Raw genomic sequence first — 114,441 nt, forward strand, 5'->3', positions numbered from 1 at the left:
CTGCGCAATGACACCGGTTAACCAGAGTCGGTAGAATGGCCTGGTGCAAGCCAATCCCCCCGCGCTTGGCACCGGAGATCGCGCATGTCCCTGTACTGCAAGACCCACTACGCCACCCATCCCGACGCCATCAAGGGCGCCAGCAACGACGACCTGCGCGAGCTCTATCTGCTCGATGGCCTGTTCGTCGACGATGCGGTCACGCTCAAATACACCCACTACGAGCGCTTCGTGCTCGGTGGCGCAGCACCGCTCGGCACCACGCTGGAACTGCCCAGGCAGACCGAACCGGCGTCTGCCGCCGGCCATCCGTTCCTGGAGCGCCGCGAGCTGGGCATCCTCAATGTCGGCGCCGGCACCGGCAGCGTGACCGTGGACGGCACCGTCTACACGCTCGGGCCGAAGGACGGCCTGTACGTGGCGATGGGCAGCACCGATGTCAGCTTCGCCTCGGACGATGCCGCCAACCCGGCCAGGTTCTATCTGGCCTCGACACCGGCGCATGCGCGTTTCGAGACCAAGCAACTGTCGATCAAGGATGCCGTGGCGCTGGAGCGCGGCGCGCTGGAAACCAGCAACGAGCGCACCATTTACCAGTACATCGTGCCGACCACCTGCCAGTCCTCGCAGCTGTTGCTGGGCCTGACCGTGCTCAAGCCGGGCAGCGTCTGGAACACCATGCCGCCGCATCTGCACGACCGCCGCAGCGAGGTGTATTTCTACTTCGATCTCGGCGCCAACGACCGCGTCTATCACTTCATGGGCGAGCCGGACGCGCAGCGCCATATCGTGATCCAGAACAACGAAGCGGTGGTGTCGCCGCCGTGGTCCATCCACATGGGCGCTGGTACCAGCAATTACGCCTTCATCTGGGCGATGGGCGGCGAAAACCTGGATTACACCGACATGCACGTGCTGGACATCTGCCAGCTCAAGTAAGGCCATGCGTGCCGGGCAGCACCGCACTCACCGCGTCGATGCGCTAGCGCCATCAACGCGCCAGTTCCACCCCATGCCAGCGGCCGCGCATCGCGCGGACGCACGCACTCATCCAACGTGGCACACCCAGCAGGAGCGATAAGGTAATGAGCAATCCGTTCAGTCTCGAAGGCAAGGTCGCACTGGTCACCGGTGCCAACACGGGCTTGGGCCAGGGCATCGCGCTGGCACTGGCGCAGGCCGGCGCCGACATCGCCGCCGCCGGCATCCAGGCGCCGACCGAGACCGAGGAACTGGTCAAGGGACTGGGCCGCCGCTTCGTCGCCATCCAGGCCAACCTGATCAGCGTCGAACCGGTCGAGCGCATCCTCAAGGAAACGCTGGACGGCCTGGGTCGCCTGGACATCCTGGTCAACAACGCCGGCCTGATCCGCCGCACCGACGCGGTGGATTTCAGCGAGCAGGATTGGGACGACGTGATGAACGTCAATCTGAAATCGGCCTTCTTCATGGCGCAGGCCGCCGGCCGCCATTTCATCGCCCAGGGCAGCGGCAAGATCATCAACATCGCCTCGATGCTGTCGTTCCAGGGTGGCATCCGCGTGCCGTCCTACACCGCCAGCAAGTCCGGCATCGCCGGCATCACCCGCCTGCTGGCCAACGAATGGGCGAGCAAGGGCGTGACGACCAATGCCATCGCGCCCGGCTACATGGCCACCGACAACACCGCCCAGCTGCGTGCCGACCAGGACCGCAACAAGGCCATCCTGGACCGCATCCCGGCCGCGCGCTGGGGCGTGCCGGCCGACCTCGGCGGCACTGCGGTGTTCCTGGCCAGCAGCGCCTCGGACTACGTCAACGGCGCCATCATCCCGGTGGACGGCGGCTGGCTGGCACGCTGAGTCAAACCCACCCGGTCCCTTCTCCCTCCGGGAGAAGGTGCCCGAAGGGCGGATGAGGGCCGGCAGGCACGTACATGACCAGACGCGTGCCGCAGCTCCGACAAGACCTTCAGCACCTGATCGCTCACCGACAAGGCACCTGAAAAGCGAAGCAAGACCGCATCCAGGCGCGCACACCAACCAACTCCACAGTCGACACACCTTCCCTAACCAATCGGAGCATCCCCATGAAAATCGCACTCATGAATGAGTTCAGTCAGGCCGGCAAGAACCCGGTGATCCTGCAGCAGCTCAACGACGTGGCCGGCGAGCAGGGCCACAGCGTCTTCAACGTCGGCATGGACGGCGACAACGACCACCGCCTGACCTACATCCACCTGGGCATCGTCGCCAGCCTGCTGCTGAACTCCAAGGCCGTGGACTTCGTCGTCGCCGGCTGCGGCACCGGCCAGGGCGCGATGATGTCGCTCAATGCGCATCCGGGCGTGTTCTGCGGCTATTGCATCGAGCCGACCGACGCCTACCTGTTCGCCCAGGTCAACAACGGCAACGCGCTGTCGCTGGCGTTTGCCAAGGGCTACGGCTGGGGCGCGGAAATCAACGTGCGCTACATCTTCGAAAAGGCCTTCAGCGGCGAGCGCGGCATGGGCTACCCGGCCGAGCGTCGCGAATCGCAGGCCGCCAATGCCGGCATCCTGACCCAGGTCAAGCAGGCCACCGCCAAGTCCTACCTGGAGGGCCTGCGCGCCATCGACCCGGAGCTGATCAAGCAGGCCGTGGGCGGCGAGCGTTTCCAGCAGTGCTTCTTCGACAATGCGCAGGACGCCGAGATCCGCAACTTCGTCGCCGGCGTGCTGGGCAAGACCGAAGCCACTGCAGTAGCTGCGTAACGGCCTAAAGCCCTAAAGCCCTAAAGCCCTCCTCCCGCGGGGTGAGAGGGCACTGTTCGCGCGCCACTGGCGCGCGTGCCTTGGAGCCCGCGCTGCCGGCGCGGGCCGGGGCGTGGAGCGGGGGGAGTGAGGCTGCGGCGGAAGACAGCTGCCCTGAACGGGGAGGCTTGAAAGGCTTGAGACGACAGTACGGCCGTCCAACATTTCCTATGCCGCCGCACCTCATCCGCCCTTCGGGCACCTTCTCCCAATGGGAGAAGGAACAGCGTCGCGTCGTTAGCATTGTTCCTGGAGCCCACCATGCGTCTGCTGCTGTTCGCATTGCTGCTGCTCTGCGCAAATAACGCCCGTGCCGATCCACACCGCATCTTTATCGCCGGCGATTCCACCGCCGCCGAATACGGTGCCGAGCGTGCGCCGCAGGCCGGCTGGGGCCAGATGCTGCAGGAGTGGTTCGACCCGGCGCAATGGCAGGTGCGCAACCACGCCAAGGGCGGCCGCAGCACCCGCAGTTTCATCGCCGAAGGGCGCCTGGACGCCATTGCCAAGGACCTCCGTGCCGGCGACGTGCTGCTGATCCAGTTCGGTCACAACGACGCCAAACACGAAGATCCAACCCGCTACACCGACCCGCAGGGCGACTATCAGCAGTTCCTGCGCCGCTATATCGCCACCGCGCGCGACAAGGGCGCCACGCCGATCCTGATCACGCCTGCTGCCCGTCTGCTCTACGACTTCGGCGCGCTGCTCGACACCCACGGCCGCTACACCCTGGCCATGCAGCAACTCGCTGCGCAGGAACACGTGGGCCTGATCGATCTCAACGCCAGTTCCAGCGACTGGATCCGTGCCCTCGGCGAACAGGCAGCCAGGCCGTACTTCCTGTTCGTTCCCGAACAAGGCAAAGCCGACGGCACCCACTTCAGCCGCGCCGGCGCCACCGCCGTGGCATGCCTGGTCGTGCATGGCTGGGTGCAGCTGCAACCCGCTCTCACGCCACAGTTGCGCCGCGATGCCGATTGCGGCGCCGCTCCCGACACCGCCATCCAACGCGCGGCGCAGGCGCATCCCTCGCTGGTGGTGCACGAACGCGATCTCGCCCGCGCGCAACCCGGCCCGCATGGCGGCGCCGGGCCGACCACGGCGTATCCGTTCTTCGCCGACGCACCGCAGTTGCCGTTCGTGCTGCGCAAGCGCGTGCTGCACAAGGGCGCCGGCATCGGCCTGCATCTGCACGACAAGGACGAGATCTATTACATCGTCAGCGGGCGCGGGCTGTACGCGCTGGATGGCAAGCAGTACCAGGTCACTGCCGGCGATGCGCTGCTGACGCGCCCGGGCAGCACCCATGCCTTGCAGCAGACCGGCGAGGAACCACTGGTGCTGCTATTGGCCTATCTCGCCAAGCCGGCAGGCTGAGCCGTCGCCCCGGAGCATCGCACCTGCCGGCACCGCAACTGCGCCGCCCCACCGCTGTACTACGGTGTCATTCGGTCCAAGCCGGCAGCCATCACTGCATATTGCGCAGCATGACCTTCGGCATGCTGGCAGGCGGCCTCGACCGGCGGCATGATCGGCCATCCCCAACCGCCCGACGCGCATGAAAACTCCCTGGTCGCTGCTGTGTGTACTCCTCACGCTGGCCGCTGGCGCAGTGGCCAGCCCGGCGCCAGCAGAGCCTGCTCCGGTTGCGCTGGACCTGGAGCTGGCACCGCACGCAGTCGAGAGCGAAGTGAGCACGGTGGAGGTGCGTCTGCGCCTGGCGACGCTTCGCGTTGCGCGCGGCGGCATCGTGGCGCAGCTGCCGATGCAGGTGGAAAACGTGGACACCGCTGCCGAGCACATCGCCGCGATCGAAGCCACCGATGCGCAGGGGACGGTGCAGCTAGCCGGGCGCGCGGCCACGGCGCAGGAAAGCGGTGACCAGGGCCCGCTGCGCGTCTGGATCGCGCCACGTGCGCTCAGCGGCCCGCTCAGCCTGCACTACCGTGTCCCGGCCAATGCGACCCGGCCGCCGCGCGGCCCGGCACCGCCAATTTCGTTCCGCAACGATGACCATGCCTTTTCTGCGCTGTCGAGCATGTTTCTGGCGCTGCCGCCGGAAGAACAAAGCTACGCGCTGACCATTCGCTGGGATCTGTCGCAGCTGCCCGACGGCGCCAAGGGAGTGAGCTCGTTCGGCCAGGGCACGGTGCAGGTCGCGCAGATCGACAACAACAGCTTGTCCGGCGTGTTCTTCATGGCCGGGGAGGTTGGGCGCTGGCCGGCGGTGCCGCGTGCGGACGGGTTCTCGGTCGCCTGGCAGGGGCAGCCGCCCTTCGATGCGGCCGCGTTGTCCGCGTGGGTGGGCAAGCTGCACGACCAGTTCGAGCTGCTGTTTCCGCAGCCCGCGCCCGCGCCCTACACGATCTTCCTGCGCTACAACCCGGTCAACGCCGGCGGCGGGACCGCATTGAACCAGTCCTTCGTCACCACCTACGGCGAAGGGGACGGAGCCGATCTGGACCTGATCAAGATCACCTTGTCGCATGAGATGTTCCATACCTACCAGCCGCACCTGTCCCGGCACGGGGCCGAGTCCACGACCTGGTTCAGCGAAGGCTCGGCGGTGTTTTACGAGGCGCTGCTGCCGCTGCGATTCGGCTTGCTCACTCCGCAGCAATTCCTGGATACGCTCAACATGACCGCGGCGCGTTACTACACCAATGCGCTGGGAAATCTGCCGAACGCACGCATCGATGAGGGATTCTGGAAGGACACCCGCATCCGCACGCTCGCCTACGACCGCGGCATGTTGTATCTGGCCACGGTGAACGATGCGCTGCGCAAGCGATCGCAGGGCAGGCGTTCGCTGGATGACCTGTTGCGTGCGCTGCTGGAGATCGGGCAGCAGCGCGAGGCAACCCAGGCCGATTGGGAGGCCTTGTTGAAAGCAGAGCTGGGCGACACGGCGGTGCAGGACTTCCACGCCTTCCTGGCCGGAACTGCGCCGCTGCCGGCATCGGATGCGTTCGGGCCGTGCTTCCGCAGGACCAGCAAGCCATTGCGGCGCTATGTGCTGGGATTCGAGCCGGCGGTGCTGGCCGAACCCAGGCGCATCGTGCGCGGCCTGATGGCGGAGTCTGCGGCTGCGCAGGCAGGAGTACGCAATGGCGACGAGATCGTGCGGCCGGTGCCGCAGGACGGCATCCAGGGTAATCAGGCCCAGCACCTGAAGCTGCGCCTGCGCCGCGACGGCAAGGAATTCGACGTGGACTATCTGCCACGCGGCGAGCAGGTGGACACTTGGCAATGGGAGCGCGTGGCGGGTGTGGACGATGCGCAATGCCGGCTGTGAGTCTGCGCGGCATCGCTTGCCGGCACCTGACCAACGTCGCGCAACGCACACGCACGCGTTGCAGCGTCGGCACCATCGCACTGCGGTGACAGTGCGGCAGAGCTGTCATCAGCGGCTGCAGATTGTCTGGATTGCAGGGCAGGCGGCGAGCCAGTAAGCCTTGCAATTGATCGCGCACGCAGCTGCGTTCCATGGCGCGCTCAGGCCTTGGATACGGCCGGCACCAGCAAACCACTGCACTGCGTAGCAACGTACCAATGCTGCGCATCAGCCTGGCTGATGCGCGTAACCGGGCAGGCGGCATGGGTTCGCTTTCGCGTGCAGCGTGGGTGGCGCGCGAGCGAGCAGCCTCATGCAGGTGCCTGCTCTGCGACCGGTTGCGACTGCGGAAACGGTATACAGTGGACCGACACTCTCGCAGGCCCGCGCATAGGCATGGATCATCCTGCACTAGCCGCAGCCGTAGCAATTCTCGAACGACAGGTCGCTGCGGGTGCTGAAGCATCGACGATCGCGTCCACCGTCGTGGCGATGTTGCAGCAAATCGACAAGGTGCTGACTCCCATCCTTGGACCGCGCGGTGTCGCGGCGCTGTTCAAGCGTGCGCTGTTTCTGACCAAGGACGAGTTTCCGTGGTTGGACGAGGCCTTCGCTGCGGTCGAGGCGTCCGATGACCGCAATGCGGTCGAGACCGTCGGCGTGGTGCTGCGTCAACAGCGTACGGAGACGGCCGCCGCTGGCGGCGCTGCCTTCGTGCACACCTTCCATGCGGTGCTGGTCAGCATGATCGGCCCAACCTTGACCGAGCGCTTGTTGCGTTCGGTCTGGGTCACTTTTTCCAGCGGATTTTCCGCGCAGGACATTCCATGAGCAGCAAAGTCGCCATCCACTGCCTGCAGACCGGCGTACCCGGGCTCGACGAGGTGCTGGGTGGAGGGTTGCCCGAATTTTCGTTCAATCTCATCGCCGGCCCGCCCGGATGTGGCAAGACCACGCTGGCGCATCAGCTGATGTTCGCACTGGCAACGCCGGAGCGTCCTGCACTGTATTTCACCGTGCTGGGTGAGCCGCCGTTGAAGATGCTGCGCTACCAGCAGCAGTTCGACTTCTTCGACGCCGAGGCGATCAACAGCGCGATCCATTTCATCAATCTGTCCGAAGAAACCCTGGCCGGTGATCTGGACCAGGTGCTGCTGCGCATCGTGGCCGAGGTGCAGGCGCATCGGCCGGCGATGGTGTTCGTGGATTCGTTCCGTTCGGTGGTGCTGGCCAGCAATGCCGACGGCAACGTGCACAACAACCTGCAGCGTTTCGTGCAGCAGCTGGGCATGCTGATGACCAGCTGGCAATCCACCACCTTCCTGATCGGCGAGTACTTCGTGGAGACCGATGCCAACCCGGTATTCACGGTCGCCGACGGGCTGATCTGGCTGCGCCAGAGCGTGCAGCGCAATTCGATGGTGCGCAAGCTGGAGGTCATGAAGATGCGCGGCAGGCCGTCCCTGCCGGGCTTGCACAGTTTCCGCATCGACAGCGCAGGCCTGCGCGTGTTCGCACCCATCCCCAGCGTGGGCGGCCGCCAGGACGCGTTGCCGGCGCACGTGGCACCGCGTCTGGGCATGGGAATCGACGGGCTCGATGCCATGCTCGGCGGCGGATTGCCGCAGGGCTATTCGCTGCTGGTGGCCGGGCCGTCCGGGTCGGGCAAGAGCCTGCTGGCAGCGGCCTTCCTGATCGAAGGCGTGCGCAATGGCGAGACCGGGGTGCTGGCGCGCTTTGAACAGCATGGCCCGCGTTCGCGCATCCCGGCGCTGTCGGCGCTGATCGCCGGGGGGCAGGTCGGGGTGGTGGACAGCCGCGCGCCAGACCTGTCGATCGACGAGATCCTGGCGTTGCTGCTGCAGGAAATCGCGCGCCTCGGCGCCTCGCGCGTGGTGATCGACTCGCTGTCCGCATTCGAGCTGGCGCTGGCGCCCACCTTCCGCGAGGACTTCCGCGAATCGCTGTCGCGCCTGGTGGTGGCCCTGGCCGGCACCGGCGTGACCGTGGTGATGACCTCCGAGCTGGAGGACCGTTACACCGATCTGCGCTTCAGCCCCTACGGCACCGCGTTCATGACCGACGCCATCATCGTGCAGCGCTACGTCGAAGTGGACAGCCGGCTGCGGCGCATCCTGGCGGTGGTCAAGGTGCGGGCCAGCGCGCATTCGGACGAGCTGCGCGAGTTCCATATCGACCAGGCCGGTCTGCATCTCGGTGCGCCGTTGCTGCAGCAGGAAGGCCTGCTCAGCGGCAGGTCCACCCGCAAGCCGGCTTCCGCCGACGGCGGATGAGCATGGAGCAGCCGCCCCGCAACGCCGACACGGACCTCGCCAGGCGCGAGCTGTCGGAGCTGCGGCGCCAGACGCGCAGCGTCCGGCGGCAACTGCGGCATCTGCATCAGGACCTGGCGAGTCTGAAGAGCCAGTTGCCGTCTGCGCTGCATACCGACCTGCAGGCCGCCAACGAGCAGCTGGTGCTGTCCTCGTTGCTGGCGCACAGCAAGCTGGACGACCACGCGCACGCATTGCGCGAAGCGGCGCGCAACGCCAACCGCGATCCGTTGACGCAATTGCCGAACCGCGCGCTGCTGTTCGAGCGGCTGGAACAATCCATCGTCGCCGCGCAGCACCAGAGCACGCGGATTGCCTTGCTGTTTGTGGACTTGAACGATTTCAAGCGCATCAACGATCTGTTCGGGCACAGCACCGGCGATGAATTCCTGCGCCTGGCCGCGCAGCGGCTCACCGCGGCGGCGGCGCCCTCGGGCATCGTGGCGCGCTATGGCGGCGACGAATTTGTGGTGTTGCTGGACGGCGTCGACAGCCACGATGCGGCCGCCACCATCACCCGCCAGCTGGTGCAAAGCCTGGACACGCCCTGCCTGGTCGGCAAGCACGAGCTGCACCTGGGTGCGAGTATCGGCATCAGCGTGTACCCGGACGATGGCGAGACCGGGATGACGCTGCTGCAGCATGCCGACGATGCGATGTACTGCGCCAAGCGCAACGTCGCGGCGCGTTTCATGTTCTACCGCGATTGCATCGCCCTGGACCTGGAGCACGCCGCTCCGGCGCCGGCCGCTGCCGATCCGCGACCGTTGCCGGAGGATCCGCACGATGCGCTGCGTCAGGCCAACAGCGCCTTGATCCTGGCTGCGCTGAGCGCCCAGCAGTTGCATGCGGCAGCCGAGCAAGGGGTACAACGACAGAACGAGATGCTGGCCTTCGTCGCGCATGAATTGCGCAATCCGTTGACCCCGATCCTGGTCGCCAGTTCGATGCTCAACAGCCTGCCCGGCGCCGAGTTGCCGCGGATGCGGCACATCATCGAGCACGAGGTGCAGCACATGACGCGCCTGATCGGCGACCTGCTCGATTTGTCGCGCGTGCGCACCGGCAAGCTGCGCATCCTCAAGCAATCCATCGACCTGCATGCGGTTATCGAGGAAGCTGCGGCGGCGTGTCTGCCGCTGATCACCGAACGCCAGCAGTCGTTCGCGCTGCGTTTGCCGCCGCAGCCGACCCTGCTGCGCGGCGACGGTGTGCGCCTGTCGCAAGTGCTGCGCAACCTGCTGGACAACGCCTCCAAATACACTCCCGAAGGCGGCCGCATCGGCCTGCAGCTGAGCCTGCACGGACGCCGCGCCATCATCGTGGTCAGCGACAACGGCATCGGTATTGGCGACGACGCGCTGCAGCGCATCTTCGAGCCGTTCATGCAGGACAACCACGCGATCGGATTCAACGGTGCGGGGCTGGGGATCGGCCTGGCAGTGGTGCGGCAGATCGTCGAGGTGCAAGGCGGCAGCGTCGTCGCCAGCAGTGACGGCATCGGCAAGGGCTGCACCTTCACGCTATCCCTGCCATTGGGCCGGCGTCCGCGTAGCCCACGGGTCCAGCGCAGCCAGTGAGCCTGCCCAGGTGCACGGCGGCGCGCGCAAGCTGACGGCGACCAGAGGCGTGCGCCTGTTAATACCTGCAGCGTCGCTGCGCGGCATCGCTGCACAGCCCGCGCCTGTGCGGCAGCGAGCACACGCGTGCTTACGCCTTGTCGACCCCGTAGTGGGTCAGGCCCAGTCGGGCCAGTTCGCCGGAGCGTCGGTAGTAGACCTCTTCCCAGCCATCCACGCGCTGGCGGTCGGTCTCGCTCATCGCGTCGAGAATGTCTTCGATGCTGAGCAGGTTGGGGTCCTCTTCCAGGCGTTCGAACACCGTGCCCAGGCCTTCGATCGCCTGGCGCGCCTGCACCGAGCCCATCGCGCCCAGCCCCTGCAATGCATCACGCCGGGTGGCGGCGTCCCAGCGGTCGAAGTAGCGTGCATAGCCGCTCTCGCTCATGTCCGCATCCAGCCGCGCCAATGCCACCAGCTCGCGCTCGCCCGGCGACAGGGCATCCATGCGTCCGCGCAGCGCGGTCAGTTTGGTTTGCGCGCGTGCGCTGCGGCGGCGCCACAGCAACTCGGGCATGTTGAGCAGCCCCTCATCTGTGGGCGGCGCCACCGCCGGCCAGTTCACCCCGAAGCCGTCGTCGGTGAGCTGCCATTGCGCGCGCTGCGGCGGCGTTGCCTTCAACAACAGCCGCTGCGCCTTGATCGGCTCGTCGATGCGGATGCCGTTGGCCAGGGTGAACAGCAGGCGGGTGTCGTCCAGCTCCAAGCGCCGGATGCGAAGCTGCGTCAGGTCCATTGAGCGAAGGCGGTATGGGGAGGTTTGACCATAGTCCGGCTCGGCGGTGGTGTCGAGTCGGTGCAGCCTCACACGTCGCCGTCTGTACTCCAGCCTTCGCCGCTGCCGCGCTGGATGACCCGATCCGTGTCCAGCACCTCACCGGCCGGCACCTGCGCCTGCTGCGCAAGATCGGCATAGATCGGGGTGAAATCCGGCGCGGTGGCGCTCATCAACTGCGCAAAGCTGTCGATGACGAAGTAGGTCTTCTGGAAGCTGTCGATGCGGTAGCGCGTGCGCATGATGCGTTGCAGGTCGAAGCCGATCCGGTTGGGCGCCGGCGATTCCAGCGAGTGCAGCGATTCGCCCTTCGACGACACGATGCCGGCACCAAAGATGCGCAGCCCCTGCGGCGTGGCGATCAGGCCGAATTCCACCGTGTACCAGTACAGGCGGGTGAGGTTCTGCAGCGCGTCCGCGCCGATGCCGTGCGCCTTGACCCCGCCACGGCCATAGGCCTGCATGAAGTCGGCAAACAGCGGATTCATCAGCAGCGGCACGTGCCCGAACAGGTCATGGAACAGGTCCGGTTCTGCGATGTAGTCGATCTGATCGGGGCGGCGGATCCACCATGTCACCGGGAAGCGCTGGTTGGCCAGGTGCTCGAAGAAATCCAGCTCCGGCAGCAGGCCCTGCACGCCGACCAGGGTCCAGCCAGTGGCCGCCTGCAGCACCGCATTGAGCGCATCGAAACGCGGAATGTGGGTCTCGCCCATGCCCATCGCATCCTGCGCCTGCAGGAACTCGTCGCAGGCACGGTCGACCAGCAGCGCGCGCTGGCGGCGATACAGGGTGCCCCAGGTGGCGTGGTCGTCGACGCTGTAGCCATCCCACGGCTGCTCGACCACGGCGGTGGTGTAGACCGGCACATAGCCCTTGTCGGTGAGCTGATTCTCGACGCGTTGCGGTGCGATGTTCATGCGGCGGCGGTTCCCGATGATCAGCGCTTACCTTAGCCGGATGGTCGCGCAACGGGATTGCGAATCTTGCGTGTCCAACGCTTCAGGGCGCAAGATTCGTGCGTCATCCTCTGCTGCTGCGCAACATATGGACCAGCCAATCGCCCTGGACCGCACCGATCTGCGCCTGCTCGCCCTGCTGCAGACGCAGGGCCGCAGCAGCAATGCGGAGCTGGCGGTGCAGGTCAATCTGTCGGCCTCGGCCTGCCTGCGCCGCACCCAGCGGCTGGAGGCGGCCGGCATCATCGCCGGCTACGGCGCGCGCCTGGATGCCAAGGCGCTGGGGCTGGGGCTGCAGGCCTTCGTGCGGGTGCAACTGGAGCAGCACGGCCAGGCCGATATCGAACATTTTGCCGACGGCGTGCGCGGCTGGGACGAGGTGGTGGCCTGCTGGGCGCTCACCGGCGACATGGATTACCTGCTGCAGGTGCAGGTGCGCGACCTAGAGCATTTCTCGCGCTTCCTGCTCGACCGCCTGCTCAATGCGACCGGCGTGTCCGACGTCAATTCCAGCTTCGTGCTGCGCACGGTGAAGGTGCCGGAAGGCTTGCCGCTCTCGCATCTGGGCTGATCCGGCGGGCTGTGAGGCAGGCACGCGTGCACTGTGACTTGCCTCTCAAACGATAACGATTTACATTTGCGTAACATCCGGCTGCGCCCGGCATGTCTTCTCGTCGATCCGCCAGCCCGGCAGGGCCAGCCAGCTCGTCGCCCGAGTGGGACGCGCCGCGCATGCCTGCGTTTTTTTGCCCGGTGACGCCGCGCGTCCCGCACCGATCGACGAGAACCCTCCAATGCCCGCGATTTCCGCTCCCCTGGCCACGTTGTCCGCTGCCTTGCTGTGCGCGTTGGCGCTGACGCCCTGCGCTGCCCGTGCTGACGATGCCGCCGCCGATGCAAGCAACGCCAAGACGCTGGACCAGGTCAACGTCAACGGCGCGGTGAGCCGCGCGCAGCCGGCCACCACCACACGCCTGCCGCTGACCCTGCAGGAAACGCCGCAATCGGTGAGCGTGATCGGGCTGCAGCGGCTGGAAGAGCAATCGCTGTTCAGCATCGACGATGTGATGCGCAACGTCACCGGCGTCAACGTGTCGTTCTACGACACCCAGCGCCCGCTGTATTTCGCACGCGGCTTCCAGATCACCGACTTCCAGGTCGATGGCCTGCCCACCTACAGCGGTGCGACCAACCAGGAATACGACACGGTCTTCTACGACCGCATCGAGGTGATCCGCGGCGCCAACGGCCTGCTCACCGGCGCCGGCATTCCCTCGGCCACGGTCAACCTGCTGCGCAAGCGCCCGGGCAAGGACTTCGATGCCTCGTTCGCAGTCAGTGCCGGCACCTGGGATTTCCGCCGCATGCAGGCCGACGTCAATGCGCCGCTGACCGAAGACGGGCGCTGGCGCAGCCGCGTGGTCGCGGCCTGGCAGGACCGCGACTACTACTACGACCGGTACCACGACAACAAGATGTCGGGCATGGCGGTGCTGGAAGGCGACCTGACCGACAGCACCACGCTCACCGTCGGCTATCAGCGCCAGGACAATAGCCCGATCGGCTCGACCTGGGGCACGGTGCCGTTCTTCGCCGCCGATGGCTCGCCGGCCAACCTGCCGCGCTCGACCAACATGGCGCCCAAGTGGAGCCGCTGGCAGCGCGAGACCAGCACCGCCTTCGCCAACCTGGAACAACGCTTCGGCGAGGACTGGTTGCTGCGCGTCAACTACGCGCATACCAAGGGCGATGTGCAGAGCCTGCGCGTGTACGGCACCGGCTATCCGGCCGCCGATGGCAGCGGCATCTTCCTGCGCACCGGAGCCGGCGAAACCAGCGACGCGCGCGATGGCGTGGACGTGTACCTGTCCGGCGGTTTCTCGTTGTTCGGCCGCCAGCACGATGTGGTGGTCGGCGGCAGCTGGCAGGATCTGCAGTCGACCTCCTACGGTGTCGCGCAGACCTATCCCGATGACTGGGCGAGCTGTCCTAACGACTTTGGCCCGCCCGAGCGCTGTTATTTCATCCCCAATATCCGCAACTGGGATGGCGATATCTCCAAAGTGACCTATGCGCGCACCGGCCGCCGCAGCGAAGCGCGCACCACGCAGCGCGGCGTGTATGCCTCGACCCGGTTGCGTCTGGCCGACCCGCTGTCGCTGATCGCCGGTGCACGCCTGAGCTCCTGGGAAACCCGCACCCAGGCCTTCGACGCCAGCGGCGCCTACACCGGCACCAGCGGCCGGTACGAGGTGAGCGACGAAGTCACCCCGTATGTGGGACTGGTCTACGACATCGTGCCGGATGTGTCGCTCTACGCCAGCTATACCGAGATCTTCAACCCGCAGAATTACCGCGACAAGGACAACAACCTGCTCGCCCCGGTTGAAGGCTCCAACCTGGAAGCCGGCATCAAGGCGCAGTTGTTCGACGGCCGTGCGATGGCCACCGCCGCCGTGTTCGAGGCCAAGCAGGACAACTTCGCCGTGCGCGACATGACCCAGCCGGAATCCTCGCTGCCGGACGGCAATTCGGCCTACATCGGCATCAACGGCACCAAGAGCCGTGGCTGGGAAATGGATTTCAACGGCGAACTCCTGCCCGGCTGGACCATCAATGCCGGCTTTACCCACGTCAAGGTGACGCGCCCGCCCACCGATGCGATCTACGCCAACCTGCCCGAGGATTACCTGCAGCTGTCCACGCAGCTGCGCCTGCCCGGCGCCTGGGAGCGCCTGAGCATCGGCGGCGGTGTCAGCTGGCAGAGCGCGGTGCGCGGCTTCAATATCGAGCGCCCCACCGGCGACGGTACCGGCGCCACCACGCCGGTGACCGTGGTGCAGAACCCGTATGCACTGGTGCACTTCAACGCCAACTACCGCATCAGCGAGCAATGGACCGCCACGCTGGCGGTACGCAACGCCTTCGACAAGACCTACTGGGCCAACCTGGATTACCAGAACTACGGCGAGCCGCGGTTTGTCAGCCTGTCGTTGCGTTGGCGCTATTGAGGCGTTGCCGATGAAGTCCGGGCTTGAGGCGTTGCCCGTGAAGTCCAGGCATTGCTACGGGTAAGGCCTCGCGGCCAGGGCCGCTCCTACAGGAGCGGTGCTGGCCGCGCCGACGTTCCCCAATCGACCCAAAGACCACCCCGCCATCGTAGGAGCGGCCCCGGCCGCGACCCGTTCGGTACGCCTCCAGCGCACCTGAAAAAAATGCCACGCCGTCGTAGGAGCGGCCCAGGCCGCGACCTTGTCCGGCACACCCTCGGTGCATCAACACAAGGCATCAACAACGCAGTCGCCTACGCATCGACTTTAAATGCGCGCGTTTCGAAACAGGCGCCTACGCCCGCTCAGCTCCGCATGACCTCGCGTGGCACCCGCATCAGCTGCGTATCACCTCGCACCGCCTCCACTTCACGGCGCCACGCAGGCCTCGTCCTTGCCGCGCAGTTTCTGCCAGCGCGAGCGCTCTTGCAGGCAGCGCCGATACGCCTCTGCCTTGGCGGCGGCAGCCTGCTCGGCGGCGGTGCGGGTGGCACTGCTGCGCTGCGCCTGCAACTGCGCGATCTTGGCGCGGATCTGCGGCATCGCCGCCATCGCGGCACGCTCGCCTTCCAGGATGGCCGCGCCACGCTGGTTGAAATCGGCCGAGCCGATGTCGTTGACCTTGGGGCGGATCACCACATCGGCACGCTTGAGTTCCGCCTCGCCCAGGCGCTGGCCCATGATCGAGATCGACTGGTTGACGGTGCCGAGCAGATCGCCGGGATTCTTGCCGCTGGCCTTGCTGGAGATATCCACCGCCACCACGAATTCCGCACCGAGCTGGCGCGCCGCATCCACCGGCACCGGGCTGACCACGCCGCCGTCCACATAGTGGTATTGGCCGATGGTCACCGGCTCGAACACGCCGGGAATGCTGCTGGATGCGCGCACCGCCTGGCCGGCATTGCCGCGCACGAACACGGTGCGTTCGCCGTCTTCCAGCCGCGTGGCGACCGCCGCGAACGGCTTGCGCAATTTGTCGATCGGCTTGCCGCCGAGCTGTTCGTTGACGTAGTCCTGCAGCTTCTGGCCCTGCACCAGGCCGCCGGAGAAGATCCGCACATCGCGGATGCTGGTCTGGTCGAGCGCGACGGCCTTTTCCTGCATCTGGAACGCATCCATGCCGCTGGCATACAGCGCCCCGACCACGCTGCCGGCGCTGGTGCCCGACACCACCACCGGGGCAAAGCCGTTGGCCTCGAGCATCTTGATCACGCCGATATGCGCAAAGCCCTTGGCCGCGCCGCCACCGAGCGCCACGCCGATCTTCACCGGTTTGACCGCGCCGGCAGACGGTGCCTGCACCACCGGCGCCGGTGCTGCCGGGCGCGGCTCGCCACCGCAGGCCGAGAGCAGACCGAGCATGGACAACAGGGCAAGCGAGCGTGGGCGGCGGAGCGCAGTCATGGCGAAAACGTCGATGGGAAAGGCGAGGGAGAATACACGCGTGCCGTCACGGTGGCGCTGATGGTTGGCGTGCGTGGAGATTGTTCAGAACGGCATCGTTTGCAGGCGTTGCACTGCCTTGTCCCGGCAAGAAGGGCGAGCCGGTTCATTCGGGCGATGACCGCAGCCACCTGCACAGGCCGGGGGCGCGGAGCGGGGGGGGAGGGTAAGGAGCGAGGCCACATGGGATCGCAGCAGGCTTCGCCGATCCCCTCATCCGGCGAAACGCGCCACCTTCTCCCGGCAGGAGAAGAGGGCCCGCACACCCGCCTGCCGCGTCACCCCATCAAAACCGGTTGTCGCCATCCAGCAACCTTCCCAGGCCGCCCAGCACCGAGCCTTCGCCGCGTTGCTGTCCACCGGCCTGCGGGGCGGCCTGCAGCATGCGGCCGGCCATGCGCGAGAACGGCAGCGATTGCAGCCACACCTTGCCGGGGCCGGTGAGGGTGGCCAGGAAGACGCCTTCGCCGCCGAAGAACATGCTCTTCAGCCCGGCGACGCGGCGCACGTCCATGTCCACGCCGGCGTGGTAGGCGACCACGCAGCCGGTGTCCACATCGATGCGTTCGCCGGGGCCGAGTTCGCGTTCCACCACGGTGCCGCCGGCATGCACGAAGACCCAGCCGTCGCCTTCGAGCTTCTGCATGATGAAGCCCTCGCCGCCGAACAGGCCGGTGAGGATCTTGCGTTGAAACGCGATCCCCAGCGACACGCCGCGCGCGCCGGCCAGGAAGCTGTCTTTCTGGCAGATCAGTTGCCCGCCATGCTCGGACAGGCGCAGCGCCAGCACCGTGCCCGGATAGGGCGCGGCGAATGCGACCCTGGCCTTGCCGCTGCCGGCATGGGTGAACACGGTGGTGAACATGCTCTCGCCGGTGACCACGCGTTTGCCGGCCGACAGCAGCTTGCCCATCAACCCGCCGCCGCCGCTCTGGCCGGCATGCGAGCCGTCGCCGAACACGGTGTCCATCTGCACCGCGGCGTCCTTGTACATCAGCGCGCCGGCCTCGGCGATGGCGCTTTCGCCCGGGTCCAGCTCGACCTCGACGAACTGCATGTCGTTGCCGACGATGCGGTAGTCGATCTCGTCGGCGCGCCCGGCCGCGCCGGTCAGCGGCGGCGGCAGGCCGCTGCCGCCCTGCAGCTCGGCTAGCTGGCGGGCCGGCGTCCAGCCATCGAGTCCGTCGCGCCAGGCCAGCGCGTCGGGCTGGCGCTGGGCATGCGCGCAGGCGCTGGCATCGTCGAGCGGGCCGATGCGATCGGCCTGTCCGGGAACATGGAAATACCACTGGGCCATCGGGACGACTCCTGTCTGTGCGTGCGCCGAGTCTAAGCGCAGCCGCGGTGACGGCGTCCCGTGTCCAAGGTCATGCCCGGAAGGTCCGGTTGGCCGCGGTTGTGGCCTGTCCGGAACGCGTGGCTGCCGGCTGTCGTCGCGCAGCTTGCGCAAGCCCCTCGGCCTGCGCGCACGGCGGGGCGGGGGGCGCTTACTCGCCCACCGTCGCCCAATAGCGCTCGCCGTCGCGCTGCACCCGCACTGGGCCACCGAACACGTCCGAGAGGCTGGCGTCGGTGAGCAGCGCATCGCGCGGACCATCGGCCACGACAGTGCCGGCACGCAGCAGGATCACCCGCGCGATCTCCGGCACGATTTCCTCGATGTGATGGGTCACCAGGATCAGGGTGATGCCTTGCCGGGCCAGGTGACGCATGGTGTCGAGCAGGTGCTGTCGCGCCACCAGGTCCAGGCCGGTGGACGGCTCGTCCAGCAGCAGCGCCTGCGGGCGGTTGACCAGTGCGCGCGCGATCAGCACGCGGCGGGTCTCGCCGGCCGACAGTTCGGCAAATTGCCGGTCCAGCAACGGCAGCGCGCGCGCCAGGGCCAAGGCCTCCCGTGCCCGCGCGCGCATGTCGTCGCTGATCTCGCGATGCGGTGGCACCACATAGCTGGCGAAGAAACCGGACAGCACCGCGCTTTCCACATCCAGCCCCGGCATGTCGGCCAGGTTGACGCTGAGGTCGCCGGTGACGATGCCCAGCTGCGAGCGCAGGCGGTCCACCTGCCAACGCACCTGCCCGAGCACTTTCACCGCCGCCTGGCCGTCGGCGCGCACCAGCGGATACAGCTCGCGGGTGATCAGTTTGATGAAGGAGGATTTGCCGCAGCCATTGGGGCCGAGGATGGCGGTGTGCTGCCCCAGCGCGATGCGCAGGCTGAGCGCATGCAGCACGCGCACCTGGCCGCGCATCACGCTGGCCTGGTCGAGCTCGATCAACGGGATGGCGTTCGCAACAGCAGCAGGATCGGTGGACATTTCGGCAGTAACCGTCATACGGGTGACATCAGGCGCAGTGGGGAAGGGGAGCGTGTGAACCGCTTTAGAAATGTAGGGCGCACCCTACGCATCCGAAGGGTGAAGTTTGCCGCCATCGCCCCCATCATGTCTCCATCGACCTAACCCGATGGCGCCGCTGTGGAGATGCCGATGTTGTCCGACCCGATCATCGACCTTCTGACTTCCGGCGTGGCCGGGCTGGGCGTGTGGGGCATGCTGGCGGTGCTGCTGGTGTTCACCCAGCTCACCATCTTCGCGGTGACCTTGTACCTGCATCGCAGCCAGGCCCATCGTGGTGTGGACTTCCATCCGGTGGTGGCGCACTTCTTCCGCTTCTGGACCTGGCTGACCACCTCGATGATTACGCGCGAATGGGTGGCGATCCATCGCAAGCATCACGCCAAGGTCGAGACCGAGGAAGACCCGCACAGCCCGCAGACCAAGGGCATCAGCCAGGTGTTCTGGCGTGGCGTGGAGCTGTACCGCGAAGCACGCGCGCAGCGTGCCGACATCGAGCAGTACGGCAAGGGCGCGCCCACCGACTGGATCGAGCGGCATCTGTACACCCCGCATGCCAATGCCGGCCCGATCGCGTTGCTGGTGATCAACGCGGTGCTGTTCGGTTTGCCCGGCATCGCGCTGTGGGCGATCCAGATGGCGTGGATTCCGTTCTGGGCCGCCGGCGTGGTCAACGGCCTGGGCCACTGGTGGGGCTATCGCAATTTCGAGTCGGCCGACACCTCCACCAACCTGACGCCGTGGGCGCTGTGGATCGGTGGCGAAGAACTGCACAACAACCACCATGCGTTCCCGAGCTCGGCGCGGTTTTCGATGCGGCGCTGGGAGCTGGATATCGGCTGGGTCGCCATCCGCGGGCTGCAGGCGATCGGCCTGGCCAAGGTGCTGCGGGTGGCGCCGTCGCTGGACATCCGCCCCAACATCGCCGTGCCCGATGCCGACACGCTCAAGGCCCTGCTCTCGCATCGCTTCCAGGCGATGACCGATTACCAGCGCAATGTGTTCACCCCGGCGCTACGCGAAGAGGCCGCGGCCACCGGCGCCAAGTTGCGGCAGCTGTTGCCGCGGCGGCTGCGCAAGGGCCTGGTCGATGACGGGCGGTGGCTCAAGCCCGATGCGCGCGCGCAACTGCAGCACTGGGTGGCCGAGCGCCCGCGCATGCGCACGCTGGTCGAGTACCGCGCACGCCTGACTGCGGTGCTGGAGGCGCGCAGCCACGATGCGTCCGAACGGCTCAAGCACCTGCAGCAGTGGTGTCACGAAGCCGAAGCCAGCGGCAATGCCGCCTTGCAGGCCTATGCGGCGCGGCTCAAGGGTTATGCGCTGAGTGGGTCGTAATCGTCGGGGCACGCGTGCTGCTGTGCGTGTGCGTGGATCGTATGGCTTGATCGCGCGCGGCCTGCTGTTGGCAGGTGCCGTGTGCGCCCCGGCTTTTTTTGCGCAGGCCCAGGCCCAGGTGCAGGACAGCCAGCAGTATCTGCAACGCATGGATACCGATGGCGATGGCCGGGTCAGCCGCGACGAATATCTGGCCTGGATGAGCTATGCCTTCGAGCAGCGCGACCTGGACCATGACGGCGTGCTGCAGGGCGACGAGCTGCCTGGCCGGCGCGGCAAGCCGATCACCCGTGCTGCGCATCGTGCCACGCTGATCGAGCGCTTCGCGCGGCAGGATGCCAACGGCGACGGCTACCTGAGCGCGCGCGAGTTGCTGGCGCCGCCGCGCTGATGCGTACCTTCGCGCGCGTCTGACGCTGCGTTCGGCAAGCTCGAGCGCATGTTCACTCTCGACCAGGTCAGCCGGCGCTACGGCCAGGCCATTGCCCTCGACTCCGTCTCCCTGCAGTTCGCCAGCGGCATCACTACCGCCTTGATCGGCCCCAGCGGCGCAGGCAAGTCGACCGTGTTGCGGATGCTGGTGGGGCTGGAGTGGCCGGACAGCGGCACGGTCGCCTTCGATGGTGCGCCGCTGCAACGCGCCGGCCTGCAGGCGCAGCGCCAGCGCATCGGCTATGTGATTCAAGAGGGCGGGCTGTTCCCGCATCTGGATGCACGCAGCAATGTGGTGTTGCTGGCGCAGACGCTGGGCTGGACGCGGCAGCGTATCGACCAACGCCTGCAGACCCTATGCGCGCTCTGCCAGTTGCCGCCGGAGTTGCTGACGCGATATCCGGCCGAACTGTCTGGCGGTCAACGCCAGCGCGTGGGCTTGATCCGTGCGCTGATGCTGGATCCACCGGCCCTGCTGCTGGACGAGCCACTGGGCGCGCTCGACCCGATCGTGCGTTACGACCTGCAGGCGCAGATGCGTGGACTGTTCGCCCAGCTCGGCAAGACCGTGGTGCTGGTGACGCACGACGTAGCCGAAGCCGCCTACCTGGCTGATAACCTGGTGCTGATGCGGGCCGGCCAGGTGGTGCAGCAGGGCAGTGCGCGCAGCCTGCTGGAACAGCCGGCCGATCCGTTCGTGCAGCGCTTTCTCACTGCGCAGCGCAGCATCGGCGACGCCGCATGATCGCGCGCGTGCTGCTCGCCGTGGCACTGCTGATGGCAAGCGTCGGTGCGCAGGCCGCGCAGGTGACGATCGGCTCGAAGAACTTCACCGAGGCCGTGCTGCTGGGCGAGATCGCCACCGCCGCCGGGCAGCGCGACGGCGTGGACGTGCAACACCGCGCGCAGCTCGGTGGCACGCGTATCCTGTGGCGCGCGCTGGAGACCGGGCAGATCGATGCGTACGCCGAATACACCGGCACGTTGGCGCAGGAACTGCTGCAGCTGCCCAAGGCCAGCCAGGCCGAACTGCGCGCCGCACTGGATGCACGCGGGTTGGCGATGACCGAATCGCTCGGCTTCCAGAACACCTATGCCTTCGGCATGCGCGTCGAGCACGCGCAGGCGCTTGGCATCGCATCGATGTCGGATCTGGCACGGCATCCATCGCTCAAGATCGGGCTGAGCAACGAATTCATGCAGCGCGCCGATGGCTGGCCCGGCGTGCGCGCCGCCTATGCACTGCCGCAGACCGCGACCGGGCTGGATCACGATCTGGCCTATCGCGCGCTGCAGAGCGGGGCGATCGAGGTCACCGATCTGTACAGCACCGATGCGGAAATTCCGTATTACCGGCTGCAGGTGTTGCGCGACGACCGCCATTACTTTCCCGATTACCAGGCAGTGTTCCTGTATCGCAAGGACCTGGCGCAGCGCTCACCGGCGATGCTCAAGGCATTGCAGGGGCTGCAGGGGCGCATCGACGAGGCGACCATGCAGCGGCTCAACGCACAGGTGAAGCTGGAGCGTCAGTCCGAGGCGGCGGTGGCTGCGCAGTGGCTGGGCGTTGCGCCGGCATCGGCAGCCGATTCGCGTGTGGCGCGTCTGCTGCGGCATACGCGCGAGCATCTGGCCCTGGTCGGCATCTCGTTGGGCTTTGCCTTGCTGATCGCGTTGCCGCTGGGCGTGCTGGCGGCCCGGCGGCCGCGGCTCGGGCAGGTAGTGCTGTCGTTGACCGGCGTGCTGCAGACCTTGCCGTCGCTGGCGGTGTTCGTCTTCATGATTCCGTTGTTCGGCATCGGCGCCAAACCGGCGATCGCCGCGTTGTTTCTCTACAGCCTGCTGCCGATCGTGCGCAACGCGCATGCCGGGCTGACCTCGATCCCGCGCGAGTTGCGCCAGACCGCCGAGGCGATCGGGCTGCCGGCATGGACGCGCCTGTGGCGGGTGGAACTGCCGCTGGCGCGTCGTACCATCGTGGCCGGCATCCAGACCGCGGCGGTGATCAACGTGGGCACCGCCACGCTGGGCGCGTTGATCGGCGCAGGCGGCTACGGCCAACCGATCCTCACCGGCATCCGCCTGGACGACATCGGCCTGATCCTGGAAGGCGCGATTCCTGCGGCGGTGCTCGCACTGATCGTGCAGGCATTGTTCGAAGGCCTGGAGCGCTGGGTCACGCCGCGTGGGCTGCGCATCCGCCAGCGCGGCTGAGCCCGTAGGAGCGGACCCGGCCGCGACCGGGCTTAGCCGGTAACGCCCTGTCGCGGCCTGGTCCGCTCCTACGGTTACGCGGTTGGCAGCGCTGCGATCAGGGCTGAGAGTGCATCCTCGGTGACATTGAGGTGCGGTGCGATACGTAGACGTCCGTGTCGGCGTGTGCAGATCGCTCCGCGTGCGCCGAACGCCGTCGCCACCGCATCCAGCCGATTGGCTGGCGGCTGCAACGCGGTCAGATGCGCCGCGTGGGCGGGCGTGCACCAACTGCCCAGACCGCGTGCCTGCAGCGCCGCATCCCAGCGCGCGGTGAGCGCGCCCAGCGCCTGCGCGATGCGCGCCGGTTGCCAGGCAGCGACCTGCTGCAAGGCCACCGTCGCCATCGCGATCCGCAATGGATCGGCAACGCCGCCGGCATCGAACCGGCGCGCACCGCTGCGATAGGACGGTGCCTGGGCGACCGGAAATTCCCAGCTGCTGCCGGCATCGCGGCCGATCCAGTGTTCTTCGATCGGCACGCCGTGCGCCCGCCATTGCGGGGCCACCCACAGCCAGGCCAGCCCCATCGGCCCCAGCAGCCATTTGTGGCCGACGCTGACCACAAAGTCCGGCCGCCAGCGCGGCAGGTCGGTCGGTAGCACGCCCAGGCTCTGGCTCAGATCCAGCACCAGCGCCGCACCGCGTGCGTGCACCGCGGCGCTGATGCGGTCCAGATCGAGCTGTCGTCCATCCAGCCAATACGCATGCGGCAAGGTGACGATGCGCAATGCAGGTGTCTGGGCGATGGCCTGCAGCACCGCCGCGGTCAAGGCATCGCCACCGGCAGTGGACACCGCCACGATGTGCGCACCCACCTCGGCACAGCGGCGTTGCCAGATCAGCAGGTTCGAGGGGAACTGGCCTTCCAATAGCAGCACCGCCTCGCCGCGTTGCAGCGGCAGGTTGCGTGCGGCGGTCGCCAGGCCGTGCGCAGCCGAGGGCAGCATCGCCACGCCGTCGGCATCGTCGTCGAACAGGCCTGCAGCGAGCGTGCGCAAACGCTGGATGTCCTGCAGCCAGGCATCGAACGGCAGCTGCCACGGGGTGGCCAGCGCATCCACTGCCTGATGCGCGACCGCTTGCACCGCGCGCAGCAGCGGGCCGCGCGAGGCGGCATCCAGATAGGTGATGTCGGCAGGTAACGCAAATGCCTGCTGGCGGTGTTCCCATTCGACGGGCGCGGGGAGCAGGCTGGACAGAGAAAAAGAAGACATGGCGACAGCTTACCGCTGGCTGCCACGCTGCCGACACGGCGCGTTCACAGGCGCTCCTCAAGCATATGGCGATGTCTGCACTCTCATCTCTGCTGGGCCACCACCAGCAACAGCAGCTGACGCTGCTGGAACGCTACGCGCAGACCCGCGCGCTGAGCGATCGCCTCGCCGCACCCCTGAGCGCTGAAGACGCAATGGTGCAGAGCATGCCCGACGCCAGCCCCAGCAAATGGCATCTGGCGCACACCACCTGGTTTTTCGAACGCTTCGTGCTGCAGGCCGATCCGGCCTACCGCGTGTTCGACCCGGCCTGGGATTTCCTGTTCAACAGCTACTACCAGAGCGTGGGCCCGATCCACGCGCGCGCGCGTCGCGGAGTGTTGTCGCGGCCGTCGCTGCAGCAGGTGCGCGACTACCGGGCCGCAGTCGATGCGCAGATGCAGCAGCGCCTGCGTGATGGGGTGTTGGACGCGCAGGCTTGCACCATCGTGCAGCTCGGCATCCAGCACGAGCAGCAGCACCAGGAATTGCTGTTGACCGACATCAAGCACGCGCTGTGGAGCAATCCGCTGCAGCCGGCGTATCGCGATGCGCCGGCACCGCCTGCGGCCGTCGCCAGCACGCTGCGCTGGCAGGCACGCGACGAACAGATCGTGGAGATCGGCGCGGCGGCATGGCCGCAGGCCGATGCCTTCGCCTACGACAACGAGTCGCCGCGTCATCGCGTGCTGGTCGGCGCGCATGCGTTGGCGCATCGGGTGGTCAGCAACGCCGAGTTTCAGGAGTTCATCGACGCCGGTGGCTACCGCAGCGCCGGTGCCTGGCTCAGCGATGGCTGGGCGATGGTGCAGGCGCAAGGCTGGCAGCACCCGCTGTATTGGGACGCGGACGGACGCGAGTTCACCCTGGATGGTTGGCGCCCGCGTGATGCGCATGCGCCGGTATGCCACCTGAGCCTGTTCGAAGCCGATGCGTTCGCGCGCTGGGCCGGCGCACGCCTGCCCACCGAAGCCGAGTGGGAACAGGCTGCTACCGGTGTGCCGGTGCAGGGCAATTTCGTCGATAGCGACACCTTGCATCCGCGCGGCGCCGACGCGGTGGATACCGGCCTGCAGCAGTTGTTCGGCGATGTCTGGGAATGGACCGGCAGCGCCTACCTGCCGTATCCCGGCTTTGCGCCGTGGCCCGGGTCGCTGGGCGAATACAACGGCAAATTCATGAATGCGCAATGGGTGCTGCGCGGTGGCAGCTGTGCCACACCGGCCAGCCACGTCCGCGCCAGCTACCGCAACTTTTTTCCCTCCGATGCGCGTTGGCAGTTTGCCGGCGTGCGCCTTGCCAAGGATCTGCCTTGAACGCTGCCGCCCATGCCATGCAACGCGCGCACGCCGCGCTGACCGACCTGCGCCCGCAACCGGACGACATCACCGCCGACGCGCTGGCCGGGCTGTCGCAAACGCCCAAGACGCTGCCGTCGAAGTATTTCTACGATGCGCACGGCTCGCAGTTGTTCGAGGCGATCACCCGGCAGCCGGAGTACTACCTCACCGGCACCGAACTGGCCTTGCTGGAGGCCAGCATGGCCTCGATCGCGCAGGCGATCGGCGCTGGCGTGCACGTGGTCGAATACGGCAGCGGCAGCGGGCGCAAGACCGAATTGCTGCTGCAGGGCCTGCGCGATGTGGTGGCCTACACGCCGCTGGAAATCTCGCGCACTGCCTTGCTTGAGAGCACCGCGCGGCTGGCGCAGCAGTTCCCGCAGATCCAGATGCTGCCGGTATGCACCGACTTCACCAAGCCGCTGCAGCTGCCGCACGCGCAGCGCCCGGCGCGTCGGCATCTGGTGTTCTTCCCCGGCTCGACGCTGGGCAATTTCACCGATGATGCCGCCGTCGAGTTGCTCGATGCGATGCGCCAGACCATGGGTAGCGACGGGTGCGCGCTGATCGGTATCGATCTGGACAAGGATGCCGCGCTGATCGAGGCCGCCTACAACGATGCGGCCGGCGTCACGGCCGAGTTCACCTTGAACCTGCTGGCGCGGCTCAACCGCGAGATCGGCAGCGACTTCGATCTGGACGGCTTCCGCCACCACGCGGTGTATGCGCGCGAACGCGGCCGCATCGAGACCTTCCTGATCAGCCAGCGCGCCCAGCGCGTGCAGGTGGGCGGCAAGGCATTCGAATTTGCCGAAGGCGAGGCGATGCAGGTCGAATACAGCTACAAGTACACCGACGCGCGCTTTGCCGAACTTGCCGCCGCTGCGGGGCTGAAAGTCACTCACGGCTGGAACGATGCCAAGGACTGGTTCGGCCTGCGCGTGTTGCGCCCGCTCTGAGTTCTGGCGTCTGGCGTGCAACGGATCGACGATGCGCAGATCGTCGCGACCATCCGCGCGCTGCTGGCGCACCGGCTGCCTGAGCAATCGATCTGCCCGTCCGAGGTCGCCCGCGCGCTCAGCGGGGACGAAGCGCGCTGGCGCGCGCTGATGCCGCAGATCCGCAGCGTTGCCGCCGATCTGGTCAGCAGCGATGTGGTGCAGATTACCCAACGGGGCGAAGTGATCGATGTGCGAACTGTGCGTGGGCCGGTCCGCCTGAGACGCGGCCGGCATTTCGAATGAAGGGTGGGGCGCTGCATGCGCACCACCGCTCGCGTGTGCTGCAGGGGCACCTTGGCTAGCCGATCGTGACGCCGGTAGCCCATCGCCCCAGCCGGCACTGACCGCCGTCATGCGGCAACGCGGTCAGTCGCCGTAGCAGCGGCCGTTGCGTGGCATCTGTGCCACGACACATCAGCCCGTCACTGCCGCACTACCGGCAACGCCCCATCATCGGCGCGCAACGCTTTAACGCTGCAACGTCGATCCGCCAGACCTACGCCGCCTGCACCACATGCAAGGCTTTGGGATTGCGCCACTGCACCAGCAGCGCCGCTTCGCGTGCCTTGGCTTCTTCCAGATGCGCGTGCTTGATATGCCCGTAGCCGCGGATATGTTCGGGAATGCTGGCGATCTGCGCGGCCAGGCCGACGTTGTCGGCATCCAGCCGTTGCAGCAGCGTGTCCACTGTCGCTACGTAGTCGGCAATCAGCTGACGCTCGCCGCGCCGTTCGGCGCTGTAGCCGAACACATCCAGCTTGCCGCCGCGCAGGAACTTCAGCCGCGCCAGCAGCTTGAACGCAGTGAACATCCACGGCCCGTATTCGCGCTTGATCGCGTGGCCGTGCGCATCCTTCTTGGCCAACAGCGGCGGTGCCAGGTGGAAGCGCAGCGTGTAGTCGCCTTCGAACTGCTGCTGCAGCCGGCGCTGGAAGTCGCCACGCGTATACAGCCGCGCCACCTCGTATTCGTCCTTGTAGGCCATCAGCTTGAAGAAGTAACGCGCCACCGCCTCGCGCAATGCGCTGCTGCCGGGTGCCTGTTGTGCTTCGCGCGTGCGTACGCGCTCGACCAGGCTGCGATAGCGCTGTGCGTAGGCGGCATCCTGGTAGTCGGTCAGAAACGCCGCGCGCCGCGCGATGGCTTCGTCCAGCGACTGCGCCAGCTGCTCGTCGTCGAGCGGATGCGTGGGCGCATCGACATCGCCATGCAGCGTGTTGCCGTCGCTTTGTGCCAGCGCGTGCGGTGCGGTCTGCCCGCCAAGATCGTGCTCTTCCCAGCTGCCGGGTGCGCGCGCTGGCGGCGTATTGCCCTGTGCATGCGCACGCTCGCCACCCTTGCGCAGTCCTGCGGCCTGCTGCACCGCCGGCAGGTCGATCGCGGCCAGGCGCCCCCACGCAAACGCCTGCTGGTTCATCGCCACCGCCGCGCCATTGAGTTCGATCGCGCGCATCAGCGCGGCGTGCGACAACGGCACCAGCCCGTGTTGCCAGGCATAGCCGAGCACGAACAGGTTGCTGGCGATCGCATCGCCCAGCAGCGCGGTCGCCAGTTGCGTGGCATCCAGCAACAGCGGCTCCTGGCCGCCCAATGCGGTGCGCACGCCGGCAATGATCTCGGCGGCGGGGAACTGCAGATCCGGCTGGGTGGTGAAGTTGCCCGGCATCGCTTCGTAGGTGTTGAGCACCACCTGGGTGCGGCCGTCGCGCACCTTGGACAAGGCCCAGTAATCGTTGACCACCACCATGTCGCAGCCCAGCACCAGATCCGCTTCGCCGGCCGCGATGCGCACTGCGTGGATATCGGCCGGTCGGCGTGCGATGCGGATATGCGTGGTCACCGCGCCACCCTTCTGCGCCAGGCCGGTCTGGTCCAGCACCGTGGCGCCCTTGCCTTCCAGGTGCCCGGCCATGCCGAGCAATGCGCCGATGGTCACCACGCCGGTACCGCCGACGCCGGTGATGAGGATGTTCCAGGGCTGTTGCAGCGTGGTGCGTTGCGGCGGCGCGGGCAGGTTGCCCAGCAAGGCGCTGGCATCGCGCTGTTGGCCCTTGCGCGGCGCACCGCCATGCACGGTGACAAAGCTCGGGCAAAAGCCCGACACGCAGGAATAATCCTTGTTGCAATTGGATTGGTCGATCTGTCGCTTGCGGCCGAATTCGGTCTCCTTGGGCAACACCGACACGCAGAAACTCTTTTCGCCGCAATCGCCGCAGCCTTCGCACACCAGCGAATTGATCATGACGCGCTTGGGCGGGTCGACCAGCTTGCCGCGCTTGCGGCGGCGGCGCTTTTCGGTGGCGCAGGTCTGGTCGTAGATCAGGATCGACACGCCCTTGACCGTGCGCAACTGCTGCTGCACCGCATCCAGTTCGCTGCGATCGTGGAACGCCACCTCGCTGGGGAAGCGCTCGCGCCGGCGCGTCCATTTGCCGATGTCGTCGCTGACCACCGCGATGGTGTGGATGCCTTCGGCGCGCAGCTGCTGCGCGATGTCCGGCACGGTGAGCGTGCCGTCCACCGGCTGGCCGCCGGTCATCGCCACCGCATCGTTGTAGAGGATCTTGTAGGTGATGTTGACGCCGCTGGCGACCGACTGCCGGATCGCCAGCGAGCCGCTGTGGAAATAGGTGCCGTCGCCCAGGTTCTGGAACACGTGCGGCGTTTCGGTGAACGGCGCCTGCCCCGACCAGGTCACGCCTTCGCCGCCCATATGGGTGAAGGTGTCGGTGGAGCGGTTCATCCAGGTCACCATGTAATGGCAACCGATGCCGCCCAGCGCACGCGAGCCTTCCGGCACCGCAGTGGAGGTGTTGTGCGGGCAGCCGGAGCAGTAATGCGGCACGCGCGGGAACAGCGCGCGCGGCAAGGCCATTTCGGCCTCCTTGCTGTCCATCCAGCGTAGCCGCTGTTCGATCGACTCGGTCATCGCGCTGGACGGCAGTGCAAAGCGCTGGATGCGCTTGCCGATCACCGCGGCGATCGTGGCCGGAGTCAACTCGCCGGTGGACGGCAGGATCCATTCGCCCTGCTCGTCGTACTTGCCGACGATGCTCGGCCGCGCACCGGCGCTGGCCGGCCAGTTGTAGAACAGCTCCTTCATCTGGCGCTCGATGAAGGCCTTTTTCTCTTCCACCACCACGATGTCGTCGAGCCCGCGCGCGAACGCGCTGATGCCCACCGGCTCCAGCGGCCAGGTCATGCCGACCTTGTACACGCGGATGCCGATCTGCGCGCAGGCCTGCGCATCCAGGCCCAGGTATTCCAGCGCCTGCAACACGTCCAGATAGCTCTTGCCGGTGGTGACGATGCCCAGCCGCGCATGCGGCGAATCCAGCACCACTTTGTCGATCTGGTTGGCGCGTGCAAAGGCCTGTGCGGCGGCGATCGCATAGCGGTGCAGGCGCATTTCCTGGTCCACCGGCGGGTCCGGCCAGCGGATGCTCAGGCCGCCCGGCGGCAGCGCAAAATCCTCCGGCAGCACGATGCTGCGTGCGAACGGATCCACATCCACCGAGGCCGACGACTCCACCGTCTCGGCAATGGTCTTGAAGCCGACCCAGCGCCCGGTATAGCGGCTCATCGCCCAACCGAGCAGGCCCATGTCCAGGATGTCCTGCACCCCGGCCGGGTTGAGGATCGGCATCATTGCGCTGACGAATTCTTCTTCCGAGCCGTGCGGCAGGGTGGAGCTGCGGCAGGCATGGTCGTCGGCGGCCAGTGCCAGCACGCCGCCATACGGCGAGGTGCCGGCGGCGTTGCCGTGCTTGAACACATCGCCGCTGCGGTCCACGCCCGGGCCCTTGCCGTACCACATGCCGTAGACGCCCTGCACCTTGGCACCGGGGAACAGGTTGGTCTGTTGGGTGCCCCAGACCATGGTGGCGGCCAGGTCTTCGTTGAGGCCGGGGGTGAAGGTCACCCTGGCCGCGTCCAGATGCTTGCGCGCACGCCACAGCTCCAGGTCGAAACCGCCCAGCGGGCTGCCGCGATAGCCGCTGATGAAGCCGGCAGTCGCAAGCCCGGCGGCGTCATCGCGCAGGCGTTGCATCAAAGGCAGCCGCACCAGCGCCTGCACACCGGACAAGTAGATGCGCCCATCGGCACGCGTGTACTTGTGCTCCAGCGTGTAATCCGCATCCACCTGGCCGAGCTCCGGCGTGTTGGCAGAGTCGGGAGAAGAGAGTGCAGCAGTACTGGTCATGGCGTGCCCGGAAAGGGTGGCTGGGACCCGGTGCGTGTCATCTGAAACCAATGACCTGCCCGACGGATTCCAAAACGGCGGTGCAAAGTGTAACAGTCGCTCTTCACGCGCCCGTTGCATGCGGATGCACAGCCGTCGCGCTGCGGTTACGATGGGGACGGGAAGGGTCGTTTGCTGTCAGGGGATAAAGCCAGTGAAAAGGAAATACGCATGGGCCGCGATGTTGGCCCTGCTCGGGGGCGTGTGGTCGATGGCGCAGGCGCAGAACCTGCCCAAGCCCAAGGAGTTCTATTTCGACGAAGATCGCGGCACTACGAAGGCCGTGGTCGCGGTACAGGGGCAGGGCGATGCGGTGGTCGACCGCCTGGCGGCGATGGTGCAGCGTGACGCCCGTGCGGCCGAGCCGCGCGCGCAGCTCGCCTCGCTGGCCTATGCCGGTGGACGCACGCAGTTGGGCGACGAGCTCTACCAGGGTGCCCTGGGGCTGGTCTCCAACGGCAGCCAGCAATACCGCGCCATCACCTGGAACTACGGCTGGGATCTGTTGCGCGCCGACCAGCCCGACAAGGCCTTGCAGCAGTGGGCCAGCCTGGCCAACGGCCGTCCGGCCGCGCCGGCCTGGTTGCCGACCACCGCCGCCCTGGCGCTATGGCGCACCGGGCGTAAGCAGGAAGCGGTTGAGTGGTATGCCGCCGCAGTGCGCACCTGGCCGGATCGCTGGAGCAGCACCGCCAGCTACGCCACCTTGCTGCCGGATTGGCGTGAGGCCGAACGCGCCAGCCTGGCCGAGGTCTTTGCGGCATGGCAGGCCAACCCGCCGGCGTTTCCGTAACTCGGCGGCGGCGCGCTGCAGAAAGCCCCGCAGCGCGCTGCTGTGCATCACGTCGCACGCCGTTTTGCGGCCGGCGCCAGCGGGCAACGCAGCCACCGCTCCAAGTCGATTGCTTCGGGTGTCGTGCTTCGAAGGATTGGTCAGCGCTGATGGATCAGTTGCAGAGCGGATGATCTGCAGCTTGGTTGCAGGGTCCTTGCCCGCCCACCCTCGCGGGACACGCCGCAAGTACGTCCATGTAGGCTCTTACGCGGCATCCATGCCGCGTAAGGTCCCGCGACGGTGAGCGGGCAAGGGCCAGTCGAGATGGTCGGTCTTTTGAGGCAGTCGTCCGTGCGATAGCTCGATCGTAGAGCGGTTGATCTGCGGCTTGGCTGCAGGGCCCTTGCCCGCCCACCATCGCGGGACACGCCGCAAGTACGTCCGTGTAGGCTCTTACGCGGCATCCATGCCGCGTAAGGTCCCGCGACGGTGAGCGGGCAAGGACCAGTTGAGATGGTCGGTCTTTTGAAGCAGCCGCCCGTGCGATAGCTCAATCGTAGAGCGGTTGATCTGCGGCTTTGCTGCAAGGACCAGTCGAGGTGGTCGGTGCGCATGCTCAAGAGCAGTGCGTGATTCGCGTTGTTCGATACTGGTGCGCCAGATCCCGGAAGCGGCAAGCCTCGACATGCCTGTCGCCAGGCGTTGAGCGACCGATCTGCGCCACGCGTAGGCATGCTTGCCGATTTAGCCCGTCGTCGATCCAGCCCGTCACTGATCCAGGCACGACGCTCACTATGCGATGCTGATTGCTGCTTTCCCACGGACCTGACCACGCCATGGCGGTGGATGCATTTGCGTTGATTCTGGCGATGTTGGGGCTTGGCCTGCTGTTCGCGCGCTTGCGGGTGCTGCCGGACAACAGCGCCGATGTACTCAATCGCATCGTGCTGTACATCTGCCTGCCAGCCTCGGTGCTGACCTATGTGCCGCGGTTGCACCTGGATGCCTCGCTGGGTGGGGTGATCGCCACCCCGTGGCTGCTGACCGCAATCATCGTGCCGCTGCTGTGGGGCTGCAGCCGCCTGTTCCGGTTCAAGCGCGAGGAATACGCCGCGCTGCTGATGTGCGTGGTGTTCACCAACTCCAGCTTCATCGGCTTTCCGATGGTGCGCGCGTTGATCGGCGATCACGCCCTGCCGTATGCGGTGGTCTACGACCAGTTCGGCACCTTCGTGCTGTTATCGACGTTCGGGCTGTACGTGCTGGCCCGCTATAGCGGCGACACTCCGCCGACCGCGAAGCTGATCCTGTTGCGCGTGCTGCGCTTCCCGCCGCTGTGGGCATTGCTGTTTGCATTGACCGTGATGCCGGAACAGCCGCCGACCTGGATCGGCGCGGGTTTGAAGAGCCTGTCCGACGCGATGCTGCCGCTGGTGATGCTGGCGGTGGGCTTTTCGCTGCAGTTGCGCCTGCCTGCAGACGAACTTAAACCCTTGGCGGTGGGCCTGGCCTTCAAGTTGGCAGTGATGCCGATCCTGGCGTTGCCGCTGTCGTTGGCGCTCGGCCTGCATGGCGCGATGCTGCAGACCAACTTGCTCGAATCGGCCATGCCCACCATGATCACCGCCGCCGCGCTGGCCATCACGCATCGGCTGGCGCCGCGCCTGGCCGCAGCGATGGTCGGCTACAGCATCCTGCTGTCGCTGCTGACCCTGCCCGCATGGGCCTGGTTGTTGGCGCGCCTGGTGGCTTGATAGGGCCTGGTCCGTATGAAATGCTGGCCCGCAACACTGCGAGCCCATATGGACAGGAGCAATACATGCACGGATATCGCTTGATCACCACGGCGTTGCTATGGCTTGGCAGCATCTGCGTGGCACATTCGGCCATGGCGTCAACGCCTGCGAGCACAGCGGCTGCGGCCAATGATCCGCTGGTGGATCAATGGGCGCGTCAGGTCGGCCAGACCATGCAGGCACGCCTGCGCAGCATGGCGGCCAGCGGCGAGCCCAGGCAGCTGTATTTGGCCGGTTTGTTGTGGGTCGATGCCGAGGACGACGCGGTGTCGGCCGCAGACGGAGGCTACGCCCCGATCCAGCGGGTCTGGCTGCAGCGTGCCCTGGACGCGCGGCCGCGCGACCCGTTGGTAGCGCGCATGGAATCCGCCGGTTGCGCACCTGCGTTGCGCTGTGACCCAGGCGCTGCGCTGGCCTTCCTGGAGCAGGCCGATGCCGGCAACGCCAGTGTGCATCTGCGTGCCTATACGGATGCGCAGCGCCGCGGCGACCAGGCGGCTGCCGAACGCGCCTGGCAGGCGGCCGTGCAGTCCGATCATTTCGACAGCGGTGCGCTGGCACTCGGCAAGGCTCTGCATGCCATCTACGGCGGCGTGCAATGGCCATCGCTGGCCTCGGTCAGCTTGCGCGCGCAACTCGACGCGCAAGGCATGCCCTCCACGGGCGCGGGCATGGCGGCGATGTTCGTGATGGGTGCCTGGTCTGCACATGCACTTCCGGCGCTGGGCGATCTGATGCGGCGCTGCAGCCCCACCGTTGCCACGCCCGCGTTACGCGACGAGTGCATGGCGGTGCTGAACAACGTGGCCAATGACGAGTCCACCTTGGCCACCGCCATGATCGGCAGCAGGGGCATTGCGGCACTGAGCAGCGGCGCCGATGCCACGCGCTGGCAGGCGCGGGTGCGGGAACTGCAGTGGCTACAGCAGCAGGAGCAGCCCCGCGCGTCCACCGTCGATGGCCTGGCCGACAAGCTGGAGGCCGTCCTGACGCAGGGCGAAGTGCCGGCGTTGCGTGCGCGGTTACAGCGTCAAGGCCTTGCAGTGCAGCCGCCAGCGGGTTGGCAGCCGGGCGCACCGGGCCACCAGACCCGCTAATCCGCTTGGCCGGCGCATGTCGCCTCGGCCATCTGCCAGCGGACGATGCTGCAGTGCGAGAGCGATCGCCGGTGCACGTTTAACGCCTTTCGACTACTTCCTCACTTCGTCGCGGTGTACGCTGCCGGCTTGCTCCCGGAAGCGAGGCGTGCATGAAGACAGTCCTGGTGGCCGGCTCCAAAGGCGGCGTCGGCAAGACCACGATCGCCACCAATCTGGCCGCCCATGCGGCCTTGCAGGGCCAGCGCACCGTGCTGGCGGACGCCGATCCGCAAGGCTCGTCCACGCGCTGGGCGCAGCGTCGCGCCAGCCTGGAAAGTGCGGTGTTGCCGATCGACGCCACCCGCCGGCGCAACTGGCAGGCCGCGGTGCCCGATGGTACCGACCAGCTGGTTATCGATGCTCCGGCCGGTGCGATGGCCGACGACCTGAGCGGCTTCCTCGACCACGTCGATGCCATCGTGGTGCCGGTATTGTCCTCGGCGCTGGATATCGAAGCGGTGGTCGGCTTCCTCAACACGCTGGCCAAGGTGCCGCGCGTGCATCAGCGCAAATTGCCGGTGGGCCTGGTGCTCAACCGCGCCCGTCCCTGGACCCAGACCTCGCAGCAAGCTGCCGAGATGATCGGCGCCTGGCCCTATCCCCTGGTAACCCAGCTGCGCGACACCCAGGCCTATGTGGTGATGGCCGGGTTGGGGCGCAGCCTGTTCGATTACCGCTCGGCGCAGGTGCGCGACCATCAACAGGACTGGGAGCCGCTGTTCAAGTGGCTCAAGAAGTCCTAGACCGGAGTGTTTTCATGCGCGAACTGATATTGCTGCGACACGCCCACGCCGAGCCGGCCGATACCGGCCAGGCCGATCTGGATCGCCCGCTGTCTCCGCACGGCATCGCCGAGGCCGAATCTGCCGGCCGCTGGCTGCGCGAGCAGCGCCTGGTGCCCGATCGCGTGCTGTGCTCGCCGGCGCGACGTGCGCGCGAGACGCTGGAAGCGGTGCTGGAACTCACCGGCTACATCGAACAACGCCTGGACGAGCGGATCTACGACGCCACGCCGGGCACCCTGGCCAGCCTGGTGGACGAGCACCGCGATGCCGAGCGCCTGCTGCTGGTCGGCCACAACCCGGGCCTGGAACGGCTGGCCGCCTTGATGCACAGCGGCCAGACCGGCGACTACCGTGGCATGCCGACCGCCGCGATCGCCCTGCTGGCACTGCCGCTGGATGCGGCCATCGAACCGGGCATCGCCCGCCTGACCGCCTTCTGGTGGCCTTGATCCGTGTCATCGTCGCTGCGCTGGTTTGCCTGGCTCGCGCTCTGGGTCGCTCTTCCGTGCATGGCGCAGCAGAAGCTGCATTCCATCGATCCGGTGCAATCGCGCTTCGGGTTCGAGATCAGGACGCGCTTCGGCATGAAGATCGAGGGGTTCTTCCCGCGCTTTCGGGGTGAACTGGCGGAATTGCCTGACGGGCGCCAGCAGGTGCGCTTCCGTTTGGATGCCACGCAGGTGGAAATTCCGGGCAAGGACCGCTACACGGCGTGGATGCGCGGCGAGGATTTTTTCGACGTCGCGCAGTATCCGGTGGTGGAATTTGAGTCGTTTCCCTATACCGCGGAGGTGGTGAAGAAGGGCGGCGACATCACCGGCAACCTGACCATTCGCGGAATCACCCACATCGAGACCCTGCACGTGGTGCCGGCTGAATGCGCGCGGCCGGGCTATGATTGCGATGTAATCAGTCGAGGTACGGTCCTGCGTGGACGTTACGGAATGAATGCGTGGCAGATGGCCCTGGGTGACAGGGTGACGTTCATTCTGCGTGGGCGGTTGCAGGAGGCGCGGCGCCCGTGAGGTTCCTGTTGAGGGTGCTTGTGCTGGCAACGCTGTTGCTCGGCACCGGATGCGCCGGCCTGTCGCAAATCGAACGCAACCGTGCCGCCGGGGTGGCGGCCGCTGCCCGCAGTACCGTGGTCAGTTGCACGCAGGCCAATCGTTGCGCCCAGCTCTCGCCGCTGCGCGCGCTGGGTGGCGAGGCGATCACCGCCTCCACGCCGGCCGCGCCGCGGCATTACGCCACCATCGTCGATCACGGCGAAGAATCGCTGGTGGCGCGGCTCAACCTGATCCGCAGCGCCACCCGCAGCATCGACCTGCAGACCTACATCTTCGACAAGGACGACAGCGCGCGGATGGTGCTGGATGCGCTGACCGATGCGGCGCAGCGCGGGGTCAAGGTGCGCATCCTGATCGATCAGCTCTCGGCGATCGCCGATCTGCAGATTCTCGGTGCGCTGGCCAGCACCCACGAAAACCTGCAGCTGCGCATCTACAACCCGACCTTCGGCAAGGTCAAACTCAATTACTTCGACTATGCCGGCAGCGTGGTGTGCTGTTTCCGCCGCTTCAACCAGCGCATGCACAACAAGCTGCTGGTGGTGGACGACGTGCTCGGCGTGGTCGGCGGGCGCAATTACCAGGACGACTATTACGACTGGGATAGCGAGTATAACTTCCGCGACCGCGACGTGATCCTGGCCGGTCCGGAAGTGCGTGCGATGGCGGCCAATTTCGATGCGTTCTGGCGCGCGCGCCGCAGCGTGCCGGCCGAGCGTCTGAACGATGTCGGGCGCCTGCTGCTGGAGCAGGGCGCGCCCAAGATGCCGCCGGCCACGTTCCGCCGCCCCGATCGGGTGGAGCGGGTCGATCAGGAGGCGCGCGATCCGCAGTTCGTGCGCGATGCGTTCGTGACCCCGGCCATGCCGGTGCAGCGCGTGCTGTATGTGGCCGATCTGCCGCAGAAGCACCGCAAGGAGCACGCCGCCAAGGCGGTGTCCACCGCGCCCGAATTGGACGGCCTGATCGCCGGCGCGCAGCAGGAAGTGCTGCTGCAGACGCCGTATCTGGTGCTTTCCGACGAGGCGCAGTCGATCTTCCGCGCATTGCGCCAGCGCCCGCAACCGCCGCGGATCGTGGTGTCGACCAATAGCCTGGCCGCCACCGACAACCCGATCGTGTATGCGCTGTCGTACAAGTTCAAACGCCGCAACATGCGCGAGCTGGGCTTCAACGTCTACGAGTTCAAGCCGTTCCCGCTGAACGCGCCGGTGGAGTACGCCAACCTGGTGCCCGATCCGCTCAACCCCGCGGCGGCCGAGTCGGCCGAAGACGATGGTCGGGTCAACCGGGTGATCGGCGGCAGTGCGGCCGGCAACGCCATGCGTGGCAGTGGTGGCGGTGGCGGTGGCACGGCCGGCACTGCGATCCGCGGCAGCGGGGGTGGCGCAGGCCGTGCGCCCGGCGGCAGCGAGGTCGATCGGCGCGTGCTGCGCACCGAGACACGGCCTTCGTTCCTGGGCACGCGCGCGGTCAACAAGCCGCTGCCGGTGACCCGTGCCGGTGCGCGCATGGGCCTGCATGCCAAGTCGTTGGTGGTGGACCGCCGCATCGGCGTGATCGGCACGCACAACTTCGATCCGCGCAGCGAGAACTACAACACCGAAGCGGCGGTGGTGATCGACGATGCGCGCTTTGCGCAGGCGCTGGCGGCCAGCATCGAGCGCGACATGGCGCCGGAAAACGCCTGGACCGTGGCTCCGCGCGAAAAGCCGCCGGTGCTGAGCGGATTGAACTACAGCGTGGGCAAGGTGTCCGAAGCCTTGCCGGTGCTGGATTTCTGGCCCTGGCGCTACGCCACCAATTACGAGTTCCAGCCGGGGCCGGGTTGCCCGTTCCCGCTCAAGCGCCAGGACCCGCAGTTCCGGCAGTGCTATGTGGCGGTAGGCGATTTCCCCGAGGTCAACGTCGGCCCGAAATGGCTGCTGGTGCGGATGCTGACCGCCTTCGGTGCAGGATTGGTGCCGATCCTCTGATCGCAGCGGCGTGTCGACCCGGGGCGGCATCGAGACGTCTCGGGGCAGCCGGTGCATCGTGGAGTGCCGCACCGCTGCAATGGCGCGGTGCGCTGCAGTAGATAGGCGGCGCGCCACACACCGCCATCCGCCGAAGTCACCATCGCGGCCTGGCGTGCAGCGCCAGCCAAAGGCAGTTGCATCAGACCCCAGCGCCGCAGATGCTGTCCCGATTCCCGATTCCCGATTCCCGATTCCCCCAATCCCCAATCCCCAATCCCCAATCCCCAGCCTATGACCTTCCGCGAACCCGTCGACCTGGCCGCCCTCAACGCCTCCAGCCGTGACACCCTGATCGAACATCTGGGCATCGTGTTCACCGCCGCCGGCGACGACTGGTTGAGCGCCACCATGCCGGTGGATGCGCGCACCAAGCAGCCGTATGGCCTGCTGCACGGCGGTGCGTCGGTGGTGCTGGCCGAAACTCTGGGCAGCAGCGCCGGCAACCTGTGCGTGGATATGACCGCGCAGATGTGCGTCGGGCTGGAGATCAATGCCAATCACCTGCGCGCCGCCACCGATGGCCTGGTCACCGGCACCGCGCGTGCGGTGCATGTGGGGCGCAGCACCCAGGTCTGGGACATCACCATCGAAAATCCGGCCGGCAAGCGCGTCTGCGTCTCGCGGCTGACCCTGGCCGTGGTCCCGCGCAGCAATGGCTGAGCACGCCGTGCAAGTGCATGGGTGGAACAGCGCCACCCGCTGCGGGCACTGCGCGCAGGCCACGCTGCTGTCACAATAGTTGCGCTTCCTTCCCCTGGTACCGGTCCCGTTCCGTCAATGAGCGAGTCATCCCTGGACGCCACGCGCGACGCTGGCAGCGTGCTGCGTTGGTTCCGGTACCTGTATCGGGTGCCGTTGTTGCTGATGCATCTGAGCATCTGCCTGCCGATCACCATGCTGTGCGTGGTGGCGCCGCCGCTGGCGAGCATCCGTACCGGGCGCGACGACACCCTGGACGAGCTGATGATCCGTTGGTGGCAGGGCAACCTGATGCGCATCTTCGGCTTCCGCCTGCGGCGCTTCGGCACCCCGCTGCCGGGCGCGACCCTGTTCGTGGCCAACCACGTCAGCTGGGTCGACATCTCGATGCTGCACAGCCAGCGCGTGATGGGCTTTGTGGCCAAGCGCGAGATCGCCGGCTGGCCGCTGGTCGGCTGGCTGGCGACCAAGGGCCAGACCATCTTCCATCAGCGCGGCAATACCGAATCGCTGGGCGGGGTGCTGCAGGAAATGCTGCTGCGTCTGCAAAGCGGCAAGCCGGTGGGTGTGTTCCCCGAAGGCCGCACCCGTGGCGGTACCGAAGTCGGCCCGTTCCATGCGCGCATCTTCCAGGCCGCGGTCGAGGCCGGTGTGCCGGTGCAGCCGGTGGCGCTGCGCTACGGCGAGCGCGGCAATGCGCAGGCGGTGGTGGCGTTCGGCGAGCGCGAGAGTTTCTTCGCCAATATCGTGCGTCTGCTCGGCGAGCCGTCGCGGCTGGCCGAGGTGCATTTTCTCGAGCCGATCCGCGCGCTGGATATCGAAGGCCGGCGCCGCCTGGCCGATACCTCGCGGCAACGCATCATTGCGGCAATGGAGTCCTAAGCCGACGATGCAAGCGCTCATCACCCCTGCGGCCAGCACCCCCTTGTCTGGCCCGATGAGCGCATGAACGCCTCCGACTATCTGCCGCCGCGCTGGCTGCGCAATCCGCATGTGCAATCGGTGCTGGGCAGCAGTGCCTTGCGCCGGCTCCGCAGCCGCCAGTTGCTGGCCGCCAGCGGCGCGGTCACCAGCGAACACATTCTCGACGGCGGCGACGGCGTGCGCCTGCAGGGCTGGATGAGCATCCCGCCCGGCGATGCACCGGTACGCGGCACGGTGCTGCTGCTGCACGGCTGGGAAGGCAGCGCCGACTCCAATTACATGCGGCTGACCGCCGCGCGCCTGCTCGGCCTGGGCTATCAGGTGTTCCGGCTGAATTTCCGCGACCACGGCGGCACGCACCACCTCAACGTGGACCTGTTCCACTCCGATCGCATCGAGGAAGTGGTCAATGCGGCGGGCGATCTGTGGCAGCGGTTTCCCGCGCCGCAGCTGCTGGCGGCGGGCTATTCGCTGGGCGGCAATTTCGCATTGCGGCTGGCGCTCCGGGCACCGGCGGCCGGGCTGCCGCTGGCGCGCGTGGCGGCGGTGTGCCCGTTGCTGGATCCGGCGGCGACCATGCTGCAGCTGGAAAAGGGGCCGCAGTTCTACGATTGGTATTTCCGCCGCAAGTGGCGCGAGTCGCTGCTGCGCAAGCGCAAGCTGTTCCCCGATCAGCACGGCTACGACGACGCCACGCTGGCGCTGGACATGCGCGGGCTGATGGCTTGGCTGGCCGAGCAGCACACCGGGCATGGCTCGCTGGAAGCGTATTTCGACAGTTATTCGATCGCCGGCGAGCGCCTGGCCGGCCTGCAGGTGCCGGTGGACATCCTGATGGCCGAGGACGACCCGGTCATTCCGTTCGAGGATTTCGCCGCCTGGCAGCTGCCGGCGCATGCACAGCTGGAAATCGCGCGCTGGGGCGGCCACTGCGGCTTTCTGGAAAACGCCCGCGGCGATGGATTCGCCGAACGCTGGGTGGCCGAGCGGCTGGCGGCGCAGGCGTAGGTCGGCGGCACCCCGCGCATCGTTACAATAGGCGTTTGTCCTGGACACGCCCTCCGCCATGCAAGACGCCATTCTCCAAGCCCTGCGCCGCAACGCGGCCGACGATGCGGTGGCGCTGGCCCGCGAGTGGGTCCTCAGCGCGCCCGAAAACGCCGCCACGCATCGCTGGCTGGGCCTGGCCCTGCAGCAGCAGGGTCAACCGGCGCTGGCGCTGGACAGCATCGAAACCGCGCTGACGCTGACGCCGGAAGATGCCGATCTGCATCTGCTGCGCGCCGGCCTGCTGCTGGCGATGCGCGAGCTGTCGGCAGCGGACGACGCGTTGTCGCGCACCACCGCGCTCGACCCCAACCAGTTCAACGCTTACGTGATGCAGGCGCATCTGGCGGTGGCGCGCGGCGATCTGGATGAGGCGCAGCGGCTGAGCCGCACTGCCGCGCGTCTGGCGCCCGAGCACCCGCAGCTGCTGGCTGTCGATGGCGTGGTGGAACTGCGCCGCGGCCAGGGCGAGCGCGCGCTGTCGCTGCTGACCCGCGCCGCCGAGCAACTGCCCGACGACCCGCGGGTGATGTTCGCGCTGGGCTTTGCGTATCTGCAGAAGGAGCATTTTGCGTTTGCCGAGCGCGCCTTCGAGCGCGTGGTCGAGCTCAATCCGCCCGGCACCGCGCTGCGTGCCTTCATCGCCCAGCTGGCCCAGCGCCAGGGCCGCCTGGACGATGCACTGGCCGCGATGCAGGGCGTGTTCGCCCAGCCCGGCGGCGATCTCCCGGCCATGCGCCGGCTCGCCGGCGAGATGGAATTGCAGGCCGGCCGCCCCGACCAGGCCGCTGCGCACCTGCGCCTGGCGCTGGCGCATTGGCCGGCCGACCGCCGCACCCTGCATGCCTTGCTGACCGCCTGGGAGCGGCTGGGCGCGGTGGACGATGCGCGCGACACCCTGGACGCGGCGCTGGCCACCTCGGCCAATGCGCACGACCTGTGGCTGGCGCGGCTGGCGGTGGAGCCGGTCGGCGGGCCGCAGGCGCAGGCGGTAATCGAGCGCTGGCTGCTGGCCATGCCCGAGCATCTGCCGGCACTGGAAGCGCTGATGCGCGTGCACGACATGCAGGGCCATGCCGAACAGGCGGAGATGGTGGCGCGCCAGATCGTGGCGGTGGAGCCGGGCCGCATCAGCGGCGAGCAGCGCATCGTCGAGGCGCTGCTGGAGCGCGACCCGCCGGCGGCGATCGCCTGCGTGCAATCGCTGATCGACTCGCTGCCCGAGCCCCAGCAGACCGTGCTGCGGCCGTGGCTGGGCAATGTGCAGGACCGCGCCGGCCAGCCCGAGGCGGCCGTGGCGACCTGGATGCAGTTCCAGCGCGAACAGGCCCAGCACCGTCTGCCGTTGCCGCCGCTGGCCGCCAAGCAGCCGATGCAGTGGCCGGAGCTGGGGACCATTCCCGAGAGCGTGACGGCACGGCCGCTGTTCGTATGGGGCACGCCGGGCTCGCATGTCGAACGCCTGGTCGCGGTGATGGGCGCGGCCACCCCGCTGGTGCGCGACGACCGTTATGGCAGCACGCCGCCGTCCGATGCGCTGCAGAGCTACCGCACTGTCGAGCAGCTGGCGTCCGGCGAGCTGGCGCCGATGGCGCTGGTGGAAGGCTGGAAGGCGCAACTGCCGCGGCGCGGTATCGACGACGGCAACGTCATCGACTGGCTGCTGTGGTGGGACAACACCCTGCTGACCGCGCTGCGCCCGCACCTGCCCGAAGGCCGGCTGGCGATCGCGCTGCGCGACCCGCGCGACATGCTGCTGGACTGGCTGTCGGCCGGCGCGCCGGCACCGCTGGCCGTGCAATCGCCGCAGCAGGCCGCCGACTGGCTGCTGACCGCGCTGGAACAGCTCGCCGTGCTGCACGAGCGCGATCTGTATCCGCACCGGATCATCCGCCTGGACGGCATCGAGAGCGACCCGCAAGGCATCTCCACCGCGCTGGAACAGGCGTTCGGCCTGCGCTTTCCGCTGGTCGAACCGCGCGGCCCGGCCCGCCTGGCCACGGGTCGCTGGCGCAACTACCGCAACGTACTGGGCGCGCAATTCGATCTGCTCACGCTGATCGCGATGCGCTTCGGCTACCCGCAGGACTGAGCGCCGCTCAGCACGGCTGCGCTCACTGTCGGTGGGCGCGGCCGACGCCCGGTGCGGCATGCCTTCAGCGGCGCAGCTCGCACCACCCCGTAGGAGCGGCCCCGGCCGCGAAGAGGCGTCACCGATGAACGGCTACCGACGATGCAGCGTTACCGGTATGTCCCGTCGCGGCCAGGTCCGCTCCTACGGTGGGTGCAGATTGGTCAGCAACCGAATGTGGCGCTCACTGCCCGGCAGGCGCGGCCTGTGCCCGGCGCGGCATGCCTTCGGCGGCTGCCCGGTAGGAGCGGCCCCGGCCGCGAAGAGGCGTTACCGATGAACGCGGCCACCGACGATGCAGCGTCACCGGTCGGCACCGTCGTGGCCAGGGCCGCTCCTACGGGTCGATGCAGATTGGTCAGCAACCGAATGTGGCGCTCATTGCCTGGTAGCCCGGCCGGCGCGGCAGCCACCGGCGGCGCAGCTCGTACTGCCCGGTAGGAGCGGACCCGGCCGCGATGAAGCGTTACCGACGATGCGTCGCTACCGATACCGCCCCGTCGCGGCCAGGTCCGCTCCTACGGATCAATGCAGATTGGCCAGCGCCAAGCACTGACTGAATATGGCGCTCCCTACCAAGCGCACGCGGACGGCGCGGGACGTGGCACGCGCACATCGCAGCGTCCACGCTGCAGACGCACGATCACGCGGCCGCGGGCGTTCGCTGGCGTGCTGAACCGGCCGCGATAAACCCGGCCGGGCGCACCAGAGGGTTCCATGGCGATGGCTTCCTCTGCGGCGCGGACCCAGGCACCCTGGTCGGCCTCATTGCCTCGGAGACTCCTGCATGCGCCTGACCAGCAACAGCATCGAAAACGGCAAGCCCATCGCGGTGGAATTTGCCGCCGGAACGCCCGAGGGCTTTGCGCCCAACCGTAACCCGCATCTGGCCTGGAGCGAGGTGCCGGGCGGCACGCGCTCGTTCGCGCTGCTGTGCCTGGACCCGGATGTGCCGACCGTCCCGGAAACCGTGGGCCGCGACGACGTGCAGATTCCGGTCGATCAGCCACGCACCGATTTTGTGCATTGGGCCATGGCCGATATCCGCGCCGACGTGCATGAGATCGCCGCAGGCAGCTGCAGCGACGGTTTCGTGCCCAAGGGCAAGCAGCAGCCGGCCGGCCCGGCCGGTGCGTGCCAGGGCCTGAACTCGTATACCGAATGGTTTGCCGGCAATGCCGACATGGCCGGCAATTATCTGGGCTACGACGGCCCGTACCCGCCGTTCAACGACCTGCGTGTGCACCGCTATTTCTTCCGCGTGTTTGCGCTGGACGTGGCGCAGCTCAGCCTGCCCGAGACCTTCACTGCGGCCGATGTGCTGTCGGCGATGCAGGGCCACGTGCTGGCCGAGGCGGCGTTGCACGGCACCTACACGTTGAATCCGGCGCTGCGCTGACGGTAACGAACGGTCCTGCGCCACCGGTCAGGTCGGCGCGGGGCCGGTTGCGGCCCATGGTGACCTGGTGCGTGCGGCGTCAATCGCACGATCGCCGCCACACTGGTCAACCGTTGGCTTCGATCATCTGCTCAAGCACGTACACCGGCGCGCCGTCCGTGCCTGCGGCGGCCGGGTAGCGGGTGACGCGCAGCAGGGTGCGGATGCCGGCTTCGTGCTCGAAGCCTTCGATCTTGCCCTCGAAGACTTGCCAGGTCTGGGTGACAGGCTGCCCTGCCGCATCCTGTTCGCGCAGTTGCAGGCATTGGCGCGCCGGGTCGGACCCGCATGCCACGGTGTCGGCCGCCACTTCGATCAGCAGCGTCTGGCCGGGTCCACCGTAGCGGGTGTCGGCCGTGGCGACACCGCCGAACACCAGCCGGGTGCCGTCGCTGCGGGTCAGGGTCAGCTGTGGCGAGGTCTGCGCGGTGTTCAGCGCCACCGCGAAGCGGCCGGACAGCAACTCGCTGGCAGCGCGCTCCTGGGCCATCCGCCGCGGTTGCGCGCACAGGCGTTTGCTCGACACCACCCGGCCGATCTGCAAATGCGCCTGCGCCACGCTGTAATCGGCGCCCAATGCGTTGCAGGTCTGGCTGACCTGGATGCGGTGATCGCTGAAATCCAGCTGCAAGGGCGGTGTGCCAGCGACGAACAGGCTACCCAAGGCGGTGCCGTGCGCATCGCTGGCCTGCTGCAGCTGCCAGTGTTGCGCCCGCAACGCGGCCTGCAGTGGCGCGTTGTCGGCTGCGATCGAGCTGGTCGCGGCCGGCTCGGCGGCAGCAGCGTCGGCGCTGGATCCGGGTGCCTGCGGCGGCGTGCTCGACCCGCAGGCCGTCACGCCCGCTGCCAGCAGTGCAGGGGCAAACAACACGGCACGCATGCGGCGGCTCCCGGTGATCGATATGTCAGTGATACCGCCACCGCGCGGCCGGGGCAATGACGCAAGTCACTGCCCGGCCATGTGCCTCGCATGCCGCGCCGGCTCAGCCGGCACGACACGCGACGGCGTGGCCGTCTCAGGCCAGCGCCGGCAGCCACAGCAGCAGGGCCGCGCCCAGCACGATGCGGTAGACCGCAAATACGGTGAAGCGGTGCTTCTTGATGTAGCCCAGCAGCCACTTCACCACCACAAAGCCGGTGATGGTCGCCGCCACGAAGGCGACCGCCACATCGGCCCAGTTCTCGCTGCCGAAGCCACCTTCCTTGTACATCTCCAGCAGGGCATACCCGCTGGCCGCGAACATGGTCGGGATGCCCACCATGAACACGAAATCGGCCGCCGCCGAGCGCTTGCTCAGGCCCAGCAGCATGGCCAGGAAGATCGCCGAGGCCGAGCGCGAGGTGCCGGGGAACACGCCGGCGACGACCTGCGCCAGACCGACCGCGATGGCCACCTTCCAGGTCACCACATCGCGCTCGGGCAGTTTGCCGGCAAAGTGCTCGGCCACCAGCATCCACAGCCCGCCGATCAGCAACGCCCAGGCCACCGGCTGCACGGTTTCCGGCAGCTGCCAGCCGGCCTTGCGCACGATCAGCCCGACCACTGCGGTAACCAGGAAGGCCACGCCGATCTTGAGCACGTAGTCGCGGTTGTCGCGCTGGCCCAGGCCGGTGGCCAGGGTCCACAGCTTCTGCCGCAACGCCAGGCAGATCGCCAGGATCGCGCCGGCCTGGATGACGATGTTGAAGAAGTCAGAACGGCGTCCGAGCCATTGTTCGGCGATCAGCAGGTGGCCGGTGCTGGAGATCGGCAGGAATTCGGTGAGGCCTTCGAGAATGCCCAACAGCAGGGCGGAAATCAGATCGGACATCGGACTGGAGAGGGGATGGGGGAAGCGTCAGGATAGTGCATTGCGGCATGCACCATATCGGTGCAACATGCGATTGATTAGCACCTAAAAGGTGCTAGCTAGACGTGAGCGGCCTCAAGCGATGCAAGCAAAATCAACGACTTGTGAAGATCCGGCGCTTGGCATGGTCCCTGCTGTAGTTCCGCTCACGAGCCACTTAACTCCTGTAGAGGTTTCTTCCGATGTCCGTGGAAAATGTTGAAAAGCTGATCAAGGACAACAAGGTCGAGTTTGTCGACCTGCGCTTCGTCGATATGCGTGGTGTACAGCAGCACATCACCTTCCCGGCCAACATCATCGAGCCGGCGCTGTTCGAAGAAGGCAAGATGTTCGACGGCAGCTCGATCGCGGGTTGGAAGGGCATCAACGAGTCGGACATGGTTCTGCTCCCGGACGCCGGCACTGCGTATCTGGATCCGTTCTTCGCCGATCCGACGATCGTGCTGACCTGCGACATCCTCGATCCGGCCACCATGCAGAGCTATGAGCGCGACCCGCGCGGCATCGCCAAGCGTGCCGAGGCCTACCTGAAGTCCTCCGGCACCGCCGACCAGGCGTTCTTCGGCCCGGAGCCGGAATTCTTCATCTTCGATTCGGTGCGCTTTGCCAACGACATGGGCCACACCTTCTTCCAGGTCGGCTCGGAAGAGGCTGCCTGGAACACCGGCGCCAAGTACGACGGCGGCAACAGCGGCTACCGTCCGGGCGTGAAGGGCGGCTACTTCCCGGTCCCGCCGACCGACACGCTGCACGACCTGCGCGCGGAAATGATCAAGACGCTGGAACAGGTCGGCATCGAGACCGAGGTGCACCACCACGAAGTGGCCACCGCCGGCCAGTGCGAGATCGGCACCAAGTTCAGCTCGCTGGTGCAGAAGGCCGACGAACTGCTGACGATGAAGTACATCATCAAGAACGTCGCCTACCGCAACGGCAAGACCGCGACCTTCATGCCCAAGCCCATCGTGGGCGACAACGGCTCGGGCATGCACGTGCACCAGTCGCTGACCAAGGGCGGCGTCAACCTGTTCTCCGGCGACGGCTACGGCGGCCTGTCGCAGATGGCGCTGTGGTACATCGGCGGCATCTTCAAGCACGCACGTGCGATCAACGCCTTCTCCAACTCCGGCACCAACAGCTACAAGCGCCTGGTCCCGGGCTTCGAGGCGCCGGTGATGCTGGCTTATTCGGCCCGCAACCGCTCGGCCTCGTGCCGCATTCCGTGGGTCACCAACCCGAAGGCGCGCCGTATCGAAATGCGCTTCCCCGATCCGTTGCAGTCCGGCTACCTGACCTTCACCGCGCTGATGATGGCCGGCCTGGACGGCATCAAGAACCAGATCGACCCGGGCGCGCCGAGCGACAAGGACCTGTACGACCTGCCGCCGGAAGAAGAGAAGCTGATCCCGCAGGTCTGCTCCAGCCTGGATCAGGCGCTGGAAGCGCTGGACAAGGACCGCGAGTTCCTCAAGGCCGGCGGCGTAATGAGCGACGACTTCATCGACGGTTACATCGCGCTGAAGATGCAGGAAGTCACCAAGTTCCGTGCTGCGACCCACCCGTTGGAGTACCAGCTGTACTACGGCAACTGAGTTCCACCGCGGTGATGGCGGAGGCCCCCCCTCCCACCTCCGCCATCGCCGCACATGTTTGATCGCTCCACGGCACCGGCCGGGGAGTGAAGGGGTATTGAGAGAGCACACAGTTCGCGACGCGCGGGCCTGACCTCTCCCACGGGGCGGATGCATCTGCATCGGCCGAGGTCTGCGTAATCGCGAACGCGCGGATGCCGGGGTTGGCATCCAGGTGAATGACACCGCCGGGCGGCGCAATGCCGGCCGGTCTTTTCCACCATTCGGGGTATGCGCATGAAATTGATCACCGCCATCATCCGGCCGTTCAAGCTCGACGAGGTCCGCGAGGCCCTGTCCGCAGCAGGCGTGTCGGGCATCACCGTGACCGAGGTCAAGGGTTTCGGACGCCAGAAAGGCCACACCGAGCTGTACCGCGGCGCCGAGTACGTCGTTGATTTCCTGCCCAAGATCAAGATCGAGACGGTGGTGACCGACGACCGGCTGGACGCAGTGGTCGAGGCCATCCAGAACGCCGCCGGCACCGGCAAGATCGGCGACGGCAAGATCTTCGTGACCGCGATCGAGCAAGTCGTGCGCATCCGCACCGGCGAGATCGGCGCCGATGCGCTCTGAGTCCCCCACCCCCGGAGTTCTTATGAAGACAGTCCTTTTTGCCGGGTGGAAAGCCCGGTTCTACAGTGTCTGCATGCTGATGCTGTTCAGCGCGCTGGTGGTGGGCGGCATGGGCAGCGCGCACGCGCAGTCCACTCCGCAGGTCACCCCGCTGCCGACCGAACCGGTCACCACCGAACCGCTGCCGTCGGCGCAGCCGCCCGCCGCACCGGTGGCCGCCGCCGAGGCCGCGCCGGTGGTGGAGAAGGGCGATGTCGCCTGGATGCTGACCTCCACGCTGCTGGTGCTGCTGATGGTGGTGCCGGGCCTGGCGTTGTTCTACGGCGGCATGGTGCGTGCCAAGAACGTGTTGTCGGTGCTGATCCAGGTCGCGGTGGTGTTCTCGCTGCTGACCATCCTGTGGGTGGTGTACGGCTACAGCCTGGCGTTTTCCGGCGAAGGCCCGTGGATCGGCAATCTGGACAAGGCGCTGCTCAAGGGCGTGACCATCGAGACGCTGGCGGCCACCTTCACCAAGGGCGTGAGCCTGCCGGAATACGTGTTCGTGGCGTTCCAGGCGACCTTTGCCGGCATCACCGGTGCGCTGATCGTCGGCGCCTTTGCCGAACGCGCCAAGTTCGCCGCGGTGCTGCTGTTCTCGGTGATCTGGTTCACCTTCGGCTACCTGCCGCTGGCGCACATGGTCTGGGCCACCGGCGGATACCTGTTCGGCCTGGGTGCGCTGGATTTTGCCGGCGGCACCGTGGTGCACATCAACGCCGGTATCGCCGGCCTGGTCGGCGCCTACTTTGTCGGCAAGCGCGCCGGCCTGGGCCGCGAGGCGATCAAGCCGCACAACGTGACCCTGACCTTCGTCGGTGCCTCGCTGCTGTGGGTGGGCTGGTTCGGCTTCAACGCCGGCTCCAACCTGGAAGCCAATGCCGGTGCGGCGCTGGCCTTCCTCAACACCTTGCTGGCCACTGCCGCTGCCATCCTGGGCTGGTCGCTGACCGAGAAGATCATCAAGGGCAAGTCGTCTGCGCTGGGCGTGGCTTCGGGCATGGTCGCCGGCCTGGTCGGCATCACCCCGGCCTGCGGCACGGTGGGTCCGTTCGGTGCGATCGTCATCGGCCTGGCCGCCGGCGTGCTGTGCGTGTGGGGCGTCACCGGCCTGAAGCGCCTGCTGGGCGCCGACGACAGCCTGGACGTGTTCGGCGTGCATGGCCTGGGCGGCATCATCGGCGCCATCCTGACCGGCGTGTTCTCGGCGGCCTCGCTGGGCGGCCAGAAGGGCGGCGATTACGACATCGTGCATCAGGTCGGCATCCAGGCACTGGGCGTGGGCATCACCCTGGTGTGGATCGGCGTGGTGTCGGTGGTGGGCTTCCTGGTCGCCAAGCTGGTGTTCGGCCTGCGCGTCACCGAAGAAGCCGAACGCGAGGGCCTGGATATCACCTCGCACGGCGAAGCGGCATACGAGTCCTGAGCATGCACACCCGCGGCCACGCTGCCGCGGGTGGCGCAACGACCCGGCCGGGACAGCCGTGCCGGGTCCGTTTTCCCCGTTGCCCCATCGGGCGCGGACCAACTGCCGAGGTGCCTGCATGACCAGCCCCACGCCTGTGACTGTCGGCGCGGATGTCCGCTGGATCGGTGCGACCTGCTGCCATCCGGCCCCGATTCCTTGCTTGCACGCTTCGTTCTGCGCGCTATATGCGCAGGCCGATCGTGCTTGCACTAAATTGGTGCAATGCTGATGTCGTCCATCCTCCCGTCGCTGGACAGCCTGGGCACACCGGTGGCCTGGGCCGACCGCGAGGGTCGCGTGCTGGGCGTCAATCCGGCCTTCGCGCGCTGGCTCGGGGTCAGTGCGCGGCGTCTGGTCGATCAACCGCTGGCGGCGCTGGAAGTGCAGGGCGATGCGCTGGCCCGCTTCCTGCTCAACGACGAGCGCGACGTGCTGCGCCTGCATCGGCTGGCATTGGGCCTGCCCAATGACGCGCCGCGCTTTGCCGAAGGCTGGCTGTCGCGGCTGGACGACGGCGGCTGGCTGCTGGAAACCCATCCGGTCGACGAATTCCCCGCACTGGACCCCACCCATGCGCTGCCCAACGCCTTGAGCGCCGCGCTCAAGGGGCTGGCGCACGAGCTGCGCAATCCGCTGGCCGGGCTCAAGGGCGCGGCGCAGTTGCTGGCGCGGCGCTCGGCCGGGCGCGACGAGGACGAGCGCGAGCTGATCGAGCTGATCGGCACCGAGATCGAACGCCTCAATACCTTGCTCGAACGCCTGCTCTCGCCCACGCCGGCGCGCCCGCACGACCGCCTCAACATCCACGTCGTGCTCGAGCGCGTGCTGCGCCTGGCCGAGGCCGAGGGCGGCTGGTCGGTGCAGGTGCAGCGCGATTACGACCCCAGCATTCCCGACATCCTCGGCGATGGCGACCGCCTGACCCAGGCGGTGTGGAATCTGGTGCGCAATGCGTTCCAGGCCGGCGCCACACGGGTGACCCTGCGCACCCGCGTCGAGCACGGCCAGCGCATCCGCGACCGCGTGCATGCGATGTCGCTGCGGCTGGAGATCATCGACGACGGCGGCGGCGTGCCGGAGGAACTGGCCGAGCACCTGTTCCTGCCGCTGGTCAGCGGCCGCGCCGAGGGCAGCGGCCTGGGTCTGGCGCTGGCCCAGCAGGTCTCGCGCGAGCACCACGGCACGCTGACCTACCGCTCGCGGCCGGGACATACCGTTTTCACCCTGCTGTTGCCCGAGCTGGCCGGCGATCACGACAAGGAGCATCTGCATGGCTGAGGCCGCCGCCGCATCCCACCACATCTGGGTGGTCGACGACGACCGTTCGGTCCGCTTCGTGCTGTCCACCGCCTTGCGCGATGCCGGCTACGCCGTGGATGGCTTCGAGAGTGCCGCCGCCGCACTGCAGGCACTGGCCATGCGGCCCACCCCGGATCTGCTGTTCACCGACGTGCGCATGCCCGGCGAAGACGGCCTGAGCCTGCTCGACAAGCTCAAGTCCAGGCACCCGCAACTGCCGGTGATCGTGATGTCGGCCTACACCGATGTGGCCAGTACCGCCGGCGCCTTCCGCGGCGGCGCGCACGAGTTCCTGTCCAAGCCCTTCGATCTGGACGATGCGGTGGCCTTGGCCGCACGCGCGCTGCCCGATGCCGATGCCGGTGTCGAGGAGATCATCGGAACACCGTTGGCAGAAGGCTCGGCCTCGCTGATCGGCGACACCCCGGCGATGCAGGCGCTGTTCCGCGCGATCGGCCGGCTGGCGCAGGCACCGCTGTCGGTGCTGATCAATGGCGAGACCGGTACCGGCAAGGAACTGGTGGCGCGCGCGCTGCATAACGAATCGCCGCGCGCGCGCAAACCCTTCGTCGCGCTCAACACCGCCGCCATCCCCGCGGAACTGCTGGAAAGCGAGTTGTTCGGCCACGAAACCGGTGCCTTCACCGGCGCCACCAAACGCCATATCGGCCGCTTCGAACAGGCCGACGGCGGCACGCTGTTCCTGGACGAAATCGGCGACATGCCGCTGCCGCTGCAGACCCGCCTGCTGCGTGTGCTGGCCGAGAACGAATTCTTCCGTGTCGGTGGGCGCGAGTTGATCCGCGTCGATGTGCGCGTGATCGCCGCCACCCACCAGGACCTGGAGGCGCTGGTCGAACAGGGCCGCTTCCGTGCCGACCTGTTGCATCGCCTGGACGTGGTGCGCCTGCAATTGCCGCCGCTGCGCGAGCGCCGCGGCGATATCGCGCAGCTGGCCGAGAATTTCCTGGCCATGGCCGGGCGCAAGCTCGACATGCTGCCCAAGCGGCTGTCCTCGGCCGCGCTGGAACAACTCCGCCAATACGATTGGCCCGGCAACGTGCGCGAGCTGGAAAACGTCTGCTGGCGCCTGGCGGCCCTGGCCACTGCCGACATCATCGACGTGGTCGACGTGGAATCGGCACTGGCGCGCGGCGGCCGCCGCCAGCGTGCCGGCCGTGGCGATGGGCAATGGGACGAGATGCTCTCCAGCTGGGCCGCGCAACGCCTGAGCGAAGGCGCCCAGGGTCTGCACGCCGAAGCCCGCGAACGCCTGGACAAGACCCTGCTCGAAGCCGCCCTGCAACTCACCCAGGGCCGCCGTGCCGAAGCCGCCGCCCGATTGGGTCTGGGCCGCAACACCGTCACCCGCAAGCTCGGTCCGGGCCGCAAACGCCGGTGATCTGAGTCTAATCCCCTCTCTCATGGGAGAGGGGTTGGGGTGAGGGTCCCTGTGGTGATGGAAGCGCTATTGCACGCGCATCTATTGCAACGGTGCCTCGATCGAGCTGAGGCTGCCCGACACTGCCCGCGGCAAGCGTTGCTGAGTGGCACGCCGCCGAATCCTTGCTCTCGATGACGCCATCGCAGTTCTAACGTGCCGACGCCATCGTCCAAGCAACTCACGACACGTGTACTCGGCGTCTCGCACACCATCCCAACAACCCGCGTCCTATCGACCCGCACCTCCAACAACCCGAGCATCCACACCAACCCCGTAAACTCCTGTGCTGCCAGCGGCGCATTTCATGACATGTGAACATGCGCCCGCATAGGTTTTCAGCCTGATCAGGAGAACAGCTCGATGCGTTACCGGTCGTCCACGATCGTCGCCCTCACCGCGCTGGCGCTTGCCGCCTGCAGCAGCACGCCACCGCCTCCGCCACCACCGCCCCCGGCGGCGCGCGTGGTGCCCGTGCGTCCGGTCCAGCAGGCCGAAGCGGCGCTGGCATCGGCGTCGGGCAGCCTGGTCAGTGGTCGGGTGGTGCTGGTCCCTGCGCTGCAAGGCATTCGCATCACCGGCACGGTCGGTGGTCTGCGTCCGGGCGGCGTGGCCGGTTTCCATGTGCACGAACGCGGCGATTGCAGCGCCGCCGACGCCAGCAGTGCCGGTGCGCATTTCAATCCGACCGGTGCGGCGCACGGACGTGCCGGCAACACTCCCCACCACGCCGGCGACATGGACAACCTGCGTGCCGATGCCGAAGGTGTCGCGCATCTGGACATGATCGTTGCCGGCATCACCCTGGGCGATGCCGCGCCCACCGACGTGGTCGGCAAGTCGCTGGTCGTGCATGCCGATGCCGACGACTATCGCAGCCAACCCAGCGGCAATGCCGGCGCGCGCCTGGCCTGCGGCGTCATCCGCGTCACCCAGTGGCGCACACCCCCTTCGCAGCCCTGAGTCGGGGCACCCCTGGCTGCAGCTGCGGCCTTTCTACAGGAGTTTTCTCATGCGCATTCTTCCAACGACGTTGTTCCTGGCCACCGCGCTGGTGCTGACCGCGTGCAAACGCGACGAACCCGCGCCGGCCGACCCTGCACCCGCACCGCAGGCCGGCGCAGCGGCCGAAGCGGCGCATGGCGGTGAGCACGCCGCGTCCATGGTCACCGAAGCGGCGGCCACCACCACCGCCACTGCCGAGCTCAAGCCGACCAAGGGCAGCGACGTCAAAGGCACGGTGAGCTTCAAGATCGTCGACGGCGCGCTGCGCGTCACCGGCCAGCTCAGTGGCCTCAAGCCCAACAGCGAACACGGCTTCCATATCCACGAAAAGGGCGATTGCAGCGCACCGGACGGCAGCAGCGCCGGCGGTCACTTCAACCCGGCGCAATCCGATCACGGCGCCGTCAGTGCAGACCCGCACCACGGCGGCGACATGCCCAACATCAAGGCCGATGCGCAGGGCAATGCCAGCATCGATGGCCCGGTGTCGAGCAACGTCAATCTGGGCAAGGCCGACCAGTTCGATATCGCCGGCCACGCGGTGATCGTGCATGCCGATGCGGACGACTACAAAACCCAGCCCACCGGCAACGCCGGCGGCCGTCTGGCCTGCGGTGTGATCACCACCGACAACGCCCCAGCTGCAGCCAAGTAAGCAAGACAGGCCAGCAGTCAGGCAAAACGCCGCGGTGATCGATCACCGCGGCGTTGTTGTTTCTGGGCTGCGGTGGGGGAGCGATCCGGTCATGCGTGGTGCAGGCGCGCAGAGCATCCGGCATAACGCATGTCGCGTGCTACATGCTTCCTTTCGGTACGCATTGAACTGTCGATACACCTCACACCGAGCGCACCGCACAGGCGACCACGTCGTTCGCTTGCGCAAGACCCGCGTCATCAACGACTCAATAATTCAGCCACAGCCCCGGCGTCGCCAGCTCCAGCAGATGCGCATCCGGATCGCGGAAGTAGAGGCTGTGCCCGCCGCCTGGCCACTGCGTGCGGCCCTCGATGGGCACGTCGCAGGCCTGCAGATGTGCCTCCCATCCAGCCAGCGCATCGGTGGCGATGGCGAATGCGTAATGCGCGCGCCCGCTGCCATCGTGCGGCGGAATCGTGCCGCCCGGCAGCGTGACCGTGGCGGCGGTGCTGCCCTGCAGAAACAACAGCAACACCTGCCCGGGTGCGATTGCGTACGCGGCCATGCGCGCGTCGCGATACATGGCTGCCAATCCCAGCACGCGGGCATAGAACGCGCAGGCGCGCTCCAGATCTGCCACATACACGCCGGTTTCCAGTACGCCCTGCAACGCCGGCGCCACGGACGCCGGCGTCTGGCTCACGCGGCCAATGCCTGGCGCGGATCCTGGCCCGGTTCCACATGCACGTACAGTACCGGCAGGCCATGCGCTTCCAGCACTGCGGCCATCTGTCGCTGACGCGAGAGGAATTGTTCGTAGACGCCGCGCAGGCGCTCGCAATTCTCGCGGTCGTGCGCGTAGTAATCGCACCAGCCGGCCGGGTCGAACAGCGCGATGCGCACTTCGCCGTCGACATAGCGCAGCACCGGCTCGGGCGGCTGTTCCAGCCACTCTTCGCTGTGCGGCGCCAGCAGGGCGGCTTCGATCAGCGGCCACAACGGGGCCAGGCCCTGGTTGTCGTACTGCATCGAAATCATCGCGGCCAGATCGTTCGCGGTGAGATACCGCGCATGTTCAATGCGTGCGCCGAAGCTTTCCTGCGCCAGCAATGCGGTATCGGCCTGCGCCATGCCCTGGGCCAGCAGCACTTCTTCCATCGCATCGGCCACCGTCGCCACGATCTGCGGATCGCCGGAGAGCAGGAACGGCAGCACGCGCAGGCCGCCGCCGGTCAGCTGTGCGTCGGCCTGGAAGGGCAGGGGGATCTCGCCCTGCGCATCGGCGCCGAACGCCAGCACACGCGGGCCCTGATCGCGCCCGGGCGCGCGCGCATGCAGCTCTTCCAGCCGGCGGTGCAGCGGCCAGCCCGGCCGCAGCACTTCGGCCGGGTCGAAGTGCGCCATTGCCACGCTGAGCTCGAGCTCGCGGACTTCGGGGATCCACTGCGCCAGGTCGCGGCCGATGCGTTCGGCCAGCATGCCGGCCTGCTCGGGCGCCAGGGCGCCGCGCTCGGGGGCGGTGCCGCCCGTCAATTCCAGCGCCATCACACCCATGGCGGTCACGCCGTGTTCGGTCTTGCTCATGATTCGCGGTTGGCCCATCACGGGGTCGAAGCTACACTGCGGCCATTATGCCTGCCGGCCCTGTGCAGGCCATGTCCCCGAGTCCTCCATGCCAGGTCAACCGATGCCCGCAGCCCGTCCCGTCGCCATTCTGGGCGGCGTTCGTATCCCGTTCTGTCGTCAGAACACCGCTTATGCGGACGTGGGCAACCTGGGCATGTCGGTGCGCACGCTGGGCGCGCTGGTCGAGCGCTTCGGGCTGCACGGGCAGCAACTGGGCGAAGTGGCGATGGGGGCGGTGATCAAGCACTCCTCGGACTGGAACCTGGCGCGTGAGGCGGCGCTGTCGTCCGGTCTGTCGCCGCTGACGCCGGGCATCACCCTGCAGCGCGCCTGCGGCACCAGCCTGGATTCGGTGATCACCATCGCCAACAAGATCGCGCTGGGCCAGATCGATTCGGGCATCGGCGGCGGCTCGGACACCACCTCCGAAGTGCCGATCGTCTACGGCAAGAAGCTGCGCGCGCGGCTGATGGCCGCCAACCGCGCCAAGGCCACCGGCGACAAGCTCAAGGCCCTGCTGCGCGGCTTCAAGCTGAGCGAGCTCAAGCCCGAATTCCCCGGCGTGGCCGAGCCGCGCACCGGCAAGAGCATGGGCGACCACTGCGAGGACATGGCCAAGGAATGGAACATCTCGCGCGACTCGCAGGACGAATGGGCGGTGTCCTCGCACCACAAGCTGGCCGCCGCCTATGAGCGCGGCTTCTTCGACACGCTGATCGCGCCGTTCCGCGGCGTCTCGCGGGACAACATCCTGCGCGCCGACACCTCGCTGGAAAAGCTGGCCACGCTGCGCCCGGCCTTCGACAAGACCTCCGGCCGCGGCACGTTGACCGCGGCCAATTCCACCCCGCTCACCGATGGCGCGGCCGCGGTGCTGCTGTCCAGCGAAGCCTGGGCGCTGGCGCATGGCCATACCCCGATGGCCTATCTGCGCGATGCGCAGGTGGCGGCGGTGGATTTCGTGCATGGCGAAGGCCTGTTGATGGCGCCGACCATCGCGGTGCCGCAGATGCTGGCGCGTCAGGGCCTGACCCTGCAGGACTTCGACATCTACGAAATCCACGAGGCCTTTGCCGCGCAGGTGCTGTGCACGCTGCGCGCCTGGGAAAGCGAGGATTACTGCCGCAATCGCCTGGGGCTGGAAGCGCCGCTCGGCCGTATCGACCCGGAAAAGATCAACCCGCTGGGTTCGTCGCTGGCCACCGGCCACCCCTTCGCCGCCACCGGCGCACGCGTGGTGGCAACGGCTGCCAAGCAGCTGGAAGAACGCGGCGGCGGCCGTGCGTTGATTTCGATCTGCACCGCTGGCGGCATGGGCGTGGTGGCCATCGTCGAGCGCTGACGCTGCTGCGCAGCGTGGGGTTGGGCATTCGGAATTGAGGATTCGCAAAGCAGCTGCGAACTCCTGATTTTACGAATCCCCAATTCCCAATCCCGAATCCCCAACCTGCAAGGACGCATGGATGTCGAACGTTGATTCACGCGAACCCCCTACGCTTTATCTGCCTCCGACGCACTGCGCCGTGTGGCGCGAGGGCGATGTGCTGGTGTGCACGCCGGGCGCCGATCTGCCGCCGCGTTGCGTCAAGTGCAATGCGCCGGCGGACATCTCGCCGCGCCGCTACATCTTCCATTGGCATCACCCGGCGATCTATCTGGCCCTATTGATGGGGGTGCTGCCGTATCTGATCCTGGCCATCGTGCTGCGCAAGCGCAGTGCGCACGTGCTGAGCCTGTGCGCTTGGCATGAGCGCCGCCGCGTGCGGTGTGTCGCCATCGCGATGGCGTCGATCGTGCCGTTGTTGGTCGGGGTGCTGTGGATCGGTGGCGCGACCGGCTGGCTGACCGGTGCCGGTGTGATGGCGGTGATGCTGTTGATCGGCAGGCGCGGTTCGCGTGTGTTGTCGGCGCAATCGGTCGATCACGAGCAGGCACGTTATCTCGGTGCCTGTGACGCGTTTTTGTGTGCATTGCCGGCGCCGCCCCGGGAATCGCGCGATTGGTGATCTGCGCCGCTGCGTTTGCAGATAGCTTCGTAACGTGCGTGCGTTGCCATCCCTGCAGGTGTGATGACAGGCCGGCAAATGTTGCCGGTGGCGCTTTTGCCCGGATCTAGAAAAACAAAAGCCCCGGACATGCCGGGGCTCCTGGTGAATCCACGCATCGCCGCAATAGCGGTCAGACCTCAGATCAAAGCACGCGATCATCCGGTGCGAGCGGATCGGCCGGCGGCGTTGCATAGGCCGATACGATCGGCCCGCGCAGCGACTGCTGTGGCAAGCCCTCGTGCACCGGCTCGCCGCGTGCGGCACGCAGGGCGTTGGCATAGCAATGCTGTGCGGACAGCAGATCCCCGGCGGCGGCAAAGCCGTGGCCGAGTTCTTCCCAGGCCTCGCTGCCCGCGCCATTGGCCACCGCGCGATGCAGGAACTCTTCGGCCTGCGACCACTGCTGCTGGTGGCGTGCCAGACGCGCCAGGGTCAGCAACAGGCCCGGGCTGTCCGGGTATTGGGTCAGCCAACGCTGTGCACTGGCGCGGCGCGAATCGTATTTTTCCAGCGGCAGCACGCCATACAGGCGCACCAGCGATTCGTCCCACTGCGTATCCAGCGCCTGCTCCAGGCTATGCACCGCCGCATCGTCCCAGTGCAGCACTGCCGCGCGCTGTGCATAGGCACCCACCACCGCGGGATAGGTACGCAGCGGTTTGGGCAGCGCTTCCCAGCGTTCGGCCAGGGCATTGGCATCGCCGGCCTGCAACAGCGTCTGCTCGGCCAGCGTGGCTTCCAGTGCACTGTAGGCCTCCGGTGCCAGCACCGCCTGCTGACGCAATGCGCCCAGCTGACCATAGGCCTCGTCGGCGCGGCCGATCTGCGCCAGGGCGTGCGTGCGCAGCAGCAGGCCGCGCGCCGGCAGCGGTTGCGCGTTGGCATGATCGAGCGCATTGATCGCCTCGACCGGGCGTTGCCGCGCCAGATGCCGCTCGCCCTGCAGCAACGCATGCGCGGTGGGGTCGCATTCGGCCAATTGCTGGGCCAGCGCGTTGGCCGCCACCTCGTCTCCGCGTGCATCGGCAACCCGCACTGCGCTGGCCAGGGCGATGCCGCTGACCTCCGCATCCTCGCTGGCGTTGACCAACAGGCGCTCAGCACGCTGCCACTGGCCGTGATCGGCTGCGCGCAAGCCTTCGATCAGGCGGGCGCGGCCCTTCCTGCGGCGGTACTTGCCCCAGACCCGGAACGGCAGGCTAACCAGCGTCCACACCAGCCACAGCACCAGCAGCGCGATGACCAGGATCAGCAGCGCCTGCGGCATGGCGGCGCGGTAGTCGTTGCCGCCGACGCTGACCACCACATTGCCCAGGTCGTAACTGGTCTGATGCGACAGCCATTGCGCACCGAGCACGCCCAGCGCCACGGCAACCAACAGGATCAAGACAGTACGCAACACTTTCATTGGGTGGATCTCCCTTCACGCATGGCCTGCAGTTGCAGCAGGGTGGTGCCCAGTTCCGGCAGGCGCGGACGCAGTGGCGCTTGTTGCAGCGTGCGCAGGCGGGTACGTGCCTGGCGACGTTGTGGCGAATCCGGCCATAGCCGGGTGGTCCAGGTGTCCACCCGGCGCAGCGATTGCGCAAAGCCGGCTGCATCGCCGCGCTCGGCCGCAGCGCGGGCCAGGCTGACCTCGATCTGCAAGGCGTCGCGCGCGGCATGGCGGTTGCCGCCGGTCAGCAGTGCATCGCCACGGCTGGGACGGATGTCCACCAGCGGCGTGAGTGCTTTCTGCCACCACGGCTGCGCTGCTTCGCTCTCTTGAGCGGTCTGTTCGGGCAGGCGCAGCAGGTCGCCGGCCAATTGATCCAGGGTGTGGCCGGCCTGCGCCTGCGGACCGGCGCCCAGACGATCCAGTGCGTCGCGTTCCTGCACCAGCGCCTGACGCAGGTTGAGATAGCCGGGATCGTCGATGCCATTGAGTGCGGCATTGGCCAGCGCGTAGGCGCGGCGCGCCCCGTCGGCGTCGCCGGCGATGCTCAGCCGCTGCTGGCCCAGCCGCAGCAGCAGCTCCACTTCATCCAGCCGCAGCGCCTGCGCACCGTGGCGGTTGGGATCGGCGAGTTTTTGCACGGTTTCTTCGAGCAAGACACTGCGTTGGCTCAGGCCCAGCATCTCGTCGCGCAGCACGCGGTTGGTCGCTGCCGCATCCGCTAGGCGTTCGTTGGCCAGGCGTTGGTCGCGGCGCAAGGTCTCCAGCATCTGCTGCGTGCCATCCCACCGCTGCTGCTGCGCCTCGGCGGCCTGCAGCTGCGCGCTTTGATAGCCCTGCCATGCGCGCCAACCTAAGAACAGCGCCACACCCACGGCGGCCAGCGCGACGACGAGCAGCAGCCATGCCAGGGGAAAGCGTCGCGTGGAAGCGGGCATTTCGGTCATTCGTCCATCCTCGCGCGGTCACGACGGGTGCAGGTGCCGCAGTCATCTGCCACAGCATGGCGTGCAGCGGCAGACAGCCGCAAGCCGTGCTTGAGTTCGAAGTTCAGCAAGGTCGCGATGGTGTCACGATCGCGGCGGCGGCAGCGGCCAATTGCTCGGGCAAGGGACCTGCGGCGCGCAGCACCTGCTGGAAGCCAGCGGCGTGTGCGGCTTGCAGCATGCGCTCGCTGGAGGCCACCAGCGGGCGTTGCCGCAAGGCGTCGATCAGCGGTCCAGGCAGTTGCTGCAGCACCAGCGTCAGCGCTTCGGCGCTGCTCAGCGCCAGCACGCTAGCGGGCAGCGCGTCCGCCAGGGCACGCACTGCCGATGCGCGCAGGTGCAGCGGCACGCGCTGATAGACATCGGCGCGCAGGATGCGGGCGCCTCGCTGCTCCAGGGCCGGCGCCAGCATGCCGCGCCCGCCCGGGGCGGTGACCAGCCCGACGGCCTGCAGCGGTTGCCGGAACAGCGGCAATGCGAGCAGGCCCTCGCTGTCCATGCGCGCCGGGCGTATCACCGTGTCGATGCCGCAGGCCTGCAGCGCGCGCGCAGTGCCGTCTCCCACGCTCACCCACTGCGCCTGCGCCGGCCGCTGCAGCGGCGCCAGACGATGCGCCGCGTGCACTGCGGCCGGGCTGGTGAACACCGCGATCGGCGCGTGCAAGGCCTGCCGCAATGCAGCCCGTGCCTGCGGGGTGTCGTTGGTCTGCAGCCGCCACGGCGACAGCGCCAGCAGCCGTCCGCCGTGCCGCGCGGCGGCCCGCCGCAGCGGCGCGTGTTCACCGCTGGGCCGCAGCGAAATCAGGGTCCAGGCGTCGGCAGCTGGGGCGGGAGGTGTCATCCAGTGATTATGCGAGAGCCGTGCGTTATCGGGGGCGGGTGTCGCGCGCTGTGATGGCGCTGGCGGCGATTCGATCCTCGCGCGCTGTCTGGCCTTTGCGTGCCTGCTCGACGCGATGCCTGCGTTTCTGCGGCCAGAACCTCGTCCCCGGGTCCGTGCCGATGACCGCTTCCGCCCACGATCCGCCACGACAATCGAGCTGGAGTGGCGCCGTGATCAAGTCCTACCTCATCAACATGCAGCGCAGCGGCGAGCGCCTGCAGGCGATGTCGACGCAGTTCCACGCGCTGGGCCTGCCGTTCGAGCGGATTCCTGCAGTGGATGGCGCCACCCTGACGCCTGCGCAGATTGCCGACTTCGCACGCGAGCGGCCGCTGGAAGGCTCCGGGGATGCCTTCAGCACCGGCCCGCGCAAGTGGACCGCCTCCAACATCGGGTGCTTTCTGAGCCATCAGGCCGCGTGGCGCATCGCAGCCGACTCCGACGACGCCTACACCGCCATCTTCGAAGACGACATGCATCTGTCCGACGCGCTGCCGGCGCTGCTGCGCAGCAGCGAGTGGCTGCCAGGCGGCAACAGCATCGTGCGGCTGGAGCCGTCCTACAACCGCATCAAGCTCGATGCCAAGGTCGCCGAAGTCGGTGGCCGGCAGCTGCGCCTAGTGCGTCCCTCGACCCACCAACACTGCTGGCCGGTCTGCGCCGGTGCGCTGATCCTCAGCCGCGATGCGGCGCGCCTGCTGCTGGCGGCCGACGCGCGCTGGCACACGATGGCCGACATTTTCCTGTTCGGCTGGAACGAATCGCCGGTCGCACAGCAGCTGTCCACCTATCAGCTGGCGCCGGCGGCCTGCATCCAGGACAAGTTCTTCCACGCCGCTCCGGAGCAGATCGTGTTCACCAGCACCATCGATGCGCCGTTGACGCACGCGCAGAGGCAGCGCAGCGCGCATTGGAAGGCCAAGGCCACCGCGTTGCTGCGTGTGGCGCAGGGCTATCGCAAGGTCATGTTCGCGCCCTGAGCCGGGCAAGACCCAGGCGTGCGGCGACGCGATGCCGTACGCGTTCACCATGCGGTACCGCATGTCATTCCAGTGCACAAGACGCTCGCGGAACATTGCGGCATGATGCCGCCCTTCGCCGTCTTTCAGCCTTCGCCGATGACTCCTTCGTGCACGCTCGCATCCGCCCTGCAATCGCTGCAGCAACAGTTCATCGCCATGCCGCCGGTCCTGTCGATGGGCATTGCCGTCGACGGCTTGCATGACGGCGCGTTGCGCTTGCGTGCGCCGCTGCAGGCCAACGTCAACGACAAGGCCAACGCGTTCGGCGGCAGCCTGGCCTCGTTGATGACGCTGGCCAGCTGGGGCTGGCTGACGCTGCAACTGCAACTGGCCGGGCACAGCGCCGATGTCTACGTGGCCGACAGCCAGCTGCGCTACGTCGCCCCGGTCTACGAAGACCTGGTGGCCAATGCCGAGCCGTCCGAACTCGGTAGCTGGGAGGCGTTCCTGGCGACCTTCCGGCAGCGCGGCAAGGCGCGCATCGGCATGCGTGCGCAGATCGCGCTGGGGTCCGGTGCGGCGGCGGCCACCCTGAGCGGGCGCTTCGTGGCGTTTCCAAAACGGTAGGATGCGCGCTGGACTTGGGGGAATGCGCATGCGTGCAGTGATCGGGGCAATGTTGTTGCTCGGGCTGGCGATGGTCAGCGGGGTGGCGTCTGCCGGCAGCCGTGCCCAGGCACGCGCGCTGGAAACCACCCAGGCCGCCTACACCGCCGCGGTGCGCTGGAGCGATTTCGATGCCGCGCAGGGCTTTGTCGAGCCGACCTACGCCCAGGCGCATCCGCTCAGCGATCTCGAACGCTCGCGCTACGAACAGGTGCAGATCTCCGGCTACCGCGAGCTGCGGGTGGGCGAAGATGGCAACGGCGACCTGCGCCGCGAGGTCGAGCTGCGGGTGATCAACCGCAATACCCAGGCCGAGCGGCTGGTGCGCAGCATCGAGCTGTGGCGCTGGGATGCCGAGCGCAAACGCTGGTGGCTGGCCAGCGGCCTGCCCGATCTGTGGCAGGGCCAGTAGCCCGTGCCACCGGCGCCTGGCCGTCGCGCGCGCCAGCTGTGCGACAATTCCCGCCCGCTTGACTGACCCTGACCCCGTGAATTTCGAAGAGCTGCAGGCCTTTGTCGGCCGCAACCCCATGTTGTCGCTGGCCCTGGTGGGCCTGACCATCGCCCTGATCGTCACCGAGGTCGCGCGCCTGTTCCGTGGGTATCGCGCACTCAAGCCGGCCGAGCTGACCCGTTTGATCAACAGCGAGAACGCGTTGGTGATCGACCTGTCGCCGACCGCCGATTTCGAAAAAGGCCACATCGCCGGCAGCCGCAACGTGGCGCTGGCCAAGTTCGACCCGGCCGGCAAGCTGCTCGCCAACGCCAAGTCCTCGCCCGTGGTGGTGGTGTGCCGTAACGGCAATGCCTCCGCAGGCGCGGCCAAGACGCTGAAGAAAGCCGGTTTCGAGCAGGTCTACTGGCTCGATGGCGGCGTGGCCGCCTGGCAGATGGCCGAGCTGCCGCTGGTCAAGGGCCGCGCCTGACCGCACCTTGTGAGGCGCCGGGCAAGTCCCCATTGCTGGCGTGAGAGACTCGCACTTTCACGTTTGCATCATTCAACGCTGCATCCACCGAACCGTTTCTGGAGTTAGGAATGTCCGACGAAATCATCAACGGCGCGGTTGCGCCGGCCGACGCCGCTGCTGGCCCCGCTTTCACCATCGAGAAGATTTACGTCAAGGACGTTTCCTTCGAATCGCCGAACGCGCCGTCCGTCTTCAATGACGCCAACCAGCCCGAGCTGCAGCTGAACCTCAACCAGAAGGTGCAGCGCCTCAACGACAACGCCTTCGAAGTGGTGCTGGCCGTGACCCTGACCTGCACCGCCGGTGGCAAGACCGCCTACGTGGCCGAAGTGCAGCAGGGCGGCGTGTTCGGCCTGGTCGGCCTGGAGCCGCAGGCGATCGACGTGCTGCTCGGCACCCAGTGCCCGAACATCCTGTTCCCGTATGTGCGCACGCTGGTCAGCGACCTGATCCAGGCCGGCGGCTTTCCGCCGTTCTACCTGCAGCCGATCAACTTCGAAGCGCTGTACGCAGAAACCCTGCGCCAGCGTTCGCAGGGCGAAGGCACCTCGCTGGCCGATTCCGAGCCGGCTGGCAACGCCTAAGCCTTGCGTGCGCCGATGAGCGATTCGACGCAGAAGATCGCGGTTCTCGGCGCCGGCTCCTGGGGCACGGCCCTGGCCGCGCTGCTCGCCAGGCACGGTCACCCGACCGTGCTCTGGGGACGCGATGCGGCGATGGTGGATGCCATCGACCGCACCCATGAAAACGCGCGTTATCTGCCGGGGATTCCACTGCCCGAGAGCCTGCGCGCGACCACCGACCTGCAACTGGCCATTGCCGATGCCGGCTGGATCCTGGTCGTGGTGCCCTCGCATGCATTCACCGAGACGATCCGGTTGATCGCACCGTTGCGTCCGGCCGGTGCCGGCGTTGCGTGGGCGACCAAGGGCTTCGAGCCCGGTTCCGGGCGGTTCCTGCACGAAGTGGCGCGCGACATCCTCGGCCCCGGCGTTGCGCTGGCGGTGGTGACCGGGCCGTCCTTCGCCAAGGAAGTCACGCTCGGCCTGCCGACCGCCATCACCGTGCACGGCGACGATGCGGCCTTTGCGCAGGTCGTGGCCGATGCCATGCATGGCCCCACCTTCCGCGCCTATACGGGCGATGACATGGTGGGCGCCGAGCTCGGTGGTGCGATGAAGAACGTGCTGGCGGTGGCCACCGGCGTGGCCGATGGCATGCAGCTGGGTCTCAACGCCCGTGCCGGCCTGATCACGCGCGGCTTGAACGAGATGCTGCGCCTGGCGGCGGCGATCGGTGCGCGGCCGGAGACCTTGATGGGCCTGGCGGGTCTGGGCGATCTGGTGCTCACCTGCACCGGTGACCTGTCGCGCAACCGACGGCTGGGGTTGGCCCTGGGACGCGGACAGAGCCTGAACGATGCGATCCGCGAGATCGGCCAGGTGGTGGAATCGGTGCAGACCGCCGACGAAGTCATGCGTCAGGCCGAGCATCACGGCATCGAGCTGCCGATCTCCAACGCCGTGCGTGCGGTATTGCATGGCGAGATCACCCCGGAAGCAGGTCTGAAGGAATTGCTGGCACGCGAGCGCAAGCCCGAGTACCCGCAGACCTTGTTCACCTGATCGTGGCATCGCGCGTTGACGCGCTGCGCAGAAACAACAAAAAGCCCGGCATTGCCGGGCTTTTTGTTGCTGCCGATCGCAAAGGTTGGCGGCAAGCTGTAGCCGCTTGAGCGCGCTGCACCGGGCTTCTACAGCAGCCGCATTGCGCACATGCCGCTATAGCGCGATGTGCGCAGCGCCAGCCGATCGCCCAAAAGAAAGAAGCCCGGTCGGGGGACCGGGCTTCCAATGCAACGCGGGAGAGAGAGTCGCGTTGCAGTCAAACGTGCGGCTTACCAGCTGAAGCGCGGGCCGACCGACCATTCCTTGTTGCCGTCGCCATCCATACGGATGTCGCCGTTGATGCCCCAGTTCTGGTTCAACTTGACCTGGGCGCCGAGGCGGCCGTAGAAGTTGTCGCCGATGTCGATGCCGCGCTTCTTGGAGAAGTCTTCGTAGCCAGCCAGGGCGTAGACTTCGAAGTGCTCGCCGAAGGCGTTACGCAGGCCGGCTTCAACGCTGTAACCGTCGAAGCTGATGTTCGGGGTGTCCAGGTCCAGCTTGCGGTAGGCAACGCGAGCAACGAAGTCGGTGCTGGTGGCGATTTCCTGGTTGTAACCCACGCCGACGCCCCACTGCTGGAAGTCGGAGTTGGAGCTTTCGAACACGTTGTCGTTGTCGTCAGCGTTCTGCTTGCTGTAATCGCCGAACACGTGGAAGTTCGGAGCGACGGCGTAGGACGCCTTCACGCCCCAACCATCAGCGTCGCGGCCTTCGGTCGGGGTGCGCACGTAGTCACCTTCGACGAAGTTGTAGGAGAGGTTTTCAGCAGCGGAGGCCGCAAACGGCAGGGCTGCGAGAAGGCCGAGGGCCAGCAGGGAATTCTTCATGATCGATACCTGTACTTATGGTTTGGGCCGGCGCTGAGGCGGATGCCGTTCGCTGCCGAGATGTAAATTCTCCGTTATTCGATGGAACGCGACATGAATTTTGGACTGACTGGTCCATGAATCATCGCGCCCAGTTCAGCTCCGCTTCCTTGTCATCAAATTGCAATGCGCGTAGCGCACGCGCAAAGCGTGATGCATTGGCGGTTACATCGCGTCGATGTGACGCGCATGTATAGAAGCGGCTGTTTTTCAGTGATTTTTACCGCGTTTGCAGCGTGCAAGCACATTGCGCTGACACTGTGACTGGGAGCATGCCAGGCTTGTCGAACAAGCGTGGAGCTGCATCGTGGCGAAGAAAAAGACGTTGGCGCGGTTTCTGGCCGAGACGCTGCAGAGCGCGGGGGTGGAGCGGATCTGGGGGTTGACCGGCGACAGCCTCAACGGCCTGACCGATGCCTTGCGCGAGATGCAGACGATCGAATGGATGCATGTGCGCCACGAAGAGGTGGCCGCATTCGCTGCCGGCGCCGAGGCGGCGGTGACCGGCAAGCTGGCGGTGTGTGCGGGTAGCTGCGGGCCGGGCAACCTGCATCTGATCAACGGGCTGTTCGATTGCCATCGCAGCCGCCAGCCGGTGCTGGCGATCGCCGCGCATATTCCCTCGTCCGAGATCGGGCTGAACTATTTTCAGGAGACGCATCCGCAGGAACTGTTCCGCGAGTGCAGTCACTTTGTGGAGTTGGTGACCAATCCGGCGCAGCTGCCGGAAGTGCTGCACCGCGCGATGCGTGCGGCCATCCTGCAGCAAGGCGTGGCGGTGGTGGTGATCCCCGGCGATATCGCATTGCTGGAAGTGGACAGGCACATTCCCACGGCCTGGCCGCAACTGCGCCAACCGCGCGTGCTGCCGGCTCCCGAAGATGTGCAGCAACTGGCCGCGCTGCTGCAACAGAGCGAAGCGATCACGTTGTTGTGCGGCAGCGGCTGCGCGGGCGCACACGATGCGGTGGTGGCATTGGCCGACACCCTGGGCGCGCCGATCGTGCATGCCTTGCGCGGCAAGGAACATGTGGAGTGGGAGAACCCGTTCGATGTCGGCATGACCGGCCTGATCGGTTTCAGCTCCGGCTACCACGCAATGCTCAACTGCGACACCTTGATCATGCTGGGTACGGACTTCCCGTATCGGCAGTTCTATCCGAAGGACGCGACCATCGTGCAGGTGGACCGCGACCCGAGCGCGCTGGGACGGCGCACGCCGTTGCAGCTGGGCATCGCAGCGGATGTGGGCGAAACCATCGCCGCCTTGCTGCCGCAGCTGCAGCGACGCGAGAAACGCGACTTCCTGGACAAGGCGCTGGCGCACTATCGCAAGGCGCGCGAGGGACTGGACGATCTGGCGGTGCCGGCCGATCCAGGCGAGCCGCTGCATCCGCAATTCGTGGCGCGCATGATCAGCCAGATCGCCGACCAGGATGCGGTATTCACCTGCGATGTCGGCACGCCGACGGTGTGGGCCGCGCGCTACCTGCGCATGAACGGACAACGCCGCTTGCTCGGTTCGTTCAACCACGGCTCGATGGCCAATGCGATGCCGCAGGCGCTGGGTGCGCAGTCGGCGTATCCGGGCCGTCAGGTGATTGCGCTGTCCGGCGATGGCGGTTTTGCTATGCTGATGGGCGATTTCATCTCGCTGGCGCAGCTGCGTCTGCCGGTGAAGATCGTGGTGTTCAACAACGCTTCGCTGGGATTCGTGGCGATGGAGATGAAGGCCGCCGGCTATCTGGACACCGGCACCGAGCTGCGCAATCCGGACTTCGCGGCGATGAGCAATGCGATGGGCATCCTGGGCATTCGGGTCGATGAGTCCGCGCAACTGGAGCGGGCATTGCGGCAGGCTTTCGCGCATTCCGGTCCGGCGCTGGTGGATGTGCGCATCGCCACGCAGGAACTGGCGGTGCCGCCGGCAATCAAGCTGGAACAGGCCAAAGGCATGGGCCTGTATCTGCTCAAGGCAGTGATGAGTGGGCGCGGCGATGAGGTGATCGATCTGGTCAAGACCAACATGCGCTGACACAGTTACCGCGTTCTGAAACTGCACGTCTTTACCGGACCCTCGCATGCCTCGTTCCTTGTTGCGCCAGTTGCTGCTGATCTGGGTGGTGATCCTGGCTGCCTGCGTGGGCGTGGCCACGATGTTGTATGGCCTGTACCGACAGACCGAAGGCGTGCGACTGGACGATGCGCGCCAGCAATTGACCGCGCAATGCGCACGCATCGAGCAGCGCTACGCTGGCGCAAGTGAAGCAGCGCGCAGCGGCGACAACGGCGCCGGGTTGGCCGCGGTGGTGGTGCAACTGGTGCTGGCCGATGCGCCCGGTGTGGAGGGCGGGGTATGGAATCTCGACAAGGGATTCGTTGCCTACGCCTATCCCACCTACGACGGCAGCGATCACAAGACCGATATCCCGGCCGCCGAGTGGACCACGATCGTCAGTACCGCGCGGCAGAGTGCGGTGGGCAACAAGGCCGTGGATTTTCGTCGCGACGGCAGCCGTGAAGTGGTGTTGATCAGCGCCTGCCCATTGGCCGCGGGCACCGCCGCTTGGACCATGTCGCGGGTGCCGGCCAGCACCTCCGATGCCTGGCGGCCGCTGGCGATCGGCATGCTGTTGATCTTCGCCATGGTGGCGGTATCGGCGATTGCCCTGGGCGTGGTGGTACGGCGCTGGAGTCAGCGCCTGCAGCGCATCCAGCAGGCGCTGGCCGCCGATACCGAACTTCCGCAGATTCCGGTCACCGGCGCACCCGAGCTGGACCGGCTGGGCGCTGCGGTCAGCGATTACGCACAGCGCAATGCGCAGGCCTTGGCGCAGACGCGGCGGCTGGCCGACGAGCTGGCACGGCACGAGCGGCTGGCCGCACTCGGGCGCCTGACCGCCACGGTGGCGCATGAGATTCGCAACCCCATCGCCACGATGCGCCTTGCGGTGGAGAACGAAATCGCCACGCGCCAGGGCACGCCGGACGATGCCGCGCACGGTGAGCTGATGCTGGGGCAGATCCGTCGCCTGGATGGGGTGGTCGAAAGCCTGCTCGGCATGGTGCAGCCAATCCGGCTGCAGCTGGAAACGGTGGTGGTGCAGGACTGGCTGGCGAGCTTGCTCGATCCTGCCGTGCTGCCGCCGGGCGCGCCGGCGCCACAGCTGCGCGTCCCGGACACGCCGCTGCAGTGGATACTCGATCCGCAGCAGCTCGGCCGTGCCGTGCACAATCTGCTGCGCAACGCGCTCCAGCACGCCGATGCAGGCAGCGCGGTGACACTGGAGGCCGGCGCCAGCGATGGGTTGCTGCAGCTACAGGCGAGCAATCGTGGCGCGGCCATCGCCGATGCCATCGCTTCGCAATTGTTCGAGCCGTTCGTCAGCGGTCGCGCCGACGGCAATGGCCTGGGGCTTGCGCTGGTGCGCGAGATCGCCCGTGCACATGGCGGGCAGGTGCGTTATGCACACGCCGACGGTATGACCCATTTCATTCTGGAGCTGCCATGGCGCGCATCCTGATCATCGACGACGATGCGGCGTTTCTGGCCACCTTGCAGGCAACGCTGCGCTCGCTCGGCCATACGGTGATCGCGGTCGACAACGGCGCCGATGGTTTGCTGCGCCTGAACGAGGGCGGCATCGAGCTGGCGTTCGTGGACTTCCGCATGCCCGGCATGGACGGCATCCAGGTGCTGCGTGCGCGTGCGGACGATCCCCGCACGCGCCAGGTGCCGCTGGTGATGCTCACCGCGTATGCCTCCAGCGGCAACACCATCGAAGCGATGACGCTGGGTGCGTTCGATCACCTGGTCAAGCCGGTGGGGCGTGCCGATATCGTCGAGGTGGTGGAGCGTGCATTGGCAAGTCGCGCCGATGCCGACACCGATGCCGCAGCGAGCGAACCACTCGACGACGACGACGGCCTGGTCGGCCACAGTCCGGCGATGCGTACCGTGCATAAACGCGTCGGGCTGGCGGCAGCTTCCGATCTGCCGGTGTTGATCACCGGCGAAACCGGTACCGGCAAGGAACTGGTCGCGCGCGCCCTGCATCGCGCCAGCGCGCGCGCGGCGGCGGCATTTGTCGCGGTCAATTGCGCGGCGATCCCGTTGGAGTTGATGGAAAGCGAATTGTTCGGCCATCGCAAGGGCGCCTTTTCCGGGGCGACCAGCGACCGCATCGGCCTGATTCGCGAAGCCGATGGCAGCACGTTGTTCCTGGACGAGATCGGCGACATGCCGCTGCCGATGCAGGCCAAGTTGTTGCGCTTCCTGCAGGAAGGCGAAGTGACGCCGCTGGGCGGGCGCGGCGCGCAGAAGGTGGATGTGCGCGTGCTGGCGGCCACGCATCGCGATCTGGCGGCGTGGGTGGCGGCAGGACAGTTCCGCAGCGATCTGCGATATCGCCTCAATGTGGTGCCGATCGAACTGCCGCCGCTGCGCGAACGCGGGCAGGACATCGTGCTGCTTGCGCAGTATTTTTTGCGCAGCGGCGAAGGCGCGGCGCGTACGCTGTCGGCGGACGCGCAATCGCGGCTGCTGGCCTACCCGTGGCCCGGTAACGTGCGCGAGCTACGTAACGTCATGCAACGTAGCCAGCTGCTGGTGCGCGGCCACAGCATCGTTGCCGCGGATCTGGACGACGCGCTCGAGTACGATGCCGAGCAGCCCACGACTGCAGCGCCACCGGAAGGCACCTTGCCCGAGGCGGTGGCGCGGCTGGAAAAGCAGATGATCCAGGACGCCTTGGCACACAGTGGCGGCAACCGCGCCGAAGCCGCGCGCCGGCTCGGCATTCATCGCCAGCTGCTGTACCGCAAGCTCGATGAGTACGGCCTGCAGTAGGCGCAGCGATCACCGGGCGCGATGTCTGCAGGCTGCCGCCTCGGTCACGACGCAGTACGCGCACAGACGCACGCGCATGTGTTGTCGCGCGCACCTGTTGGTTGCATGCCGCTGCTGCCTCTCGCAGCATTGGCCAATGGCCTTCCACCAGCAAACGGTGCAGCCGGAAAGCGCAGTACCACGCGTTCGAGATCCAGCCCGGACCTCGGCACGCGCACGCTACCGTCGAGCGCGCCCGGCACATTCTTGCCTTGCAGGGTCGACGCACAACCGAGCTGCAAAGTGTCTGCAAAGCGGACAGTGGTGTATGAAACGCAGACGACTGTCCGCGCGCGTGCAGACACAAAACCCTTATAAAACAACGGATTCACTGTTGGCACGATTGCTGCTTTATCTCCAGGGCGAGCGGCGCTCCTGCCGCGTTGGAGACATCGCATGATTCGTCAGACCGCACTTGCTTTCGCACTGGCCTGCAGCGTGGCAACCGCTGCCGCGCAGGCTCCCACACCGCCGGCAGCACCGGTGGCGCCGCGTGCGCCGGTCGGCACGCCACCGCCGGCTCCGCCGCTGCCGCCCGCACCGCCTGCGCCGTTGGCAGCCACCCCGGTGCGCATCACCGGCACGGTCGAGCGCTTCATGCTCAATCCCAATGGCGAGGTCGACGGCCTGTGGTTGCGCGATGGCACCCAGGTGGCATTTGCACCGCATCTGTCCGCACAGTTGCAGGCTGCGGTGCGCCGTGGCGATACGGTGAGCGTGCAGGGCTATCGCCTGGGCAGCCTACCGGTGCTGCGCGCCAGCAGCATCCGCTCCAATCGTGGTGGGCGCGAAGTGGTCGACCAGCCGCCGGCGGGCGCCATGCCGCCGGCGCCGCCAGCACCTGCCGCGTTGACGCCGTTGCAGGCGGAAGGACGCATCGAGCGCTTGGTCTACGGCCCGGGTGGCGAGACCAATGGCGCGTTGCTGAGCGACGGCACGCTGGTGCGGATGCCGCCGCATCTGGCGCTGCAGTTCGGCGATCTGCTGCGGGCCGGCGCGCCATTGAGCGTGAGCGGCTTCGGGGTTGCCACCGCCAACGGCCGCGCCATCGAAGCCACCCAACTGGGCCGCGATCGCGCCTCGCAGCGTGCATTGTTCAGCCCGCCGCGCCCGGACGGCCCGGTGCCGCCCGCACCACCGGCACCGCCTGTCCCGCCGGCCGCACCGCCAGCGCCGGCTCCGGCGCCGCGTTGATCCAGGGCGCCGCCGCCCACGCGGCGGCGCCTACCCGTCGCGTTCCCCTCTACGCGCCTGTTTACCACGCAGCATGCGTGGCGACGGGCGCGGCTTGCCGGCATCGGCCGGTTCTCACTTCATCTGGAGTTTTTCATGCATTGGGTCGACCCTGATTTCCTTCCCGAAACCCGCGGCACGCTGGCGCGCTTTCTGCTCAATCCAAAGGCCGATATCGACGGCCTGCTGCTGACCGACGGCACCGAGGTGCACACGCCGCCGCACCTGTCCGCCGCCTTGCTCAAGGCGCTCAAGCCCGGCAGCACCTTGAGTGTGCGTGGCCTCAAGCCGCGCGATGTGGACATGCTGGTGGCCCTGGCGATTGATCCGGAGGGTGGCAAGCGCATCGTCGATGAAGGCCCGCACGGGCCGCATGCCAAGCCCAAGCCCAAGCCGCCCGCCGGCAAGCCGCCCAAGCCGCAGCTCACCCAGCACAGCGGCACCATCGCGCGCCTGCTGCACGGCCCGCACGGGCAGGTGCATGGCGTGTTGCTGGACGACGAGGTCACGGTGCGGTTCCCACCGCATGCCGGGGCCGACTTCGCCAAACAACTGGTGGTCGGTAAGACGCTGGTGGCCGAAGGCGATACCAGGACGACCCCACACGGGGTGCTGATCCACGCGCATGCCTTGGGCGCCAAGGCCGCGTCGCTGAAGCAGATCGAGCATCCGCATGGTCCGGGTGCGCATAAGCCGAAGCCGAAGCCGAAGCCGAAGCACTAGCAGCCTGCAACGCGACTGCCGTGTTGGGCGCCGCGCGATCGCAATTGGGTCGTGCATGCAGGCCGGCGCGCGCAGTCGCCTTTCATCGTTTCGTGGAGAGCGCCGATGCGCATGAGCACACCGCATCCCCGTGGCAGCCGCGCACTGGAGGCGCTGCATTTCAGCGTGGCCGATGTGCAGGACGGGCTGGGGCCATTTCTCAGCGTATTCCTGCAATCCAGGGGCTGGTCGGTGGCGGCGATCGGCACGGTGATGAGTGTGGGCGGCATCGCCGGCATGCTCGCCACCACCCCGGCCGGTGCACTGGTCGATAGCACCCGGCGCAAGCGCGCCGTGGTGGTGGTGGGATGCCTGGTGATCCTGTTGGCCACGGCGCTGATCTGGCTGCATCCGACCTCCTCCGGTGTGGTCACCGCGCAGATCGTCTCGGCGTTGGCGGCAGCCGGCATCGGCCCGGCACTCACCGGCATCACCTTGGGGCTGGTGCACGCGCGCGGATTCGATCATCAACTGGCGCGCAATCAGGTCGCCAACCACGCCGGCAACATGCTGGCTGCGGTACTGGCCGGCTGGCTGGGCTGGCGCTACGGGTTTGCGGCGGTGTTCGTGCTCACCGCCGCGTTCGGTGTGCTGGCGATTGCGGCGGTGCTGATGATTCCAGCTGCGGCCATCGACCATCGTGCCGCGCGCGGCCTGGGCCACGCCGACGGCGCGGACACCCTCAGCGGGTGGCGGGTGTTGTTGACCTGCCGGCCACTGGCCTTGCTGGCCATCACCCTGGGGCTATTCCACCTGGGCAATGCGGCGATGCTGCCGCTCTACGGCATGGCCATCGTGGCCGCGCATGCGGGCGATGCCAACGCGCTGACGGCGACCACCATCGTGGTCGCGCAGGCCACGATGGTGGTGGTGGCCTTGCTGGCGATGCGCTGGATCCGCGTGCACGGACATTGGTGGGTGCTGCTGGTGGCCTTCATGGCCTTGCCGTTGCGTGCATTGGTGGCGGCGTCGCTGATCCATGGCTGGGGCGTGTTTCCGGTGCAGATCCTCGACGGACTCGGCGCCGGCCTGCAGGCCGTGGTGGTGCCGGCACTGGTGGCGCGATTGCTGCAGGGCACCGGGCGCGTCAATGTCGGCCAGGGCGCGGTGATGACGGTGCAAGGTGTGGGCGCGGCGCTGAGCCCGGCGTTGGGCGGCTGGCTGGCGCACGCCTTCGGCTATCGCATCGCGTTTCTGGCGCTGGGCGGCATCGCCTTGCTGGCGGTGGCGCTCTGGGCAGGCTGCCGCGGCATGTTGCAGGCAGCGACCGATGCCCAGGCGATGCAATGAGGTCATGGTAGCGGCGCGGCGCAGCACGTAAACGGCAGCGCCCGCGACTGGCATACGCGGAGCACGCTTTGAATGACAGACCGATACGGGAACCATGCAGCGCGCCGGGATCGGGGCGGACGATGCCGCAGTCAGCCAGCCGTCTGCATCACCACGGTTATCGGCCGCCGTTGAAGTCCCACTGACGCCAGGCTTCGAACACCATCACCGCAACGGTGTTGGACAGATTGAGGCTGCGGTTGTCCGGGCGCATCGGCAGGCGCAGCCGGTGCTGTGGCGGGATCGACTCCAGCACGTCGGCGGGCAAGCCGCGTGTTTCCGGACCAAACAGGAAAGCATCGCCATCGGCAAATTGCGGTGTGTCGTAACGCACGGTGCTGCGCGTACTCAATGCAAACACGCGCTTGGGCGCGATCGCGGCCAGGGCGCTGGGCAGGTCGGCATGCACCTGCAGGCTTGCGTATTCGTGATAGTCCAGGCCGGCGCGTTTGAGCTGCTTGTCGCTGAGGTCGAAGCCGAGCGGCTCGATCAGGTGCAGGCGCGCGCCGGTGTTGGCGCACAGGCGAATCACATTGCCCGTATTGGGCGGAATTTCCGGCTGAAACAGGATGACATCGAGGACAGGGGCTGACATGCGCGCAGTGTAGCTGCGCGCGTGCTCAAAGGCTGATGGCGGCGTTGACCAGCGCTTCCAGTTCGACCGGCGACGGCTGCAGCTGCGGGACCGGCAAGTTGACGATGACCTGGCCCATCAGTGCGCCGATGGCAGCAGCAGCTTGGCCGGAGGTGCTCTGCGCGCTGGCAGCGGCGTTGCGGGTCACCAGGTCGGCGCGCTGGTCGGCGGACGGACGCACCTGCACCGCAGCGAGGGTGAGGATGCGCGGGCCGGCCTGTTCGGCGGCGAGGGCGGCCAGTTGCTCGGCCGATGGACGCACCTGCACGGCGGCCAGGGTAGGGATGTCGCTGCTGCGCTCCAGCGCCTGCTGGGCGATCTGGTCGGCAGACGGGCGGACCTGCACGGTGTCCAGCGTGGTTAGGCTGGCGGCCTGGGCGAAACCGGCTAGGGCGGTACCGGCAAACAGGGCGGCGGAGAGGGCGATGCGCAGGGTCTGGGTCTTCATGGCGAGGTCTCTTGGTGTGGGTGATCAGTGGTGTGGTAGTAAGGTAGTACACCGTTTCGGTAAGTGCAATAACTTTCGTGGCGTAGTTTTATTTATTCAGCTGGCAGTCATTTTTATTGATCGAGGTCGCTGCCCGCTGCTTGCCCATGCCATGCAGCAAACCGCGTGCCATTTGCAGGAGATTGTTTCTAAAGGGATTTATGCGCCGCAGCGGTGTCCGCGTCCGGACACCCGGACGCGGTTGCGGGCGCCGGACACCGGCCGAAGCGAGAGAGCACGACGATCTGCTTGGTGTTCAGCGCGCTGAATGCGCGGCGTGCGGGCATGCAGCGCACGCCGATCGCCGCCCGGCAACTGCGGCACAATCCGGCTTCGTCCTCAGGTGTCTAAGACTTATGCGCGTGCTGATGCTGTCTGTTCTGGTTGCCACCACTGCCACGGCCTGCACCTGGGTGCCGATCGAGCAAAGCGGCAAAGGCGTGCAGGTGCTGCCCGCAGGCCCTGTGCCAGCTGGCTGTCAGCAGCAGGGCGAGGTGGTGGTGTCGGTCAAGAGCAAGGTCGGCTTCTACAACCGCAACCCGTTGCGGGTGCAGGAAGAGCTGGAAACGCTGGCACGCAATGAGGCGCCGGGCGCCAATGCCAATACGGTCCAGGCGCAGGGTCAGCCGGCCGATGGCAGCCAGCGTTTCAACGCCTTCCGCTGCCCGCCGCGCTGAACCGTTGGGCTGGGGCGCGGCCGCTGCAATTGTAAAGATGCGGTAAAACCAGCCAGCGGCTAGACTAGCGCCCCCTCGCCTGACGCCATGGCGCTACTTCGATGCTCTTCCAGAATGTCTCCATCGCGGGACTGGCGCATATTGATGCGCCGCACACGCTGACTTCCAAGGAAATCAACGAGCGCCTGCAACCGACCTACGACCGCCTCGGCATTAGGACCGACGTGTTGGGCGACGTTGCCGGTATCCATGCACGGCGCTTGTGGGACCAAGATGTCCAGGCCTCGGACGCCGCCACCCAGGCTGCGCGCAAGGCACTGCTCGACGCCGGCATCGGCATCGAGAAGATCGGCCTGCTGGTCAACACCTCGGTGAGCCGCGACTACCTGGAGCCGTCCACCGCCTCCATCGTGTCCGGCAACCTCGGGGTCGGCGACCACTGCGTCACCTTTGATGTCGCCAACGCCTGCCTTGCCTTCATCAACGGCATGGACATCGCCGCCCGCATGCTTGAGCGCGGCGAGATCGACTATGCGCTGGTCGTCGATGGCGAAACCGCCAACCTGGTGTACGAAAAGACCCTCGAGCGCATGACCTCGCCCGACGTCACCGAAGAAGAGTTCCGCAACGAACTCGCTGCGCTGACCCTGGGTTGCGGTGCCGCAGCGATGGTGATGGCGCGCACCGAGCTGGTGCCCGACGCCCCGCGCTACAAAGGTGGCGTGACCCGCTCGGCCACCGAATGGAACAAGCTGTGCCGCGGCAACCTGGACCGCATGGTCACCGACACCCGCCTGTTGCTGATCGAAGGCATCAAGCTGGCGCAGAAGACCTTCCTGGCCGCCAAGCAGGCAATGGGCTGGGCAGTGGACGAGCTGGACCAGTTCGTCATCCACCAGGTCAGCCGCCCGCATACCGCTTCGTTCGTGAAATCGTTCGGCATCGACCCGGCCAAGGTCATGACGATCTTCGGCGAACACGGCAACATCGGCCCGGCTTCGGTACCGATCGTGCTGAGCAAGCTCAAGGAGCTCGGCCGCTTGAAGAAGGGCGACCGCATCGCGTTGATGGGGATTGGCTCGGGCCTGAACTGCTCGATGGCGGAAGTGGTCTGGTAAGTTGCAACATGTGACGTGTTAAGAAAAATGGATTTTTAGTACACGTCATTGCATCATGTTCGCTCTTGCAACATGACCGGTGTAGGCATGGACGACGCGCTGGTGTTCAATCCCGAGCAGCCCTACAACGCGCTCCCGCCGCTTCCTCCGGCGGGAGATATCGAAACGCGCGCCTTGCTCAAGGCCTGCATCGTGGCGCGCACTGCGTTGGCCGAGCTGAAGCAGGCCACCGCATTGCTGCCAAATCCGGCAGTGCTGATCAATACGATTCCGATCCTGGAAGCACAGGCGAGTTCGGAGATCGAAAACATCGTCACCACCACGGATGACTTGTTCCGTTATGCAGACGATCAGGAGCGCGCCCAGAATCCGGCAACCAAGGAAGCCCTGCGTTACCGTAGCGCGCTCTACGAAGGGTTCCAGTCGCTGCAGCAGCGACCGCTATGTACAGACACCGCCGTGGTGGTGTGCAGCCGCATTAAAGCTGTGCAAATGCAGATCCGTCGCGTGCCCGGGACTGCGCTGGCCAACGATCAGATCCAGCAGATCATCTATACCCCGCCCGTCGGCGAGACATTGCTGCGCGACAAGCTGGCCAATTGGGAGCGTTTTATTCATGAATGCACCGATATCGATCCATTGATCCGGATGGCGGTCGCGCACTATCAATTCGAGGCGATCCACCCGTTCACCGATGGCAACGGGCGTACCGGACGTGTATTGAATCTGCTGATGCTGATCGAGCAAGGCCTGCTCGATATCCCCGTCCTGTACTTGTCGCGCTACATCATTCGCCATCGCAGCGACTACTATCGACTGCTGCTGGATGTCACCCGGTACGGTCGCTGGGCCGAGTGGATTCAGTACATGCTTGCCGCCGTTGCAGAGACAGCTGCGTGGACGACGGCGAAGATTCAGGCGATCCGAGGATTGGAGACGCAGGCGCGTGATCATGTGCGCGAACACGCCCCCAAGGCCTACAGCCGCGAACTTGTTGAAGTGGTCTTCAATCAGCCCTATTGCCGCATCCAGAATGTCGTGGACGTGATGGGCGTGACTCGGCAGACCGCTGCACGCCATCTAAAGGAACTGGTGACCATTGGTGTGCTGCAAGAGCAGCGGCTGGGCAAGGAAAAACTGTTCCTGCACCCTGCATTCCTGAAACTTCTGTCCGGCGATGGTCATCAACTACCGCCTTATCCAATGCCTTCGACGGAAGCGCGATGAAGCCTGTAATTGATCCAGGTAGCCGTCTTGCGCGCAGTGGGTTGAGCATGTCGCAGCGTGGCGACCACTATGATGTCCAATCTCTACGCACGGCAGGCCAACGCTTGCGCCATGTGCGCTCTCTCGAATCGAATCGGATGCGTTTGGCATGAACTACCCCGGCTATCCCTTCACTCCCCAGCGCCTTGAGGTGCGTCCCGGCATTGCGATGTCGTATCTGGACGAAGGTCCGCGCGATGGCGAGGTGGTCGTGATGCTGCACGGCAATCCGTCGTGGAGCTATCTGTGGCGGCACCTGGTGAGCGGCCTGTCGGATCGTTACCGCTGCATCGTGCCGGACCATATCGGTATGGGGGTGTCCGACAAGCCGGACGATGCGCCCGACGCGCAGCCGCGTTACGACTACACGCTGCAGTCGCGCGTGGATGATCTGGACACGTTGTTGCGGCATCTGGGCATCACCGGTCCGGTCACGCTGGCGGTGCACGACTGGGGCGGCATGATCGGGTTCGGCTGGGCGTTGTCACATCATGCGCAGGTCAAGCGGCTGGTGATCACCAACACCGCTGCGTTCCCGTTGCCGCCGGAAAAACCGATGCCGTGGCAGATCGCGATGGGCCGGCATTGGGGGCCGGGCGAGTGGTTCATCCGCACGTTCAATGCGTTTTCCTCCGGCGCGTCCTGGTTCGGCGTGTCGCGCCGGATGCCGGCGGATGTGCGTCGCGCCTATGTGGCGCCCTACGACAATTGGCGCAACCGCATCTCCACCATTCGCTTCATGCAGGATATTCCGCTGTCGCCCGCCGACCAGGCCTGGTCGCTGTTGGAGCGCTCGGCGCAGGCATTGCCGTCGTTCGCCGATCGCCCGGCGTTCATCGCCTGGGGCCTGCGCGATATCTGTTTTGACAAGCACTTCCTGGCCGGCTTCCGCAATGCATTGCCCAATGCCGAGGTCACCGCGTTCGACGATGCCAATCACTACGTGCTGGAAGACAAGCATGAAGTGCTGGTGCCGGCGATCCGTGCGTTCCTGGAGCGCAATCCGCTGTAAGCGCTGCTGGCATCGTCGCGCAGGCGCTCGCTAGGTGAGTGCCTGCGGTGTGCAGAACGCGGATGTACTAGTGGATGGGACCGGCAATGCCGTCGTTCTGTTGGACGTTGCGAGCGGATGGCGTAGTCACTCGCAGCGGTGGCCGTTACAACGGCGGCAGCGGATTGCGTTGGGCCTCGTCCACGCCCAGCCAGTCGGCGTCAGTCAGCGCGTGCAGGCCGTGCGCCAGCCGGGATTTGTCGCACTGCGCGCTGCGCTGGCCGAATTCCAGCGACGCCGGCACGGCGGCGCAGGCGGAGGGCCGGCGATCATGGATGCTGCAGCGGCTGTAGCGGCCGATGTCCGCATCCAGCGCGATGCAGCGCGGCTGCGATTGCGAGGTGCCGCGCATGACGCGCTCGTGCGTGCGCAGCGCATCGGTCAGCTCGATCGGTACCCTGCCGCCCAATGCGGGATCGGCCTCGCTCCAGTGGAAACTGACGCGGAAGTAGGCGCAGCAGGCGCCGCAGGTAAGGCAGGGATGTGCCATGGAATGCCGGGCCTTGCGCGGCGAAACAACGTGGTGAGCGCGGCATTCTGACCGAACCACGCTGCGATACAAGTGGCACGGCCGCGCGCCGGTTAGCGGTTCATCTGCGTCGCTCGACGCAGCGCGCGCGCAACGCGGAGCGCCTCGCGCAGGGCAGGGCATGTCGCGTGAGCACTGCGCTGCATCGTTGCGGCTCGATGACGCGCAATCACCGCGTCAGCCATCGCTGCGATGGGAGCACGCACCAGCGCAGGCGACTTGAGCGCGATCAAGCGGCCGGCACCGTCGGCGCATGGGTGATAATGCGGCAATGACTACGACGACTCTCTGCAATATCGCCGCCCCCCTGCCGGAACTCGCGCGCGAGCGCCCCGAGCAGATCGCCATCCGTTGCCCGGGCCGCCGCGCCGCCAACGGGTATGCCGCCTACGATGTGACCTTGAGCTATGCCGAGCTGGACGCGCGCAGCGATGCGATCGCTGCCGGACTGGCCCTGCACGGCATCGGACGCGGTGCGCGCGCGGTCGTGATGGTGCGCCCGTCGCCGGAATTCTTCCTGCTGATGTTTGCCTTGTTCAAGGCCGGTGCAGTGCCGGTGCTGGTGGATCCGGGCATCGACAAGCGTGCGCTCAAGCAATGCCTGGACGAAGCGCAGCCGCAGGCATTTATCGGCATTCCGCTTGCGCAGCTGGCGCGTCGTCTGTTGCGTTGGGCGCGCTCTGCAAAGCAGATCGTCAGCGTCGGTGGCCGTTACGGCTGGGGCGGGGTGACACTGGCGCGCGTGGAGCGCGATGGCGCCGGCGCCGGCAGTCAGCTGGCCAACACCGGGCCGGACGATGTGGCCGCCATCCTGTTCACCAGCGGCTCGACCGGCGTGCCCAAGGGCGTGGTGTACCGCCACCGGCATTTCGTCGGCCAGATCGAGTTGCTGCGCAATGCCTTTGGCATGCAGCCCGGCGGTGTGGATCTGCCGACATTCCCGCCGTTTGCCCTGTTCGATCCGGCACTGGGGCTGACCTCGGTGATTCCGGACATGGATCCGACCCGCCCGGCCACTGCCGATCCGCGCAAGCTGCACGATGCGATCGACCGCTTCGGAGTCACGCAGTTGTTCGGCTCGCCGGCATTGATGCGCGTATTGGCCGACTACGGCCAGCCCTTGCCAAACGTGCGCCTGGCCACCTCGGCCGGTGCGCCGGTGCCGCCGGACGTGGTGGCCAAGATCCGCGCGCTGTTGCCGGAAGATGCGCAATTCTGGACGCCGTATGGCGCCACCGAATGCCTGCCGGTGGCAGCCATCGAAGGGCGTACGCTGGATGCCACCCGCGCGGCCACCGAGGCCGGTGCCGGCACCTGCGTCGGTCAGGTCGTCGCGCCGAACGAGGTGCGCATCATCGCCATCGACGATGCGGCCATTCCCGAGTGGAGCGGCGCGCGCGTGCTGGCCGTGGGCGAGGTCGGCGAAATCACCGTCGCCGGCCCCACCACCACCGACACCTACTTCAACCGCGACGCGGCCACGCGGATTGCCAAGATCCGCGAGCGCAACGCGGATGGCAGCGAACGCATCGTGCATCGCATGGGCGATGTGGGCTACTTCGATGCCGAAGGACGCTTGTGGTTCTGCGGGCGCAAGACCCACCGCGTGGAAACCGCCACCGGCCCGCTCTACACCGAGCAGGTGGAGCCGGTCTTCAACGTGCATCCGCAAGTGCGGCGCACCGCCTTGGTCGGTGTCGGCGCACCCGGACAGCAGCAGCCGGTGCTGTGCGTGGAATTGCAGCCAGGCGTGGCGGCATCGGCATTTGCGCAAGTGGAAACCGCATTGCGCGCGCTGGGCGCTGCGCACCCGCACACGGCTGGAATCACGCGTTTCCTGCGCCATTCCGGATTTCCTGTGGATATTCGCCACAACGCCAAGATCGGCCGCGAAACGCTGGCGATCTGGGCGGCGCAGCAGTAGCGCCGAGCCTCACGATGCGCGCGCGTTATCGACTGGATGACCTGCGCATCGATGTGGCGCGCCAGCGTGTGGAGCGTGACGGCGTCGCACTGGAGGTCGGCGGGTTGAGTTTCCGCCTGCTGCACTATTTGCTGCAGCAGGGGCAGCGGGTGGTCGGTTTCGACGAGTTGATCCAGAACGTGTGGGCACCTGCGCTGGTCAACGAAGAAACCGTCACCCAACGTGTGCGCCTGCTGCGGCAGGCCTTGGGCGACGACTCGCGTCAGCCGCGTTACCTGCGCTCGGTGCGCGGTCAGGGCTATCAACTGTGCGTGCCGGTACAGTTGGAAGAGGCTTCGCCTGCATTTGGGGTGCGGCGGCGTGGTGCCTGGATCATTGCGACAGGCATGCTGCTGCTCTGCGTTGGCGCGACCTGGCGGCTGCAGTCGCGTGACACCCCGCCAGCACAATCGGCCTTGTTGCAGCGTGCCGACTACTATGCCGGCATCGGTCAGCGCGACGACAACGAACGCGCCATCGGGCTGTATCGGCAACGCTTGCAGCAAGCACCGGACGATCGGCAGGCACAACTCGGCCTCAGTCGCGCCTACAGTGCGCGCGTGTGCTAATACGACGCCGATGCGGCGTTTGCGCAGCAGGCCTTGCAACTGGCCGATGTGGTGCTGGCCGTGCAGCCGCGTCTTGCCGCGGCATACGCGGCGCGTGGCTACGCACTGGATTGTCAGGGTCGCAATGGCGATGCGCTGGCGGCCTACGAGCAGGCGTTGCAGCTGGATCCCGCTGCCGATGCGGTGCGCGGCTCGGCCGCCTATCTGTACGAACGCCAGGGGAAACTGGTGCAGGCGCTGGCGGCCAATCTGGCGGTGCGTGATCCCTCACGCGTGCGGTTCCTGCGGATCCAGATCGCCAGCAATCTGAGCCTGCTCGGCTATGCGAGTGCCGCCGAGGCGCGCTACCGAAAGAATTTTCAACTATATCCGGACGACCCGTTCTCCAATCTGGCCTGGCCCAGGTTCCTGTTCGACCATGGCCGCGCGGCTGAAGCGCAGACCGCCTTGAGCGAGGCGCTGGGCCGCGGCACCGAGTATGCGGGGCTGTCGTTGCTACAGGCCGAACTCGCCTGGGTGCGTGGTGACAAGGCGCTTGCACATGCAGCGGTGCTACGGGCGGCGCAGCTGCGTCCACAAGGCAGCTTTGCGCAGACCGTGGCGTGGACGCTGCAGGCGCAGCCGCCACCGGCAGCCGCGACGCTGCAGGCGCGCGCACAGGAATTGCTGGTCAGCGTGGAGCGCGGTGGCGATCCGTTCGATGCAGTCGATGCGGCGGTATTGCTGCTGTGTGCAGAGACGCCGGATGCAGCGATGCGCGCCCTGCAGCGTGCCGAAGCCGCCGGCTACCGCAATGCCGGCTATCTGCGGCAGTCACCGCTGCTGCAACCGCTGCGCACGCTACCGGAGTTTGCTGCGCTGCTGGCACGCATCGATGCCGATCTTGCTGCCCAGCGTGCGCAGCTGCGTGCGCGCAATCTGCCGCCGGCAGAAGCGACGTCCGAACGGGACTAAGACACTGCAATGTGTCGTTTGTGCGCTGCATGCTCAAATCGCATTGCATGCGCTGCGTGCCTCATAGAACAACTGCGCTTGCTGGTTGCGCATTAGTATGGTGAGTCGCCTTGGAAAACTGCTAAGCACGCCGCCAGCCGGGTGCAGCCGGCTTGTGGTTCCCATCCGCACACGACCATGTTGGCAGGTGAGATGTCCTTACCGCTTGCGGGGCCCTTGGCGGCATGGATGCTGCCAAGGAGCCTCTAGGGACGGAGTTACGGCGTGTCCCGCAAGCGTTAGGGCATTGGATTCCCTTGGCAGCATCCAAACGACGCTAAAAGCGCAAACTCTTGGCCACGTCGAGAAGTGATCGAGCGGTGTGGATGCGTCTATCAGTTGCTTTCGGGGAGCGCCTTGAGCACATAGTCGGTCAGCAACCGGTGTGATTGCTGGTGCATCTGCCGGGTGTTGTAGGCACGGCGGGTGAGCACGACCACTAACCGCTCTTCGGGCACGACGAATACGTAGTTGCCGCCATTGCCGGACATCGCCCAGGTGTCGCGTTGTACGCCGCGTACAGGAAACAGGAAGTGCCAGAGTTGATAGCCATAATCGGCATCCTCGCGTGCCTGCGCATGCACGCTGGTCATCGCCCGCACCCAGTCTGCGGGAATGACCTGGCGGCCTTGCCAACGCCCCTGTGCGAGCAGCAGTTGACCGAGTTTGGCCAGGTCGCGGCTGCGATAACGGGTGCCGCCACCGCCCATACCCACTCCTTCGGACGAGACGTTCCATTGCGCCTGCGTGATTCCGAGCGGCGTTTCGAGGACCTGGGCTGCGAATGCCTGCAACCGCTGTCCTGTGGCTCTTTCCAGCAATGCACCGAGCAGGAAGGAGCCTGCCGTGCAGTACGAAAACGCGCGGCCGTGCGGACTTTGCGCAGGCCGCTGCATCCAAGGCGCGTAGCCACGGATCGGCAGATCTAGGGCGAACTGGGTCCAGTCCGCACTCACGTACATGCGCTCTTCGTTGCCGGCAGAAAATTCGTTGTCGTCGTTGCATTCCAGCTGCGAGCTCATCGTCAGCAGGTCCTCGATGCTGATGTCGCGCTTGCGCGGATCGGGATGCTGCCACTGGCGATCGCCAAAGTAGTCGTAGACCTTGGCCTGCGCGTTTGGGATCAGTTTGCGCTCGATTGCCGCACCGACCAGCAACCCGGTGACGCTTTTGGTCAGCGAGCGGGTGTCGTGCAAGATCTGGCGATCGGCACCGCCCAGGTAGTTTTCGTAGACCAGCACACCGTCGCGCACGATCAACACGCTGGTGGTGGATGGCGCTAGATCGGCGGCCAGCGCCTGTTCCATCTGCGCGAGCACGGTGCGGTTCCAGCCATGGGCGGCCGCGCTGGCGACCGGCCAGCCGTCATCCAGAGCAGGTGGCGTGGCGGCCGTTGAAGCTGCAGGTGCCGGAGTGGTGGCCGTCGGCGTGGCAGCTCTGGGCGTGGCAACAGGTGGTGCGGCGTGCAGCGCAGAGATGGCGAACAGCGCGGGTAACAGCAGAGACGGGCGGGTCATGGTGGCTCCAGAGATCGACGGAGCCACCATGACGCCAGCGGTGCGAATGAACTGCCTGATGTCTCGATGAAGATTTATGAAGCTCTTTGCGATCAATGGCTTGCGTCTGGCGCAAACGGTTACCTGTCTGCGCCGCGTCGCGATAACGGTCCGGTACGGCTATTGTGTGCGCCCTGCAGGAGCGATGGGTGTGGCGCAATGAAGGTGTTGGTAACCGGTGGTGGTGGCTTTCTTGGCCAGGCGTTGTGCCGCGGCTTGATCGCGCGTGGGCACGAGGTGGTGAGTTTCCAGCGCGGCGATTATCCAGTCCTGCAGAGTTTGGGCGTGGGCCAGATCCGTGGCGACCTGGCCGATCCGCAGGCGGTGCGGCATGCCTTCGCCGGCATCGATGCAGTCTTCCATAACGCCGCCAAGGCCGGTGCGTGGGGCAGCTATGACAGCTATCACCAGGCCAATGTGGTGGGCACACAGAACGTACTCGACGCATGTCGGGCCAATGGTGTGCCGCGCCTGATCTATACCTCCACGCCCAGCGTGACCCATCGCGCCACCAATCCGGTGGAAGGCCTGGGCGCCGACGAAGTGCCGTATGGCGAGGACCTGCGCGCGGCGTACGCGGCAACCAAGGCGATCGCCGAGCGCGCGGTGCTGGCGGCCAACGATGCGCAACTGGCGACGGTGGCCTTGCGTCCGCGCCTGATCTGGGGCCCGGGCGACAATCATCTGTTGCCGCGTCTGGCCGCGCGTGCGCGCGCCGGCCGCTTGCGCATGGTCGGCGACGGCAGCAACCTGGTGGACAGCACCTACATCGACAACGCGGCGCAGGCGCATTTCGATGCGTTCGCACATCTCGCTACGGGTGCTGCGTGTGCGGGCAAGGCGTACTTCATCTCCAACGGCGAGCCCTTGCCGATGCGCGAGTTGCTCAATCGCCTGCTGGCCGCGGTGGATGCACCGGCGGTGACGCGTTCGCTGTCGTTCAAGACCGCGTACAGAATTGGTGCAATCTGCGAGACCATGTGGCCACTGTTGCGTCTGCCTGGCGAAGTGCCGTTGACGCGTTTTCTGGTGGAACAGCTGTGCACGCCGCACTGGTACAGCATGGAGCCGGCACGTCGCGACTTCGGCTATGTACCGCAGGTCAGCATCGAAGAGGGGCTGCAACGGCTGCGATCCTCATCTTCCAACGACATCGCCATCACTCGATAAAGACCGCCACATCTTCAGGATACGTCTGCGCCGATTCGGCACGACAACTTCTGGAATCCTTGCCATGCTGCATTACGCCATCATCTTCTTCGTCATCGCCATCATTGCCGCCGTGCTGGGCTTCAGCGGTATCGCCGGTGCGGCGACTAACATCGCCTGGATCCTGTTCGTGGTGTTCCTGATCCTGGCTGTGATCTCGATGTTCCGTCGCGGCAAGGTATAACGCCTAGCTGCGATACGTCACGGCAGCGGCGCTGCCGGTCGACGCTCGCATGGCCCGCTTCCGCAAGGAGGCGGGCCATGTGCGTTGTGGATGCTCCATCGTTGAATCGCTTCTGTTTTAAAGCAGTTTTTCAAGATATTGCACATGCTTGCCGTTGCCCAGTAGCGCATCGCCGATCGGCTGGAAACCCAGCTGTAGATGCAGCGCCAGCGATGCCGGATTGGGTGGGAGCAGGTTGACCTCACAGACCAGGCGCGGTTGCACCGCTGCACGTGCAGCGTGGATGAGTTCGCCATACAGCTGCCTGGCAAGCCCGCGCCGCTGCGCATGTGCAGCGACCACGATGCGGTCGATGTAGACAAAGCGCGCGAAGCGTTGCGCCATCCATGCAAAGTTCGGATTGGCGTAGGCCGCGCCTTGATCCAGCGCGATCAGCAGGCCATCCGCCGGCGCGACGAGGCGTGCGTGCCACGCCAGTTGCAGCAATGCAGCCAGTCCTTCGGCATCCAGCAGCGATAGCTCGGTGGCATGCGCATTGTTGAGCGCAAGCAGTGCGCGGTGGTCGTGCGGTTGCACGGCGCGCACAAGGGCCTGGCTCATGCGCCTGGCTCGACCGCGCTGCGCACTGTTCGATCGACGACGTGCCGTTGCGACACCACATCGATCTGCGCCAGCGCCTGCTCCGGCTGGGTCGGGCGCAGCTGTTGTTGCTGCGCGCCCGGCAGCAGGGCCACGCCGCAACCGCTGCGATGCAGGGCGATGCGGGCCGGGTCGTCGGCATTGAGAAGGAAGCTGTCGGGGTCGTTGACGTGCCACTGGCCCTGCTTGTCGATGCCGATCAGCACCGGCTCGAAGCGCTGCGGATCCAGCGCATCGAGAATGTTGCGCGCCGATTGCAGCGAGACCTCGTGTTCGGCCGATTTGCCGCCGAAGATGAGACCGACCCGGATCTTGCGCATTGCCTGCTCCTGCCACCTGCGTGATGAGGTCGCCAGCATGCCCGCGGCAGGCGTGCCGAAGGAAGTCCTGCATGATCGACGCACGCGGCCTAGCCGCAAGGCGCCCTGCCATGATCGCCACCCCGGCCTCCGGCTTGCACTCGCCACACCACCGTCAAGCAGTGGCGACATGCGGGGACGGTAGAATGCGCCCATGCCCGGATCCCTGTTCAACTCACTCAAGCCGCTCGCCGGCCAGGCCCTGCAAGCCGCGCTCAACCGCGCGCTGGCACTGGACCCCGATACCCGTGATGCCCTGCTGCCACTGGAAGGCCAACGCATCGCACTGACCCTGGAGGCGCCTGCGCTGGCCCTGCAGATCCGCGTGCACGAGCGTCGCTTGCTTGTCGGGCCGGTGGATCAGGCACAGGAGCCGGACCTGGCCGTGCGCAGCAGCCTGGCCGGTTTGCTCGGCCAGCTGCCGTTCCTGGCCAACGCGCGCCGCAGCGGCGCACCGGCCGGGCGGCTTAAGGTCTCCGGCGATGCCGAGTTGGCGCGCCAGCTGCAGCAACTGGCCGGCCGTTTCGATCCGGATTGGCAGCTGCCGTTCGTGGCGGTGTTCGGCGAGATCCTCGGTGTGCAGATCGCCAATGCGGTGCGTGCAGCGCTGCAGCAGGCGCGGCGCAGCGCGGTGGATCTGGCGCATAGCGCGGCCGAATTCGTGACCGAGGAATCGCGCGACGTGGTGCCGCGTGCCGAACTGGACGCCTTTCACGACGATGTCGACGAACTGCGCGACGACGTCGAGCGGCTGGCCGCACGCCTGCGCGCGGCCGGAGGTGTGGCATGAAGGCGCTGCTGCGGGCCAGCCGCATCGGCCGGGTGATCCTGCGCTATCGCCTGGACGACCTGTTGCAGGACACGCCGGCCGAGCGCTGGCTGCGCCTGGCCAAGCCCTTCGTGCCGCGCGCCAGTGCCGAGATCGCCGCGCAATCGCGCGGTGCGCGGCTGCGGCTGGCGTTGCAGGAACTGGGGCCGATCTTCGTCAAGTTCGGGCAGATCCTGTCGACCCGGCGCGACCTGATTCCGGCCGACGTGGCCGATGAACTGACCCTGCTGCAGGACCGCGTCAAACCCTTCGACGGCGAAGCGGCGCGGCTGATCGTCGAGCGCGCGCTGGGCCTGCCGGTGAGCGTGGCGTTTGCCGCGTTCGACACCGTGCCGCTGGCCTCGGCCTCGATCGCGCAGGTGCATGCGGCCACCTTGCCGCCGGATGCCAACGGCGTGCGCCGCGAGGTGGTGGTCAAGGTGCTGCGCCCGGATATCGAGCGCCAGATCGATGCCGATATCGCGTTGCTGCAGTCGCTGGCCACGCTGGTCGAGCGCACCCACCCGCGCGCGGACAAGATCCGGCCGCGCGAAGTGGTGGCCGAGATCGAAGGCACCCTGTCGGCCGAACTCGACCTGCAGCGCGAAGGCGCCAACGCCAGCGTGCTGCGCCGGTTCTGGGAAGGCTCGGACGATCTGTACGTTCCCGAGGTGATCTGGTCGCACACCGCCGAGCGTGCACTCACGCTGGAGCGCGTGTACGGCATTCCGTCCGACGACATCGCCAAGCTCGATGCGGCCGGTATCGACCGCAAGGCGCTGGCGGCCAAGGGCGTGCGGGTGTTCTACACGCAGGTGTTCCGCGACAACTTCTTCCATGCCGATGCGCACGCCGGCAACATCTGGGTCGACAGCGACCCGGAGCGCCGGCTCAATCCGCGTTTCATCGCGCTGGATTTCGGCATCATGGGCCAGCTCTCGCAGGAAGATCAGTACTACCTGGCCGAGAACTTCATGGCGATCTTCCACAAGGATTACCGCCGCATGGCCGAGCTGCACGTGGAGGCGGGCTGGATGCCCGACAACGTGCGCATCGACGAACTGGAAGCGGCCGCGCGCTCGGTGTGCGAGCCGTACTTCACCCGCCCGTTGTCGGAGATTTCGCTGGCCGAAGTGCTGATCAAGCTGTTCCGCGTCGCGCAGCGCTACGAACTGACGCTGCAGCCGCAGCTGATCCTGTTGCAGAAGACCTTGCTCAACATCGAAGGCGTCGGCCGCCAGCTCGATCCCAGACTGGACATCTGGGCAGTGGCGCGGCCGGTGCTCGAACGCATCCTGCGCGAGCGTTACAGCCCGCGCCGCGTGCTCGGCGAGTTGCGCAAGCGCCTGCCGGAAATCATGACCCATGCGCCGGACATGCCGCGCCTGGTGCACAGCTGGTTGAAGCAGCAGGTGGAAGGCCGCCACCAGATCGACATCCGCTCGGCCGAGCTGCGTGCGCTGGACCTGAGCCTGCGCAAGCTGCAGACGCGCGTGGTCACTGCCATCACCGGCAGCGGCCTGCTGGTGGTGGCTGCCGTGCTGTATGGCCTGCACCCGAATGGCTGGTACCTGGGTACGGTGCCGGTATGGAGCTGGGTCAGCGGCGGCGCCGGCTCGGTGGCCCTGCTGGTCGCCTGGCTGCGGCGCTGAAGCACTCAAGCACTGCGACAGGTGGCCTGCCGCATCCGGCTGGGTAGCGGCAGCGCCTGCAGCGGCACGATGACGAAGCCGTCCCCGGCGAGGTAGTGATGATCGATCTGCACGCATTGAAGGACGAACTGGCACGGTTCGGTAGCGACAACGATGCGCAGCAGCCGGAGCGTGGCCGGCGCATGCTCAATATCACGCCCGACACCGGGCAATTGCTGGCCGTGCTGGTACGCGCCACCGCTGCGCGGCGCGTGCTGGAAATCGGCACCTCCAACGGTTATTCGACGCTGTGGCTGGCCGAAGCGGCCGCCGCAATCGGTGGGCACGTCACCACGGTGGAGCTTGCGGCCGACAAGGTGGCCCTTGCGCAGGCCACGCTTGCACGCAGCGGCCTGGCCGCGTCGGTGGAGGTGGTGCACGGCGACGGCGGCGCGTGGCTGACCCAGGCCGCCAGCGCCAGCATCGATCTGGTCTTCCTGGATTCGGCGCGTGGCGAGTACGTGCGCTGGTGGCCGGCACTGCGCCGCGTGCTGCGCGGCGGCGGCCTGTTGGTTGTCGACAATGCGCTGTCGCATGCCGACGAACTGGCGCCATTCACCGCGCTGCTGGCTAACGATCCGGCAGTCACCTGTAGCGTGGTGCCGGTGGGCAAGGGCGAATTGCTGGCGGTGTGCGGCGCGGCCTGAGCGTGCGCAGCCGAGCTGCCACGCCCTCAGGCCTCAAGGCGCGTGGTCGGCATGCGCCATAGAGCGCGGCGACGCAGTGGCATGCGGTGTCGACGATGCGGATAATCCGCCGGTGAGCACATCCCCCAAGCACTTGCAGATTCTCTTCCAGGACGAGCTCCTGGCCGTCGTCGACAAACCCGCCGGCCTGATGGTCCACGACAGCAAGCTGGCGCGCGGGGAGGACGACTTCCTGGCCGACCGCCTGCGCGAACAGCTGGGCCGGCCGATCTTTCTGGTGCACCGGCTCGACCGCGCGACCAGCGGCTGCCTGCTGCTGGCGTTCGATCGCGAGGCCGCCAGCGCGCTGGGCAAGGCCTTGATGGCCGGCGAGTTGGAGAAGGACTATCTGACCGTCTGCCGCGGCTGGCCGGCCGAGGAGCGCTTCATCGTCGACCACGATCTGGACGGCGGCCCAGGCAAGCCGGTCAAGAAGCCGGCGGTGACGCACTTCCAGCGCCTGGCCACCGGCGAGCTGGAGATCCCGTCCACCGGCTTTGCCACCTCGCGCTATGCGCTGCTGCGCTGCCAGCCGCAGACCGGGCGGTTCCGGCAGATCCGCCGGCATATGAAACACCTGTCGCACCACATGATCGGCGACACCAGCCACGGCGATGGCCGGCACAACCGCAGCTTCCGCATGCTCGGCATCCACCGCATGCTGCTGCATGCCGAGCGGCTGGGGTTTCCGCATCCGGCCGACGGGCGGCGCATCAGCGTCACCGCGCCGCTGGATGTGGAATTTTCCAAGGCCTGCGCGTTGCTCGGGTGGGAGATGTCCGCGCTGGGAGCGGTGCAGACGGCTTGATGCGGTGCGCGCGGCTAACGGTCAACACGCCCACACGATCTGCTGAAGATCCGCGCAACCGTGCCCTCACCTCAACCCCTCTCCCGCAGGAGAGGAGCCAAGCGCTCCCTCGCCGAATGGGACAAGCGGGTTGGCGCAATCGTCGTCAGCGCCACCAACGCCACCGTCGCAAGCAGCAACCGCCACAGCAGGCACGCTGTTCCGATTCCCCAATCCCGATTCCCCAACTCCCGCCCTTCAGGGCTTCTGCGGTGCCGCCGCCGGCGTATTGACGATCTTTTCCAGATCCTTCTGCAGGTCGGCAAACAGCGGCAGCATCTTCTGCTGGATCGCGCCCATCAGGTTCTGGGTCAGTGCCGGGGTCTTGTCCAGCAGGCTCTGGCCGGCCGAGCTCTCGTAGAACTCGGCCATGGCCAGCACGTCCTCGCGCGAGAACGAGCGCTTGTAGATGTCCACATACATCGGGCGCAGCTCCGACCACGACAGCGCCTTGCGCACGGTCTGGCGGGTGCGCTCCTGGATGCGCTGCAGCTGGGCCTGCTGGTCGGCGTCGAGCTGGCGCTGGGTGGTGAGCTGGGCGAACTGTTGCTGCTGCATCGCTTCGATCTGCGGCAGCATCGTGTCCAGCATGGTCTGCGCGCGCGAGGCGGCCAGCAGGCGGTTGATGTCGGCATCGCTGGGCGCCTGCGCAAACGCGGCGGGCGTGGCCAGTGCCAGCGCGGCCAGCACGATCAGGCGGCGCGCCAAGGCGCGGGCGGCGGCAACGGAACGGGGCGGTGTCATCGGAGCATCCTGCACAGTCGGGGGAACCGGCCGCAGCATACGGGAAGCCGGCGTTCGCGCGCGCGTCCATGCCGGTGCCGATACAATCGGGTTGAATGGCCAGCGACCCGATCCAGATCACCCCCAGCCTGACGATCCCGCCCAGCGAGATCGTCGAGCGCTTCGTGCGCGCCAGCGGCGCGGGCGGGCAGAACGTCAACAAAGTCTCCACCGCGGTGGAACTGCGTTTCGACGTGGCCGGGTCGCCGTCGCTGCCCGAACCCCTGCGCGCGCGGCTGCTGTCGCGGCGCGACCGGCGCATGACCGCCGATGGGGTGCTGGTGATCGACGCGCAGCGCTTCCGCACCCAGGACCGCAACCGCGAGGATGCGCGCGAGCGGCTGGTCGAGATCATCAGTGCCTGTCTGTCGGTGCCCAAGCGCCGGGTCGCCACCAAACCGAGTCATGGTGCCAAGCTGCGGCGGCTGGATGCCAAGCGTGAGCGCAGCCATATCAAGCGTGGACGCTCTGCGTCCCACTGGGAGTAAGCGTGAGTCACACCGACCCGTCGTTGCCACCGGTAACACAGGCCAACATCCTGCTGCAGCCCTCTCCACCCAGAATGCCACGTGCGCACGGCCGCTTCGGCCGCTGGCTGGGGCGCACGGCACTGCGTCTGACCGGCTGGCGCCTGCTCGGGCGGCTGCCCGACGAACCCAAGCTGGTGATGATCGTCGCCCCGCATTCGTCCAACTGGGACGGCTTCCTGGGCTTTGCGGCCAAGTTCGCGCTGGGCTTCGATGTGCGCGTGCTGGGCAAGGCGCAGCTGTTCTGGTGGCCGCTGGGTCCGCTGCTGCGCAAGCTCGGCGCCATCCCGCTGGACCGCAGCTCGCCGCAGGGCACCATCGGCCAGGCGGTGCGGCTGATCCGCAATTCCGAACAGATGTGGTACGTGATCACCCCCGAGGGCACCCGCAAGCGGGTGGAGCACTGGAAGGCCGGCTTCTGGAAGATCGCCTCCGATTCCAAGGTGCCGATCCTGCCGGTGTATTTCGACTACCCCAGCAAGACCGTGGGCATCGGCGAGCCGTTCTGGACCGGCACCGACATGGCCGCCGATATCGCCGCCATCCGCACCTGGTACCGGCCGTGGCGCGGCAAGCATCGCGATACGCTGTGAGGATGCGGCCGCGTGCTTGAAAGGTTTTGTCGCTGCCGGTCGCCTGCATTCATGACCGGCGCCGCCAGGCACCTCGCTGCCTCCACCGAGGAAACACCATGATGGGCTTGTCCGCACGCGCACTGTGTTTGTCGCTCTCCCTCCTGCTTGCTGCCGGCCCGCTGCTGGCGGCCACGCCGATGCTGGTGATCCACGGCGGCGCCGGGGTGGAAAAATCCAGCCTTTCCAGCGAGGAACAGGCGCAGGCGCGCGAGGCGATGCAACGCGCGCTGCGCGCCGGGCACGCGGTGCTGCAAGGTGGCGGCAGTGCGGTGGATGCGGTGGCGGCCACAATCACCGTGCTGGAGGATGCGCCGCAGTTCAACGCCGGGCGCGGCGCGGTGTTTACCCATGACGGCAAGAACGAACTGGATGCCGCAATCATGGACGGCGCCACCGGCAAGGCCGGCGCGATTGCCGGCGTGCACACGGTCAGGAACCCGATCCAGCTAGCGCGCAGCGTCATGGACCATTCCAAGCACGTGATGCTGGTCGGTGACGGCGCCGAACAATTCGCGCGCGAGCAGGGCGTCACGTTGGTCGACCCGGGTTATTTCCGCACTGACAAGCGCTGGCAGCAACTGCAGAAAGCGCGCAAGGCCGAAGCCGGCGACCGCCAGGCACAGGCCGAACTGGATATGGAAACCGCCAAGCATTTCGGCACCGTGGGCGCGCTGGCGCTGGATCGCGCGGGACACCTGGCCGCCGGCACCTCCACCGGTGGCATGACCAACAAGCGCTATGGCCGCGTCGGCGATGCGCCGATCATCGGCGCCGGCACCTATGCCAACAGCCAGTGTGCGGTGTCCGGCACCGGCTGGGGCGAGTTCTACATCCGCGCGGTGGCCGCCTACGACATCTGTGCACGCATGAAATACGCCGGGCAGTCGTTGCAACAGGCCGCCGACACGGTGATCGACCAGGAGATTCCCAAGGCCGGCGGCGACGGCGGCGCCATCGCGCTGGATGCGCAGGGCAACGCCGCATTCCCGTTCAATACCGAAGGCATGTACCGCGGCTGGATCGGCTCCGACGGCACCCCGCACGTGGCGATCTTCAAGGACGAGACGCTGTAGCGCGCGCATCCTCAACCGCACCCATCTTCCCAATCCAACGGCACATGCCGACGCTGCGCAAACCCGCTAGCGTGACCGGCTGCGCTACCCACTCAGGAATCACACGCCATGTCGCGTACCGTCGTTCTGGCCGCTGCCATCACCCTGGCACTGGCTGCTTGTTCTGGAAAAGATTCGTCCGGTAAGGAGTCCACCACCGTGCCCGAAAAGACCGCCACCACCCCGGCCGCGGATGCCGCGCCGAACCCGCTGCTGACCGCCAGCACGCTGCCGTTCCAGGCGCCGCCGTTCGACAAGATCAAGGACGCCGATTACCTGCCGGCCTTCGAAGAAGGCATGCGCCTGCACCTGGCCGACATCCGCAAGATCGCCGACAACCCCGAACCGCCCAGCTTCGACAACACCATCGAGGCGATGGAGCGCAGCGGCGAAACGCTCACGCGCGTGTCGCGTATTTTCTTCGGGCTGGTGCAGGCCGATACCAGCGATGCACGCCAGAAGATCCAGGAAGAGATCGCGCCCAAGCTGGCTGCGCATCAGGATGAGATCAATCTCGACCCGAAGCTGTTCGCACGCGTCAAGACGATCTACGACCAGCGCGACACGCTGAACCTGGAGCCGGAGCAGAAGCGTCTGGTCGAGCGCGACTACGAAGAGCTGGTGCGCGCCGGTGCCCAGCTATCCGAGGCCGACAAGGCCAGCCTGCGCAAGCTCAATATCGAAGAAACCACGCTCTCCACCCAGTTCCATACCCGTCTGGTGGCCGCCTCGGCCGCCGGTGCGGTGGTGGTGGACGACAAGGCCAGGCTCGACGGCCTGAGCGAGGGCGACATCGCTGCCGCCGCCGATGCGGCCAAGGCGCGCAAGCTCGACGGCAAGTATCTGCTGACCCTGCAGAACACCACCCAGCAGCCGGTGCTGGCCTCGCTGAAGGACCGCCAGCTGCGCGCCGACGTGCTCAAGGCCTCGGAAACGCGCGCGGAAAAGGGCGATGCCAACGACACCCGCCAGACCATCCAGCGCCTGGCGCAGCTGCGCGCACAGAAGGCCAAGCTGCTCGGCTTCGACAACTACGCCGCCTACAGCCTGGGCGACCAGATGGCCAAGACGCCGGACGCCGCGCTCAAGCTACTGACCGACACCGTGCCGGCGGCCACCGCCAAGGCGCGCCGCGAAGTGGCCGAGATGCAGAAGGTGATCGACGCGCAGAAGGGAGACTTCAAACTCGCCGCCTCCGATTGGGACTTCTACGCCGAGCAGGTGCGCAAGGCCAGGTACGACCTGGACGAGGCGCAGATCAAGCCGTATTTCGAGCTGGACAACGTGCTGCAGAACGGCGTCTTCTACGCGGCCACGCAGTTGTACGGCATCACCTTCAAGCAGCGCACCGACATCCCGACCTATCACGCGGACATGAAGGTGTATGAAGTGTTCGACGCGGACGGCACCTCGATGGCGCTGTTCTACACCGACTACTTCAAGCGCGACAGCAAGTCCGGCGGCGCCTGGATGGATGTATTCGTCGAGCAGGACGGCCTCACCGGCGCCAAGCCGGTGGTCTACAACGTCTGCAACTTCACCAAGCCGGCCGCCGGCCAGCCGGCGCTGCTGAGCTTCGATGACGTCACCACCTTGTTCCATGAGTTCGGCCACGCGCTGCACGGCATGTTCTCCAAGGTGAAGTACCCCTCGATCGCCGGCACCAGCACCTCGCGCGACTTCGTCGAGTTCCCCTCGCAGTTCAACGAGCACTGGGCGTCCGATCCCAAGGTCTTCGCCAATTACGCCAAGCACTACCAGACCGGCGCGGCGATGCCGGCCGAGCTGGTGGAGAAGATCAAGAAGGCCAAGACCTTCAACAGCGGTTACGCCACCACCGAGTACCTGTCGGCCGCGTTGCTCGATCTGGCCTGGCATACCCAGCCGGCCGACGCGCCGCTGCAGGACGTGAGCAAGTTCGAAGCCGACGCCTTGAAGCGCTTCAAGGTGGACCTGGCCGAAGTGCCGCCGCGTTATCGCAGCAGCTATTTCGACCACATCTGGGGCGGCGGTTATTCGGCAGGGTATTACGCGTACTTCTGGTCGGAAGTGCTCGACGACGACGCGTTCGAATGGTTCAAGGAAAACGGTGGATTGAACCGCAAGAACGGCGATACCTTCCGCGCCAAGATCCTTTCGCGCGGCAACACCGTCGATCTGGCCACGTTGTATCGCGATTTCCGTGGCAAGGATCCCAGCGTCAAGGCGCTGCTAGAAAATCGCGGTCTGACGGAGTGAGCGACTGGATGACGCGCCTGCGTCGTTGGCGCATGCGTGTGCAGTAGCTGCAACAGCAATCGAAACGGGATGGCCACGCGCCATCCCGTTTTTGTTTGTGGATGCGTGCATCAGGCGATGGTGTTGCGATTGCCTTCGCCGGTGGTGCTTTGCTGTTGCCTTTTGGGGCCGCCAGTCCGCAGCGGAACTGGCAATAGCGGAGCAGTGACCGAAGCAGTATTCGAAGTAACACCCAACTGGTGCCATGCCTTTCGTCACTTCCACCGACCCGCTGCGCAAGCGCATCTTCAGCAGGCCATCCCCCGCCATCATTCACACCAACAGGTGCCTCATGAGCCAAGCCACTCCGACCACCTCACGTCTGCAACGCGCCGCGCACTGGTCGCGCAAGGAACTGCTGCCGTTGTTGGTGCTACTGGTGCTGATGACTGCAGCGCGGTCCTCGTTCGCCAATCACTACCAGGTGCCGAGCGGTTCGATGCAGCCCACCCTGGAGCCAGGCGATCGCGTGGTGGTGGACATGCATGCCTACGGCTGGCGACTGCCGTTGAGCAACCGCATCCTCGTCGATGGCGATCGACCGCAGCGTGGCGAGGTGGTGGTATTCGATTCGCCGCGCGATGGCACACGCCTGATCAAGCGTATCGTGGCGGTGGCAGGCGACCGGGTCGACTTGATCGATGGCCATCTGCAGATCAACCACAAGCCGTTGGCAGTGGAGGGTGGCGATGCCGAACGCTTCGGCACGCACCTGGCGCAGCTGAATCTCGGCAATGGCGGCGGCCCGAACATCGCCGGGTTGACTGTGCCGCCCGGCAAGCTGCTGATGCTGGGCGATCACCGCGGCAACAGCCTGGATGGACGTTACTTTGGATTGGTCGATGCAGCGGCTGTCTACGGCAAGGCGGTGGCAGTGTATTACCGGCGTGGCCAAGGGATGGAGTGGCAGCGCCTGTGATGCATGGTCTGCGCGTACACGCCAGTAGGAGCAACGGCGTTAGCGCCCTGCGTTAGCGAAGCAGCGCAGGGCATTGTCGGCAGCAACCGCACACGTTGCTTCGATGGCAATGGCCCAGGCAAACGCGCGAACGCCACCACTCATGCACTGGCTAGCGCGGCGCCACCAAGCCATCCGACGCCTGAGTCGCAGCATCCTGTCGCCACCAGCGCAGGCGATTGCCGGGCGCGCTCAGATCCACCCGCTCGCCCATGCGCGGCGTCGCCAGTGCAACGCCGGCGCTGTCGGCCAAGGCCACGATCCGGTCCAGCGGTTCCTGCCACGCGTGCATGGCCAGGTCGAAGGTGCCGTTGTGGATCGGCAGCAGGGTCTGCCCGCCGACGTCCAGGTAGGCCTGCAGGCTCTGCTCCGGCTGCATGTGCACATGCGGCCACTGCTGGTCGTAGGCGCCGTTTTCGATCAGCGCCACGTCGAACGGACCGAGCTGTTGGCCGATGGTCTTGAAGTGCGGGCCGTAGCCGCCGTCGCCGCTGAAGAACACGCGCAGCTCGCGCTCCTGGATCGCCCAGGAGCACCACAGCGAACGCCCACTGTCGAACAGGCCGCGCCCGGAAAAATGCTGCGACGGGGTGGCGGTGAGTTGCAGGCCATCGATGTTGATCGTGTCCCACCAGTCCAGCTGGCGCACCTTGCCCGGGTCCACGCCCCAGCGCACCAGCAGATCGCCCACGCCCAGGGGCGCGACGAACACGCCGACGCGGTCGGCCAGGGCACGGATGCTGGCGCGGTCGAGGTGGTCGTAATGGTTGTGCGACAGGATCACCCCGGCCAGCGGCGGCAGCTCGTCCAGCGCGATCGGTGGCGCATGGAAGCGCTTGGGCCCGGCGAATGGCACCGGCGAGGCGCGCCTGGAGAACACCGGGTCGGTCAGCCACAGGCCACCGGCCAGCTTCATCAGCACGGTGGAATGGCCCAGGCGATACAGGCTGCGATCGGGCGCGGCAAGCAGCTGCGCGCGTGTCAGCGGCTGTACCGGCAGCGGCGCGGACGGCACCGTGGTGCTGGGTTTGTCGAAGAGGAAGGTCCAGATCAGGCCGATCTGCTTGCGCAGGCTGAGCGCGGTGGTCGGCAGCGGCAACGCATTGCGGAACCGGCCGCCGCGAAACTGCGGCGAATCGGCATACGGGGAAGGGCGAGAGGAAGCCATGGGGAGTCCGACCGGGGCAGGGAGCGACAACAGGAGGAAATTACACTGAGCAGTGTAATTTCATTCGGCTGAAAGTAAACTGTCCGGTGTAAAATGATCCGATGTCGAGCGCATCTTCCCCCCAGCCCGCGCCGCAGCGGCTGACCGACCGCAAGCGCCACGCCATCGTCGAGGCGGCCATTGTCGAGTTCAGACAGCATGGTTTCGAGGCCACCAGCATGGACCGTGTGGCGGCCACTGCGGGCGTGTCCAAGCGCACTGTCTACAACCATTTTCCCAGCAAGGACGCGCTGTTCGGCGAGATCCTGCGGGGGCTGTGGCAACGCAGCGCCGACGCGGTGAATCTTGTCTACCGGCCCGACCAGCCGCTGCGCGCGCAGCTGATCCAGCTGCTGCAGCAGAAACTGCACCTGCTCGACGACCCGGCGTTTATCGACCTGTCGCGCGTCGCCATTGCCGAAGGCATCCATTCGCCCGAGCGCGCGCGTGCGCTGATTGCGCAATTGGGCAGCAAGGAAGAAGGCACCACCACCTGGGTGCGTGCCGCACTGGCCGACGGCCGGCTGGCGGGCGTGGAGCCGGAGGTCGGCGCGCAGCAACTGCAGGCACTGATCAAGGGCTTCGCGTTCTGGCCGCAGATCGCCATGGGCCAGCCGCCGCTGTCGCCGCAGCAACGCGCCCAGGTGGCCGAATCGGCAGTGGCGATGTTCCTGGGTTTGTACGGGCGCGAGTGATGGTCTGCGTTGCGCGTTCCGGCGCGACGTGCCACGTCGACTGACGCCGCGCCGTGTTTCAGCGCTGCATCGTCAATGCGGCCGGTTGCCCGCGCCCAGCACGTTGGCGGTGACAGTGTGCCGGCCGCGTTGCAACCAGGCCACCATCGGCGAGGCCATCGCCGTGGTCACCAGCGTCATGCCGAACAATAGGGTGAACAGGTCGGGCCCGATCACGCCGCTGTCCAGGCCGATCTTGATCACCACCAGTTCCATCAGGCCGCGTGCGTTCATCAGCGAACCCACGCTCAGGCTATCGCGCCAATCGTGGCCGCTCAGGCGCGCGCCCAGGGTACAGCCGAGCAGCTTGCCGGTCACCGCCACGCCGATCACCAGCGCAAAGCCGGCGATGCCTGCGCCAACGAAGACGCCGGGGCTGGTGGCCTGGCCGGCGACCGCAAACAGTACCGGCATCAGCAAGCTGATCGCCAGGGGTTCGATGCGCCCGGCCAGGTGTTCCAGCAGGCGGTCATCGCGCGGTACGCAGATGCCGAACAGGAATGCGCCGAAGATCGCATGCAGGCCGATCCATTCGGCCGCTGCGGCGCAGGCCAGCACACCGATCAGCACCCACACCAGCGCAGTTGACGCATAGCCTCCATCGCTTGCGCGCGGGGTGAGCACGCGCGCATACACCGGCTTCAACACGCCGAACGCCACCGCAACCAGCACCACCGCACCGGCCGCAGTGAACGCAACGCCGCCATGGCTGTTGCCGTCGGTCAGGGTGAGCACGATCGCCAGGAACATCCACACCGTGGCATCGTCGATCACCGCCGCGCCCAGGGCCAGGCGGCCGGCCGGTGTGCGGGTCATGTTGCGGTCCTTGAGGATGCGCGCCAGCACCGGAAACGCGGTGACCGACATCGCCGCGGCAATGAACAAGGCGAAGGGCCAGAAGCCGATGCCCTGCGGTGCAAAGCGGGCAAACAACCACGGCGCGGCGGCCAGCCCCAGCAGCAACGGCAGCACGATGCCGGACAGCCCCACCAGAACCGACGCACGCACCTGCGCGGTGGTGCCCTCCGGCGCGCGCAGCTCCACGCCGACGATGAACATGAAAAGCACCACGCCGATGTTGGCCAGGCCCGACAGCGGCGGCAAGCTGCTGGAGGCGAACAACACGCCATGCAACTCCGGCAGCCACGCGCCGAATGCGATCGGCCCCAGCAGCAGACCGGCGGCCATCTCGCCGATCACCGGCGGCTGCCCGAAGCGTTGCAGCAGCGCACCGCACGCACGCGCCGCGCCCAGGATCACCGCCAGCTGCACCAGCAATAACATGGTCGGATTCATTGCGTCAGCCTTGGTTGGTTGAGTCGGCTCGCTTCTGCAGTGCGGGGCAGCTGCGCATCTGGTCAGTTGTTTCCCCGGACTGATCAGCGGTGACATGCTGTCCCCATAGCATCGGCCTAGTCTATGACGACAACCACCGTGCAGTGGCATCGAGCCGACATGATGCCGCGCAGTGCGGAGCGATTCGTACTGCAGCAGGAATCACCCGTCGGTGCCGCTTGTGTGCGCTTGCACGGCTTGATCGAACGACGCCTTCAACGGCAACCCGCATGTCGCACACGGCATCGCAGATGGAGCGCGCGTAGCGGCCTCATGCGCGGTGCCTGGCGAGCAAGCTCAGGCGCGATGCGAGCTCATGCCTGCACAGCAGGCAGCAGACTCACCGCTCCGAATCGCCACTCTCGTCATACCCGCGCGGGGTAAACAGATCCGGCTGGATCAGCTCGATAAAGGCACGCGCCTGCGGCGATAGATATTTGCCCTTGCGCACCACCACGCCATAACTGCGGGTGGGGAAGTAGTCCTTCAGCGAGCGGGTGGCGAGTTTGTCGCGGTCTGCATCGGTGACGCAGATTGCGGTGACGATGGAGATGCCCATGTCCATCGCCACGTATTGCTTGATCACTTCCCAGCCGCCCACCTCCAGCGCCACGGTGTAGGGCACGCGTGCCTGCTGGAAGACCAGATCGACCAAGCGATAGGTCACCTGCCGGCGCGGTGGCAAGATCAGCGGATACGGCGACAGATCCTGCAGCGTGACCGTTGACTTGCTGGCCAAGGGGTGGTCGGGCGGGGTGATCAGCAGCTGTTCGAAGCGATACACCGGCGCATAGTTGAGGTCGGCCGGCACGTCCAGCATCGAGCCGATTGCCAGGTCCACCGCGTCTTCGCGCAGCAGGTCGGTGCCGTCGGCGCTGATGGCGTTATGCAGGGTCAGCCGCACGTCCGGGTGGCGCGCGCGGAAGTTCGCCACGATGCGCGGCAGCAGGTACAGGATGGTGGAGCTGTTGGCGGCGATATTGAGCTCGCCTGCATCCAGCCCACGCACCTTCTCGCGAAAGCTCGCCTCCAGCCCGTCCAGGCTCTCCACCAGCGGCAGTGCCATGTCGTAGAGCAGCTGGCCCTCGCGGCTGGGCGCCATGCGGCGCCCCGAGCGCTCGAACAAGGCCACGCCCAGGTCGCGTTCCAGCGCCTGCAGCTGCAGTGTCACTGCAGGCTGACTCACATATAGCGCCTCAGCTGCCCGTGAGACAGAACCCAGACGCACTGTCTGGCAGAACGCGCGCAGCGGCTTGAGCCGGTCGGATTTGTAGGAAAATCGCGGGGTTGGCGCCATCTGGGTATGTTCTGAAGCGCAATATAAGTCAGGCTTATTTACAGCATTGATAAAACTGCTTTGTCAAATATTTGCTAGCGGCGCACGGTGCAGGTCCGGATGCACAAGGACTCCCCAACATGTCTGCCACCGCTTTTGCCCCACGTCCCACCGAACGCGCCACGCCCGGGCTGTCGCTGACCACGCAGGTCGCAGGCCAGGCAGAACTGCTGCCTGCCGCCGCGCTGGCCTTGCTGGTGTCGCTGCACCGCGCGATCGAACCCGGCCGCCAGCAGCGCCTGGCCCAGCGGCGCGCCCGCCAGGCCGAGTTCGATGCCGGCCAGCTGCCGGACTTCCGCCCAGACACCCGCGCCATCCGCGATGGCGACTGGCGCGTCGCCGCACTGCCGTCGGCACTGCAGGACCGCCGGGTGGAGATCACCGGCCCCACCGATCCGAAGATGGTCATCAACGCGCTGAACTCCGGCGCCAAGGTGTTCATGGCCGACTTCGAGGATTCCACCGCGCCGACCTGGCGCAACCTGCTGGCCGGCCAGCGCACGCTGGCCGCTGCGGTGCGCGGCGAGCTCAGCTTCGATGCGCCCAACGGCAAGCATTACGCGTTGCGCCCGGAAGCCGAGCGGGCGGTGTTGATCGTGCGCCCGCGCGGCTGGCATCTGGATGAGAAGCACGTGCTCATCGATGGGCAGCCGCTGGCCGGCGGCCTGTTCGATGCGGCGGTGTTCGCCTTCCATAACGGCCGCGCGCTGCTGGCCAAGGACCGTGGCCCGTATCTGTATCTGCCCAAGTTGCAGAGCATGGAAGAAGCCGCGTTGTGGGAGACCGCGCTGGCGCATATCGAAGCGATGCTTGGCCTGCCGCACGGGCAGATCAAGGTGACCGTGCTGATCGAAACGCTGCCGGCGGTATTCGAGATGGACGAGATCCTGCACGCGCTGCGCGAGCGCATCGTCGGGCTCAATTGCGGCCGTTGGGATTACATCTTTTCGTATCTGAAAACCTTCCGCGCGCATCGCGACCGCGTGTTGCCCGAACGTGGCCAGGTCACCATGACCCAGCCCTTCCTCAAGGCGTATTCGGAACTGTTGATCAAGACCTGCCATCGCCGCGGCGCCCATGCGATGGGCGGCATGGCGGCGCAGATTCCGATCAATCACGACGAGGCCGCCAACGAGCAGGCGATGGCGCGCGTGCGTGCCGACAAGCTGCGCGAAGTCAGCGCCGGCCACGATGGCACCTGGGTGGCGCATCCGGCGTTGATTCCGGTAGCGATGAAGATCTTCGACGAGCACATGCCCACCGCGCATCAGCAGCATGTCTTGCGCAACGACGTGCAGGTGACGCGCGACATGCTGATCGCGCCTTCGCCAGGCACCGTCACCCGCGCCGGGTTCGAAGGCAATGTCGAAGTCTGCGTGCGTTATCTGGCCGCCTGGCTGGACGGCAATGGATGCGTGCCCATCCACAACCTGATGGAAGACGCCGCCACTGCCGAGATCAGCCGCGCGCAGCTGTGGCAGTGGTTGCATCACGGCCAGCATCTGGACGACGGCACTGCGATCGATCAGCCCCTGTTACAGGCCACGTTGCGTGCGCTGCCGGCACGCCTGGGCGCGACCGATGCACTGCCGGGCGCCGCGCGCATCGACGACGCCATTGCACTGCTGGACACGCTCAGTCGCGCCGATGCGCTGGCCGACTTCCTCACCGTGCCGGCATATCACCTGATCGATTAAGCCAACGCTGCAGCGGCACGCCAGCGCTTGCCCGCTGTCGCTGCAATCCATCCACGTCATGCATCAAACCGCCGGTTGCGCCCACGCGCGCAACGACGGCCTTGCCATGCCCGGCGCGCGTGTCATTGCGCCCTTCTTTCCTCGTTGCATCCGTCGTATCCCTGCCAGGAGAACGCACCATGAGCAGCACACTGCAGACCGCCGAACAGATCCAGCAAGACTGGGCCAGCAACCCGCGCTGGGCCGGTATCACCCGCAACTACACCGCCGCCGACGTGGTGCGCTTGCGTGGCACCGTGCATGTCGAGCATTCGCTGGCGCGGCTGGGCGCGGACAAGTTGTGGAATGCATTGCACGCCACGCCGTTCGTCAATGCGCTGGGCGCGTTGACCGGCAACCAGGCGATGCAGCAGGTCAAGGCCGGGTTGAAGGCAATCTACCTGTCCGGCTGGCAGGTCGCCGCCGATGCGAACCTGGCCGGGCAGATGTATCCGGACCAGTCGCTGTATCCGGCCGACTCGGTGCCGGCGGTGGTCAAGCGCATCAACAACACCTTGTTGCGCGCCGATCAACTGCATCACGCCGAAGGCAATGACGAGATCGATTTCCTGCAGCCGATCGTGGCCGATGCCGAGGCAGGCTTTGGCGGCGTGCTCAACGCCTTCGAGTTGATGAAGGCGATGATCGAAGCCGGCGCGGCCGGGGTGCACTTCGAGGATCAGCTGGCGTCGGTGAAGAAGTGCGGCCACATGGGCGGCAAGGTGTTGGTACCCACCCGCGAGGCAATCGAAAAATTGAATGCCGCGCGTTTGGCGGCCGATGTGCTGGGTGTGCCCACGCTGCTGATCGCGCGCACCGATGCCGAGGCGGCCGATCTGATCACCAGCGATGTGGATGCCAACGACCAGCCGTTCACCACCGGGCAGCGCACCGTCGAAGGCTTCTTCAAAACCCGCAACGGGCTGGATCAGGCCATCAGCCGCGGGCTGGCCTATGCGCCGTACGCCGATCTGATCTGGTGCGAGACCGGCAAGCCGGATCTGGAATTTGCGCGCGCCTTTGCGCAAGCCATTCATGCCAGATTCCCCGGCAAATTGCTGGCCTACAACTGCTCGCCGAGCTTCAACTGGAAGAAGAACCTGGATGACGCCACCATCGCCAAATTCCAGACCGAGTTGGCGAGCTACGGCTATAAATTCCAGTTCATCACCCTGGCCGGCTTCCATGCCCTGAACTACGGCATGTTCAACCTGGCGCACGGCTACGCACGCCGCCAGATGAGCGCCTTCGTCGAGTTGCAGCAGGCCGAGTTCGCGGCGGCCGAGATGGGCTTTACTGCAGTCAAGCATCAGCGCGAGGTGGGCACCGGCTATTTCGACGCGGTGACGCAGGCGATCCAGCAGGGCCAGTCGTCCACCACCGCACTGCGTGGCTCGACTGAGGAAGAGCAGTTTCACGGCGAAAAGGCCGCGTAACCCAGCGCACAGGCGCCGCGACCGCGTGCCGGCCGGCTGACGGGTGAAACGGAGCAGCGGGCTTCGCCCACCGCCAAGCCCCCGCTAGCACCGCAGAGCAACGCTGGGGTGGCGGTGGCCTGTCGAAGAGGATGGCGGGCTCTGCCGGGAGCAGGGGAGAAGGGCTCGGGAAACCGAGCCCGATTTTTTTTGCCAATACCCGTCATTTCGTCTCAAGCTCAATGAGAGGGAGTGTGACCTGGTGCTGAACAAAACGCTCCTGTACGATGCTGAGGCAGGCCGGCGCTGCAGGTCGGTCTAAGGGATTTTGGGATGACGTGCCATAACACTGCCGGCGCAGTGGAGCCGACGGGGAGCGTTGCAAAGACGCTGTCGGACGGGCTGCATGCGCTCATGACTGCCGAAGAACTGGGGTTTTTCGCCCGCTTTGGCCGCGCCCGCGAATTGGCCGCCGGCCAGGCGCTGTTCGAGCGCGGTGGAGTGGGCACGCAGATGTTCATCGTGGTCAGTGGCCAGATCGATCTGGATTTCGGCGAAGACCTGATGCTCAAGCACCTGGGCCCGGGCGAATTCTTCGGCGAACTTGGCCTGTTGATCGGCGACCATGCGCGCAGTGCCGGCGCCAGCGCATCCACCGACACCCGTTTGATCGAACTGGCGCACGAGGACTTCCAGCGCCTGGTCGATCACGACCCGTCGATGGTGGCGCATTTTTTGCGCCGCTCCATCGTGCGCGTGGTCAACAACGAGCAGCTGCTGATCCGCCAGCTGCGCCGGCGCAACCACGACCTGGAAGCGGCGCTGGACAACCTCTACGTCACCTCGCACCAGCTCAACCACACCGAAGAACTCAGCCGCACCGACGAACTCACCGGCCTGCACAACCGCCGCGGGCTCGCCCTGCATCTGCAGGAATGCCGGCGCGCCGGTCGCGTGCCCGGGGTGGGTCTGATCCTGATCGATTGCGACCGTTTCAAGCGCATCAACGACGAATTCGGCCATCTCGCTGGCGACCGCGTGCTGCAGAACGTCGCCCACGCGCTGCGTTCGGTGATCGCCGACGGTGACCTTGCCTGCCGGCTCGGAGGCGACGAATTCTGCGTGCTGGTCGCGCAGGGCACCCGGGAGCTGCTGCATCACATCGGCGAATGCATCGTGCGCGCAGTGGAAGCGCGGCTGTGGAACGGCCAGAGCGAGCAGGGCTGCTCGGTCAGCCTGGGCCTGTGCATGATCGATGCCGACGCGGCATGGAACGATTGGTACACGCTGGCCGACAGCGCGCTGTACGAAGCAAAGCGGCAAGGCGGCAATGTGCTGTGCATGCATGAAGCGCTGGGGTCGGGCAGCACGCAGCCACCCGGCAACGCAGCCACGTCGGACAATCGCTGAGCAATGAGCGCCCGCACCCACGCACGCAAGGATGCGTCGTCGGAAGCGATCCAGGCGCCGCGCTTGCGCACCTTGCTGCTGACCGACCTGTGCGACTCGACCGCGCTGGTCGAGCGTATCGGTGACAACGCCGCCGCCGCGCTGTTTCGCGAGCACGACCGGCTGGTGGTCAAACTGCAGCAGCAATGGCGTGGCCGGCTGATTGACCGCTCGGACGGATTGCTGCTGTTGTTCGACCGCCCCATCGACGGCCTGGGCTTTGCACTGGATTACGCCCGCGGTTTGAAAGCGATGGGCGATGCCCGCGCGCTGACGCTATGCGCACGGCAAGGCCTGCACGTCGGCGAGGTGCTGACCTGGCGCAACAGCGACGAAGCGGTCAGCATCGGTGCCAAGCCGCTGGAAGTCGAAGGCCTGGCCAAGCCCACCGCCGCGCGCCTGATGTCGATGGCGCGGCCCGGGCAGATCCTGTTGTCGGCAGTGGCCGAGTCGTTGACCCACCGCGCCGCACGTGAACTGGGCGACCGCGGCGAACGCATCCTGTGGAAATCCCACGGCCGCTGGCGCTTCAAGGGCGTACCCACGCCTATGGAGATCTATGAGGTTGGCGAAGTCGGCCTGACGCCGCTGCGCACGCCGAAGAATTCGGCAAAGGCCTGGCGCGATGTTCCGCTGTGGCGGCGGCCGGCGGCATTAGTTGCAGAGTTGGGAGTCGTCCTCGGCATCAGTCTTGCTGTCTGGCTGTTTGCGCGCCCGCAGCCGGCGCTTGCGTTCGCCGAGCGAGATTGGGTAGTTGTGGGAACAGTACGCAACCTTACCGACGACGTCATGCTGGAAAGTTCGCTGGACCAGGCTTTCCGAATAAGTCTGGAGCAGTCGCGCTACGTCAATGTGCTGAGTGAGGACAGAACGCTCAAGCTGCTGGCGCTGATGCGTAAGGACCCTTACAAGGAGCCTTTGGATCGCAAGAACGCCTCAGATGTTGCACTTCGAAGTGGCGCACGTGCGGTGTTGCTCCCTTCGGTTGGCTACGTTGGTGGACGCACGCGTTTTGTTGTGGAAGTCGTTGACCCGAAGACACAGCAGACAGTAGCAGTAAGCACTGCTTTCGGTTCCAACCCTTCTATTCTTGCTGCTGTCGACAAGGTCACCGGCGAATTAAGAAACCAACTCGGCGAAAACCGCGAGAGCATCCGTAACAATAGCCCTGCTTTGCCGGATGTAACGACTTCCAGTCTGGACGCCCTACGTGCGTACGCGCTTGGCCAAAAGCGTTATGCGGAGGGTAAATATGCCGCTGCATTGGATTTCTTCCAGAAAGCAGTAGAGATAGATCCTCACTTCGCACTGGCTTGGCTGGGCCAAGTGCGTGCTTACTTTGCCAATGTCGATTACAGAAAGGCGACCGAGACACTCAGGGTCGCTGAAAAATTCAAATCCAGGCTTCCACCGCGTGAGGCGCTTTACGTTAAGAGCTGGGGGGTACAGATTCTTGACCCGGCGCAGGCAGCCGATTCCTGGGTCCAGATGGCAGAGCTGTATCCAGACTATGCTCCTGCTCAAGCCAATGCAGCAATGGATCTATTTGTTGCAAACCGATTTACTGAGGCATTGCCTCATGCGCGTATGTCGACGCAGAGCAAGTACGATCTCTCCAGCATATCGCTCGATATGCATGGGCGTATCCTGCTTGCTCTGGGTCAATACGATCAAGCCGATCATGCAGTGGCACAAGCAGTGACTGCGGGTTGGAATGGCGCGCTGCTCCGCCAGGCCGCCGTAGCCGCCGCCAAGCGTGATTTCTTGAGTGCGCGCAGTGCGCTTGCAAAAGTGGAGACAACCAATTTTCATGCCGGCATCACCCGGGCATCTGTCGCTCTGGACGAGGGTGATCTGCGTGGCGCGATCACGCACGCCCAAGCCGGCTTGAACGCAGGCCTGGCCAAGCGAGGGACTGACCGCATCAATTACTACGTTCCCCTGGCGACTGCGTTGTTGGCGTCGGGGCAGCGCCTTAAAGCTGTAGAGGTAGCAAAAGAAGGTGCAAAGCTAGCGCTGCACGACGTAAGCAAAGACGTGCCAATCGATACCATCGACAATCTTTCCACCGCCCTGGCAGCAGCATTGGTGATGGTGCGTGCGGGAGATGCGTCGAGTGCGGCGAAGGTTCGGGAACAGGTCAGAGCAGCGCCGCTGGTCTATGCCAACCGCCTGATCGTCGAACTGGGCGCGGTAGTGGATGCCGAAATCCTGTTGGCAAATCGGAGGCCGGACGATGCATTCCGCTCGCTCGCTCCCTATCTGGATTCAGCATCCCGCTTCCAGACACGGGCCACCGCAATGCGTGCGGCACGACTAGCGCAACGCAATGAAGATGCACGCATCCAAAATGACTGGATGCGGCAGCGCCGGGGCCTGGCCTACGCAGAAATCGAGTGTGGATACTGCTTGCAGCCACTCAACGTAGTGGATCTGAAAGCCGCAGAAGCCTCCTGGATTGCGGAGGCGCAGGGCTGACCCTGCTACCGGTGTCGCGAATCCATCGAATTATTTGAGAGTCCTGTCGCCGTCATAGCCAGCATCCAGTTGGGGAACGATGTGGGATGTTCCTGACGTGAGCATGGTGTTGATTTGTGCACGGGCGCTCGCGATCACATGCTTGTCGGCAAGTTGGATGCTGCTTGCGCAATCGCGCACAAAGGCCTCAAGGTCGTCTTCAGGTGCGGCGGTGTGTCCGACCTGCTGTAACGCTGTCATGGTGTTTGAGACGAATAACGCGCGAAAGGTGTCGTCTGTGGAGAGCAGGTCGATCAATTTGCTTGCAACCGCAGGATCAAGCTTCAGCGTCGGCATCTTTGAATTCTTCAAGTGGGTGAAGTATCACTTAGCGGCGCTAGCGTTGTCGGCTTGAGGACTATCATGCAACAGACTCAAGTTTGGGCTGCTGGGAGACGCTATAGCTACCTCAGGTACACCTGCGTGAGGTGCACTTCATTTCGCTGGAGAAGCTGATGCGGATCAGACGTTGTGCAGTTGTCCTGCTGGAGCCACGGGAAACCGTGTTCTATACGTTGGACAGTCTTTTGCAGGGTGGCAATGGGCTACAGCATGTCATGGAGTGGTTTGCGCTAGCGCCCCATCTCGATGCACCAGTAGCAGTGACGGAAGATCAGCGCCGGTTATTGGGTGAACTTAGTCCTTCGCATTGGACGGACCGATCGCATTTTGACCAGGAAACACTGGAGGGGTTGATTGACCAAGGCCTGGTGCTGGATGAGCGAGCACCAGATGCGTCCTTTGCCCAAAACGATGAACGCCTCAGGGAATCGCATTGGCATCCGCTCGCGGCCGTGCTGCATGCTTTTACGCGTTGGGATGGTGTGGATGCGGTCAAGAACACACGGGACTCTGGAACCGAAACGGCTGTGGCGATGCGTCGTGTCCTCGGCCCCGCACCTCCGGAGGTTCAACGGACCGTTGATAACGAAGCATTGATCGGCTTGCCATCGATGCCCCGGAACGATTTCGACGACTTGCTAGGTCGCCGGGTCACATGCCGTAATTTTGACCGGAACAAAGCAGTTCCCTTTCAGATGTTCTCCCACATGCTGCAGCGGGTTTTTGCCGCACAGGCTCAGGTGAAGGTCGGCGACGATCTGGTCTTTTTGAAAAAAAATGTCCCATCCGGCGGCGGTTTGCATCCGATCGAGGCGTATATCCTGGTCAGGTGTGTGGAAGGGTTGCCGGCAGGCGTTTATCACTATCGTGCAGATGTTCACGCGCTCGAGCTTGTAGCAGGGGTTGAATGCTCGGATGATTTCGTCATGCAGGCTGTCGGGCAGCAGCACTGGTTTGCAGATGCACACGTACTGATTGCGCTGGTTCCGCGTTTCGATAGGACCTTCTGGAAATACCGGCAACACGCCAAAGGTTATCGTGTGGTCGCATTGGAGGCTGGTCACCTCTCGCAGACCCTCTACCTTGCGGCCACCGATCTTGGCCTGGGTGCATTCATCACCGGCGCTGTCAACGAGAAACATCTCGAACGCGCGTTGGGACTGGACCCGGTATCGCAAGGTGTTTTAGCTGTCTGTGGCTTTGGTTGGCGCGCACAGACCATGGTCACTACAGAGCTGGATCCAGCTGGTGCGATCTGGACTGGAGCAAGCGATTCCGATCAACTCAATCAGCAGTAGCTCCGTGTAGGAACACACACGCTATTGAACCAGCCGTCTTATTTTGATTGAAGAGCTTTCAAGTCAAAGACCGGCGGCCAATCCGCCGGTCCCGACAATACGTGCAGATGCAATGTGACGCCAACGCATCTTCGGCGGATGGCGCAATGACTGCGCACTTACCGCCGAATCGCCTGCGTATGTGTCTTCAACGCATCGCTCAGACCGTTCACCTTGTCGGCGCCTTCCGGCACGGTGATGCTGGAGCCGGACAGGTCGTCGCCGATCGGTTGCACGCGGCCGCCCAGGCATTGGCCCAGGAACCCTTCGGTCACCGCGTTGAAGGCCTTGCTGTTTTCCGGGCGGCGGAAGCCGTGGCCTTCGTCGGGGAACAGCACGTAGGTGACCGGAATGTTCTTGGCCTTCATCGCGTTGACGATCTGGTCGCTCTCGGCCTGCTTGACGCGCGGGTCGTTGGCACCCTGGCCGATCAGCAGCGGCTTGCTGATCTTGCCGACATGGCTGAGCGGGGAGCGCTCGGTCAGCCACTGCTTGCCGGCCTCGGTGGCCGGGTCGCCCATGCGTTTGGTCAGCTGCTTGTAGAAGCTGGCCCAGTACGGTGGCACGGTGCCAAGCAAGGTGTTGAGGTTGGCCGGGCCGACGATGTCCACGCCGCACTTGAACGCGTCCGGGGTGAAGGTCAGGCCGACCAGCGTGGCGTAGCCGCCGTAGCTGCCGCCCATGATCGCCACGTCCTCGGGCCTGGTCACGCCTTGCTTGACCGCCCATTGCACGGCGTCGAGCAGGTCATCGTGCATCTTGCCGGCCCACTCGCCGTTGCCGGCATTGGTGAATGCCTTGCCGAAGCCGGTGGAGCCACGGAAATTCACCGCCAGCACCGCATAACCGCGATTGGCCAGCCACTGCTCATACGGCCCGTAGCCGTAGCTGTCGCGCGCCCACGGGCCACCATGCACGAACAGCACCAGCGGCACCGGCTTGTCGGCCTTGCCATCGTGATTGGCGTCTGCCTCGGCGGGCAGGGTGAGATAGCTGACCAGCTTGAGGCCGTCGCGCGCGGTCAGTTCCTGCGGCCACATCGGGACCAGCGGTTTGCCGTCGAGCGCGGGGCGGGCGGAGAACAATTTGGTCAGCTTGCCGCCGTCTGCACGGTCGTAGCGGTAGTAGCTCAGCGGTGTCTCTGCCGCCGAATACCCCACGATCCAGATGCGATCGTCGAGGGTGCGTGCGGCAACGCTGGCATCACCGCTGCCGAGTGACTTGAGCTTTTGCAGGTCGGCGGCAATGCCGTTGTCCAGCGCCTTCCATTCCTCGCGCAGATAGTCGGTGGACACGGCCTGCACCACGCCGGTCCTGGGGTCGTTCAAGGTGGCGCCGACATCGGTGCGCGGGTTTTCGAACAGCAGCGTGCGCGCATTGCTGGCGGTGTCGATGGCATACAGCGCCGCGGTGTCGCGATTGCGCGAATCCTGCATGTACAGCGTCTTGCCGTCGTCGGTCAGTCCGTCGGGCGAAGTGTTGCTGACATCCTCGAACGGGATGCGGTCCACGCGCTTCCAGCGCTTGCCGTCCGGCACCAGCAGCTCTCTGCCGGCATCGTCGGTGGCGCGCGTGGCGTAGCGCAGCTGGTAGTTGCCATCGAGCAGATAGGAATCCAGGCTGTCGGTGTTCTGCTGCACCAGGCTGCGCTTGCCCGAGGCCAGGTCCACCCGATACAGGTCATGCCATTTGGGATCGCGGTCGTTCATGCCGACCATGATCGACTCGGGGTGCTGCGCGCTGACGCGATACACCTCGGCGTTGGTCTTCTTGAACGGGGTGAGGTCCTTGCTGCTGCCATCGCTCAGATTCACCGAGAACAGATGGAAGTCTTCGTCGCCGCCGTTGTCGCGCAGGTACAGCAGCGTGTTGGGTTGATAGGTCCAGAAATAAGTGCGGATGCCGCGTGCGGTGTCCTTGGTGATCGCGCGCGCCTGATCCGGTGCATCCACCGGGGCGACCCAGACATTGAGCACGCCCTCCAGCGGCGCGACCCAGCTGAGGTATTTGCCGTCCGGGCTGATGCTCACGTTCGCCCGTTCCGGGTTGCCGAACAGCGCATCGCGGGTGATCAGTTCGGGTGGCGCCGCAGGTGCTTGCGCAGCGGCCGGGACTGGCGTGGCAGCCTTGTCGGTGGTGGGCGCGGCGTTGTCGCTGCAGGCAGACAGCGCGAGCAGCATGCTGGAAACAAGAAGCAGGCGTTGCATGGACGTCTCCGGTCTGGGGCGCGGCCACTCCAGCCGCTTTCCCCACGCTAGGGCCAAGGCCGGCCGTTGCGGACGTGCCGTTGGTCACGCCGGCAGGTGCCGCTACGCAGACGCGGACACAAATTCCACCAACGCGACACCCTCGGCGACCAGCTCGCCCTCGGCCACCAGGTAGGCCGCCACGGTGCCGTCGCCGGGCGCGTGCAAGGTGTGCTCCATCTTCATCGCTTCCAGCACCACCAGGGCCTGCCCGCGGGTGACCGATTGCCCCACCGGGGCGACCAGCGACACGATGCGGCCCGGCATCGGTGCGGTCAGGCCACCAGTGTCGTGCGCGGGCTGATCTGCTTCGGCCAGCGTGTCATGGTGGCGGAAGGTCGCCCGCTGCGTGGCATCGCGCAATGTCAGGGTGTCGCCGTCGCGCAGGACCTGCATGCGCCATTGCCGGCCATCCATTTCCACGCGCAGCGCATCGCCCTGCTGGTGGTAGCGCAGCGTGTGGGTATCGCCTGCAGTCGTGACCTGCCAGCCATCGCCAAGCGGGCGCACGCCGAACTGGCGGCGCTCGCCCGCGGCCTCCAGCGTCATGCTGCGCGCCGCATGCGCGCCGATGCGCCAGCCATCGGTGTGCTGCCATGGCGAAAACGGGTCGGCCGGATCGGCAGCGGCCTTCGGCAA

At 66.4% G+C, this 114,441-nt stretch carries 101 protein-coding genes and 1 pseudogene (1 of these 102 cut by a window edge); 74 read left to right on the forward strand and 28 right to left on the reverse strand.

Features of this window, described 5'->3' with window-relative positions; all coding sequences use genetic code 11:
* Positions 1–84: 84 nt before the first annotated feature.
* From kduI to ABQY74_RS00990, 8 genes are all read left to right on the forward strand, one after another.
* A complete protein-coding gene (gene kduI, locus ABQY74_RS00955) occupies positions 85–939 on the forward strand; it encodes a 5-dehydro-4-deoxy-D-glucuronate isomerase (RefSeq protein ID WP_016901229.1) in 855 nt (284 codons plus the stop codon).
* Between the two features lie 146 nt (positions 940–1,085).
* Positions 1,086–1,841, forward strand: coding sequence for a 2-dehydro-3-deoxy-D-gluconate 5-dehydrogenase KduD (kduD, locus tag ABQY74_RS00960; protein WP_016901228.1), 756 nt, complete (start codon positions 1,086–1,088; stop codon positions 1,839–1,841).
* Positions 1,842–2,068: 227 nt separating this feature from the next.
* Complete coding sequence (locus ABQY74_RS00965; protein WP_349792961.1) at positions 2,069–2,731, forward strand: RpiB/LacA/LacB family sugar-phosphate isomerase; 663 nt, start codon at positions 2,069–2,071, stop codon at positions 2,729–2,731.
* 300 nt (positions 2,732–3,031) lie between these two features.
* A complete protein-coding gene (locus ABQY74_RS00970) occupies positions 3,032–4,150 on the forward strand; it encodes a GDSL-type esterase/lipase family protein (protein ID WP_349792963.1) in 1,119 nt (372 codons plus the stop codon).
* A gap of 181 nt (positions 4,151–4,331) precedes the next feature.
* Positions 4,332–6,068: a peptidase M61 gene (locus tag ABQY74_RS00975; protein WP_349792965.1), complete on the forward strand. Its 1,737-nt coding sequence runs from the start codon at positions 4,332–4,334 to the stop codon at positions 6,066–6,068.
* A 435-nt stretch (positions 6,069–6,503) separates the two neighbouring features.
* Positions 6,504–6,938, forward strand: a complete 435-nt coding sequence (locus ABQY74_RS00980; RefSeq protein WP_104554668.1) for a hypothetical protein — start codon at positions 6,504–6,506, stop codon at positions 6,936–6,938.
* Complete coding sequence (locus tag ABQY74_RS00985; RefSeq protein WP_349792967.1) at positions 6,935–8,401, forward strand: ATPase domain-containing protein; 1,467 nt, start codon at positions 6,935–6,937, stop codon at positions 8,399–8,401. Before ABQY74_RS00980 ends, ABQY74_RS00985 begins: the two co-directional genes overlap by 4 nt.
* Before the next feature lie 2 nt (positions 8,402–8,403).
* Positions 8,404–10,020 carry a diguanylate cyclase domain-containing protein gene (locus ABQY74_RS00990; RefSeq protein WP_127159652.1) on the forward strand — a complete coding sequence of 539 codons (1,617 nt, stop codon included), beginning with the start codon at positions 8,404–8,406 and terminating at the stop codon, positions 10,018–10,020.
* Positions 10,021–10,150: 130 nt separating this feature from the next.
* Here ABQY74_RS00990 and ABQY74_RS00995 read toward each other — a convergent pair whose 3' ends face one another.
* Together ABQY74_RS00995 and phhA are read right to left on the reverse strand one after the other, a co-directional pair.
* Positions 10,151–10,795, reverse strand: coding sequence for a DUF4375 domain-containing protein (locus ABQY74_RS00995; RefSeq protein WP_349792969.1), 645 nt, complete (start codon positions 10,793–10,795; stop codon positions 10,151–10,153).
* Positions 10,796–10,863: 68 nt separating this feature from the next.
* Positions 10,864–11,754: a phenylalanine 4-monooxygenase gene (phhA, locus tag ABQY74_RS01000; RefSeq protein ID WP_349792971.1), complete on the reverse strand. Its 891-nt coding sequence runs from the start codon at positions 11,752–11,754 to the stop codon at positions 10,864–10,866.
* Positions 11,755–11,881: 127 nt separating this feature from the next.
* Here phhA and ABQY74_RS01005 point away from each other — a divergent pair, with 127 nt between their 5' ends.
* Positions 11,882–12,364 (forward strand): Lrp/AsnC family transcriptional regulator, encoded by a 483-nt coding sequence (locus tag ABQY74_RS01005; RefSeq protein WP_104574475.1) that lies wholly within the window; start codon positions 11,882–11,884, stop codon positions 12,362–12,364.
* Between the two features lie 223 nt (positions 12,365–12,587).
* Positions 12,588–14,804, forward strand: coding sequence for a TonB-dependent siderophore receptor (locus ABQY74_RS01010; protein ID WP_349792973.1), 2,217 nt, complete (start codon positions 12,588–12,590; stop codon positions 14,802–14,804).
* A gap of 408 nt (positions 14,805–15,212) precedes the next feature.
* On the opposite strand, the gene ABQY74_RS01015 is transcribed toward ABQY74_RS01010, so the two are convergent.
* The 3 genes from ABQY74_RS01015 to ABQY74_RS01025 form a co-directional block, all read right to left on the reverse strand.
* A complete protein-coding gene (locus ABQY74_RS01015) occupies positions 15,213–16,250 on the reverse strand; it encodes a patatin-like phospholipase family protein (RefSeq protein ID WP_016901221.1) in 1,038 nt (345 codons plus the stop codon).
* 325 nt (positions 16,251–16,575) lie between these two features.
* A complete protein-coding gene (locus ABQY74_RS01020) occupies positions 16,576–17,586 on the reverse strand; it encodes a TIGR00266 family protein (protein ID WP_349792975.1) in 1,011 nt (336 codons plus the stop codon).
* Positions 17,587–17,776: 190 nt separating this feature from the next.
* Positions 17,777–18,622: an ABC transporter ATP-binding protein gene (locus tag ABQY74_RS01025; RefSeq protein WP_016901219.1), complete on the reverse strand. Its 846-nt coding sequence runs from the start codon at positions 18,620–18,622 to the stop codon at positions 17,777–17,779.
* Positions 18,623–18,775: 153 nt separating this feature from the next.
* Here ABQY74_RS01025 and ABQY74_RS01030 point away from each other — a divergent pair, with 153 nt between their 5' ends.
* The 4 genes from ABQY74_RS01030 to ABQY74_RS01045 are packed head-to-tail and all read left to right on the forward strand — an operon-like array spanning position 18,776 to position 22,627.
* Complete coding sequence (locus ABQY74_RS01030) at positions 18,776–19,981, forward strand: acyl-CoA desaturase (protein ID WP_016901218.1); 1,206 nt, start codon at positions 18,776–18,778, stop codon at positions 19,979–19,981.
* A gap of 46 nt (positions 19,982–20,027) precedes the next feature.
* A complete protein-coding gene (locus ABQY74_RS01035) occupies positions 20,028–20,372 on the forward strand; it encodes a calcium-dependent protein kinase 21 (protein ID WP_349792977.1) in 345 nt (114 codons plus the stop codon).
* Between the two features lie 48 nt (positions 20,373–20,420).
* A complete protein-coding gene (locus tag ABQY74_RS01040) occupies positions 20,421–21,158 on the forward strand; it encodes an ATP-binding cassette domain-containing protein (RefSeq protein ID WP_349792979.1) in 738 nt (245 codons plus the stop codon).
* Positions 21,155–22,627, forward strand: a complete 1,473-nt coding sequence (locus ABQY74_RS01045; protein ID WP_349792982.1) for a glycine betaine ABC transporter substrate-binding protein — start codon at positions 21,155–21,157, stop codon at positions 22,625–22,627. The genes ABQY74_RS01040 and ABQY74_RS01045 overlap by 4 nt, the downstream gene beginning before the upstream one ends.
* 74 nt (positions 22,628–22,701) lie before the next feature.
* On the opposite strand, the gene ABQY74_RS01050 is transcribed toward ABQY74_RS01045, so the two are convergent.
* Entirely contained in the window at positions 22,702–23,883 is a 1,182-nt protein-coding gene (locus ABQY74_RS01050) for an aminotransferase class V-fold PLP-dependent enzyme (RefSeq protein WP_349792984.1), read from the reverse strand.
* A 65-nt stretch (positions 23,884–23,948) separates the two neighbouring features.
* Here ABQY74_RS01050 and egtB point away from each other — a divergent pair, with 65 nt between their 5' ends.
* From egtB to ABQY74_RS01065, 3 genes are read left to right on the forward strand one after another with little or no spacing between them, the layout of a single operon-like run.
* The gene (gene egtB, locus ABQY74_RS01055) at positions 23,949–25,238 is read left to right on the forward strand and encodes an ergothioneine biosynthesis protein EgtB (RefSeq protein ID WP_349792985.1); all 1,290 of its coding nucleotides are present in this window, start codon (positions 23,949–23,951) and stop codon (positions 25,236–25,238) included.
* Positions 25,235–26,221, forward strand: a complete 987-nt coding sequence (gene egtD / locus ABQY74_RS01060) for an L-histidine N(alpha)-methyltransferase (protein ID WP_102583701.1) — start codon at positions 25,235–25,237, stop codon at positions 26,219–26,221. Before egtB ends, egtD begins: the two co-directional genes overlap by 4 nt.
* A 15-nt stretch (positions 26,222–26,236) precedes the next feature.
* Positions 26,237–26,506, forward strand: coding sequence for a DUF3253 domain-containing protein (locus ABQY74_RS01065; RefSeq protein WP_102583702.1), 270 nt, complete (start codon positions 26,237–26,239; stop codon positions 26,504–26,506).
* Positions 26,507–26,759: 253 nt separating this feature from the next.
* Here the strand turns inward: ABQY74_RS01065 and ABQY74_RS01070 are convergent, their stop codons facing one another.
* Positions 26,760–30,467, reverse strand: coding sequence for an indolepyruvate ferredoxin oxidoreductase family protein (locus ABQY74_RS01070; RefSeq protein WP_349792989.1), 3,708 nt, complete (start codon positions 30,465–30,467; stop codon positions 26,760–26,762).
* A 193-nt stretch (positions 30,468–30,660) separates the two neighbouring features.
* On the opposite strand from ABQY74_RS01070, the gene ABQY74_RS01075 reads away from it, so the two are divergent.
* From ABQY74_RS01075 to ABQY74_RS01130, 12 genes are all read left to right on the forward strand, one after another.
* Positions 30,661–31,299 carry a M48 family metallopeptidase gene (locus ABQY74_RS01075; RefSeq protein ID WP_039517757.1) on the forward strand — a complete coding sequence of 213 codons (639 nt, stop codon included), beginning with the start codon at positions 30,661–30,663 and terminating at the stop codon, positions 31,297–31,299.
* 818 nt (positions 31,300–32,117) lie between these two features.
* On the forward strand, positions 32,118–33,035 hold the full coding sequence (locus ABQY74_RS01080; protein WP_349792991.1) for an AEC family transporter: 918 nt from the start codon (positions 32,118–32,120) through the stop codon (positions 33,033–33,035).
* Between the two features lie 65 nt (positions 33,036–33,100).
* Positions 33,101–34,174 carry a hypothetical protein gene (locus ABQY74_RS01085; protein WP_349792993.1) on the forward strand — a complete coding sequence of 358 codons (1,074 nt, stop codon included), beginning with the start codon at positions 33,101–33,103 and terminating at the stop codon, positions 34,172–34,174.
* 152 nt (positions 34,175–34,326) lie between these two features.
* A complete protein-coding gene (locus ABQY74_RS01090; RefSeq protein WP_016904235.1) occupies positions 34,327–34,959 on the forward strand; it encodes a ParA family protein in 633 nt (210 codons plus the stop codon).
* 14 nt (positions 34,960–34,973) lie between these two features.
* Positions 34,974–35,450 carry a histidine phosphatase family protein gene (locus tag ABQY74_RS01095; RefSeq protein ID WP_016904234.1) on the forward strand — a complete coding sequence of 159 codons (477 nt, stop codon included), beginning with the start codon at positions 34,974–34,976 and terminating at the stop codon, positions 35,448–35,450.
* A gap of 3 nt (positions 35,451–35,453) precedes the next feature.
* Positions 35,454–36,026, forward strand: coding sequence for a YceI family protein (locus ABQY74_RS01100; protein ID WP_024939492.1), 573 nt, complete (start codon positions 35,454–35,456; stop codon positions 36,024–36,026).
* A complete protein-coding gene (locus ABQY74_RS01105) occupies positions 36,023–38,044 on the forward strand; it encodes a phospholipase D family protein (protein ID WP_349792995.1) in 2,022 nt (673 codons plus the stop codon). The genes ABQY74_RS01100 and ABQY74_RS01105 overlap by 4 nt, the downstream gene beginning before the upstream one ends.
* A gap of 273 nt (positions 38,045–38,317) precedes the next feature.
* Entirely contained in the window at positions 38,318–38,746 is a 429-nt protein-coding gene (locus ABQY74_RS01110) for a hotdog fold thioesterase (RefSeq protein WP_016904231.1), read from the forward strand.
* Between the two features lie 21 nt (positions 38,747–38,767).
* On the forward strand, positions 38,768–39,667 hold the full coding sequence (locus tag ABQY74_RS01115; RefSeq protein ID WP_349792997.1) for a lysophospholipid acyltransferase family protein: 900 nt from the start codon (positions 38,768–38,770) through the stop codon (positions 39,665–39,667).
* A 63-nt stretch (positions 39,668–39,730) separates the two neighbouring features.
* Entirely contained in the window at positions 39,731–40,717 is a 987-nt protein-coding gene (locus ABQY74_RS01120) for a YheT family hydrolase (RefSeq protein ID WP_167707567.1), read from the forward strand.
* 58 nt (positions 40,718–40,775) lie between these two features.
* The gene (locus ABQY74_RS01125) at positions 40,776–42,848 is read left to right on the forward strand and encodes a tetratricopeptide repeat protein (protein WP_349792999.1); all 2,073 of its coding nucleotides are present in this window, start codon (positions 40,776–40,778) and stop codon (positions 42,846–42,848) included.
* Between the two features lie 826 nt (positions 42,849–43,674).
* The gene (locus ABQY74_RS01130) at positions 43,675–44,286 is read left to right on the forward strand and encodes a YbhB/YbcL family Raf kinase inhibitor-like protein (RefSeq protein ID WP_349793001.1); all 612 of its coding nucleotides are present in this window, start codon (positions 43,675–43,677) and stop codon (positions 44,284–44,286) included.
* Between the two features lie 106 nt (positions 44,287–44,392).
* Here ABQY74_RS01130 and ABQY74_RS01135 read toward each other — a convergent pair whose 3' ends face one another.
* The gene (locus ABQY74_RS01135; protein WP_349793003.1) at positions 44,393–45,205 is read right to left on the reverse strand and encodes an META domain-containing protein; all 813 of its coding nucleotides are present in this window, start codon (positions 45,203–45,205) and stop codon (positions 44,393–44,395) included.
* Positions 45,206–45,341: 136 nt separating this feature from the next.
* Positions 45,342–46,136: an undecaprenyl-diphosphate phosphatase gene (locus ABQY74_RS01140; RefSeq protein WP_016903412.1), complete on the reverse strand. Its 795-nt coding sequence runs from the start codon at positions 46,134–46,136 to the stop codon at positions 45,342–45,344.
* 221 nt (positions 46,137–46,357) lie between these two features.
* Between ABQY74_RS01140 and glnA the strand changes: the two genes are divergently transcribed.
* The 7 genes from glnA (at position 46,358) to ABQY74_RS01175 (ending at position 54,289) form a co-directional block, all read left to right on the forward strand.
* Positions 46,358–47,767, forward strand: a complete 1,410-nt coding sequence (gene glnA / locus ABQY74_RS01145; protein ID WP_016903411.1) for a type I glutamate--ammonia ligase — start codon at positions 46,358–46,360, stop codon at positions 47,765–47,767.
* 276 nt (positions 47,768–48,043) lie between these two features.
* A complete protein-coding gene (locus ABQY74_RS01150; RefSeq protein ID WP_002808480.1) occupies positions 48,044–48,382 on the forward strand; it encodes a P-II family nitrogen regulator in 339 nt (112 codons plus the stop codon).
* Positions 48,383–48,404: 22 nt separating this feature from the next.
* Positions 48,405–49,847, forward strand: a complete 1,443-nt coding sequence (locus ABQY74_RS01155) for an ammonium transporter (RefSeq protein ID WP_039529150.1) — start codon at positions 48,405–48,407, stop codon at positions 49,845–49,847.
* 264 nt (positions 49,848–50,111) lie between these two features.
* Positions 50,112–51,167 (forward strand): nitrogen regulation protein NR(II), encoded by a 1,056-nt coding sequence (locus ABQY74_RS01160; RefSeq protein WP_016903409.1) that lies wholly within the window; start codon positions 50,112–50,114, stop codon positions 51,165–51,167.
* Positions 51,160–52,590: a nitrogen regulation protein NR(I) gene (gene ntrC, locus ABQY74_RS01165; RefSeq protein ID WP_016903408.1), complete on the forward strand. Its 1,431-nt coding sequence runs from the start codon at positions 51,160–51,162 to the stop codon at positions 52,588–52,590. The genes ABQY74_RS01160 and ntrC overlap by 8 nt, the downstream gene beginning before the upstream one ends.
* 402 nt (positions 52,591–52,992) lie before the next feature.
* Positions 52,993–53,592, forward strand: coding sequence for a superoxide dismutase family protein (locus ABQY74_RS01170; protein ID WP_039516513.1), 600 nt, complete (start codon positions 52,993–52,995; stop codon positions 53,590–53,592).
* Between the two features lie 49 nt (positions 53,593–53,641).
* Positions 53,642–54,289 (forward strand): superoxide dismutase family protein, encoded by a 648-nt coding sequence (locus ABQY74_RS01175; RefSeq protein WP_039529149.1) that lies wholly within the window; start codon positions 53,642–53,644, stop codon positions 54,287–54,289.
* Positions 54,290–54,536: 247 nt separating this feature from the next.
* On the opposite strand, the gene ABQY74_RS01180 is transcribed toward ABQY74_RS01175, so the two are convergent.
* Entirely contained in the window at positions 54,537–54,974 is a 438-nt protein-coding gene (locus ABQY74_RS01180) for a VOC family protein (RefSeq protein ID WP_102583090.1), read from the reverse strand.
* Positions 54,971–55,855, reverse strand: a complete 885-nt coding sequence (locus ABQY74_RS01185; protein WP_349793006.1) for a hypothetical protein — start codon at positions 55,853–55,855, stop codon at positions 54,971–54,973. Before ABQY74_RS01185 ends, ABQY74_RS01180 begins: the two co-directional genes overlap by 4 nt.
* Before the next feature lie 88 nt (positions 55,856–55,943).
* On the opposite strand from ABQY74_RS01185, the gene ABQY74_RS01190 reads away from it, so the two are divergent.
* A complete protein-coding gene (locus tag ABQY74_RS01190; RefSeq protein ID WP_349793008.1) occupies positions 55,944–57,239 on the forward strand; it encodes an acetyl-CoA C-acetyltransferase in 1,296 nt (431 codons plus the stop codon).
* A gap of 121 nt (positions 57,240–57,360) precedes the next feature.
* Positions 57,361–57,903 carry a hypothetical protein gene (locus tag ABQY74_RS01195; RefSeq protein WP_349793010.1) on the forward strand — a complete coding sequence of 181 codons (543 nt, stop codon included), beginning with the start codon at positions 57,361–57,363 and terminating at the stop codon, positions 57,901–57,903.
* Positions 57,904–58,087: 184 nt separating this feature from the next.
* Here ABQY74_RS01195 and ABQY74_RS01200 read toward each other — a convergent pair whose 3' ends face one another.
* The 3 genes from ABQY74_RS01200 to ABQY74_RS01210 form a co-directional block, all read right to left on the reverse strand.
* Positions 58,088–59,353 (reverse strand): heme biosynthesis protein HemY, encoded by a 1,266-nt coding sequence (locus ABQY74_RS01200; RefSeq protein ID WP_016903401.1) that lies wholly within the window; start codon positions 59,351–59,353, stop codon positions 58,088–58,090.
* Positions 59,350–60,327, reverse strand: coding sequence for a uroporphyrinogen-III C-methyltransferase (locus ABQY74_RS01205; RefSeq protein ID WP_349793012.1), 978 nt, complete (start codon positions 60,325–60,327; stop codon positions 59,350–59,352). Before ABQY74_RS01205 ends, ABQY74_RS01200 begins: the two co-directional genes overlap by 4 nt.
* A gap of 103 nt (positions 60,328–60,430) precedes the next feature.
* The gene (locus tag ABQY74_RS01210; protein ID WP_372470008.1) at positions 60,431–61,207 is read right to left on the reverse strand and encodes a uroporphyrinogen-III synthase; all 777 of its coding nucleotides are present in this window, start codon (positions 61,205–61,207) and stop codon (positions 60,431–60,433) included.
* 212 nt (positions 61,208–61,419) lie between these two features.
* Here ABQY74_RS01210 and ABQY74_RS01215 point away from each other — a divergent pair, with 212 nt between their 5' ends.
* From ABQY74_RS01215 to ABQY74_RS01240, 6 genes are all read left to right on the forward strand, one after another.
* Entirely contained in the window at positions 61,420–62,229 is an 810-nt protein-coding gene (locus tag ABQY74_RS01215) for a glycosyltransferase family 25 protein (RefSeq protein ID WP_211914585.1), read from the forward strand.
* A gap of 138 nt (positions 62,230–62,367) precedes the next feature.
* Positions 62,368–62,838, forward strand: a complete 471-nt coding sequence (locus ABQY74_RS01220; protein WP_026064546.1) for a YiiD C-terminal domain-containing protein — start codon at positions 62,368–62,370, stop codon at positions 62,836–62,838.
* Between the two features lie 28 nt (positions 62,839–62,866).
* Positions 62,867–63,289, forward strand: a complete 423-nt coding sequence (locus ABQY74_RS01225) for a hypothetical protein (protein WP_039518349.1) — start codon at positions 62,867–62,869, stop codon at positions 63,287–63,289.
* 76 nt (positions 63,290–63,365) lie between these two features.
* Entirely contained in the window at positions 63,366–63,803 is a 438-nt protein-coding gene (locus ABQY74_RS01230; protein ID WP_016903395.1) for a rhodanese-like domain-containing protein, read from the forward strand.
* 110 nt (positions 63,804–63,913) lie between these two features.
* Complete coding sequence (secB, locus tag ABQY74_RS01235; RefSeq protein ID WP_349793014.1) at positions 63,914–64,429, forward strand: protein-export chaperone SecB; 516 nt, start codon at positions 63,914–63,916, stop codon at positions 64,427–64,429.
* Between the two features lie 15 nt (positions 64,430–64,444).
* Positions 64,445–65,470, forward strand: coding sequence for an NAD(P)H-dependent glycerol-3-phosphate dehydrogenase (locus ABQY74_RS01240; RefSeq protein WP_349793016.1), 1,026 nt, complete (start codon positions 64,445–64,447; stop codon positions 65,468–65,470).
* Positions 65,471–65,742: 272 nt separating this feature from the next.
* On the opposite strand, the gene ABQY74_RS01245 is transcribed toward ABQY74_RS01240, so the two are convergent.
* Complete coding sequence (locus tag ABQY74_RS01245; RefSeq protein ID WP_016904049.1) at positions 65,743–66,339, reverse strand: diffusible signal factor-reguated Ax21 faimly virulence factor; 597 nt, start codon at positions 66,337–66,339, stop codon at positions 65,743–65,745.
* Positions 66,340–66,703: 364 nt separating this feature from the next.
* Between ABQY74_RS01245 and poxB the strand changes: the two genes are divergently transcribed.
* From poxB to ABQY74_RS01275, 6 genes are all read left to right on the forward strand, one after another.
* A complete protein-coding gene (poxB, locus tag ABQY74_RS01250; protein ID WP_181098388.1) occupies positions 66,704–68,413 on the forward strand; it encodes a ubiquinone-dependent pyruvate dehydrogenase in 1,710 nt (569 codons plus the stop codon).
* Positions 68,414–68,459: 46 nt separating this feature from the next.
* A complete protein-coding gene (locus ABQY74_RS01255) occupies positions 68,460–69,902 on the forward strand; it encodes an ATP-binding protein (RefSeq protein WP_349793018.1) in 1,443 nt (480 codons plus the stop codon).
* Entirely contained in the window at positions 69,887–71,227 is a 1,341-nt protein-coding gene (locus ABQY74_RS01260; protein WP_349793020.1) for a sigma-54 dependent transcriptional regulator, read from the forward strand. Before ABQY74_RS01255 ends, ABQY74_RS01260 begins: the two co-directional genes overlap by 16 nt.
* 435 nt (positions 71,228–71,662) lie before the next feature.
* On the forward strand, positions 71,663–72,460 hold the full coding sequence (locus ABQY74_RS01265) for a hypothetical protein (RefSeq protein WP_126968228.1): 798 nt from the start codon (positions 71,663–71,665) through the stop codon (positions 72,458–72,460).
* 135 nt (positions 72,461–72,595) lie between these two features.
* On the forward strand, positions 72,596–73,222 hold the full coding sequence (locus tag ABQY74_RS01270; protein WP_349780143.1) for a hypothetical protein: 627 nt from the start codon (positions 72,596–72,598) through the stop codon (positions 73,220–73,222).
* 105 nt (positions 73,223–73,327) lie between these two features.
* Positions 73,328–74,551, forward strand: coding sequence for an MFS transporter (locus ABQY74_RS01275; RefSeq protein ID WP_349793022.1), 1,224 nt, complete (start codon positions 73,328–73,330; stop codon positions 74,549–74,551).
* 157 nt (positions 74,552–74,708) lie between these two features.
* On the opposite strand, the gene ABQY74_RS01280 is transcribed toward ABQY74_RS01275, so the two are convergent.
* The gene (locus tag ABQY74_RS01280) at positions 74,709–75,185 is read right to left on the reverse strand and encodes a tRNA (cytidine(34)-2'-O)-methyltransferase (protein ID WP_104554633.1); all 477 of its coding nucleotides are present in this window, start codon (positions 75,183–75,185) and stop codon (positions 74,709–74,711) included.
* 25 nt (positions 75,186–75,210) lie between these two features.
* Complete coding sequence (locus ABQY74_RS01285; RefSeq protein ID WP_039511132.1) at positions 75,211–75,672, reverse strand: hypothetical protein; 462 nt, start codon at positions 75,670–75,672, stop codon at positions 75,211–75,213.
* A 395-nt stretch (positions 75,673–76,067) separates the two neighbouring features.
* On the opposite strand from ABQY74_RS01285, the gene ABQY74_RS01290 reads away from it, so the two are divergent.
* The 4 genes from ABQY74_RS01290 (at position 76,068) to ABQY74_RS01305 (ending at position 79,784) form a co-directional block, all read left to right on the forward strand.
* The gene (locus ABQY74_RS01290) at positions 76,068–76,388 is read left to right on the forward strand and encodes a DUF4156 domain-containing protein (RefSeq protein ID WP_016903993.1); all 321 of its coding nucleotides are present in this window, start codon (positions 76,068–76,070) and stop codon (positions 76,386–76,388) included.
* 101 nt (positions 76,389–76,489) lie between these two features.
* On the forward strand, positions 76,490–77,506 hold the full coding sequence (locus ABQY74_RS01295) for a 3-oxoacyl-ACP synthase III (RefSeq protein WP_016903994.1): 1,017 nt from the start codon (positions 76,490–76,492) through the stop codon (positions 77,504–77,506).
* Positions 77,507–77,593: 87 nt separating this feature from the next.
* On the forward strand, positions 77,594–78,733 hold the full coding sequence (fic, locus tag ABQY74_RS01300; protein ID WP_167704989.1) for a protein adenylyltransferase Fic: 1,140 nt from the start codon (positions 77,594–77,596) through the stop codon (positions 78,731–78,733).
* Positions 78,734–78,881: 148 nt separating this feature from the next.
* Entirely contained in the window at positions 78,882–79,784 is a 903-nt protein-coding gene (locus ABQY74_RS01305) for an alpha/beta fold hydrolase (protein WP_349793025.1), read from the forward strand.
* A 145-nt stretch (positions 79,785–79,929) separates the two neighbouring features.
* Here the strand turns inward: ABQY74_RS01305 and ABQY74_RS01310 are convergent, their stop codons facing one another.
* Positions 79,930–80,313: a YkgJ family cysteine cluster protein gene (locus tag ABQY74_RS01310; protein WP_039529059.1), complete on the reverse strand. Its 384-nt coding sequence runs from the start codon at positions 80,311–80,313 to the stop codon at positions 79,930–79,932.
* Between the two features lie 310 nt (positions 80,314–80,623).
* Here ABQY74_RS01310 and oleC point away from each other — a divergent pair, with 310 nt between their 5' ends.
* From oleC to ABQY74_RS01325, 3 genes are read left to right on the forward strand one after another with little or no spacing between them, the layout of a single operon-like run.
* Entirely contained in the window at positions 80,624–82,276 is a 1,653-nt protein-coding gene (gene oleC, locus ABQY74_RS01315; protein ID WP_349793026.1) for an olefin beta-lactone synthetase, read from the forward strand.
* Positions 82,277–82,290: 14 nt separating this feature from the next.
* On the forward strand, positions 82,291–82,884 hold the full coding sequence (locus tag ABQY74_RS01320; protein ID WP_349793028.1) for a winged helix-turn-helix domain-containing protein: 594 nt from the start codon (positions 82,291–82,293) through the stop codon (positions 82,882–82,884).
* A 33-nt stretch (positions 82,885–82,917) separates the two neighbouring features.
* Positions 82,918–83,838 (forward strand): hypothetical protein, encoded by a 921-nt coding sequence (locus tag ABQY74_RS01325; protein ID WP_349793030.1) that lies wholly within the window; start codon positions 82,918–82,920, stop codon positions 83,836–83,838.
* A 374-nt stretch (positions 83,839–84,212) separates the two neighbouring features.
* Here the strand turns inward: ABQY74_RS01325 and ABQY74_RS01330 are convergent, their stop codons facing one another.
* A complete protein-coding gene (locus tag ABQY74_RS01330) occupies positions 84,213–85,394 on the reverse strand; it encodes a serine hydrolase (RefSeq protein ID WP_228600392.1) in 1,182 nt (393 codons plus the stop codon).
* 198 nt (positions 85,395–85,592) lie between these two features.
* On the opposite strand from ABQY74_RS01330, the gene oleD reads away from it, so the two are divergent.
* Positions 85,593–86,603, forward strand: coding sequence for a 2-alkyl-3-oxoalkanoate reductase (gene oleD, locus ABQY74_RS01335; protein WP_102583104.1), 1,011 nt, complete (start codon positions 85,593–85,595; stop codon positions 86,601–86,603).
* A gap of 64 nt (positions 86,604–86,667) precedes the next feature.
* Positions 86,668–86,826, forward strand: coding sequence for a DUF1328 domain-containing protein (locus tag ABQY74_RS01340; protein ID WP_003468167.1), 159 nt, complete (start codon positions 86,668–86,670; stop codon positions 86,824–86,826).
* Between the two features lie 117 nt (positions 86,827–86,943).
* On the opposite strand, the gene ABQY74_RS01345 is transcribed toward ABQY74_RS01340, so the two are convergent.
* The gene (locus ABQY74_RS01345) at positions 86,944–87,426 is read right to left on the reverse strand and encodes a GNAT family N-acetyltransferase (RefSeq protein WP_349793033.1); all 483 of its coding nucleotides are present in this window, start codon (positions 87,424–87,426) and stop codon (positions 86,944–86,946) included.
* A 53-nt stretch (positions 87,427–87,479) separates the two neighbouring features.
* Positions 87,480–87,785: pseudogene (locus ABQY74_RS01350) on the reverse strand (D-alanine--D-alanine ligase A); the annotation flags it as partial.
* Positions 87,786–87,978: 193 nt separating this feature from the next.
* Between ABQY74_RS01350 and ABQY74_RS01355 the strand changes: the two are divergent.
* The 4 genes from ABQY74_RS01355 to ABQY74_RS01370 all read left to right on the forward strand — a co-directional run bounded on the left by ABQY74_RS01355 (position 87,979) and on the right by ABQY74_RS01370 (position 91,817).
* The gene (locus ABQY74_RS01355) at positions 87,979–88,614 is read left to right on the forward strand and encodes an SCP2 sterol-binding domain-containing protein (RefSeq protein WP_349793035.1); all 636 of its coding nucleotides are present in this window, start codon (positions 87,979–87,981) and stop codon (positions 88,612–88,614) included.
* Positions 88,611–90,284, forward strand: a complete 1,674-nt coding sequence (gene ubiB / locus ABQY74_RS01360) for a ubiquinone biosynthesis regulatory protein kinase UbiB (protein ID WP_024939032.1) — start codon at positions 88,611–88,613, stop codon at positions 90,282–90,284. The genes ABQY74_RS01355 and ubiB overlap by 4 nt, the downstream gene beginning before the upstream one ends.
* A 98-nt stretch (positions 90,285–90,382) precedes the next feature.
* The gene (locus ABQY74_RS01365) at positions 90,383–90,970 is read left to right on the forward strand and encodes an O-methyltransferase (RefSeq protein WP_039529040.1); all 588 of its coding nucleotides are present in this window, start codon (positions 90,383–90,385) and stop codon (positions 90,968–90,970) included.
* A 76-nt stretch (positions 90,971–91,046) separates the two neighbouring features.
* Positions 91,047–91,817 (forward strand): pseudouridine synthase, encoded by a 771-nt coding sequence (locus tag ABQY74_RS01370; RefSeq protein ID WP_164737048.1) that lies wholly within the window; start codon positions 91,047–91,049, stop codon positions 91,815–91,817.
* A gap of 237 nt (positions 91,818–92,054) precedes the next feature.
* Here the strand turns inward: ABQY74_RS01370 and ABQY74_RS01375 are convergent, their stop codons facing one another.
* Positions 92,055–92,639, reverse strand: a complete 585-nt coding sequence (locus ABQY74_RS01375; protein ID WP_206514921.1) for a DUF2059 domain-containing protein — start codon at positions 92,637–92,639, stop codon at positions 92,055–92,057.
* 56 nt (positions 92,640–92,695) lie between these two features.
* Here ABQY74_RS01375 and arfB point away from each other — a divergent pair, with 56 nt between their 5' ends.
* From arfB to lepB, 5 genes are all read left to right on the forward strand, one after another.
* A complete protein-coding gene (gene arfB / locus ABQY74_RS01380; RefSeq protein ID WP_006449817.1) occupies positions 92,696–93,127 on the forward strand; it encodes an alternative ribosome rescue aminoacyl-tRNA hydrolase ArfB in 432 nt (143 codons plus the stop codon).
* A 2-nt stretch (positions 93,128–93,129) separates the two neighbouring features.
* Positions 93,130–93,759: a lysophosphatidylcholine acyltransferase gene (locus ABQY74_RS01385; protein ID WP_024939028.1), complete on the forward strand. Its 630-nt coding sequence runs from the start codon at positions 93,130–93,132 to the stop codon at positions 93,757–93,759.
* A 98-nt stretch (positions 93,760–93,857) separates the two neighbouring features.
* Positions 93,858–94,874 carry an isoaspartyl peptidase/L-asparaginase family protein gene (locus ABQY74_RS01390; protein WP_164737047.1) on the forward strand — a complete coding sequence of 339 codons (1,017 nt, stop codon included), beginning with the start codon at positions 93,858–93,860 and terminating at the stop codon, positions 94,872–94,874.
* A 108-nt stretch (positions 94,875–94,982) separates the two neighbouring features.
* Complete coding sequence (gene dcp, locus ABQY74_RS01395; protein WP_349793039.1) at positions 94,983–97,151, forward strand: peptidyl-dipeptidase Dcp; 2,169 nt, start codon at positions 94,983–94,985, stop codon at positions 97,149–97,151.
* A gap of 331 nt (positions 97,152–97,482) precedes the next feature.
* Positions 97,483–98,109: a signal peptidase I gene (lepB, locus tag ABQY74_RS01400; RefSeq protein ID WP_126968219.1), complete on the forward strand. Its 627-nt coding sequence runs from the start codon at positions 97,483–97,485 to the stop codon at positions 98,107–98,109.
* Positions 98,110–98,260: 151 nt separating this feature from the next.
* Here the strand turns inward: lepB and ABQY74_RS01405 are convergent, their stop codons facing one another.
* Positions 98,261–99,316 (reverse strand): MBL fold metallo-hydrolase, encoded by a 1,056-nt coding sequence (locus ABQY74_RS01405; protein WP_127159626.1) that lies wholly within the window; start codon positions 99,314–99,316, stop codon positions 98,261–98,263.
* 101 nt (positions 99,317–99,417) lie between these two features.
* On the opposite strand from ABQY74_RS01405, the gene ABQY74_RS01410 reads away from it, so the two are divergent.
* The gene (locus ABQY74_RS01410; protein ID WP_127159625.1) at positions 99,418–100,050 is read left to right on the forward strand and encodes a TetR/AcrR family transcriptional regulator; all 633 of its coding nucleotides are present in this window, start codon (positions 99,418–99,420) and stop codon (positions 100,048–100,050) included.
* Between the two features lie 72 nt (positions 100,051–100,122).
* On the opposite strand, the gene ABQY74_RS01415 is transcribed toward ABQY74_RS01410, so the two are convergent.
* Complete coding sequence (locus ABQY74_RS01415) at positions 100,123–101,385, reverse strand: cation:proton antiporter (RefSeq protein ID WP_349793042.1); 1,263 nt, start codon at positions 101,383–101,385, stop codon at positions 100,123–100,125.
* Positions 101,386–101,764: 379 nt separating this feature from the next.
* Positions 101,765–102,721 carry a LysR family transcriptional regulator gene (locus ABQY74_RS01420; RefSeq protein WP_104561074.1) on the reverse strand — a complete coding sequence of 319 codons (957 nt, stop codon included), beginning with the start codon at positions 102,719–102,721 and terminating at the stop codon, positions 101,765–101,767.
* A gap of 119 nt (positions 102,722–102,840) precedes the next feature.
* Between ABQY74_RS01420 and aceB the strand changes: the two genes are divergently transcribed.
* From aceB to ABQY74_RS01440, 4 genes are all read left to right on the forward strand, one after another.
* Entirely contained in the window at positions 102,841–104,457 is a 1,617-nt protein-coding gene (gene aceB / locus ABQY74_RS01425) for a malate synthase A (RefSeq protein ID WP_349793044.1), read from the forward strand.
* Between the two features lie 179 nt (positions 104,458–104,636).
* Positions 104,637–105,932 carry an isocitrate lyase gene (gene aceA / locus ABQY74_RS01430; RefSeq protein ID WP_046345346.1) on the forward strand — a complete coding sequence of 432 codons (1,296 nt, stop codon included), beginning with the start codon at positions 104,637–104,639 and terminating at the stop codon, positions 105,930–105,932.
* A 312-nt stretch (positions 105,933–106,244) separates the two neighbouring features.
* Positions 106,245–107,321 carry a GGDEF domain-containing protein gene (locus ABQY74_RS01435; protein ID WP_349793047.1) on the forward strand — a complete coding sequence of 359 codons (1,077 nt, stop codon included), beginning with the start codon at positions 106,245–106,247 and terminating at the stop codon, positions 107,319–107,321.
* A 3-nt stretch (positions 107,322–107,324) separates the two neighbouring features.
* Positions 107,325–109,838, forward strand: coding sequence for a putative peptide modification system cyclase (locus ABQY74_RS01440; protein WP_349793049.1), 2,514 nt, complete (start codon positions 107,325–107,327; stop codon positions 109,836–109,838).
* A gap of 30 nt (positions 109,839–109,868) precedes the next feature.
* Here the strand turns inward: ABQY74_RS01440 and ABQY74_RS01445 are convergent, their stop codons facing one another.
* Positions 109,869–110,174, reverse strand: a complete 306-nt coding sequence (locus ABQY74_RS01445) for an NHLP-related RiPP peptide (RefSeq protein ID WP_039529008.1) — start codon at positions 110,172–110,174, stop codon at positions 109,869–109,871.
* A gap of 158 nt (positions 110,175–110,332) precedes the next feature.
* Here ABQY74_RS01445 and ABQY74_RS01450 point away from each other — a divergent pair, with 158 nt between their 5' ends.
* A complete protein-coding gene (locus tag ABQY74_RS01450) occupies positions 110,333–111,517 on the forward strand; it encodes a putative peptide maturation dehydrogenase (protein WP_102253218.1) in 1,185 nt (394 codons plus the stop codon).
* 158 nt (positions 111,518–111,675) lie between these two features.
* Here ABQY74_RS01450 and ABQY74_RS01455 read toward each other — a convergent pair whose 3' ends face one another.
* Together ABQY74_RS01455 and ABQY74_RS01460 are read right to left on the reverse strand one after the other, a co-directional pair.
* Positions 111,676–113,763 (reverse strand): S9 family peptidase, encoded by a 2,088-nt coding sequence (locus tag ABQY74_RS01455; protein ID WP_349793052.1) that lies wholly within the window; start codon positions 113,761–113,763, stop codon positions 111,676–111,678.
* 102 nt (positions 113,764–113,865) lie between these two features.
* Positions 113,866–114,441, reverse strand: the final stretch of a protein-coding gene (locus ABQY74_RS01460) for an acetyl/propionyl/methylcrotonyl-CoA carboxylase subunit alpha (RefSeq protein ID WP_349793054.1). The gene runs 1,452 nt beyond the window's last position; 576 of the gene's 2,028 nt are visible here — the last part of the coding sequence; its start codon lies beyond the right edge, outside the window; its stop codon occupies positions 113,866–113,868.

The sequence above is a fragment of the Xanthomonas sp. WHRI 7064 genome (assembly GCF_040202355.2).
Lineage (GTDB): Bacteria > Pseudomonadota > Gammaproteobacteria > Xanthomonadales > Xanthomonadaceae > Xanthomonas > Xanthomonas arboricola.

Excerpts from the sequence above, each read along its gene's own strand:
- ABQY74_RS01410 (WP_127159625.1), top strand. The coding sequence starts at position 99,418 with ATGTCGAGCGCATCTTCCCCCCAGCCCGCGCCGCAGCGGCTGACCGAC.
- kduD (WP_016901228.1), top strand. The coding sequence starts at position 1,086 with ATGAGCAATCCGTTCAGTCTCGAAGGCAAGGTCGCACTGGTCACCGGT.
- ABQY74_RS01190 (WP_349793008.1), top strand. The coding sequence starts at position 55,944 with ATGCCAGGTCAACCGATGCCCGCAGCCCGTCCCGTCGCCATTCTGGGC.
- ABQY74_RS00985 (WP_349792967.1), top strand. The coding sequence starts at position 6,935 with ATGAGCAGCAAAGTCGCCATCCACTGCCTGCAGACCGGCGTACCCGGG.
- oleC (WP_349793026.1), top strand. The coding sequence starts at position 80,624 with ATGACTACGACGACTCTCTGCAATATCGCCGCCCCCCTGCCGGAACTC.
- fic (WP_167704989.1), top strand. The coding sequence starts at position 77,594 with ATGGACGACGCGCTGGTGTTCAATCCCGAGCAGCCCTACAACGCGCTC.
- ABQY74_RS01120 (WP_167707567.1), top strand. The coding sequence starts at position 39,731 with ATGAACGCCTCCGACTATCTGCCGCCGCGCTGGCTGCGCAATCCGCAT.
- ubiB (WP_024939032.1), top strand. The coding sequence starts at position 88,611 with ATGAAGGCGCTGCTGCGGGCCAGCCGCATCGGCCGGGTGATCCTGCGC.
- ABQY74_RS01045 (WP_349792982.1), top strand. The coding sequence starts at position 21,155 with ATGATCGCGCGCGTGCTGCTCGCCGTGGCACTGCTGATGGCAAGCGTC.
- ABQY74_RS01205 (WP_349793012.1), bottom strand. The coding sequence starts at position 60,327 with ATGACCGAAATGCCCGCTTCCACGCGACGCTTTCCCCTGGCATGGCTG.
- ABQY74_RS01355 (WP_349793035.1), top strand. The coding sequence starts at position 87,979 with ATGCCCGGATCCCTGTTCAACTCACTCAAGCCGCTCGCCGGCCAGGCC.
- ABQY74_RS01195 (WP_349793010.1), top strand. The coding sequence starts at position 57,361 with ATGTCGAACGTTGATTCACGCGAACCCCCTACGCTTTATCTGCCTCCG.
- ABQY74_RS01080 (WP_349792991.1), top strand. The coding sequence starts at position 32,118 with ATGGCGGTGGATGCATTTGCGTTGATTCTGGCGATGTTGGGGCTTGGC.
- ABQY74_RS01090 (WP_016904235.1), top strand. The coding sequence starts at position 34,327 with ATGAAGACAGTCCTGGTGGCCGGCTCCAAAGGCGGCGTCGGCAAGACC.
- ABQY74_RS01390 (WP_164737047.1), top strand. The coding sequence starts at position 93,858 with ATGATGGGCTTGTCCGCACGCGCACTGTGTTTGTCGCTCTCCCTCCTG.
- glnA (WP_016903411.1), top strand. The coding sequence starts at position 46,358 with ATGTCCGTGGAAAATGTTGAAAAGCTGATCAAGGACAACAAGGTCGAG.
- ABQY74_RS01435 (WP_349793047.1), top strand. The coding sequence starts at position 106,245 with ATGACGTGCCATAACACTGCCGGCGCAGTGGAGCCGACGGGGAGCGTT.
- ABQY74_RS01405 (WP_127159626.1), bottom strand. The coding sequence starts at position 99,316 with ATGGCTTCCTCTCGCCCTTCCCCGTATGCCGATTCGCCGCAGTTTCGC.
- ABQY74_RS01210 (WP_372470008.1), bottom strand. The coding sequence starts at position 61,207 with ATGACACCTCCCGCCCCAGCTGCCGACGCCTGGACCCTGATTTCGCTG.
- egtB (WP_349792985.1), top strand. The coding sequence starts at position 23,949 with ATGGCGATGTCTGCACTCTCATCTCTGCTGGGCCACCACCAGCAACAG.
- ABQY74_RS01290 (WP_016903993.1), top strand. The coding sequence starts at position 76,068 with ATGCGCGTGCTGATGCTGTCTGTTCTGGTTGCCACCACTGCCACGGCC.
- ABQY74_RS01330 (WP_228600392.1), bottom strand. The coding sequence starts at position 85,394 with ATGACCCGCCCGTCTCTGCTGTTACCCGCGCTGTTCGCCATCTCTGCG.
- ABQY74_RS01240 (WP_349793016.1), top strand. The coding sequence starts at position 64,445 with ATGAGCGATTCGACGCAGAAGATCGCGGTTCTCGGCGCCGGCTCCTGG.
- ABQY74_RS01255 (WP_349793018.1), top strand. The coding sequence starts at position 68,460 with ATGCCTCGTTCCTTGTTGCGCCAGTTGCTGCTGATCTGGGTGGTGATC.
- ABQY74_RS01305 (WP_349793025.1), top strand. The coding sequence starts at position 78,882 with ATGAACTACCCCGGCTATCCCTTCACTCCCCAGCGCCTTGAGGTGCGT.
- oleD (WP_102583104.1), top strand. The coding sequence starts at position 85,593 with ATGAAGGTGTTGGTAACCGGTGGTGGTGGCTTTCTTGGCCAGGCGTTG.
- ABQY74_RS01015 (WP_016901221.1), bottom strand. The coding sequence starts at position 16,250 with ATGACTGCGCTCCGCCGCCCACGCTCGCTTGCCCTGTTGTCCATGCTC.
- secB (WP_349793014.1), top strand. The coding sequence starts at position 63,914 with ATGTCCGACGAAATCATCAACGGCGCGGTTGCGCCGGCCGACGCCGCT.
- ABQY74_RS00965 (WP_349792961.1), top strand. The coding sequence starts at position 2,069 with ATGAAAATCGCACTCATGAATGAGTTCAGTCAGGCCGGCAAGAACCCG.
- ABQY74_RS01365 (WP_039529040.1), top strand. The coding sequence starts at position 90,383 with ATGATCGATCTGCACGCATTGAAGGACGAACTGGCACGGTTCGGTAGC.
- ABQY74_RS00995 (WP_349792969.1), bottom strand. The coding sequence starts at position 10,795 with ATGGACCTGACGCAGCTTCGCATCCGGCGCTTGGAGCTGGACGACACC.
- ABQY74_RS01170 (WP_039516513.1), top strand. The coding sequence starts at position 52,993 with ATGCGTTACCGGTCGTCCACGATCGTCGCCCTCACCGCGCTGGCGCTT.
- ABQY74_RS01415 (WP_349793042.1), bottom strand. The coding sequence starts at position 101,385 with ATGAATCCGACCATGTTATTGCTGGTGCAGCTGGCGGTGATCCTGGGC.
- ABQY74_RS01275 (WP_349793022.1), top strand. The coding sequence starts at position 73,328 with ATGCGCATGAGCACACCGCATCCCCGTGGCAGCCGCGCACTGGAGGCG.
- ABQY74_RS01175 (WP_039529149.1), top strand. The coding sequence starts at position 53,642 with ATGCGCATTCTTCCAACGACGTTGTTCCTGGCCACCGCGCTGGTGCTG.
- ABQY74_RS01340 (WP_003468167.1), top strand. The coding sequence starts at position 86,668 with ATGCTGCATTACGCCATCATCTTCTTCGTCATCGCCATCATTGCCGCC.
- ABQY74_RS01040 (WP_349792979.1), top strand. The coding sequence starts at position 20,421 with ATGTTCACTCTCGACCAGGTCAGCCGGCGCTACGGCCAGGCCATTGCC.
- ABQY74_RS01085 (WP_349792993.1), top strand. The coding sequence starts at position 33,101 with ATGCACGGATATCGCTTGATCACCACGGCGTTGCTATGGCTTGGCAGC.
- ABQY74_RS01130 (WP_349793001.1), top strand. The coding sequence starts at position 43,675 with ATGCGCCTGACCAGCAACAGCATCGAAAACGGCAAGCCCATCGCGGTG.
- ABQY74_RS00970 (WP_349792963.1), top strand. The coding sequence starts at position 3,032 with ATGCGTCTGCTGCTGTTCGCATTGCTGCTGCTCTGCGCAAATAACGCC.
- ABQY74_RS01420 (WP_104561074.1), bottom strand. The coding sequence starts at position 102,721 with ATGGCGCCAACCCCGCGATTTTCCTACAAATCCGACCGGCTCAAGCCG.
- ABQY74_RS01110 (WP_016904231.1), top strand. The coding sequence starts at position 38,318 with ATGACCTTCCGCGAACCCGTCGACCTGGCCGCCCTCAACGCCTCCAGC.
- ABQY74_RS01455 (WP_349793052.1), bottom strand. The coding sequence starts at position 113,763 with ATGCAACGCCTGCTTCTTGTTTCCAGCATGCTGCTCGCGCTGTCTGCC.
- phhA (WP_349792971.1), bottom strand. The coding sequence starts at position 11,754 with ATGAACATCGCACCGCAACGCGTCGAGAATCAGCTCACCGACAAGGGC.
- ABQY74_RS01030 (WP_016901218.1), top strand. The coding sequence starts at position 18,776 with ATGTTGTCCGACCCGATCATCGACCTTCTGACTTCCGGCGTGGCCGGG.
- ABQY74_RS00975 (WP_349792965.1), top strand. The coding sequence starts at position 4,332 with ATGAAAACTCCCTGGTCGCTGCTGTGTGTACTCCTCACGCTGGCCGCT.
- ABQY74_RS01070 (WP_349792989.1), bottom strand. The coding sequence starts at position 30,467 with ATGACCAGTACTGCTGCACTCTCTTCTCCCGACTCTGCCAACACGCCG.
- ABQY74_RS01320 (WP_349793028.1), top strand. The coding sequence starts at position 82,291 with ATGCGCGCGCGTTATCGACTGGATGACCTGCGCATCGATGTGGCGCGC.
- ABQY74_RS01295 (WP_016903994.1), top strand. The coding sequence starts at position 76,490 with ATGCTCTTCCAGAATGTCTCCATCGCGGGACTGGCGCATATTGATGCG.
- ABQY74_RS01095 (WP_016904234.1), top strand. The coding sequence starts at position 34,974 with ATGCGCGAACTGATATTGCTGCGACACGCCCACGCCGAGCCGGCCGAT.
- ntrC (WP_016903408.1), top strand. The coding sequence starts at position 51,160 with ATGGCTGAGGCCGCCGCCGCATCCCACCACATCTGGGTGGTCGACGAC.
- ABQY74_RS01265 (WP_126968228.1), top strand. The coding sequence starts at position 71,663 with ATGATTCGTCAGACCGCACTTGCTTTCGCACTGGCCTGCAGCGTGGCA.
- ABQY74_RS01150 (WP_002808480.1), top strand. The coding sequence starts at position 48,044 with ATGAAATTGATCACCGCCATCATCCGGCCGTTCAAGCTCGACGAGGTC.
- ABQY74_RS01285 (WP_039511132.1), bottom strand. The coding sequence starts at position 75,672 with ATGAAGACCCAGACCCTGCGCATCGCCCTCTCCGCCGCCCTGTTTGCC.
- ABQY74_RS01125 (WP_349792999.1), top strand. The coding sequence starts at position 40,776 with ATGCAAGACGCCATTCTCCAAGCCCTGCGCCGCAACGCGGCCGACGAT.
- ABQY74_RS01260 (WP_349793020.1), top strand. The coding sequence starts at position 69,887 with ATGGCGCGCATCCTGATCATCGACGACGATGCGGCGTTTCTGGCCACC.
- ABQY74_RS01375 (WP_206514921.1), bottom strand. The coding sequence starts at position 92,639 with ATGCTGCGGCCGGTTCCCCCGACTGTGCAGGATGCTCCGATGACACCG.
- ABQY74_RS01200 (WP_016903401.1), bottom strand. The coding sequence starts at position 59,353 with ATGAAAGTGTTGCGTACTGTCTTGATCCTGTTGGTTGCCGTGGCGCTG.
- ABQY74_RS01245 (WP_016904049.1), bottom strand. The coding sequence starts at position 66,339 with ATGAAGAATTCCCTGCTGGCCCTCGGCCTTCTCGCAGCCCTGCCGTTT.
- ABQY74_RS01220 (WP_026064546.1), top strand. The coding sequence starts at position 62,368 with ATGACTCCTTCGTGCACGCTCGCATCCGCCCTGCAATCGCTGCAGCAA.
- ABQY74_RS01025 (WP_016901219.1), bottom strand. The coding sequence starts at position 18,622 with ATGACGGTTACTGCCGAAATGTCCACCGATCCTGCTGCTGTTGCGAAC.
- ABQY74_RS00990 (WP_127159652.1), top strand. The coding sequence starts at position 8,404 with ATGGAGCAGCCGCCCCGCAACGCCGACACGGACCTCGCCAGGCGCGAG.
- ABQY74_RS01440 (WP_349793049.1), top strand. The coding sequence starts at position 107,325 with ATGAGCGCCCGCACCCACGCACGCAAGGATGCGTCGTCGGAAGCGATC.
- ABQY74_RS01185 (WP_349793006.1), bottom strand. The coding sequence starts at position 55,855 with ATGAGCAAGACCGAACACGGCGTGACCGCCATGGGTGTGATGGCGCTG.
- ABQY74_RS01010 (WP_349792973.1), top strand. The coding sequence starts at position 12,588 with ATGCCCGCGATTTCCGCTCCCCTGGCCACGTTGTCCGCTGCCTTGCTG.
- ABQY74_RS01225 (WP_039518349.1), top strand. The coding sequence starts at position 62,867 with ATGCGTGCAGTGATCGGGGCAATGTTGTTGCTCGGGCTGGCGATGGTC.
- kduI (WP_016901229.1), top strand. The coding sequence starts at position 85 with ATGTCCCTGTACTGCAAGACCCACTACGCCACCCATCCCGACGCCATC.
- ABQY74_RS01445 (WP_039529008.1), bottom strand. The coding sequence starts at position 110,174 with ATGCCGACGCTGAAGCTTGATCCTGCGGTTGCAAGCAAATTGATCGAC.
- ABQY74_RS01280 (WP_104554633.1), bottom strand. The coding sequence starts at position 75,185 with ATGTCAGCCCCTGTCCTCGATGTCATCCTGTTTCAGCCGGAAATTCCG.
- aceA (WP_046345346.1), top strand. The coding sequence starts at position 104,637 with ATGAGCAGCACACTGCAGACCGCCGAACAGATCCAGCAAGACTGGGCC.
- ABQY74_RS01005 (WP_104574475.1), top strand. The coding sequence starts at position 11,882 with ATGGACCAGCCAATCGCCCTGGACCGCACCGATCTGCGCCTGCTCGCC.
- ABQY74_RS01310 (WP_039529059.1), bottom strand. The coding sequence starts at position 80,313 with ATGGCACATCCCTGCCTTACCTGCGGCGCCTGCTGCGCCTACTTCCGC.
- ABQY74_RS01020 (WP_349792975.1), bottom strand. The coding sequence starts at position 17,586 with ATGGCCCAGTGGTATTTCCATGTTCCCGGACAGGCCGATCGCATCGGC.
- arfB (WP_006449817.1), top strand. The coding sequence starts at position 92,696 with ATGGCCAGCGACCCGATCCAGATCACCCCCAGCCTGACGATCCCGCCC.
- lepB (WP_126968219.1), top strand. The coding sequence starts at position 97,483 with ATGAGCCAAGCCACTCCGACCACCTCACGTCTGCAACGCGCCGCGCAC.
- ABQY74_RS01140 (WP_016903412.1), bottom strand. The coding sequence starts at position 46,136 with ATGTCCGATCTGATTTCCGCCCTGCTGTTGGGCATTCTCGAAGGCCTC.
- ABQY74_RS01270 (WP_349780143.1), top strand. The coding sequence starts at position 72,596 with ATGCATTGGGTCGACCCTGATTTCCTTCCCGAAACCCGCGGCACGCTG.
- ABQY74_RS01050 (WP_349792984.1), bottom strand. The coding sequence starts at position 23,883 with ATGTCTTCTTTTTCTCTGTCCAGCCTGCTCCCCGCGCCCGTCGAATGG.
- ABQY74_RS00980 (WP_104554668.1), top strand. The coding sequence starts at position 6,504 with ATGGATCATCCTGCACTAGCCGCAGCCGTAGCAATTCTCGAACGACAG.
- ABQY74_RS01135 (WP_349793003.1), bottom strand. The coding sequence starts at position 45,205 with ATGCGTGCCGTGTTGTTTGCCCCTGCACTGCTGGCAGCGGGCGTGACG.
- aceB (WP_349793044.1), top strand. The coding sequence starts at position 102,841 with ATGTCTGCCACCGCTTTTGCCCCACGTCCCACCGAACGCGCCACGCCC.
- ABQY74_RS01155 (WP_039529150.1), top strand. The coding sequence starts at position 48,405 with ATGAAGACAGTCCTTTTTGCCGGGTGGAAAGCCCGGTTCTACAGTGTC.
- ABQY74_RS01450 (WP_102253218.1), top strand. The coding sequence starts at position 110,333 with ATGCGGATCAGACGTTGTGCAGTTGTCCTGCTGGAGCCACGGGAAACC.
- ABQY74_RS01345 (WP_349793033.1), bottom strand. The coding sequence starts at position 87,426 with ATGAGCCAGGCCCTTGTGCGCGCCGTGCAACCGCACGACCACCGCGCA.
- dcp (WP_349793039.1), top strand. The coding sequence starts at position 94,983 with ATGTCGCGTACCGTCGTTCTGGCCGCTGCCATCACCCTGGCACTGGCT.
- ABQY74_RS01160 (WP_016903409.1), top strand. The coding sequence starts at position 50,112 with ATGCTGATGTCGTCCATCCTCCCGTCGCTGGACAGCCTGGGCACACCG.